This window comes from Desulfonatronum thiosulfatophilum, from assembly GCF_900104215.1.
In the GTDB taxonomy this organism is placed as follows: domain Bacteria; phylum Desulfobacterota; class Desulfovibrionia; order Desulfovibrionales; family Desulfonatronaceae; genus Desulfonatronum; species Desulfonatronum thiosulfatophilum.
The window spans coordinates 1-115,343 of the sequence record NZ_FMXO01000010.1; the positions used below are offsets into that span (position 1 = coordinate 1).

Genomic DNA, 115,343 nt, shown 5'->3' on the forward strand with positions numbered 1-115,343 from the left:
CTAAAGGTCCCTGGTAGACCACCAGGTTGATAGGCTGGAGGTGTAAGCGTCGCAATACGCTCAGCTGACCAGTACTAATAGACCGTGAGTCTTAACCTCTCTATTCTTCATTCCCTATGATCGGTGATGCGTGATCATACAACTTGCAACCCAGATACCTCTGGTTACCTCGCAAGACAATCACAAAACACCTATAAAAATTAGTTCTGGTGACCTGGGCGGAGGGGACACACCCGATCCCATTCCGAACTCGGTAGTTAAGCCCTCCAGCGCCGATGATACTGCGGTTCTAACCGTGGGAAAGTAGGACGTCGCCAGAACTTTCTCTCCAAAAACAAAAAGCCCGCTTCTTTAGAAGCGGGCTTTTTGTTTTAGCTATACCTACTCAGCACATCCTCTACATGCCAATGCACTCTTACAGCATCTCCGAAAAGGCCCCTTCGAACACCGCAGCCACAGGGCGGAACTTCTCCAATGCGACGGCCTGAAGCAAGTATCCCCTCTCTCACTCCGGTATCAAAGGTACTCAATGCAAAGCCGATGCAAGAGTCACGTTGCCAATAAAGTCAGTTAGCTCCACCCCTGGTTATTGAGGTGTTTTCATAGTGTTCGGCAGTGCCTACTTCATTGCATGCATTTCCGGGATCACCACATTCAGCAAGGCTGTGAGCCTTGGTTCAATATCTTGCCCAACATCGATAATTTCCTCTAATGAAGTCGGCACCATACAGTCCGGCAGGTTCTTGTTCGTAAGGCAGGACAGACCGAGGATTTCCATCCCCATCTGGCATGCGGCTATTGTCTCCATGACTGTGGACATGCCGATAGCGTCAGCTCCAAGCGCTCGGTAAGCTCGTGTTTCCGCCGGTGTTTCTAGACTTGGACCAAGAATGCCGATATAAACCCCTTCCTGAAGCCGGTAATTCAGTTCAAGTGCCTTAGAGTGGACAAGTTTCATGAGTTTTTGTGAGTACAATTGGCTCATATCCGGAAATTGAGGTTCACCGTAGGAAAGCCCGATAAGTGGATTGTGGCCTGTCATGTTGATTTGATCACTGATGACCATCATTTCCCCGGGATGAAACAGAGGATTAAGAGCACCGGCAGCATTGGTGATGATCATTTTTTTAACGCCGAACCGTGCCAACGTGCGAACACCAAAACATACCTGATCCGGGGAATATCCTTCATAGAGATGAAATCGACCTTGCAGGGCCAGAACCGGGACTTTGTCTATCCATCCGGCGCAAAGATTGCCTGCGTGACTTCGCACGGTAGAACGCGGAAAACCGACAATATCACTGTAGTCAATGCACAACTGTCCCTCAAGGCTCTCCACCCATTGACCCAAACCTGTCCCAAGAATAACACCGACGGGTGAATGCAGATATGACTCGAACCGGGAGTGAAGAGATTCCACTGCGGCCGATACCTGAGCAAGAGGTTGTTTTCGCGACATGTCGATCTGATTCATTATCATTATTTCCCCTTTTCATTCCGTATAAATATATCCCTGAAAAACAGAGTGTTATTTTGAAGTCAATGGGCGTAAAAAGCAATGGATAAGACGACTCTTTTCGGAATAGTTGCCGGCACATCGCTTATCATGGCAGCGATCATTCTCGGCGGATCAATTGATACGTTCATAAATATTCCCGGTTTTATGATTGTGGTTGGCGGAACGTTAGCGGCAATATCCGTCAATTATCCACTCAATGAGATTATTCAGGCGCATACGGCTGCATATAAGATTTTCGTTTCTCGCAAAGTTCGTGAAAAAGATGTCGTCAGCACCATGGTAAAAATTGCGGACATAAGTCGGAGAGAAGGTTTACTGGCTTTGGAAAATGTCAAGACCGAAAACATGATCTTGAAAAAAGCATGTCAATTGATAGCCGACAATGCAGACCCGATGATGATCCGTGAGATGTTGACCATTGAAATCGCATCCCTGAGACGCAGGCACCACATGGTTCAGGATGTTTTCAAGCGAATGGGAGCCTATGCTCCATCGTTCGGAATGATTGGGACTCTCATCGGTCTGGTGCAGATGCTCGCTTCTTTGCATGATCCAAGTACAATAGGTCCGGCCATGGCCGTTGCACTGCTTACCACGTTTTACGGGGCCATGATGGCCAGCCTTTTCTTTCTTCCCATGGCCGGCAAGTTGAAAAGCCGCAGCCAGGAGGAAATCTTACACCTGCAGATCATCTTTGAGGGGGCAAAGTGCATTTTGGAGAACAACAACCCACGCCTCGTGTACGAAAAGTTGTCTTCGTTCGTGCCTCCGAAGGATCGCCGTAGTGAACGATAGCTCCGCTGGTTCGCCAAACAACCCTCTGGACTTTGAGGATAACGGTGAAGAAAATAATGACTGGGTGGTCATCTTTGCGGACCTGTGTTTGTTGCTTCTGGTTTTTTTTGTCTTGTTGTTCAGCATGTCCACGTTGGATGATGTCCGTTTTAAGGAGTCTTTTTTTTCCGTGCGCATGGCTCTCGGCGATGTCATGGGGGGTAGCCTTGGGGCCGACAGGATTCCTACGGAAGATCTTGGAGTTTTCATCGATCAAGCCAAGTTGCACCGGCAGGTTGTGGAGAACCAGCATAAAATTTTTTCAGATTTTCGATATTTTCAGAATACCAAGGGAATGGAAGGCGTTGTCGGGGCTGTTTTTGACGAAGGGACAATCACGTTGCGGGTGCCTGGGGATGTCTTGTTCGCTTCGGGACAGGTTTCACTTACGCCTGCAGGAAAAACCTTAATCGCAGAATTGAAAGATTTTTTTGTGCGTTACCATGATCAAGTCATCAATATACGCGGGTTCACGGACGACGTACTTCCGTCGAGAGGTGGGCGTTTCGAGGATAATTGGGAAATTTCCGCCTTGCGTGCAGTCAATGTACTACGCTATCTTATCGAACTCGGGGTTGAGCCGGCTAGACTGACCTCTACGGGATTGGCGGATATGTATCCGCTCTTTCCAAACACATCCCAAGACAATCGCGCCAAAAATCGGCGGGTTGAATTTGTTTTGGAGAAGCGCATTGGCAGTTGAATTGTTAGATTTTACAATCGAGTTTGACGAGACGGATAGTCAGCGCCGCCGCGGGTACCGCGTCCATTTCCCCGGTTTGACGGTATGGATCCCGGACCGAAAGACATGCTATTCCGTGATTGATCTAAGTACCTTTGGCGTGTGTTTTCGCGATGAGGAGAAAAAATTTTCCTTGGGTCAACAGATGTTATTGGACATCAATGTTCAAGGGAAAATTTGGGTGGCGGGCTTGAAAGCCAAAATCGTAGGGATTCGTGACGAGGCGCTGGTGGCCTGCAACTTTGAAGAGTTGTCGGAGCCTCAGGAAATCAAGATGGACAAATTGTCCCTTGAAATTCAAAAGCGGTGGATTGAACACCGAAAACGTCAGAAACAACAGCAGGGCGAGGATGAACAAAACTCGAACCATTCATAAAATACTTATAGCTAATCGTGGCGAAATTGCTATTCGGATCATTCGGGCGTGTCAGCATTTAGGCCTTGATTTTGTTTGCGTTACAACCAAAGAGGACACCGCCTCCGGACATTGCAGGCTGGCTGTCGAGGTCGGCGGCGAACAGGCATTGTACACAATCAGCTCGTACTATGATCCAAATGAAATGTTTTCCGTGGCAGACGCATCCGGCGCCACGGCAGTCCATCCAGGCTACGGATTTTTTGCAGAGGATCATCGCTTTGCCCGGCGTGCAAGTGAGCGCTCGCGGCCGCTGGTATTTATCGGGCCGTCATGGTCCGTCATCCGTAATTTGGGAGACAAGATCAATACCAAACGCCTGGCTCGCAGCCTGAATATCCCCACCATTCCGGGTTCGGACAGGCCTTTGTATGATGAAATTGAAGCCGAAGCCATAGCTCAGGCGCTTTTTTCATTTCAAATTGAACAGGGGATTCACAAGCCGGTGGTGCTGGTCAAGGCTTCGGCCGGCGGCGGCGGCATGGGTATCGAGGAAGTCAGTGATCCGGATAAGTTCCGGAGCATATTTCGTCGTGTACGCAACTATGCCAAACGTCAGTTCAGGGATGAAGGCGTTTTGGTGGAACAACGAATTTTTGATTTCAACCACCTTGAAGTGCAAATTGTTGCTGAGCGAAATGGAACGAACGTTGTCCATTTCGGCACCAGAAACTGTTCAGTGCAAAGCATTGGCCGTCAGAAGCGTATAGAAGTCGCCCCAGGTTTTGCTCCCCAGTTTGTGACGTATGCTTTTGATGCAGCAGACGTTCTGGATTCCATCATCAACCATTCCTTGTCCATGGCCCGGGAGGTTCGTTACGACAATGTCGGCACCTGGGAATGGATAGTGACCCCCAACGGCCAGCCGTTCCTGCTGGAAGTTAATACTCGCATTCAAGTGGAGAATGGAGTAAGTGCCATTATTTCCAGGGTGCCCGGCAAAGAGCATGTGGACTTGATTGCCGAACAGATCCGTCTTGGACTGGGAGATTCACTGGGCTACACACAGAAGGATGTTGTCTTTGAGGGCGTGGGAATTGAGTATCGCATCATTGCAGAGGAGCCGCACAACAAGTTTGCTCCATGGGTCGGTCGGATTGAACGATTCCAATGGAAAGAGGAACCCTGGGTCCGGGTTTATTCCCACGTTCCGACTGATAGACCCTATGAAATTCCTACGGAATTTGATCCAAATCTTGCATTGGGGATCGTCTGGGGAGAAACGCTTCATCAGGCTCGAGAGCGAGGCCAGTCCTTCCTGGATAATCTGGTGCTGGAAGGACGAAACACCAGAGGTGAGCCGTTGCAATCCAATATTGCCTATCTTCATGCAAAGACGGATATGTTGCTGATGTTCTAGGTCTGCATCTGTCGTTCATGAAGATCCTTTCAATCTAAGAGTCGCGGCATTTTCCGGCTTGTAGATTGGAAGATGCGGCTGAGGCTTGCATAACCACCTTGTACAGCAGCACTTTATGTCATTGGTGCATCTTCATGTCCAAACGTACTTTTCAAGAGTCGACACGGCAAGCAGTGCGATTGTTGAGGACATGTTCAGACGACAACCTTTAATAACATTGCTCTTCATGGAAGCGGGTTAATTTTGTTGTCGGACCTTTCCGTTTGATGCCGTCCCAGTCATTGTTGCGGCGTCACGAGTTTGACTTTCCGTAAATGTGGAGCATATTGAGAACTAAGTGATGGATATAGATAAGAGTGTTTTGGAATTGCGTGAACGCCTGAAGTATATTCAGGATATATTTGGCCCCAAGGAAAATGAAAATGTTCTGCTGTTGCGGGCAAAACTGCAAGAGTTTGAGGACCAACTGTCCAGGCTGGAGTCGGCCGAACAGATTCGTCAGCTTTCATCACTGGAAGATCTTTTTGATTTTTTGGAGAAGAAGCTGGAACGCCAGCTTTCTCCCATGGATAAAGTCCGTATCGTTCGCCATCCTCAGCGAATTTCACTGAAGGATATTCTGGAGCATGTTTACGACAATTATACAGAGATCGGCGGTCAGGATGAATACAGCGTCGATCCCAGTATGCTTATTGCCCGGGCTTATATTACCCGCAGGGTCGGCAACAAGGTTTACAATCAATCAGTGATGGTCATTGGCCAGGAAAAAGGCCATGGGCAGGAGTTTCGCAACGGTGGCTCGGTCAAACCATGGGGCAATGCCAAGGCGTTGCAGTACATGAAGGTAGCGGAAACGGAAAATATTCCCATCCATGCCTATGTGAACACCCCCGGCGCTTTCCCGATTGAGGATTATCCCGGCGCCGCACAGCAAATAGCTCGAAATCTATATGAAATGGCCGGGCTTCGCGTGCCGGTGATCGCCATATTTTCCGAAGGGGGATCCGGGGGAGCTGAAGCCATCGGATTGGCGGACGTTCGCTTGATGCTGTCCCATGGCTACTACTCGGTCATTTCTCCCGAAGGCGCCGCGGCTATTGAAGGGCGCATCCGACAGGGACAGCGTGTCCCTCCGGAACTGGTTGAGACATGCGCGAAGCAATTGAAAATCACCGCGGAAGACAATCTTTCCCTGGGCCTAGTGGACCGAATCGTCCAAGAGCCCGTACTCGGCGCCAGGACTGAACACTATGATTTTTTCAGGACCTTGCGCCAGGAGGTAATCAACGCAACGGACGAGATTATTCTCAATGTCCGCGGAATGAACTATTTCCGGACCAAGGCCATCATGCGCCAGAAGAAGTCGCCGGGCGCGAATGCCGAAAATATATTCGTTCGTTGGAAGCTGGGAAGCGGCGCCCGGGATCGCCTGCTCTGGAAACGCTACCAGCGTTTTATGCGCTTGAGCCGGCATGCCGTGCTGGATCGCAGGTCCATGGGCCAAAAGATTGTTGATTTTGGAGTGGATTTGGGATGGTCGGTTCACTCTTTTTTCAAGTATGATTTCTGGCGCAAACACCAGAAAAAGTTCTCTAATTTGGCCGAAGACGTGGGTGCGGAATTCCAGGTGATTCTCAACAAATGCTTCGCGCCCATCAAACGCATCAAGGGGTCTTTAGCCACGACGGAAGGAGATGCCAACGGCAATGAACAGTGCCAGTTGACGCAGCTGTCTCGCTGGGAAGAGCAAGAGGCTGAGTCAAAGAAGGAATACGTTAGTCTCAAGGCAAAGCGCGATACGACCATTACATGCCCCAACACCCCGATCCATGGTTGTCTGGATATGTGGGCGCCGGATCTCTACGGCGAATGGGCGGGAGTGTGCATTCACTGCGGTCATCATTTTCCCATGGAGTATGAATGGTATCTCAGCAACGTATATGACAAGGATTCCATCCGGGAATTTAATGCGCAGATTGAGGCCAAGAATCCGCTCAGTTATGAGGGGCTGGATCTGAAGCTCGAGGAGGCCAAGAGCAAAACCGGAATGAAAAGCTCGTGCATGACGTTTGAGGCCACGATCAATGGAGTTCATGTGGTTACGGCCATGCTGGCAGCCGGGTTCCGCGGGGGATCGGTTGGAGCGGCCGAGGGTGAGAAATTCATCCGTGCAGTGGACAGGGCACGCAAAAAGCATTTCCCTTTTATGGCCTATGTCCATGGAACAGCCGGGATTCGGATTCAGGAAGGAACCTTGGGGGTAATCCAGATGCCGCGTTGCACCATGGCGGTGAGACGTTATCTGGAGGACGGGGGGCTGTACCTAGTCGTCTACGATACAAATTCCTATGCCGGGCCCGTGGCCAGCTTTCTGGGTTGTTCTCCGTACCAGTTCGCCATTCGTTCCTCCCGTGTCGGTTTCGCCGGCCTGGGAGTAATTCAGGAAACAACTGGGATGCCGGTTGACCCTCATTACCATGGCGCCTATCAAGCTTTGTCCCGCGGCCATATCCAAGGCGTTTGGGATCGGCGAGAGATGCGCAAGAATGTGTATCAGGCTCTTCAGACCGTGGGCGGCAGAAATCTCTATTACCGCTGATGAGTGATTTGCATTCGCTTGATGCCGTGAAACGATGAATCTTCAAAATGTTCATATCCACTTGAGGAAGTTGAGGGTGCTTAATTGCTGAACATTACCGAAATGCTGGACGAGATTAAAGCTTCCCCATTCGAGGAAGTCGTCATTACAGCGTCGCACACCGGAATTGTGGAATTTGTTATGGATACGCCTGGCGCTAAAGTCATCGGGCCGTCGGGGGAGTGGAAAGAAAAGCCGGGGACGTTGCTCGCCCGGCTGGAGCGCGAAAAAAACAAAAAACCTATTCATGCCGCCCAAAAGGGAGTCGTGGAGCACGTTCATGTTGAATTGTCCGGGCAATTTGTTCAGGCAGGAACCAGGTTGATGACTCTGCGACATTTTTTGAGCAAGGATGAAGTGTTGGATCGGCTCTTGAGGAAAACCCTTTATCTTTTCAATGCTCCAGAACGTGCCAAATACTATTTTCGGCCGGATATTGACATCAAGGTGAAATCCAAAGGATGTCAGTCCGTAGAAGTCCGTCCGGACATGGACTTGTTTATCCTCTCGCGCATGAAGCGGGAATCCCAGCTGAATTATTCCGGACCGGAAGGGATCATTTACGCAGTGTATTTCGAATCCAACCAGAATATCGATGCAGGTTCCCCATTGATCGGGGTCTGCAAAAAAGATCAGCTGACCGCGATTCAAGATGTCGTCAGTCGTGTACAGAGCGAGTGGACGGAACAAGATTAATGGTCATGACCGCGCCAGCAGGTCAGGGAGGATGCCCATGGGAAAGGTACTTCAGATCCGTGTCAGTGCCAGCACGTACGATGCCGATGATGTCTACAAAACATGGCCCAGGCTGAGCAAACTGGCCTGGGGAGACAAACGTTTCGCCGAAAAAAAGCCCATTGGGGTGCGGGAGCTTGTGGCCGATTTGGAAGATCTGTGGAAGTTCGGAGAAGAGTGGCCCGATGATACCAAAAACATGATCGGCAACGCCGTTCCAAATCTGCAGGAACTGGACGGACTTTTGGAGTCGGCCCTGGCAAATCGCGATGCCGAGAAGGCCGATAAAATATCCTATAAAATAGAGGACGCCTTGGACGAACTGGAAGGTCTGGTGAAATAACCTTAAAGCCTGTGTGCCGTCCGGCTGGTGTTGAACACGGTCCGCACAAGCCGACCTCGTCGGCAGCAGCCATCAAATTCGGCTTTAGACTGTTATGATTGCGTGAGTCCGGTAATGGTTCGGTGACAACGTCCGGGTTCATCCAGCATCTGGGTCCTTCAAATCAAGGCAAACCGGATAGTTCCGGAATAAGAGAATTATTGACAGGTACTGCATTCTGGAGAACGCAGTCTTGTCCTGAAGCGTGGAGGAATAATGAGCGGATCGCTAAATAAGGTCATACTCGTCGGTAGACTCGGACAAGACCCAAAACTTGCCTATACCCAAAGCGGGCAGCCTGTAGCCAATTTCACGTTGGCCACGGATGAGTCCTATACGGACAAAGACGGTCAGAAAGTTGACAAAGCGGAATGGCACCGGGTCGTGGTTTGGGGCAAACAATCAGAGTTTGTGGGCAATTACCTGTCTAAAGGACGATTGGTGATGGTCGAAGGCAAATTGCAAACCCGTAAGTGGCAGGATCAACAGGGCCAGGATCGGTATACCACCGAAATCGTCGCCCAGCGTGTTCAGGCAATGGATTCCAAGGGCCAGCGCACTGAAGAAGCTCCCATGCCTGATGATCGCAACCTCCAGGATCGTGCCCCGCAACCTTCCGAAGTCAGTGGGATGGACGACGTGCCTTTCTAGAGTCTAACACTCCCAAACTGTAAACAGGAGAAGGCGAAGTAATTGATTTACTTCGCCTTTACTTTTTGCAGTTTTTAAAGGATGGAGTGAGATGTTCGTCGGTGCTATATTTTGAACAATGCTTGACAGGATCTTGAGAGTTTGAGCAAATCAACTGACATAAGCCTGCTGAACGGGGGAGTGGCTTTGGCTTCCAAGCGCGGAAACTATGCTGATCGGAGGATTTCATGGCCTTGAGCGATTTGCAGCGCATGATGATGTACGATACCGCCACACAGATGTGGCAGCAGGACCTGTTGATGAAAACGTATTTTCATGGTTCCAGCGTCGGCGCGAACCTGCGGGCCATGATGCTGGGACGCCAGCCGGTGCAGCCCCTGACTAATCCGTTTGATGAGGCCATCACCGGCAAGCTGCGCTCGGACAGTGGCGTGATTCGTCAGAATGCTCGAAATGTGCGGGAAGCAGCTTTAATGGTCGGCATTGCGGCAAGTGCCGTGGGGACCATTAAAACTACGTTGGAAGAGATGCAGGCCCTGGCTCAAAAGGTTGCCGACGGCGATCTTGAGTACAGCGATACTGTGCGGGATGAATATAACGCTCTGCGCAGTAAGGTCAAAAGCATTGTCGAGAATACACAATATAATGGTATTTCTTTGCTGGACAGTGCGAAATGGGGCATTTCGCAGATTGATGCCCAAGGTAACGTGCACATCCAGGCGTTTCTGGACGAAGGGTTTAACGTGACCTTTCGCAGTCTTAATTCCGTGGCCTGGGACAGTCTGCAAGGGGCCGACCTGAAGGATGATCCGCAGGAACAATTGGACTTTTTGTCTGATTCTATAGTCGAAATGGCGCTTGTGGAGGAGATCTACGATAAGCGCCGGGACGGACTTGAGTATCAGGGGGCAGCCCTGGAATCACAAGCTGATTTGCTGGACCAGGCCGTGGCGGCCAGGCGGCAAACGCCGATGCTTTCCCTGGAAGAAATTCTGCTTCATCTGTTGTTCCGCAACTCCGGAACCATTGTGGATCAGATGGGATAATTTTGAGAGATGGACGATTCAGCGATCCAGAGGCAGGTCGTTGCGCAGCCAACCTTTACCATGACTGCTCCCGGCAATGCCTTCCGGAATGTCCATAGCGCCTGAAAAGCCATGAGCGTGTAGAAACGGCAGCAGCGTTCCGGTCCGATTGCCGGTGCGGCAGATGATGGCAAATGGTTTTGTCTTATCTCCATCTAAAGCCAGTTCCAAATCACGCAAAAATCCTTGGGAACCATCGGGATGCTGCTCGAATGAAAGCCGCAGGGATTTCCGTGGCGTGCCGGTCTGCTGCCATTCTTCAGAACGTCGAATGTCGATGACCTTGATTTCCCCGTTTTGCAACAAAGCCCATGCTTGCCCCGCGCTAAGCGTTCCGGGGCGGCTTGGGATGGTATGGCTTTGGGTCGGCTGGTAGAATGAAATGCTGAAGAAGATCGCTCCAGCGACAAGCACGAGAAAGAGGCAAAGCAAACATGTTCGGGAGCGAGATGGCATATTCATCCTGTTTTACGCGGGATGCGGTTTAAAAACGGCGTGTTTTGGCAGTCATGAGGTCGCATTACGATCCACGTCTTGGCCGCTGCCATGGAAAGGTCACCGCTGACCTTGTGAGCCCACAAGTAAGCTGTTCCTGGTTCGGGTCAAGTGTTTTTGGCGGATGCATGAAGAAGGTTGGACAATCATGAGCCGACAAGCGTTGCGAGGTGTGCATGGTCGATGAACCAACCGGTATGTTTGTGGATTTGATGTGGTATGCCGCCCGGAGCATTGAAGCTTTGGGCGTGATAGTGATTTGTGTGGGTGTGATTACCACCACGGGTCTTTTTTTATATCGCTCCTGGATGCACCGGAATGCAGATCGCTTTTATAGAATCTACCGGCGGGGCATGGGCAAGGCAATTTTGCTGGGGCTGGAGTTGCTGGTTGCCGGCGATATCATCCTCACGGCAACGCATAATTTTAACTTGCAGCATATTGCCTTGCTGGGGTTGCTGATCCTGATCAGAACATTTCTTAGTTTTTCCATGGAAATTGAATTGAACGGATACCTGCCCTGGAAACGGCCACTGGATCGGGATGATGACGTTTAATGCCAAGGCAAAGGAGCGAGCATGAGTGAACTTGCGGATATCGGGGTTATCGGCCTGGCGGTGATGGGCGAGAACTTGATCCTGAACATGGAGAGCAAAGGATTTCGAGTCGCTTGCTACAACCGGACCGTGGACAAGGTTGATGCCTTTGTAAATGGCCGTGGTGCCGGCAAAAATCTGGTTGGCTGCCGCACTCTGGATCAATTGGCGGCGAATCTGGCCAAGCCTCGCAAGGTCATGCTCATGGTCCGTGCCGGAGATGCCGTGGACGTATTGATCGAGATGCTTGTTCCCCTGCTTGATCCGGGTGACATCATTATCGATGGGGGCAACAGCGCGTACATGGACACCACACGGCGTTGCAGGGAGCTGGCAACCAAGGGGCTGCTCCATGTCGGCGCCGGTGTTTCAGGAGGCGAAGAGGGGGCCTTGCATGGACCGTCCATCATGCCTGGTGGAAACGGTGCGGCTTGGCCCGCCTTGCAGCCGATTTTTCAAGCTATCGCGGCCAAGGTAGAGGACGGGACGCCGTGTTGTGATTGGATCGGTCCTGAGGGTTCCGGTCATTTTGTGAAGACCGTTCATAATGGGATCGAATACGGCGACATGCAGATCATATGTGAGGCCTACCATCTCATGTCCCAAGGGCTGGGCATGAGCGCGGCGCAAATGCAGCCCATTTTCGCCCGCTGGAATAAAGGATTTCTGGATTCTTACCTGATCCAGATCACGGCGGATATTCTGTCGCAGGTTGACCCTGACAGCGGAAAGCCCGTGGTGGACGTGATCCTGGACGCGGCGGGGCAAAAAGGGACCGGGAAATGGACGTCCCAGGTCGGCCTGGATCTGGGGGTGGCCATCCCGCAGATCGCCGAAGCCGTCTTTGCCCGGAGCCTTTCCGCCGCCAAGGACGAGCGGACGGATGCGCATCGAAAGCTCACCGGCCCTGATCCCAAATATACCGGAGATTCCGAAATGCTCGTGAAACAGTTGGAGCAGGCAGTCTATGCGGCAAAAATTTGCTCATACGCTCAAGGGTTCCAGTTATTGCGAGCGGCTTCCCAGGAGTTTGCTTGGAATTTGAATTACGGCGGGATTGCTCAGATATGGCGGGAGGGATGTATAATTCGAGCCCGGTTTCTGGGAGACATCAAAAAAGCGTACGATGCCGACGCTTCCCTGGCCAATCTCCTTCTGGCTCCGGTGTTTCAGGAAGTTTTGGCCAATGCGCAATCCGCATGGCGCAATGTCTTGAAAACCGCCATGGACTTGGGGATCCCCATGCCGGTCATGGCTTCGTCCCTGAGTTACTACGACGGGTACCGTTGCGCGCGCCTGCCGGCAAATCTGCTTCAGGCGCAACGAGACTACTTTGGTGCACATATGTACGAACGAACAGACCGGCCCCGGGGAGAGTTTTTCCATACCAATTGGACCGGAATGGGAGGAGCAACCTCTTCGACGACTTACAATGTGTGAAGATGAGTAGATTCAGAAAAAGCAGAGGCGGCTGTTGCCGCCTCTGCAGTGGAATTATGGATACAGGTCGAGCTAACTCTTGAATCTGCGATCCCAATCGAATTCCTTCGATGTGACCACGTCTTCAAGGCGTCGGATTCGTTTGTCCAAACGGTCAAACTTGCTTTTGATCCGGGAAAATCCTTCGTTTCTGGAGCGGGCGTAGACCTGGTAGAAATCATTTTCCTCGTCGGTGTTCAATGGCAGCACCGGTTCAGGTTTGAGGAGAAATCCAACCAGCAAGTAGATGCCCACTACCGGCCAGAAGCCCGTGAAGAAGAGCAGCATGACGGCGATGAATCGCGTCCAGAAAACCGAGATGTTTAAGTACTTCGCCAATCCCTTGCATACGCCAAGGATGATTCCGCTTCTGGAGCGGTAGAGTCGATCATGTGGTGTGTTTGCGAAATCCATCATGGTGTTTCACCTTTCTTGTCCCGACGCATCAGGATGGACTCCAGGTTTTCCACTCGGGAGTCCAGCTTCTCGAGGTTTTGGTAGATTTCCTGGATCATCCTGGCCTCGTTCTCCTCTTCGGGGGAAAGACGCGATTCAGAGCCAGGCCGGTAGAATCGGATCGCCATCAATACGATTATTCCCAGAAAAAAAACAATGATCAACGCGCCGCCGACAAGAACAAGGGTTGATAAAAAACCCATCATGAGTTGTTCCTCGATGTTTTGTGTTTATGCGGTAAAAGCGTGGACGGCTCATTCTTCGCCCTGGTTTCTAACTGGAAATTCTTGCTTCAATTAGGCGAATCCTCCTGCTTTCTCGCAGGGTTTCGCATTCGCAGGGCTTCAATTTCTCGTTCAATATCCTCATCAACTTCCAGCTTGGCGAATTTTTCTTCCAGCGTAAAGGACTCTTCCTTGCGATCTTTTCGAAACCGGTCATCCATGACCCACGGCCCAGCCATTTCGGCTTCGGCTTCCATGCGGTCGATACGCTGTTCAAATTCCTCGAATCGCATCATGGCGACCTGGGAATCGGCCTTGCGCAGATCGCTTCCGACCCGCTTGCGATCCTTGGCTCGAATGTGACGCTGAACTAGAAGTCGTTGCTTCTCCTTGGCAGAGAGGAGTTTTTCCTCCAGCGCGGTGAGATCGGCCTTGTATCCATCTATGATTCTCTCGTTCTCGATCAGTTCCCGGGAGATTATTTCCTTTTTGGATTCGAGGCGTCGGCGTTCCATCAGCGCTTCCCGCGCCAGATCCTCATGCCCTTTTTCCACGGCCAATCCGGCCCTCTCCTGCCATCCGGCAGCCTTAGCCTCCAGCATTTCCCATTCGCGGCGGATTTTCACCGTGGCTGCCATAGCTCCGGCACAAGAGGCCTTGAGTTCTACAAGAGTTTCCTCCATTTCCTGGATCATCAAGCGGAGCAGTTTTTTTGGATCCTCGGCACGCTCCAGCATGGAATTGATGTTGGAACTGATAATGTCTCGAAATCGATTAAAAATACCCATTTATTTGCCTCCTTGTAATATCTTTTTGTAACTGCTTCTTCGTTTCGGCAGCATCTCCTGGCCATGGCTTTCGCCGTTACGACCTCAGCGTGTAAACATCTGCTGCCATTTGTCATTGAACGAAAGTCGGAAATCCATTTTTTTATGGTCCACCCGGACTTATAATTGCAGTTACATCATTCTGGTTGGGGACAGTTAAGCATTCTCTGTGCCATAGATGATTTGCATGGAATACGAGGAGGTTGTCAGTCCAGACAAAATGTCGACTTGACGTTTAGCGCCACATCTTGGCAAGCTATTCAAGCATATGGCGATAATTACCAAAACACATTCCCTGTTCAGCGAGGCTTTGGGACGATCCGATGCGTTCCTTTCGTTTCAGGAACAACTCGGCGCGGTGGCCAAGGTCGACCGGCCGGTGGTCATTATCGGTGAGCGCGGCTCGGGCAAGGAATTGGCTGCTGTTCGACTGCACTACCATTCCACCCGTTGGCAAGCGCCGCTGGTAACGGTAAACTGTGCCGCTTTGTCCGAGTCGCTCCTGGAATCCGAGCTTTTCGGTCATGAACCCGGCGCGTTCACCGGAGCCATACGCCTGCGTACGGGGAGATTCGAGTCCGCCCATCAAGGTACGCTTTTCCTGGATGAAATAGGGACCATGCCCTTGACCATGCAGGAAAAGATCTTGCGGGTCGTGGAATACCAGGTTGTCGAACGACTTGGCGGATCCCGCCCCATGGAGGTGGATGTCCGAATTGTAGCGGCCACCAATGCAAACCTGAAGAGCATGGCCGAAAGTGGCCGCTTCAAGGATGATCTGCTGGACCGTCTGGCGTTTGAAGTGCTGCATGTACCTCCTTTGCGAGAGCGGGAGGGGGATGTTCTCCTTCTGGCCGAACATTTTGCCGCACGCATGGCCGTGGAATTAGGATTATCCACAGCGCCGCGATTCAGCAAAAAGGTGTTGGAGATTCTGGAAGGTTATCCATGGCCGGGAAATGTCCGTGAATTGAAAAGCGTTGTCGAGCGTGCCGTGTTTCGGGCCAAGGGCTCAGAGGTGATCCGGGACGTGGTTGTTGATCCCTTCGCCCGGACAGGGCGGAAAGTAGTTGAAGCGTCCATGGAACCGTCTGCTGTCTCGCGACAGGAAAATGGTTCCACGGAACGGGGAGCCGGACTTTTGGAATCCATGAACCTTCCGGATGCCCTGGCCGACCTGGAACGGCGATACCTGGAACACGCTTTGCGTCAGGCGCGCTTCAATCAGCGCAAGGCCGCCAAAATCCTCGGCCTGCGCTACCACCAGTTCCGCGGGCTGTACCGCAAGCATTCGCAGGTCCAGGCAGAGTTGAACAATACCGATATGTAGAAGAAAATATGAAACGACTCAGCAGGTTGCGGTTATGGCCTCATCCGGCGCGAGGCTTCGCTTCGAGGGAAGACCTGCTTGGTTTCAGGATCCGGAATTCAATGTCTGGCTACCCGTGTTTTGCGGGAATGACTTGTTTTGCCGTTTCCGAATCAGCCATAACCGCAAAGGCGGGGATTCATTTTTTGCTGATGAACTGAATTGTCGGACAGGTGGGCTTTTTTCTTTTTTTTGGTGCAGCACTCGGTTGGCGGGGATGATCCCCACGAACAAGATATTGTGAAGAGATCAATGAGCAAAAAGATAAGATTTTCGGTGCTGGGAGCATGTCCATGAACTTCCAGGTTCTTCAAAATCGATTGTATTTCGATAAGAAGGACTATGAACTGTTGGGCATTGTCAACGATGTTCTGGATCGTGAAGACACTCCCAACTTGAAAAGCCTTCTGACCCCTTATTTGCATCCTCATGGCATCAAGGAGATGGCCGCATCCAAGGGATTGAGAATTGCATACGCCGTGGTGCGCTTGTTCCGTTCTCTGGAGCGAAGCAATGTCGACGAACGTCTACGAACCTTGAGTGCCCTGCGCGAAGAAGTATTTTCCTCATCCGGCGTAGGTTTGCGGAATAATACAGCCAGGGTTTTGCTGCAGATCATGAAGGAATTGGTTCGGGCCAAGGACGAGGAACAGAAATTGAAGCTGGCCCGTGATTTTCGGGAAGCAGCCACGGGACGTCCCCGGGCCATTGCCCGTCAGTTGCGGAAATACCATCTTGTGGAAATGCCCGAGGAATGGAACCAGATTGCCTTTGATGACCATGTTCATGACGCCAACACCAAAGGCCGCAAAACCGCGACTCATCTGATCATGGACGCCTGGATCAAGGGCATCCGCCGGCTACGGGTTATTTATTACAACTACTTGACGCCGGAAGTGGCCGATGAGTTGATGCGCGCGGCTGCGATCATGGATGTCGATGTCCGGGTGGGGCTGGAATTCACTCCACGTTTCCGGGGCCGTTATATCCGTCTGATCTGGTCGCCGCGCGGATTCAATGAATCCAGTGACTATTTGGACTTTTGCCGCCAGCCTGGCGTTCAGCAGTTCATGGATGAGGGGCGCGCCGCATCAGAGTATAAACAGGCTTATGTTTTTGCCGTGATGGAGGCGTTCAATCAGAAGCATCGGCTTGAGATCAACCGCCGCTTCGGCATTCTCATGCCCTTGCTGTCCCGGGATGAATTGCTGCATCTCGTCGGGACCGGACAGCCTTCTTTGCACCACCTGGCCAAATTGATTCATGACAAGATCCTGCCGCTTTTTCGCGAACGGCTTGACGATCTTCATGAATGCTGCGCTTATGGAGGAGAGGAGCAACGCCAGGCAGGCACGCAGTTGGCGGAAACGATGAATCGGTTCGATATCGAAAACATCATCGAGGAGTTTTTGCGGCCGAGCAGGAATCCGGATCTTCCCAACCTTGCTGTTCCCTCCGATGATGACGATGCGCCCGCTCTGCTGCGGGCTTCCCTGCAAGAACTTCTCGACAAGCTGGAACGATTGCATGCACGGTACCGCATCACCTTGGGGTTGAGCGGATTGTGGGCCGAGGATGTTCTCGAGATCCTTTACCAGAGTCAAGGTAGGGTCACCCGACTGGAAGCATTCAATTTTAAGGACACCGCATACAACCGTTGTCCGGACAATACTCGAATCTTTGAATTGCAGTCCGCCTTGAATTCGGGCAATGCCGTCTCATTGAAACGGGTTGTGATGGACATCGTCCAGAAGGTTGTGGCCGATCCTGATCGCAGTGAAGATCAGAAGATAAGACTGCGGTCGATTCTTAGCGATCTGGAAACCTTTCGAGATTATTACCGTGGTTCAGTTCTGGAATCCCGCATCGGGACGGATTCCACCGGCGGTTCGTCAAAAGTGCCGGGCATGGGTTTGGTTGTCGTGGATACCCTGCCATGGCGATGCCGGCGGCAGATGAACAAATTGGGTGACTTACAGGGCGGAATACCGATCCGGATTGATGTGGTTTTGCGCAAAACCTACGATTTTAGGCACTTCGAGCGCAAAATGAACCGGATGTCCGGTACCGGTCAGCCATGCATATGGAGTCGAATAATACCGTGGCTCTGTCCTTCCAACGATGAATGGCAGGTTCAACAATACCAGAGCGTCCCCTCGGAGCACAGCAACATCCGTATCCTGGGCGGGTTTGCCGATGCCAACGGCAATCGTCTGGAACTGGACTGCACCGTCCAGCCAAAGGTGAAGAAACGCCCCCACCCCAGGTATCTGAACACCAATATCAAAAACTGGCTGAAAATCCTTTGCGGGTTTGTACCTGCCTTTGCCACCTTCGCTTTGACGAAAGACTGGTGGTTGCTGGCCTATTTCGGGGCCTTGATCTGGTTTGGGATCACTGGTGTTCGCAACATTATACAATCCGTCCTGGGAGGCGGCGGATTGCGGCGCACGCCGTTTTTGCGTTGGAGCGAGTACGTCAAATGGAATCGAATTTCCGACTCCTTGATGTACACAGGGTTTTCAGTGCCCCTGCTGGACTTTCTGGTCAAGACGGTCGCCCTGGAGCAGGGCATGGGGGTCACCGTCGCCACTGCTCCCCTAACATTGTACGCCGTTATGGCCGTGGTCAATGGACTGTATCTTGCGAGCCACAATCTGTTTCGCGGCTTACCTAAGACCGCGGCTGTCGGCAACCTCTTCCGGACCATCCTTTCCATCCCCGTGGCTCTTGCTTTGAATTTTTTGCTCGGATTTGCGCTGGCATCAGCGGGGGTTCCGGCTGTGGGGGCGGTGCTGCAAAGCTGGGCCGCCATCATTTCCAAGCTGGCCTCGGATATTGTTGCCGGGTTTATTGAAGGCCTTGCGGATCGCGGCGTCAATTTCAGGGAACGAGCACGGGATTACACGCAGAAATTGCGGCAGATTTTCGATGTCTATGCGCGTCTTGAGCTGCAGCATCCCGATTCCGAAGTGTTGAGCGTTCTTGAGACGCCGGAGCGATTTGTGTGCTCGGTCAGTCTGGAGGAGGAGAGCCTGAACTTGGCTGCCATCGTCAATGCCCTGGATCTCATGTATTTCTGGATGTACCAGCCGCGGGCTAGGCATGTTCTGGAACAGATGATGCGACAGATGAGTACGGAAGAGCGCCGGGTTTTTCTCCTTTCGCAGTATGTCCTGCAACGGGAACGCGATATTTCCCAGCTGTTTCTGGACGGACTGGTGGGTAAGAATTTTGCTGGGGCACTGGCTTTCTATCTGCACAACTGGCGCAGATACCTGGAAGATATCCAGCGACTGGCCCTGCACCTGCCGTCATTCAGCATACCGGTACCCAAGCCCAGACGCACGCAGTGCCGAGTGTGATCGCAGTGAGTGTAATAATGCTCTGGTTTGGCCGGCATTTGATGAGTAGCATCCCTGTTTTTTGACACGTGAATAATTTTTCAGTAATGCGCCTTCACCTACATTTGAATTTTGAAGACGATTCGGTTCTTTCGCCAGCTTATTTTGAGATTTCAGGGCACCTCCTGGCCGTCTTTCAACTCATTTCACATCCCCTCAACCAAATGAAAAATCAATGGATATTGTAACCATTGTCCTCATCTTGGCGGTGTTCGGCGGATTGCTGATGGCCTTCAGCATCGGCGCCAACGATGCCGCCAACGCCATGGCCTCCTCCGTAGGTTCACGGGCTATCACCGTACGCCAGGCCGTGGTGATCGCCTCCGTCCTGGCCTTCGTGGGGGCTGTTTTTCTCGGTGCGAACGTGGCCGCGACCATCTCCCGAGGGATCATCAACCCGGAGATGATCGAGGACCAGAATCTGCTCATGCTGGGCATGCTGGGAGCGCTGCTTTCGGCCGGGCTGTGGGTGCTCCTGGCTACGGTGTTCGGCTTTCCAGTCTCCACCACCCATTCCATTGTCGGCAGCATTCTCGGATTTGGGTTCGTAGCCGGCGGACCGGAAGTGGTTCGCTGGGGTACGATGTTCGGCATTGTGCTGTCCTGGATCATTTCGCCATTTTTCGGGGCCTTGCTGGCCTACCTGGTTTTTGTACACATTCGCAAGAAGGTGTTGAGCGCTCGGGACTTTGTCCGCAGCGCCAAATTGTGGGCGCCTTTCTGGCTGGCCATGACCGTGATCCTGGTGATGATGTCCTTTTTGTTGAAGATGCCCATGGGCAAGGCCCTGGGAATCAGCATCTACGGTATTTTCGGCGTCGTTTGCGTCGTGGCCGCGGTGGTCTGGGGCATCGGATATTTGGTGGTTGGACGGTTGCTGCATGGCGTGGAACAGGGACCGGAAACCATGGAAGAGTTGTTTCGCCGGATGCAGATCGGCATGGCCTGCTACATGGCGCTGTCCCTGGGGGCCAACGACGTGGCCAATGCCATCGGTCCCGTGACGGCCATCTGGCTCATCGCCCGGACCGGGGGCTTGGCTGCCACGGCCGAAGTGCCGATTTGGCTCTTGCTGTTCGGCGGCATGGGGATCGCCGTGGGGGTCATGGTGCTTGGAAAGCGGGTTATGGCCACGGTGGGTGAGCGGATCACCCTGCTGACCAACACCCGGGGCTTTTCCGTCGGCTTCGGCGCGGCCACAACGGTCTTGATGGCCTCGAACTTGGGCATGCCCGTGTCCACCACCCACGCCACAGTAGGCGGTGTGGTCGGGGTTGGGCTGGCTAGAGGTTTCGCTGCGGTGGATTTTCGTGTTCTGGGAAAAATCGTGATGTACTGGCTGCTGACAGTGCCCGTGGCAGCCTTTACGTCCGTGGTAATTTTTCAATTATTGCGCTGGTTCGTGCTTTAGGCTCGACGGCGCGCAAACGAGGTGACACATGCGGGTTCGGATACCTTTTTTGAGCATGATCGGCGGACGTTCACCCATGGACGGTCTGTTGGAGCATTACAGTCAAGTGGAAGCCTCCATGACGATCATCAATGAGTCGTTGCTGTGCTATATCGGAGGCGGCAGCTCGTGCAAGGATTTTCAGATCCTGAAGCAGGAACTCGATCATCTGGAGGAGAGGGCGGACAAGATCAAGCGCAACACCCGCAACCACCTGCCCCGCGGCGTGTTCATGTCCGTGGATAAGACCTTGTTTCTGAACTACACCCGGGCTCAGGACAATATCCTGGATTCAGCCCAGGACGCCCTGGACTGGCTGAACATCCATACGGTGCAGATCCCTGGAACCTTGCGCACCGGAGGCCTGACCATCGTCGAGGGCGCCATCCGGACCGTGGAACTGCTCAAGCCGGCCCTGGAAGGAACCATTCGCCTGTTGCACACGGATTTCACGGATCGGCAAGCGGTCAAGGAAAGCTACCGCGCTGTCCGCAGCCAACATAATGACGTACGTAAGATGAAATCCCTGCTGTTCCGGGAACTGTTCAGCGCGGACATGGAATTCAAGGACGTCTTCCAGCTTCTGCACTTTTTCGAATACATGCACGAGATGAGTCACAACGCAGAAGGCTGCGCGGATATCCTGCGGGCGATGATTGCGAGGTGATGGGAGGAATCAGGAGGCGGATGAAGAAAGAAAAGACTGGAGACTCCCATCATTCCGTTCGAGCTTGCGAAAAAATGAACAAGGTTTATGGTGCTATGACTCAATGAACCTATCAAAAGGCAGCTCGTACGAGCTGCCTTTTGGTTTTGGTGCAGGTGTTTGCACTAGCCCTGACCATTCGGTGAAGGATCTTGGTTGTCGGAACCATCAGGGCTTATTCATCACAACCCCCCCCGGAACAGCATGGAACATCTTCTCTTAATGGATATCGGAAATACGAATACCAAAATCGGCATTGTGCAGGACGGATCGATGCTCGGCAGCTACAGCCTGCCGACCCGCTCCGAGTCCACAGCGGACGCATGGGGATTGCAAATCCTGCAGATCCTGGGTCTGCACAGACTGTATCCGGAAGATCTGTCGGGATGGGTGATCTGTTCGGTCGTGCCTCCGGTCGGCGCCCTGGTGCGCACGGCCGGGGAGCGGTTTTGCGGATGTCCCGTGCTGTTCGTACCGGAAGATATGCCCTTGGCCCTGGAAAATCACTATGCCAGACCCTATGAAGTCGGAGCAGACCGTCTGGTGGCCGCATTTGGCGCCAGACGTCTTTTTGCAAGTACTTCGCTGATCGTTGTTGATTTCGGGACGGCAACCACCTTTGACTGTGTCCAGGATAACGCCTATCTTGGCGGTTTGATTTGCCCCGGAATCTATTCTTCCGCCGCGGCCTTGGCTTCAAAAACCGCCAAACTGCCCACCATTTCCTTTGATGGTGTCGAAGCAGAACCAAAGATCGGTCAAAATACCACGGAAAGTCTGCGTCAAGGCATGGTTTTCGGGTTTGCTTCCCTGGTGGAAGGCCTTTGCGGTCGTTTGAAGCCGCTGCTGAAATCCCCCGTGGAAGTGGTGGTCACCGGCGGCCCGGCAAAGGCCCTGATCGGCATCACTTCGGGCATTGACCATTATTGCCCAGACTTGCTGATGCAGGGCCTATTGATGAATTACATCGATCATGCACACATGTTACGAAAAGGAGTACAAGTATGAGCAGCACTATTGTCGGCGTTTGGGCCAGAGAAATTCTTGATTCTCGCGGCAATCCCACTGTTGAGGTGGAAGTCTCCCTCGAGGCAGGAGCCACCGGACGTTCCGCGGTGCCTTCCGGTGCGTCCACCGGCTCCCGTGAAGCCCTGGAGATGCGGGACAATGACGCCCGCCGCTATGCGGGCAAGGGCGTAATGACCGCCGTGGAGCATGTGCGTGAGGAGATTGCGGATACCATCGTGGGCCTGGATGCCTTGAGTCAGCTCAAGGTGGATCAGGTCCTGCTCGATCTGGACGGCACCGAGAACAAATCCCGTCTGGGCGCCAATGCCATTCTGGGGGTTTCCATGGCCACGGCGCGGGCCGCTGCGAACTATCTTGGACTGCCGCTGTTCCAATACCTGGGCGGAGTGAATGCCAAAATTTTGCCGGTGCCGATGATGAACATTCTCAATGGCGGAGCGCACGCCCCGAACAACCTGGACATCCAGGAATTCATGATCCTGCCTCTGGGTGCTCAATCCTTTTCCGAAGCCCTGCGGATGGGCGCGGAAACGTTTCATGCCCTGAAAAGCATTCTGGCCAAGGACAAGCACATCACGTCAGTGGGCGACGAAGGCGGCTTTGCTCCGAACCTGAAGAGCCACAAGGAAGCTTTTCAATACATCATCCGGGCCATTGAAGCCGCCGGCTATCAGCCTGGAATCGAGATCGCCCTGGGCATCGACGCCGCGGCTTCGGAATTTTTCAAGGACGGCAAGTACCGGCTGACCGGCGAAAATCTTGAACTTTCCTCTGAAGAACTCATCGACTACTACAGCCAGTTCACTGCTGAGTTTCCGCTCATCTCCATCGAGGACGGCCATGCCGAAGGCGACTGGGACGGCTGGCGGAAAATGACCCTGGCCTTTGAGGACCGGATCCAGATTGTTGGCGACGACATTTTCGTGACCAACCCGGACATTCTGGCCGAAGGCATTCAGGAGGGCATAGCCAATGCCATTCTGATCAAGCTGAACCAGATCGGCACGGTCACCGAAACCCTGGACACCATAGAAATGGCCAAGGCCGCTTCCTACGGCACGGTCATCTCCCATCGCTCCGGCGAGACCGAGGATGCCTTCATCGCGGATTTGGCCGTGGGCTTGAACGCCGGACAGATCAAGACCGGCTCCTTGTGTCGCAGCGATCGTCTGGCGAAGTACAACCAGCTGCTGCGTATCGAAGAGGTGCTGGAAGAGCAGGGCGCATATTTCGGCCCGAGCATGATCGCCCAGTGGCTGGATGAGGAACCGGGAGAAGATTGATGGCCGCATTGGTATTGGACGGCAAGAAGACAGCCGCGAAAATCCGTTTGGAACTGCAGCGGGAAGTGGCCGATCTGGCCGCTTCCCGCGGTTTTTTTCCGGGACTGGCCGTGATTCTCGTCGGAGAGGACCCCGCATCTCAAGTCTATGTCCGCAACAAGGAGCGGGCATGTGCCGAAGTGGGCATCGTCTCCCGAAGTCTGCGTCTGCCCGGAGACGTCTCCCAGGATCACCTGGAAGGCCTGATTCGGGATTTGAACGCGGACGAAAAAATTCACGGCATCCTGCTGCAATTGCCTTTGCCTGGAGGGCTGCAGGCTCAACGCTGCCTGGAATTGATTGCCCCGGAAAAGGACGTGGACGGATTTCACCCCGAAAACATGGGGCGATTGACCCTCGGACTACCCGGCCTGCGGCCCTGCACTCCCGCGGGGGTTCTGGAACTGCTCGCCCGCCATGACTTAAGCGTTGCCGGAAAAAAGGCCGTGATTGTCGGACGCAGCAATATTGTGGGAAAGCCTTTGGCGATGATGTTGGCTCAGCCTGACTCCCGGGGCAATGCCACGGTGACGCTGTGCCATTCCCGCACACCGGATCTGGCCGCGGAAATGCGTCGGGCGGATTTTCTGTTTCTGGCTGTGGGCCGCCCGCTGTTCGCAACGGCGGACATGGTTGCTCCCGGAGCCGTGGTGGTGGATGTCGGCATCAACCGCACGGATCAGGGCTTGGTCGGAGACGCGGATTTTGCTTCGCTGCTGGAGACGGTCTCAGCCATCACCCCTGTGCCCGGTGGCGTCGGTCCGATGACTATTGCCCAGTTGCTGGGCAACACGGTCCAGGCATACCGAGCAGCCGTGCGTTGTTGAAGACCCGGGAGACGAAATAGGTTCGCATCCGTTTCGTTTCCCGTTTTCAGGTGTCTTCACTCTTGTGACGGCTCGGATTATCGTTCAGCCTGTTTTATTAATGAATCTCGCTTCCTGCGTGGCGGACATGCCGCTGCGATAGCCGGAGAAACCCTGGCCTTTTTTACGGGTGCGGATCAGATCTTCCTTGAGCAGTTTGTGCAGGCGGCGGGCTTCAGCACTGACCATGGAATGCACGGCCTGCAATTTTTCCATCTTATCCAGGAAGACCTCCTGAGATACTCGTCCCCTGCCCTGCCATGCCATATCCAGGAGGCGGCCCCGATCGTTGGCCAGGGCCTCAGCCTCTTCGATATTTCCTTCGACGAGCAAGTCCAGCTCCATCTTTCCCAGGTCCAAAGCCTCGTCCAGACAAAACTCGATTGTCTGCATCCTAGTTCTCCCGAATGGATTTGCGGACATCCTCACGAAGCTGAGCGACGATGCTTTTCCATCGTTCAACCAAGGGATGGAACTCATATTCCAGCAAGTCGGACAGCAGTATCCAGTCTTCGTTTTCCTGAACTTCCATCATTTCAGTGAACAGCTCGGACAATTCATTGACAGCCGTTTCAAACTGAGGATTTTTGGTCAGGGAAAACTCATCCCGCAGGGCGCCGATCATGGTCAAAAAATCCCGGGTCACATCCAACAGATCCTGGTACATTTCCAGGGCCTCGGCGTCGTCGGCGCGGCGGAACAGGTCGGCGATCTGCTTTGACCCCTCGCTCATCAGGCGGATGACCTTGTACAGTTCGCGGGCGATGTTCACGCCCATTTCCGGAACGCCCATGGTCTTGATTTCCACTTTCTGGATGTCGCGGCAATCCACGTCTTCTGCCTGATGGGGATAGATTTCCGAGAACGCCTCGTCATTGACCAGGACGTCGGTCACGATGCGGTTGTCCAGATGTTCCATGCTCATCAGCCCGACGAGCAACTCGTCCAGGTTCGTGAAGTTGGTGATGTTAAAATCAGATTTTTGCCCGTCGATAATAATCATTGCGGAACCTCCTTGAGAGTGGCGGAATTATTTCGCTGGATATTCAATTTTCGTGCCGGTTGTTTTGTTTTTCGAGCATGGATTTCCAGGCCTGCGTCAAGACGAGGTAGCGGCGGGTGAGGTGGAGGATATTGGTGAGGTTGTGTCCCTGGTCCTGAGATTCCGTGAACCACAGGCGGCCAAGTACGGTGAAAAATGGATCGCTTTGCCAATGGGACTGAAGACGTTCCCAGTATGCCAGGAATTTTTGTTTCACCTTTTCCATGGGGTTGGCGGCCAGGACCTGGACCTGACTTTCCAGGATGCGCAACAAGGCGATGCTTTGATCCAGGGAGGCCAGTATTGCGTCATGTTGTGCAACCGGCAGCACATAAGCGTGGTTGGGTGGGTGAATGACGGAACATTGGTCAAGAAATTGACGATAAAGGTGACGCTGGATGCGTATCCACTGGGTGCGCAAACTTTCTTCCTGCCCCGAGAGGGATTTGAGATCCAGGTACCCGTGCTCATCACGACGGGTCAGCCAAGCCCTGACACGGGTTGCATCCGTTCCGGGAGAGGAGGCAGCGGAAGGTCGTCGTCCCCCATTCTGGGGCGTGAGCAGATGGTCGCAAATCAGCTGGAACACATGGTGCGGCGTGATTTCCCAGCGGCATTTTTCCTGATGTGAACATGTGGTTCCAAACGCGCAGGGATGGCAAGCCAATTTCGGCTCCAGGCAAATGCTTCCTGCTCGGTAGGGGCCGGTGTCCCAGGGCTGGGCCGTGGCCAGAAAAATTGCGGCAATGGGGCGATGCAGGCCTGCTGCCAGATGCATTGTGCCGGTATCGTTGGTGACGAGAAGGTCGGCATGGCAGAGTGCCGCGGCCAGTTCGGGCAGTGATGTGCGACCGACAAGGTCGATGAAGGGGGCTACGGCATGACGGGCATACCCTTCAGCCAGGGGCCTCTCGCCGGAGGTACCCAGCAAAACGGGGCACATCCGGAAATTATCCCAGAGCAGCGCGCCGAGCTGGGCAAAATATTCCCACGGCCATTGCCTGCGGGGTTCGCTGGCGCCGGGTTGCAGGGCCACGAACCCGCGGCACTCCGATCTGGCTGCATCGGGGATCTTTGCCGTCAAGATGTCGTGGATGCGTTCCATGACCTCATCGGCCGGCCGGGCCAGGTCGAGATCCCGACAGCGGACCGGAAGATCCGCGCTGCGCAGCATCAGGTCCACGAGATTGAAGGGACTGCAACCTCGATTCATGGTGGAGGTTTGAAGAAACGCGGCCCAGCTGTTGCCGTAATACCCGAAGCCCTGCTCGTCCAACCCGAATCCGCCGATGGGATCCGTGTTCAGGAATCGGGCAAGGAGTCTGGCACTTTGCAGCGGCGTCAGGTTCAGGAGAGAGTGGGGGGGGAAATCCAGGTGCAACGCATGGCGCCAGCGGATAAACCGCTCCAGACCGTGAGGCCAGCCGCGATCCAGATCGGACAGAAGAGCCGCCCCGGGCAGGGCGAACACATGGTCCATGCCCTTCAGGAACTGGGCTGCCCCGGCGAAATTGTCCAAACAGACCAGCCCGACGCTCCGCCCTTGGTCCTGAAGACCCGCGATGACCGGCTGGGTTTGCAGCAGGTCGCCGAAGCGGGTCAGGTTCAGGACCAGAGTGTTCATCTACGCAAAGCTATGTCGGAAGATTGGGGGTGGCGTAGAGCTCGCCGCCAAAGGCGTCATTCACCACCAGGAGAGGGAAGTCACGGACGACCAGCTCCCGGACGGCTTCCGGGCCAAGGTCTTCAAAGGCGATGATCTTGGCTGCTTCGATGCGCTGAGAGAGGAGCGCGCCCGCACCGCCGGTTGCTCCGAAATATACGGCATTATGGCGAACCAGAGCGTCCTTGACGTCCTGGCTGCGTTTGCCCTTACCGATGGTCGCCTTGACGCCGAGACTGTGCAGCCGTGGGGTGTAGCTGTCCATGCGGTAGCTGGTTGTGGGACCGGCGGAGCCGATGGGCCGGCCTTCAGGGGCCGGCGAGGGGCCGACGTAATAGATGACCGCGCCTTTCAATGGAAACGGCAGCTCCGTGCCGGCCTCCAGGGCCTGGATGATTTTCTTGTGCGCGGCGTCCCGTGCCGTGTAGATGATTCCGGAGAGCAGCACCCGGTCTCCGGCCTTGAGCTGAACCACGTCCTCATCGCGCAGAGGAGCCCGTAATCGATATTCCTTGCTCACAGTTCCACCTCCTCGTGGCGTGCGGAATGGCATTGAACGTTGACGGCCAAGGGAAGGCTTGCGATGTGGCAGGGTGCCATGTTGATGCGCACGCCCAGACAGGTGGCGTCTCCGCCCAGCCCCATGGGGCCGATGCCGAGGTCATTTATCTCGGACAGCAGTTCCTGTTCCATTTTGGCGATTTCCGGATCAGGGTGGGCTTGATCCAGAGGCCGAAGCAGGGCCTGTTTGGCCAGTTTGGGGGCAAGTTCGAAGGAGCCGCCGATTCCAATACCGAGCATGATGGGCGGACAGGGATTGGGTCCGGCTTCGGCTACGCGGGTCAGAACGAACTCCTTGACGCCTTTCCAGCCCTGGGCCGGGGAGAGCATTGTCACCCGGGACATGTTTTCGCTGCCGCCGCCCTTGGCCATGAACGCGATTTTCAAACCGTCCCCCGGCACCAGGTCGATATGGATCACGGCCGGGGAATTGTCGCCGGTGTTCTTGCGGGTCAGGGGATGGCACATGGATTTGCGTAACAGTCCATCCTGATAGCCGCGGATCATGCCTTCGGTTACGGCGTCACGCACCCCGGCGCCTTCCACCCGGCAATCTTCGCCCAGTTCAACAAAGAAAACGGCCATGCCGGTATCCTGGCAAAGGGGCAGCCCGCTTTCCCTGGCCAGAGCGGCATTCTCCTCCAGCTGGGCCAGGATCTCTCGGCCGGAGGAAGAGCTTTCCGCCTCCTTGGCCCGACTGATGGCCCCGAGGACGTCCTCGGGCAGAATGCGATTCGCCTGCACGACCATTTTTGCCACCTGATCCGCAATTGTCGCGGCGTTCACCGTGCGCATGACTGTTCCCCTATTTCCGATTCCACGGCAAAAGATTCATCACTCCGGCCCAGCCCATCTTCCAGCGCAGCATGCCCAACTGGTCCTGCAGCGGCAGGTGCTTGGGGCAGACGTCCTCGCAGGCCAACAAACCCATGCAGCCGAAGATGCCCTGGTCGTTGCCGACGATTTCGAAGTAGTCCTGCTCCGTTCGCCGGTCACGAGGATCGATGACGAAGCGGGCGAGGCGATTGAGACCGGCAGCGCCGAGGAAATCCGGACGCATGACAGCCGTGCCGCAGGCAGCGACGCAGCAGCCGCACTCGATGCAGCGTTCCAGTTCGTAAATTTCTTCGGCCAGAGCATTATCCATGGGTTCTTCCTGAGCCCTGGGATCGAACTTCTTGTCCGTATGTACCCAGGATCTGACCCGCTGTGCCATGTTCCGGAACCATGTTCCGGTATCCACGGACAGGTCGCCCACAAGCGTGAAAAAAGGGAGAGGCATCAAGGTGATGTTTTCCGGAAGGTCCTTGGTTTTTGTGTGGCAGGCCAATCCCGGACGGCCATTGATGACCATGGCGCATGCGCCGCAGATGCCGGCCCGACAGCAGAAATCGAACTGCAACCCCGGATCCTGTTCCTCGCGAATCCTGTTCAGGGCGATGAACAGGGTCATGTGGCTGGTTTCATCCAGTACGAACGTGTCCGTGTGGGGAGTGGAAATTGGATCCTGGGGATTGTACCGGAAAATGGAAAAGGTCAGATTCCTGGCCATGCGATTCCTCTTTTACGTGATGAACGGTCCAATGAATGACAATAAAATCCGCGCACAGGCGACGAGACGCCCTGGGCCGAATCTTGAACGGCCTGATGATCTTCCTCGGCCGCGTGCCGTATCTGTCGCTTGTCGCGGAAAAATATGATCCTAGTTCTTTTCCGCCTTGGGTTCAGCGGCGATGATCTTGCCGCCGCCGTAGCCTCGCTCCCCGGGAGGAATGCTCCAGACCTCGGAGACGGGTTCATAATTCAGGGTGGGCAGATCGGCGCCCGGCTGCCATGTGGCTAAAGTGCGCACCAGCCAGTCGCGGTCGTTGCGTTCTGGATAGTCTTCCCGGGCATGGCTGCCGCGGCTTTCCGTGCGCTGCAGCGCCCCCTGGGCCACGCAAAGCGCCAGCCGGACCATTCCCGGCAGGCGCAGGGCCAGGGCCAGTTCCGGGTTGGCGCCGAGTCCGTTGGAGCGCAGTCGCAACTTTCGGGCACGTTCATGGACGCTCTGAAGGGTCTCAACGCAGGTCTGAAGATCCTTGCCATTGCGGAAAATGCCCGCACCCTGCATCAGGGCGTCATACATGGCGTTGCGGACATCGAACGTGTTTTCCCGGCCGTCGCTGCCAATGATCAGCCGCTTGATCCGATCCTGCTGCCGTGCGGCAAAATCCCTTACCAAGCCGGTGGGGTAGGAAACCTGGTGGTGTTGCAGGTATTCCACCACTTTGGCTCCGATGATCATTCCGGCGACCACGGTTTCCGCCAGGGAGTTTCCGCCCAGGCGGTTGAAGCCGTGCATGTCCCAGCAGGCGGCTTCCCCGGCGGAGAAGAGTCCCTTCAAGCCGTAAGCTAGGCCGTCCTTGTTGGTTCGCACTCCACCCATGCTGTAGTGCTGTGTGGGACGGACCGGGATGAGGCTCTGGGCCGGATCGATGCCCAGGAAGTTTTTGCAGATTTCATCCACTTCCCGCAGCTTGGTGGCCAAGTGCTCGCAACCCAGGTGGCGGATGTCCAGCCAGAGGTGTTCACCGTAGGGGCTTTCGACTCCTTTGCCCTGGCGCATGTGGTGGGTCATCCAGCGCGATACGACATCCCGGGAAGCCAGTTCGGCCTTGTCCGGTTCGTAGTCGGGCATAAAGCGATGCCCGTCCTTGTCCAGCAGCGTGCCGCCGTCGCCGCGGCAGCCTTCGGTGACCAGGATGTCCGTGGGTACAATTCCCGTGGGATGGAACTGAACGGCCTCCATGTTGCCCAGGGGAACGACACCGGTATCCAGGGCGGCGATCAGCCCGCCGCCGTCGTTGATCACGGCATTGGTGGACTCCCTGTAGATCCTTCCGAATCCCCCGGTGGCGATCAGCGTGACTCGGGCCAGATAGATGCGCAATTCTCCGGTTTTCAAACAGCGAGCCACGGCGCCGAGACAGTTCTCGTTGTCGTGAATCAGGCTGAGAACCTCGATCTTGTCATGTACGGCCACGCCCAGTTGCACAGCCCGGTTGTCCATGGTGTAGAGGACGGTATGCCCGGTGCCGTCGGAGGTGTAACAGGTTCGCCATTTGGCTGTTCCGCCGAAGGCGCGGGCCGTGATCAGTCCCTCTTTCTCCTTTTTCTCTTCCTTTTCGAAGAGTTTGCCGCCCTTGAAATAGGTGGACTTGCCGGGAACCACCCGGTTCCAGGGCACGCCCCAGGCCGCGAGCTGGCGCATGGCAATGGGCGCATTGTCCACGAAGAGACGGGCGACTTCCTGATCGCACCCCCAATCTGAACCCTTGACCGTGTCTTCAAAATGCACGTCCGGGGAATCTCCTTCTCCCATGGCGCAGTTGCCCAATGCCGCCTGCATGCCGCCCTGGGCCGCGGAGGAGTGTGAACGGCGCGCCGGTACGAGACTCAGGCAGGTTACGTCGAAACCGGCCGCCGCGGCCTCGATGGCCACGCGTTCTCCGGCAAGACCGGCGCCGATGCACAGGAGATCTGTTTGAAACGTCTGCATGGTTGTATTCCTTTGGAGGATATCAGATGACGAAGTCGCAAATGCAAATCAAATGGCAGAAACTGGGAATTAAAAGCATGAGAGGGCGATCAGGTCTGGTCGCCTGGCGGTTGGCCTCGAGTTTTTATCGCCAGACAATGCCGAATTCGTAAAACCGCAAACGGCGCAGCCAGATCTGGATCCTGTCGGCGGCGCCATCTCCTAGATGGCCAGGAAATAGAAGCGCAACAGCGCCATCAGGCCGATGAAGATGAACGCACTTGTCACGACAAGTTCAAAACGCTGCATCCCGGACCGCTTGTCGCGCCTGATAAAGCCCCATTTTACGGCAATTCGATACAGTCCGATGCCCACATGCAATTCCACAAGAGGCAGCAGGATCAGGTAGAAACCCATCCAAAAGCCACCCTGGATGCGGGCGGCGCTTTTGGCGGCGGTAATGGGCAGATCCGTGAGCACCACCCACATGTGGATGGCTCCCATGATCAGGATGATCATGGCCGTGACTACCTGTACAAGCCAGAGCCAGGTGTCCCGGTGGGCGAGCATTCGGGAATGCTTCCATATTATGGACTGTTGATCGGCCTGGAAAGGGATCTTGCGTGCGGCGAGCATGAAATGGAGGAGGAAGATCAAGCCGATGATTGGACCGCCGACCTGAGCCATGTAGGTGGCTTCAAAGAAATGGGCAATGGCATCCATGACCCCCGGTCCGATGATCACGCTGGCCACCAGGATCATATGCGCCCACATGAACAGGATCAGCCCCGCACCGGTGAGCATTTGCAGCCAATCGAGATATGCGGAGGAGCGCGAAGGGCCATGAACATGGATGGCGGTATCAATGGACATTGGTTTTTTCGTCCTTTGGCGGGAAAGGGTGAACAGAGGCTAATTCAGCATAAAAAGTCGAACTACTAATGAGATTTCTAGTCCATTGTCAACGCATGTCCAAAGATTCAGTTCATAACTATCCGCTGCCCGACGTGATCTCGCGAACTGACAAAGTTATTCGCCTGGGTTTTATTGCATAGCCCTTCGATTTCAGTGTGCGGAGTGCGCAACAGGAATGCAGGGGCCAAATGGGGATGAACGAATCCAGCCCGTTCAGATATGCGATGCCGCAAAACCAAGGATCAGCAAAGTTCTTGCTATGGGATCAGAATGTACAAAAAAGGTGAAGGGGGGCTGGGTAAAATCACGCGCGGGCATTACAGATTCATCGGTGACTTAAGACATGCCCACGGCAATTCGATACTGGAGTGCGGGCAGACACGAGATGTACCTGGAGTTCAGGATTCTTTTTTGCGCAACGCGAAATCCCGCATTTTCTGGGCATGTTCCAATCCAGGATTGATGCTCAAGGCTTTGGAAGCCGCTTCAGCCGCCTTGTCCCATTGGCAGGAGTCGATATGGACGCGACCGAGATTGAAAAAAAGCCGTTCGTCGTCATCAGACATCTTCAAGGCTTGTTGAAAGCATTCCTCTGCTTCCGTGTATTTGCGAAGTTTGCGCAGGCCCATGCCGATACGGTTCAAGATGTGCACCGATTCGGGTTTATGCCCCAATGTGGTGATCAGGTAGTCAAAAGCCTTTTCGACATGTCCGGTTTCGAGGAAGAGCTCACCAATGTCGACCTTCAGTTCCATGTCGTCGTGATAATATTTTATCATCTTTTCAAACAGGTGCGTTGCCTGTTCGATTTGGCCCTCGATGACCATCTGCCGGCCTTTGGCCAGCCCTTCCTGTTTCTGGCGTTCACGCTCGGCCAAAAGTTTCCGGGCGTCGGCCACGGCACTTTCCTGAAGCTCGCCCAACAGTTCCCGAAGCATTCCCTGCAGTTCGGATTCAGCCCCGGGAGTGTAACTTAACAGGATCGGATACACCTTGCGCAGGTTTGGGTCGTTGTTGAGCTTGTAAACGGAGGTTTCCACGGAACGTTCAAATTCGGCGCGCTCACTCTTGATCAGAGGCGTACGGGTGATGAGACCCAGGGCGTCGTGCAAGGCCAGAACAGCGGGCAACACTTTCTCCTGTTTGAGGAGGGTGCCGATCCCCGAGAGCGCGGAGCGGGCCTTGATCAGTTCCGTGGACATGATATGACCTCCTAATGTTTTTTGCCGAGGGTTTCGTCCAGCATGGTCACAAAACGATCAAAGAACGAGCGGCAGTCATGGGGACCTGGTCCGGCCTCAGGGTGATGCTGAACGGCCATCAAGGGTTTGGTCTTATGACGGAATCCTTCGAGGGTGTTGTCATTGAGGTTGACGTGGGTCGGGTGGTAGAAATCGGATGAGCCGAAGTCCACGCAAAAACCATGGTTTTGCGAGGAAATCTCCACCCGGCCGGTGGACAGTTCCTTGACTGGATGGTTCAGTCCGTGGTGACCGAATTTCAACTTGTAGGTGGTCCCGCCCAAAGCCAGCCCCATGATCTGCTGGCCCAGGCAGATGCCGGCCATGGGCAGTTTGTCCGTCAACTCGGCCACGGTCTGGACGATATCGGTCAGAGACGCCGGGTCTCCGGGGCCGTTGCCCAGAAATACGGCATCCGGCCGCAGGGCCATGACCTGGTCCGTCGTGAAGGAGGCCGGGACCACCAGCAGATCCAGTCCCTTTTTTTGCAGGATGCGCAGGATGCTCCACTTGATGCCGAAATCGAAGACCACCACCCGGTGGCCGGGTCCGGGCCAAGCGTAATTCCCCTGGTCCAGGGTCACAAAGCGAGGCCGGCGGCCGTCCCAGACGTATGGACCAGGCACCTCCACGTTCTGTACCAGATTGGCCCCTTCCATGGAAGGCAGGGACCGGGCCTGCTCGATCAGTTCCTGCACAGGAACGTTTCTGGTGGAAATGATCCCCCGTTTGGCGCCGTGAATGCGGATATGTCTGGTCAGGGCCCGGGTGTCGATACCTTCCAATCCAATGACTCCGGCATCCCGCAGGTAGTCCGGCAGGGATTGGGTGGCGCGCCAGTTGGACGGTTGTTTGCAACATTCCTTGACAATCATGGCTTCCGCCTGCACGCGGTCGGATTCAACATCCTCGGGGTTAACCCCATAGTTTCCGATCAGCGGATAGGTCATGCACACCATCTGCCCGATATAGGAAGGATCCGTGAGCACTTCCTGGTATCCGGTCATGCCGGTGTTGAAAATGACTTCCCCGCCGGCCTCGCCTTCACCTGTAAAGGACCGGCCGGCAAACCAGGTGCCGTCTTCCAGAGCTAATATCGCACGCATATTTTTTCCTCGTGGTCTATTGTTGATCAGAGCGTTGAGAGTCGCTGAAAAAAGCGGCGGTCGCGGACAACCGCGTTATTGACGTCATCGGGAATACGTACGTCCGGCAATGAAGCCGTGATGTCAAGCCGTCTTGGGTAGGCAAGGCAAAGCTTCCCGAGGCGGAGCAGACTGGGCGCTGGGGTTTCAGTCAAATCCCAGGTCATGGAGCATGGAACAGGCGCGGGGGATGTCTTCCGGGCGGTCCACCCCGAGGGCGCCATGATCCGTAAGCAGGACGTGAATGGGAATGGCTGCTTCCAGCAGGCGCAACTGCTCCAGTTTTTCGATCTGTTCTAATTTTCCCGGGCCGAGTGCGACGAACTTTCGCAACGCACGCATCCGAAAGGCGTACAGTCCGATGTGGCCCAGGCACGTGGCGACTCCTTCCCTGGCATGAGGGATGGGAGACCGGGAAAAATAAAGTGCTCGTCCCCGCCCGTCCAGAACCACTTTGACCACGTCCGGGTTGCGGGCCTCTTCGGCATCTACGCGTCTGGCCAGGGTGGCGACCTGGGTCTCGGGGTCCGTGAACGGCGTGAGCAGGCAGGAGAGCAGGTCCGGATGCAGGGCCGGTTCATCCCCCTGGATGTTTACCACGACGCTGTTCTCGGATAACCCGAGAGCCTCGGCGGCTTCAAGTACCCGATCCGTGCCGCTGGGATGGTCCGCGCGGGTCATCAGCGCCGGTATGTCGCAGGCGCGGGCAGCCTCCAAAATACGGGAGTCATCCGTAGCCAGAGTGACGGTGCGCAGAGCCGGACAGGCTCGTGCCCGCTGATAGACATGCCAGAACATGGGCCGGCCCAGAATGTCGGCCAGAGGTTTGCCCGGAAAGCGGGATGAAGCGAATCGGGCCGGTATGATTCCGTGGCAGTTCGGCAGATCGGGCTGGATGCTCATGCCGGAGATGAGAGTATTCTGTGATGCACCGTGGGCGCGGCGATAAAGCTCTGGTTGTCGATTTCGCGGATGGCCGCCTGGACATCCTGGGCCTGAGCCTTGTGGGTGACGAAGACCACGGGCACGCTGCGGCCGGCGGGGGAGCCTTTCTGGACGACCTGGGCAATGCTGATGTTGCGCTGCCCAAGGACTCCGGCAATGCTCGCCAGGACCCCGGGGCGGTCAAGTACCGAAAAGCGGAAGTAATGGCGGGAGCTGACCAGTTCCGGGGCGAGGATGCTGGCCATGGGCAGCATTGCGTTCTGGAAGCCGGTATTGTTCGGGGTGCGGCCGTTGCGCGCCAGGTTCATGATGTCCGCCAGTACGGCGCTGCCGGTGGGCAGGTCGCCGGCGCCCTGGCCGTAGAGCATGATCGGTCCCACTGCGTCGCCGTCCAGTAAGATGGCGTTGAAGGCTCCATCCACTTTGCCCAGAATGGATTCCCGGCGGACAAGGGCGGTGAAAACCCCGGCGTCCAGGAGACCATTGGTTTCCCGGACCTGGGCAATGAGCTTGATGCGGTAGCCGAATTCGTCGGCAAATGCGATATCTTGGGGATCAACATGAGTGATGCCCGTCACCGGCAGCCTGGACAGCGGGTAGTCCTGGCCGTGAGCCAGACGGATCAGCAGGATCAGCTTGTGGGCTGCGTCCATGCCCTCAATGTCCAGAGTCGGATCGGCTTCGGCATACCCCTTGACCTGGGCCTGATGCAACGCGGACTGGAAATCCAGCCCCCGGGAGGTCATTTCGGAAAGGATGAAGTTGGCCGTGCCGTTGAGTATGCCCGTCAGGACTTTGATTTGGTTGCCGGCAAGCCCTTCCTTGAGCGTCTGGACAATGGGGATGCCCCCGGCGATGCTGGCTTCATAGCCGAGCCCGACCTGGTTTTCGGCAGCCAAGGCAAAGAGTTCGTTGCCCTGATGGGCCAGCAGGGCTTTGTTGGCCGTGACCACATGCCGCCCGGAACGCAATGCGCCGGTAATCAACTCGTAAGCCGTATCCTGGCCGCCCATCAATTCCACGATGATGTCCAATTCCGGATCCCCGAGCAGATCCTGGACGTCGGAGGTCAGCCTGATGTCTGCATTTTCGGGGAGATCGCGTTTCTTGGACGGGTCGCGAACCAGGGCCGTCTTGATCTCCACGCGCCGTCCGAGGCGCCGTTCGATCCAGTCTGCGTTGGAGGCGAGAATCTTGGCCAGCCCCGTTCCCACGGTGCCCAGGCCTGCAAGCCCCAGACGGATCAACTCTCCGGACATGATTCCCCCGTAATGACCTTGCGCAACCCGCGGATTGCCTGATTGATGCGGTGCCGGTTTTCCACCAGGGCGAACCGGACATGATCGTCGCCGTAGTTTCCGAAGCCCAAGCCAGGGGAAACGGCCACCTTGCCTTCTCGCAACAGAAGCTTGGAAAACTCGACCGATCCCATTTTGCGGAACTCTTCGGGAATCTGAGCCCAAACGAACATTGTTCCCTTGGGGGAGGGGACATCCCAGCCGATGCGGTGCAGACCTTCGATCAAGGCGTCGCGTCGATCCTTGTAGGTGGTGACGATTTCCTCGACGCAATCCTGGGGGCCGTTGAGGGCAATGATCGCGGCGATCTGGACGGGCTGGAACATGCCGTAGTCCAGGTAGCTCTTGATGCGGGTCAACGCCTGGACCATGTCCCGGTTGCCCACGCAGAAGCCCACCCGCCAGCCGGCCATGGAATAGCTCTTGGACAAGGAAAAGAATTCCACGCCCACGTCCTTGGCGCCCTTGGCCTGCAGAAAGCTGGGCGCCTGGTAGCCGTCAAAGGTCAGGTCGGCATAAGCCAGATCGTGGATGACGTACATCTTATGTTCCTTGGCAAAGTCCACGATCTTTTCAAAGAAAGCCAGATCCACGCATTCGGTGGTGGGGTTGTGGGGATAGGAGATGATCAGCACCTTGGGTTGCGGCCAGGTTTGCCGTGTGGCCACCATCAAGTCCTCGAAAAAGTCGCGATCCCGTCCGATGGGAATTCTACGGACATCCGCACCGGCAATGATCGCTGAAAAGGGATGGATGGGATATGTCGGATCCTGGGCGAAAACCACGTCGCCGGGACTGAGCATGACCATGGCCAGGTGGGCAAGACCTTCCTTGGCGCCGAGAGTGGCCACGGCTTCCTGATCCGGGTTGAGTTCGACGCCGAACCTGCGCCAATACCAGTCGCAAATAGCCAGGCGGAGCTTGGGAATGCCCTTGGATGCGGAATAGCGGTGGTTTGTGGCCTTCTGCGCGGCTTCGCAGAGTTTGTCCACGATGTGCTTGGGCGTAGCCAGATCCGGATTGCCCATCCCAAGGTCAATGATGTCCTCCCCTTGGTGACGCATTCGGGCCTTGAGTTCGTTGACCACTGCGAAAACATAAGGGGGCAGTCTCTGTACGCGAGGAAATTGTTCCATGAATCGCCTGCTGTGGGTAAGATGTCCAGGAATAAACCGGTCGTGGAATGTATCCGCGAGGAGTGGTTCTGTCAAAGGCAATGTACTGCGTCGATTGCGTTAGCCATTAAAATGATGGAAGTGCGGTGCATGGAAAGTGGTGGAGAGTGAAGACGCAAAGAAACTTGACCTGAATTTCGAATTTGAGTAGGTGTGATCGTCTTTGGGGAGAGGTGGCCGAGCAGGACGAAGGCGCTCGCCTGCTAAGCGAGTATAGGGGCTAAAACTTCTATCGAGGGTTCAAATCCCTCCCTCTCCGCCAAATTTCTTCATTTTTTTACAAATTTTTTGATAATTCGTCAGAACCGTTTCAGCCAAGGCTGGAACGGTTTTTGTTTTTGAATCCGAAGCAGCGACTCGCCCTGAGTCAGTGTTTTCCTGTCTTCGCGCCTTACTATCTCCTGGGATGACAGCTCATTCAAAAGGCCATCAAGCATCAACTGAATCCTCGAAGGCGGGAATCCAGTCTTCTGATGTGAAGTACATGCCCTGTTTAGAGGCTGAGGCAACCGTTTTGGGCAGCAGGGTATCCTTTATCGTTTTTCATACGATTTCGATTTCGATTTCGATCGGAACTCGATTGGGTATGCGGGGATGGAGTTGGGTTAGAGGGTCTTGAGAAAGGAAATGAGATGATCCATTTCCTCCTCGGTCAGGCGGTCGGCATAGGAGGGCATGGCGTCGATGGGGTCCACGAGCTGGGTGCGGATGTTCTCTTCGGTTACAGGGCGTCCGCTGCTCGGGAGTTCATCCCTGTCGAACAGGCCTTTCATGCCGGGGGCGAATCCATTGTCGGCGGCGCGAATGGAGTGGCAGTCGGAACAGTCCATCTCCCTGAACAGGGAAGCGCCTCGCTCGGTCTGAGTGGGTTGATCGTTATGCATCGTCAGCTCCGGGTTCCGGAGAAGGCCGAAGCCGATGGCCGCGACAAGCAGCAGGCCTGTCATGAGGATGGCCGTCCTGTTCAACAAAGTCTTGCGCATGTCTTCTCCTCAGTCGAGAAAGGTGAAGATTTCGTGACGGATCATCTTGCCCTGTACACCCATCTTGCGAAGGGTCGCAATGATCGTCTCGGACATCTGAAACGGGCCGCAGACATAGAACGCTTTACCCTGCAGGTTCTGCCCGCAATATTTTTCGATTTTCCCCCGGTCCACATGACCGGTCTCGCCCGTCCAATCGCTTCCCGGCTTGCTGAGGACATGCACCACGCTCAGGCGGGGGCGTTCTCCGGAGGCTATTGAAGCCAGTTCTTCGCGGAAGATAATCCGCTCCGCGTTTTTGTTCGCGTAGAGCAGCACCACCGAGCGGGAATCGTTGGTGTCCCGCATATGCCGGAGCATGGCCATGAGCGGCGTGATGCCGATTCCACCGGCCAGGAAGACCAGGTCACGATCCCCGGGGTGGAGGACGTAGGAGAAACGCCCGAAAGAACCATGGACAGCCGCGGTATCACCGGGTTTGGTCTGACCGATGGTCGCGGTGAAATCGCCCACGGCCTTGATGGTGGAACTGAGGTATTCTTTTTGGGCCGGGCTGGACGAAATGGTCCAGTGGTGTTCCTCCACGGGCAGGGCCGGATCCCGGAAGAATGTCAGAAAGTGAAACTGGCCCGGCAGGTAGTCGGCGATGACTTCTCCCTTGGGTGGAACCAGCTTCACGGTCCAGACGTCTTCCGCCTCCCGCACCACCTCCCGAACCAGGTAAGGGCGTTTCTGGAGATTCCGCGGCCTGATGAACCGGTGGTAGACAAATGTCGCGGCGGCCAGGAGGAGTACGCCGACCCACAGTGCGCGTAAGGCCGGGATATGCATGTCGCTGCCGGTATACCAGGGATGGATGAAGATAAGCGCCAGAATGGCCAAAGCCGAAATGTCGTGCATCAGGCGCCATTTTTCGAATTTCACACCGAGCCTGGGTTGGAAGAAGCTGAACAGAACACTGGCTGTCACCAGGAACAGCGCTGCTTTGCCCGCCATGACATACCAGGGCAGATCGAGTCCAATGAGCAGTCGCCATCCCATTCCATCCACGGCGAGCAGCACGGGGTGGAGGATCAACAGGCAGAGGGCGCCCAGGGCGATGTATTTGTGGAAACGGATCAGGATATCGAATCCGAAGGCCATTTCAATCCATTTGATCCGGGCCGCGAGAATGAACTGCATGGCCAGAATCATGAATCCGATCAGGCCGAGATTCCGGCCAATGTCCCGCAGCAGCCCGTCGCCTTGCATCCCCAGGAAGGTCACGATCCAGACCGGGAGAGTGACCACCAAGAAGTAAAGAAAAATCCTGCCAAGTCCCGCGTTCATGTCGCCTCCTCCAGTGAGTGCTCGCCGTATCGTCTGGTCATACCCGCGGACTATCTTTTTGGGGTTGAACCTTTCCTGAATATTTCATTATGAAGGGTATTGTCGTGACATTAAAAATGCAAGACGAATGCGTTACCGAGATTGATCGCTAGAGGATTTCGGCCGGGAGCGCAGCTTCCTGCGCAGGCGTAGCCAGACGTCGTAGGCCAGCCAGACGGCCAGAAGGAGCAGAATTATTTTGCCCGGCAACTGAAACCGGCTGACCTCGTACACCGCATACGCCTCCATGAGCAAAGCCGGAATCTTTCCGAGGGTGGAGGCTGCTGCGAAAAGCCCGAGGGAAACCTTGCCCAGAGCCGCGCCCAAAGTTGAAAGCCATGCCGGGGCAAAGGGCAGCAGTCGCAGGAGAAAGATAAGCTGAAAGGCTTCACGGCCCTGGGCGTTGATCAGGGCCTTGGCTCTTGGATAACCCTCCAGGGCCTTCTGGGCTGAGGATCGGAAGCCGGCCCGGTAAATCAGGAAGGCCGTCACGGCTCCCAGGGATTCGCCCAGAAAGGATACGAAGGCTCCCATCCAGAAGCCGAACAGGATAATGTTCGCGGCGGTGATGAAGAATGTCGGAAAAACTCCGATAATCGTGGCGATGATATTCAGGCAAATGCTGACCAGCGCCGCATATATGCCGTATTGTTGCAGGAAGGCGACTATGGTTTCAGTCATTATTAAGCATGATCAGCATGACCGTTCAAAGAGCAAGGGCGCGGGAACCGGGTATTTTTTGCGAACCCAGTCGCATACAATAAGAAGTGATGAGGCTGGACGCCGTATTCACGGAAAGGAAATGAAAAGGCCGCTTAAAGCGGCCTTTGTTCGGTATATTGATGCTGCTGATTTAATCCAGTTCCTGAACTTTCGAGGCCTGCAGTCCCTTGTCCCCATCGACGATCTCAAACGAAACCTTGGCACCCTCCCTGAGCGTTTTGAAGCCGTTACCTTCAATGGCCGAAAAGTGGACAAAAACATCTTTGCCGTCTTCCTGGCCATCAGGGGTGATGAATCCATAACCTTTCTGCTTGCTGAACCACTTGACGATGCCTTGCAAACTCATAAAAAAATGCCCTCCTTGAGAAATACAAACAGCAGAGCGGCGCGATGCACGCTCTTTTGACGGCCGATACTCCCGTTTTTCTGATGGGTCAAGAAAAAAATTGCCGGATGGGAAAAATGATGGACAGGGCAAGAAAGCTGAATCCCAGCCCGGAAATGATGGTCAGCCGAAGCAGTCCGGTTAGCTTCTCGTCAGTCCATGGATTCTGGGATGGGCCAAGCCATGGTTTTGCCTTGAGGCTTCCAAAGTACCGGGTCGGTCCACCCATGCCGGACTGGAAAATCAGGGCAGCGGCGGACATGGGCCATCCCGCGTTGGGGCTTTCGGTACGTGCGGCGACGATTTTGACTTCGGACCAGGAAAACCCGGCGTAGCCAAGTAGACGGGCAAAGACCAGAAGCGACAGGGCGGTCATTCTGGCCGGAAGGAAGGCCAGGACATCATCGGTTCGGGCCGCGGCCCAGCCAAGCTCCCGCCATTGCGGGGTCTTGTAGCCCCACATGGAGTCCATGGTGCTCACGGTCTTGTAGGCCCAAAGTCCGGCTGGACCAAGGCAGATCAAATAGAAAAACGGGGCGACGAACGCATCATTGAGGTTCTCGCTGACGGTTTCGGCCAGGGCGCGGCGCAATCCGTCCTCATCCAGTTCCGACACGTCGCGGCTGACCAGGCCGGCCATGGCCGCACGGGCCCGCGGAATGTCCTTGTCGCGCAATAATACCGTGACCCGGCGGCACTCCTGAAGCAGGCCTCCCAGGGCCAGTCCCGCGTAACTGAGATACAGGGCCAAGAGCCAGCCCAGGACGGGCAGGGAAACAAGCAGGTGGACAAGGAGACCGGCGGCAAGCGCCATGACCAAAGTGCAGAGTGCACCGGCAATGCGCAGGGAAATCCTCGAGCCGCGGGCAAGGGATTCCATGCGTTGCAGCACCAGTCCCACAAGCCGTACGGGATGTGGCCAATGGGGCGGATCTTTGAGCCAAAGATCCAGGACCAGGGCAATGAGGGGGATGGTGAACCAGAACATGGGCAAGGTCACCAGGTCATGGTGGAAGGATGTCAGGACGAGGGACGGGGATCTTCAAAAAGGCTGAGCTGGACTTGCCGTGACACGACCTGGGATGTCTCGGAAGACCCAATTGCCGATGCTTCCGGAGTCTGTTTGGCCAAGGCCCGCTTGCGTCGCGGGAAGGGGTTCTTACCGGTCCGGAAGGGGTGCAGCACGCACGACGCGTCGGTGCAGAGGCGGACTTCCTTCGGGCTTCCGCCGCAGCATTCCAGGCACTTGGCGCGAATGGCCTTCAGGGGATTGCGGAGCGTTCGTTTCTTGGCCATGTCAAGGACGGAGAAAACATGTTTCGGCAACAGGCGTTCCAGGCATCAGCCTGTTGCCGATAACCCAAAGTCCGTCATCCGCGGGTGAATTTCCGGTAGATGATGCGTTTCGGAACGTCTGAATCCTTGCCCAGTCGTTTTCGGCGATCTTCCTCGTATTCGGTGAAGTTGCCGTCAAAGAAGGTGACCTGGCTGTCTCCTTCAAAGGCCATGATATGGGTGGCGATCCGGTCCAGAAACCAGCGATCGTGGCTGATGACCAGAACGCTCCCGGCAAAGTTCAGCAGAGCGTCCTCAAGGGCGCGCATGGTGTTCACGTCCAAATCGTTGGTGGGTTCGTCCAGGAGCAGGACATTGGCCCCGTCCTTGAGCAATCGGGCGAGGTGAACCCGGTTCCGCTCGCCGCCGGAAAGCAGGCCAACCTTTTTTTGTTGATCCGAACCGGTAATGTTGAACCGGCCCAGGTAGGCCCTGGCGTTGACCTCGCGATTGCCGAGGCGGATCATGTCATGGCCGTCGCTGATCATCTCGAAGACGGTCTTTTCCGCATCCAGATCGTCCCGTTTCTGATCCACATAGGCCAGCTTTACCGTTTCGCCCAGAGCAATCTCCCCCGAATCGGGCTGTTCCTGTCCGGTGATCATCCGGAACAGGGTGGTCTTGCCGGCCCCGTTGGGGCCGATGATGCCCACGATGGCTCCAGGGGGAATCACAAAGTTGGCATCCGCCAGAAGCATGCGGTCTGCGTAGGCCTTGCTCAGATCGACCGCTTCAATCACCTTGCGGCCGAGTCGGGGACCGGGCGGGATGAAGATTTCCAGTTCCCTGGACTGCCTTTCCGATTCCTGGGACAAAAGCTGCTCGTACGCGCCAATACGAGCCTTGCTCTTGGCGTGCCTGGCTCTGGGGGACATCCGGATCCATTCCAACTCGCGCTGCAATGTTTTTTGCCGTTCGCTCTCGGATTTTTCTTCCCGGCGCAGCCGTTCCTTTTTCTGTTCCAGCCAGGATGAGTAGTTGCCTTTCCAGGGAATGCCCTTGCCCCGATCCAGTTCGAGGATCCATCCGGCCACATTGTCCAGGAAATAACGGTCGTGGGTTACGGCGATGATGGTTCCGGGATACTGGTGCAGGTGGTGCTCCAGCCAGGCCACGGATTCCGCGTCCAGGTGGTTGGTGGGCTCGTCCAGCAGCAGGATGTCGGGCTGCTGCAGAAGCAGGCGGCACAGGGCCACCCGGCGTCGTTCACCGCCGGAAATAAGATTCACGGGCATGTCCGAAGGAGGGCATCGCAGGGCGTCCATGGCCATTTCCAGCCGACTCTCCAGTTCCCATGCATTCAGGGCGTCCAGCTTGTCCTGGACTGATGCCTGCCGCGCAAGCAGGGCGTCCATGGCATCGTCGCTCATGGGTTCGGCGAACTGGGCATTGATCTCCTCGAATTCTCGAAGCAGAGCAACGGATTCGGCCGCTCCTTCCTCCACGACCTCGCGTACCGTACGGTTTTCATTGGCCAGGGGCTCCTGTTCAAGGTAGCCAATGGTATGGCCGGGAGCGAGAACGGTCTGACCCTGAAAGTCCTGGTCCACTCCGGCGAGGATTTTGAGCAGTGTGCTTTTACCGGAACCGTTCATTCCCAGGACGCCGATCTTGGCGCCGTAGAAATAGGATAAGGAGATATCCTTGAGGATCGGTTTCTTGTCGTAAAACTTGCTGACCCTGTTCATGGAGTAGATGATTTTCTTGTCGTCGGTGCTCATGGCATATCCGTATGATGTTGGAAGGGTGGAGGATGAGAAAAAAATACCGGACATCCTCCATGAGGGTGTCCGGTTGAAGGAAAAAGTGGTGTTTGATCTAATGATGGCCGTGATCGCCGTGACCGTCGGATTCGCTGAACGAGTCCTTGATGGATTTCAAAACAACAAATCCGACGCCGGAAGCGATGATGATCAATGCCAGATAGAATGCACCCATGAATATGGCATGGTCGGGCATCCACCAGGGAATGTCCTGGGGAAGAAAGCTTTGAATGGTTTCTCCGGGAAGCATAATTACTCCAAGTGCAAGAGGTTAGTTAATGGAGTCCTTGAGCAGTTTTCCGGGGCGGAATTTGACAACCTTGCTGGCCGGGATCTTGATTTCATCGCCGGTCCGAGGGTTGCGACCGGTACGTTCCTTGCGTTCCTGAACCTCGAAGGTGCCGAAACCCGTCAAGGTCAACTTTCCATCAGCAGCCAAAATCTCTTCAACGGAATCAATGAAGGCATTGATGGCGTTCTCCGCGCTCGCTTTCGTCATCCCGGCCTTGTTCGCAACCTTTCCTACCAAATCCGCCTTTGTCATAACGCTCTCTCCTTTTGCATATTGAAACAGTGATTAAAAAACCCACTTGAAGCCCAAGGCTTAACGCTTCTCAAAGCGGGCTCTAGCCCAAAGCATTTTTCATTGCAAGAAAATAGGGGAGGAAATGGCTAAATTCCCCGTTGGTGGCTGCATCTTTCGCTTTGCCTTATAAAATACTATTCCGAATGTCCATGCTTTTCCCGAATCTTCAAGCTTCGTCGGAAGGACTGCAAACTTGTCAGGGATAAAAACTTACGCGACCACCGAAGCATTTCAAACGGAGGGTGACGATATGCCCCGCAGATCACCAGTGGATGCACAGAAATTCCAACAACTCAGCCCCTCATGTTTTTCCGCCCGGGGATTTTTTGGGAACGACACCCGGGAACTGGAGGACATCATTGCCGATGACCAAGCGACCCTGCAGCGCCTCGGCATAACCATGGACCTCCTGGTCCAGGCGCTTCGGTCCGTTTACCACGCCGCTTTACAGACTGAAGGGGAATGGGCGGACATCGCGCCGGGTGTCCGGGCCGAATGTTTGGCATGCCGGGGCAGAACGCCGTCCCCGTTTCCAGGCGAAGGCACGTTCCCCAAGCACCAGGTGCGGGTGATCCGGGAAAAGGACGCCCAATCTTTCACCATAACCCCCTTGGCCATCCATCTTATCGAACACCATGGATTTTTTCAGGGAGTCGGCTCTCCTTTTCGGATCGATCCCGGCATGGCCGCTGACATGCTGGGCTTGATCACGAAAAATAAAAGGTGATGAGTGTCATCAAGAAGCCCATGGAATGAGTGAATTTTCGAGGGTCATGCATCGCTTTTTGGTCCCAGATTATCAAACCGGGCTATGCACTCCCAGGCCTGTTCGGCTGTTTCCACATATTCAAAAAGATGGAGATCATGCGCCGAAATGGTTCCTTCCTCAACAAGCGCGTCGAAATTGATTACTCTCTTCCAGAAGCGCGAACCGAAAAGCAGAACGGGCATGGGGGCGATCTTTTTTGTCTGGATCAGGGTCAAGGCATCGAATAGTTCGTCCAGCGTGCCGAATCCCCCGGGGAAGACCACCAGAGCCCTGGCTCGGATCAAGAAATGCATTTTGCGGATCGCGAAATAATGGAACTGGAAGCAGAGTTCCGGTGGGATATACAGGTTGGGTGCCTGTTCGTGGGGCAGAACTATGTTCAGGCCGATGCTCTTGGCGGCGGCCTCGGTTGCACCACGATTCGCGGCTTCCATGATTCCGGGGCCGCCGCCGGTGATGACCACATGCGTGATTTTGTCCTCGTGCTGGCAGTTTTCAGAGATGATTCTGGAAAGTTTTCGCGCCTCTTCATAGTACCGGCTGTTATCCAAGGCGCGCTCAGCCACTTTCAGCGCGGCCTGTGCGGACGGATCCTCCGGCAGGAGTTCGGCCTGCTCCCGGGCCAGCTCATGCAGAGCGGTTGCGCTTTCCGTGTCCAGCAACCGCGCACTGCCGAAGATGACCACCGTTGATTCGATGCGGTGTTGCTGCATCAACATTTCCGGCTTGAGCAATTCCAACTGCAGGCGAACCGGGCGCAACTCATCCTGCAAAATGAAGTCCTGATCCAGAAACGCCAGACGGTATGCAGCTGATTCGGTTTGAGGAGTTGAAGGGTGCTGGTCAGCTGATTCAGCATCTTCGTGAGCCGAGGGAAAAAGAGTCGCCTTATCCTTGCCGGTCATGGACGTCATCCTCCTGAAAAAAGATTGAAATGTATTTCGTAACTACTCAGGACCTCTACATGATAAGACATGCATGTTCCGGCTTGTTCCGATTTTTTTGCCTTCCTGTCTGACTGAGCCAGGATTCGTTCATCGAACCATTGCCGGACGCCTGAAGGGACCAATTGATGTTTATTCAGGCAATGCTTTGATGTTGCGAATCCGGCGAGCGAGTTGCGAGGTCGAAAAATCGTGACAAGCCAAAACGCAGCTGAGCAGTTACTGTATTCCCAGCCAGTCATGTCACATGGTTCAGCTGATTGAGATCGGCTGAATTCCCGTCTATGACGGCAGTAGCGGCAAAATCACCACATGGCAAACCAGCTGACTGCCTTCATGCCTTCGGCCCCCCCGCAGTGGTTGCCAAATCCGACACGACTGCCTATCTGTTCGGGCTCTGGGCTGCCGGACTAACTCATTTCGACACCTTACTTTTGAACCCTGACTTATGATTGCCGACTTCTGAAGGAGAACCGCATGTTCACTGAAAAACATTTGGACGCCTATGCCCAGGTCATGTTGTGGGCTTTGGAAACGGCCAGAGGACGCAAACTCAAAGCAGGGAACATCGTCCTGCTCCAATCCGATCCCGCTGCCGTCGCCCTTTCCGAAAAGATCTACGCTTTGTTGCTGGATCGGTCTCTTCAGCCGGTGGTCCGCTGGAATCCCAGCGTGCGCATGGAGCACGATTTCTATGCCCGGGGCGAGGACAGGCACCTGACCTTTCACCCGCCGGGCACAAAAGAACTCCTCGGCGCCCTGCATGGGGCCATCCATCTGCGGGCCCCGGAGTCCTTGACTCATCTGCGGGATGTGCGTCCGGAGCGGATCAGCATGGCCACTTTGGCCCGAAAACCGTTGCGGGACATCCTGGATGCGCGCGAGCAAAAGAAACTGTTCGGTTGGACCCTGGCCATGCTGCCCACAGAGCAACTGGCCCTGGCCGCGGGCATGGATGTGGACGCCTATGCGCAACAGATCGTGAACGCCTGCTACCTGGACAGCGACGATGCCGTGGGCAGTTGGAAGGATGTTTTTGCCTCGGTCAATCGGATCAAGCGCTGGCTCAACTCCCTGAATCCGAAAACACTCCGCGTGGAATCGGAAGCGATGGATCTGGAGGTTTCCGTTGGCGAGCAGCGCAGATGGGTCGGGCTGTCCGGCCACAATATACCCAGCTTTGAGATTTTCTTGTCCCCGGACTGGCGGGGAGTGCGTGGAGTCTACTTTGCCGACCAGCTTTCCTATCGCAACGGCAATATCGTGGAAGGCGTCCGCCTGGAGTTCAAGGACGGCAGGGCGGTTGACGCGCAGGCCACGCAGGGCGAGGAATTTCTCCGGTCCCAGGTCGCCATGGACGAAGGCGCCGCCAGGGTCGGTGAATTCTCATTGACGGACAAGCGCTTTTCCAGGATCAACGCCTTCATGGCCAACACCTTGTTTGATGAAAACTTTGGGGGGCCCTTCGGCAACTGCCATCTGGCTCTGGGATCGTCGTATGTTGAATCTTTTTCCGGCAAGGTGGCCGACTTGGACAAACGGCGCAAACGCAGTCTGGGCTTCAACGAGTCCGCGTTGCACTGGGACCTGGTCAACACCCGGGAGAAAACAGTTACGGCACGGCTCGGCTCAGGCAAAACCCAGGTGATCTATGAAAACGGCGAGTTTCGGTATTAGTTTCAAAAGCTTTTTCTTTACACTTCGTATATAGTGCGGCTATGTTCACGACTTTTTCCTTCCATATGCATCACCCTGGTCTTGGTCCCGACATTGGCTTGATACAGGGGGCTGGTATTTCTAGATTTCCCATCCGCATGGATGGATCGAGAGGTCGTCATGGCACGAAATTTCCTGCAAATAACTGATTTGAAGCGTTCCGAGGCCTGGAACATGTTGACCCGGGCCAAGGAGATCAAGGCCAGCAACTGGCGATCCACCCTTCTGAACGGGAAAACAATAATTCTTTTGTTCGAAAAGGCGTCGACCCGGACCAGGATCTCGTTTGAAGTGGCCATTCGTGCCCTGGGCGGAAACGTCCTGTTCATGACCAACAAGGAATCACAGCTCGGCCGCAATGAGCCCTTGCGGGATACGGCCCGGGTTCTTTCCCGGTATGTTCAAGGCGTCGTGGTGCGCACCTTTGCCCAGGAATCACTGGAAGAATTGGCCTCCGTCGGAACCATCCCGGTCATCAATGCCCTGACCGATCTGCATCATCCCTGCCAGGTGATGAGCGACATGCTGACCATTTTCGAGAATACTCCCGACTTGCCCAGCCTGAAGGTTGCCTGGGTCGGCGACGGCAACAACATGGCCAACTCCTGGCTGCATGCGGCCATGTATTTTCCGTTTACCCTGCATTTGGCCGTGCCCAAGGGGTATGAGCCGGATTCCGGGATATTGCAGCATGCCCGGGAAAGTGGCGCCAACGTTGTCTTGACCCATGATCCGAAGGAGGCCGTCAGCGAGGCCCATTACGTGAACACTGATGTCTGGGCCTCCATGGGCCAGGAAGATGCGGCGAATGAACGTCGGGAAATATTCGCGCCGTTTCAGGTCAATTCCAGGTTGCTGGCTCTGGCCCATCCCGAGTGCAAGGTCCTGCATTGCCTGCCGGCCAAACGCGGAGAGGAAATTACGGACAACGTCCTGGAGGGCGAATCTTCCCTGGTCTGGGACCAGGCCGAAAACCGGCTGCATATGCAAAAGGCCCTCTTGGAATGGGTCTATGACGAGCATCACGTTTAATTGTGATGCGGCTCTTGATCCTGTTGCACTCGGATCACGCATGCCTTTGAACACTGGTCGACAGCTGCATGACATATTTGAATTCAGCATGATCCCGAGCTGTTTCTTCCTGCCCCTTCTCCAACCCCATTGAAAAAAATATGGAACAATCAATCAAGAAAGTCGTTCTGGCCTATTCCGGTGGTCTGGATACTTCCGTCATATTGAAGTGGATCAAGCAGACCTATTCCTGCGACGTGATCGCATTCACCGCTGACCTGGGGCAGGGCGAGGATCTCTCCGGCGTTGAACGCCGAGCCCTGGACACCGGAGCCGTGAAGGCATTTGTCGAGGATCTGCGAGAGGAATTTGCCCAGGACTTCATTTTCCCGATGATGCGGGCCAATGCCGTCTATGAGGGCCGATACCTGCTGGGAACCTCCATTGCCCGGCCGCTGATCGCCAAACGCCTGGTGGAGATCGCCAGGGCCGAAGGCGCCCAGGCTATTGCCCACGGAGCCACGGGAAAGGGCAACGATCAGGTTCGATTCGAGCTGACCGCCGCGGCCCTGGACAAAACCATCCGGACCATCGCCCCATGGAGGGAATGGGATCTGTGCTCGCGCACGGACTGCGTCGAATACGCCAGGCAGCACAACATCCCCGTCACCGTGACCAAGGACAAGCCCTATTCCTGCGACGGCAACCTGCTGCACCTCTCATTTGAAGGCGGCGAACTGGAAGATCCCTGGGCCGAGCCCGGACCGCACACCTATGTCATGTGCGTTCCTCCGGAACAGGCTCCGGATCGGCCGGAAGTCGTGACGCTTGATTTTGAGGCCGGCAATCCGGTTGCACTGGACGGCGAGGCGCTTTCGCCGGCAAATATCATGGCCAGGCTGAACTCCCTCGGCGGGCGGCACGGCATCGGGCGGGTGGACATGGTGGAAAGCCGTTTCGTGGGCATGAAGGCCCGCGGCGTCTACGAGACGCCCGGCGGGACGATTCTGCAGGCGGCCCATCGCGATCTGGAAGGCTTGACCATGGACCGCGAAACCATGCGTCTGCGCGATCAGCTGATGCCCCAGTACGCGGCCATGGTCTACAACGGATTCTGGTTTGCTCCTGAACGTGAAGCTTTGCAGGTCTTCATCGACAAGACCCAGGAGCGGGTTCGGGGTACCGTGCGATTGAAGCTGTACAAGGGGTCCGTGACGGTTCTTGGCCGCAAATCCCCGGTTTCTCTTTACAACCCTGAGTTGGCCACCTTCGAGAAGGACATGGTCTACGATCAGGCCGACGCCGCGGGATTCATCCGCCTCAACGCCTTGCGGCTCAAGGCCTGGAACCAGTGATGGCTACGGAATCCGGCAGCTCACAAAAACTTTGGTCCGGGCGGTTTGATAAAACCACGGATCGGCTGGTTGAGGCATACACGGCATCGGTGCATGTGGATCGCCGTCTGGCCGTCCAGGATATCCGCGGCTCCATGGCGCATGCCAGAATGCTCGGGGAACAGGGCGTCCTGCCTCCTGACGACGTGGAAGCCATTGTTTCCGGATTGGATCAGATTCTGGCGGAGGTGAATTCAGGCGCATTTGTCTGGCGTGACGAGCTGGAAGACGTGCACATGAACATCGAATCCCGGCTGACGGAACTGATCGGCGATGCCGGAAAGAAACTGCATACGGGGCGAAGCCGCAATGATCAGGTTGCTCTGGATTTCCGTCTCTACGTGGACGAAGCCCTGAAACGCTGGCAGGATGGGCTCGAAGAACTGGTCGCCGTGCTGGTGCGGCGGGCCGAGGAGCATCGCCGGACTCTGCTGCCCGGGTGTACCCACCTGCAACCGGCCCAGCCCGTAAGTCTGGCTCAGCACCTGCTGGCCTATGCCTGGATGTTTCGCCGCGATCACGCCAGGGCGGAAGATGCCTTGAAAAGGGTGCGGGTCAGTCCTCTGGGAGCCGCAGCCCTGTCCGGGACCACCTATCCACTCGACCCGGCCATGGCGGCCCGGGAAGTCGGCTTTCCCGAAGTATTCGCCAACAGCATGGACGCCGTCTCAGACCGTGATTTCGTCATGGAATCCGTCTTTATCGCGGCCGTGACCATGGCTCACCTTTCCCGGCTGTGCGAGGAGCTGATCCTCTGGGCCAATCCGGCATTCGGCTTCGTGCGGCTGCCGGACGCCTTTGCCACCGGGTCAAGCATCATGCCGCAAAAAAAGAATCCGGATGTGGCTGAACTGATGCGCGGAAAGACCGGGCGGGTTTACGGGGCTTTGATGTCCTTGATGACCCTGGTCAAAGGACTTCCGCTGACCTATAATCGGGATTTGCAGGAAGACAAGGAACCGTTTTTCGACGCGGACAAGACCGTGGAAACATCATTGCGGCTCATGGCGTCCATGATGGCCGAAATGGAATTCGTGCCGGAACGGATGCTGGCGCTTTTGCGCAAGGGATACCTCAACGCCACGGAACTTGCGGACTATTTGGTGGGAAAAAAACTGCCTTTCAGGGACGCCCATCATGTTGTGGGGCGGGCCGTGGCGTTTGCCGAAGACCAGGGCCGACCTCTGGAGGAGCTGTCACTTCAGGAGTTGCAGTCCTTTTCGCCGTTGATCCAGGAGGATGTTTTTTCCGTGCTGGATTATCATCAAGCCGTAGCACGGCGCAGCGGGCGGGGCGGTACCGGTGAGGCTCCGGTCCAAAATCAAATCAGCGAGTTGAAAGCCTGGTTGACTGCGTCTGAAGGGAAGAACGGCGGGGTTTGATTTGGCGGAAGCGTATAGGAGTCGAACCTACCGACGACCTCTCGACCGTCCACTGGATTTGAAGTCCAGGCGCCACACCGGTGACGAAACGCTTCCTTGTGTGAAAAATGCCTTTTATAGATTTCAACGTTGAACCGCAAGGGGGCAGTTCGAATCTCCGGAGGAATTTCCGGCTTTAGAACGACATTGACGCTGTTTCACCACGGGATTGGGAATCGGCGTCGAATGCTTCACTTTAACACCCCTCCTCTTGCAAACCACAATCGTATTTTTTCTGATAATCCAATCCTTTTTCGGAGGAATTTTCATTGAATAATTTTTCAAAGAACCTGCTGCTCTGGGCTACCATTTCCGTTGTGATGGTGGTTCTGTTCAACATGTTTAGCCAACCGCCGGCGCCCGAACAGCAATTGAGTTACAGTGAGTTGCTGGCCCGCGTTCGAGCCGGCGAAGTTACCGAAGTCAACGTGCAGGGGCAGAGAATCCAGGGAGTACTGCTCAACGAGCAACGCTTTGTTTCCTACAATCCCAACGACCCCAACCTGGTACCCATACTTCTGGAGAACAATGTCCGGGTGGTCGCGGAGCCCGAGGATCAGTCGCCATGGTATTTCACCATTCTGATCTCCTGGTTTCCGATGCTTCTGTTGATCGGAGTCTGGATCTTTTTCATGCGCCAGATGCAGTCCGGGGGCGGGCGGGCCATGTCGTTCGGCCGTTCGCGGGCCAAGATGCTGAGCGAGGAATCCACCAAGGTCACCTTTGAAGACGTTGCCGGGGTGGACGAGGCCAAGGAAGAATTGATGGAAGTGGTGGATTTTCTGCGGGAACCAAAAAAGTTTACCCGCCTTGGCGGGCGAATCCCCAAGGGCGTTTTGCTGGTCGGCTCTCCGGGTACGGGCAAAACGCTGCTTGCTCGGGCCGTGGCCGGAGAGGCCGGGGTGCCGTTTTTCTCCATTTCCGGTTCTGATTTCGTGGAAATGTTTGTCGGCGTCGGCGCTGCCAGGGTGCGCGATCTGTTTACCCAGGGCAAAAAGAACGCGCCCTGCCTGATTTTCATAGACGAAATTGACGCCGTCGGCCGACAGCGCGGCGCCGGGCTGGGCGGAGGGCATGATGAACGCGAGCAGACCCTGAACCAGATGCTGGTGGAAATGGACGGTTTTGAATCCAACGAAGGCGTCATTCTGATTGCCGCCACCAACCGTCCGGACGTACTGGATCCGGCCCTGCTGCGTCCCGGTCGGTTCGACCGGCAGGTCGTTGTCCCGGCACCGGATCTGCGGGGCAGGGTGCGCATCCTGCAGGTCCATGCCAAACGTACGCCCCTTGCCAAAGGGGTCGACCTTGAATCCCTGGCCAAGGGCACGCCGGGCATGTCCGGAGCCGATCTGGAGAATCTGGTCAACGAGGCGGCCTTGTTTGCCGCCCGGCAAAACAAGGATCAGGTTGAAATGCAGGATTTCGAGGAGGCCAAGGACAAGATCCTGATGGGCAAGGAACGGCGCAGCATGATTCTCAGCGATGACGAGAAGAAGACCACGGCCTACCATGAAGCCGGTCATGCTCTCGTGGCCCGGCTGCTGCCCGGAACGGACCCGATTCACAAGGTGTCCATCATTCCCCGAGGCATGGCCTTGGGCGTGACCATGCAGTTGCCGGACGACGAACGACACAACTACAGCCGGACCTACCTGGAAAAAACATTGGCCGTGCTCCTTGCCGGCCGGGTGGCCGAGCAGATTATCTTCGATCAGCTGACCACGGGGGCCGGCAACGACATCGAACGGGCGACGAAAATGTCCCGGAAAATGGTCTGCCAGTGGGGGATGAGCGACGTGTTGGGGCCGCTGTCCCTGGGGGAAAACAACGACCATGTCTTTCTTGGTCGCGAGATTTCATCCCACAAGGACTACAGTGAAGAAACGGCGCAGCAGATCGATGCTGAGATCAAGGGCTTCATCAGCAGAGCTCTCGCCACGGGTCGGGAATTGCTGGAGCAGAATATCGACACTCTGCACGCCATGGCGGAAGCCCTTCTGGAGCGCGAAACCATTACCGGAGACGACATCACCCGTCTGATGCAGAACGAACCCCTGCCGCCCGTCAACTTGGTGATCAAGAAGGCAGCCCGGGACGAGTCTGCCACGAAGTCAGAGAACATCGATCAAGACGCCGACAAGGGAGAAGATGGGAAGAAGACGACCGATGATCCAGCTTCTGCAAAGGGCGAGGGTGAATCGGAAGACGAATTTTCCCTGGAAGAGCCTGAGAAACCTCAGCGTTCCTAGCCTGATTGCATCTTGCTGAATGGATTTGCCTGTGAATTCAGTTCCCGCATGGCGCATCAAAGGTGAACGATTTTTGAATATGAATCACCCCCTGATCATGGGGGTGATCAATTGCACTCCGGACTCGTTCTACGACGGTGGCCGGCATCGTCATCCGGACGAAGCCGTACGCCGCGGCCTTGAGCTGGTCTCCGAGGGAGCGCTAATTCTGGACGTCGGCGGCGAATCCACCCGCCCCGGCGCCCTGCCCGTGACCCGGGAAGAGGAACTGGAACGCGTTCTGCCCGTGATGCAGCGATTGAGCGCCGCCCTGGAGCAAAGCCATCCCGAGGTTGTTCTTTCAGTGGACACCACCAAGGCCGAAGTGGCCGCCATGGCGCTGGCCGCCGGCGCGGCCGTGGTCAACGACATCTCCGCCTGCCGGTTTGATCCGGGGCTGCTGGACGTTCTTCGCCAGTATCAGCCGGGTTACGTGCTGATGCACGCTTTGGGAACACCGGCAACCATGCAGTCCAATCCATATTATGAAAATGTTCTGGATGAAGTCCGTCGCTTTTTCGAGCAGCGGATGAACGTCCTGGTGCAATCCGGATTGTCTGAGGACGCCATTATCCTGGATCCTGGGATCGGGTTCGGCAAGCTGCTGGAACACAACCTGCGGCTGCTGCGCAATATCGACGACTTGCTGCAATTGGGCAGGCCGCTTCTGGTGGGCATTTCCAACAAGTCTTTTTGGAAAGGGCTGCTGGGGCTGGAACTGGAGGAGCGCGGATCCGTCACCCAGGTGGCCACGGCGTTGCTGACGGTCAAAGGGGTGCGGGTGCATCGTGTTCACGACGTACTGGAAACACAACGGACTTTGCGGGTATTCCAGGAGCTGAGCGGAGGCGGGTCGTGCTAGAGATGCAGTTCGGCTTGCGGGAACTGGTGGACATCGGCCTGGTGACCTTTGCCTTCTACCGGCTGATCCTTCTCGTGAAGGGGACACGTGCCGTATCGATCATCTACGGATTGATACTAATCCTGGTGATCTATTACCTGTCCGAGGAATTCGGCCTGCTGACCTTGAACTGGTTGCTGGCCAACTTTCTGGGCTCCATGTTCCTGGTGATTATCATTTTTTTTCAACAGGACATCCGGAGAGCCCTTTCCGAACTGGGCGCCGGCAGTCTTTGGAGACGTCGCAACGTATCTGATCGCCTGGTGAACGAAGTGGTCTACGCAGCGCTGAACATGGCCAAATCACGAACCGGCGCCTTGATCGTCTTTGAGCGGGCTATTCCTCTGGGGGACATCATAGCTCGTGGCGTGGAAATCAAGGCCGGCATGTCTCGCGAACTGCTGGTGACGATATTTACTCCGGGCACGCCGCTCCATGATGGGGCCGTGGTGATTCGAGACGGCCAGGTTGAAGCCGCGGGTTGCATTCTGCCTTTGTCATCCGGAGTCGAGCACTCCACCAAACTGGGAACGCGGCACCGGGCCGCCATCGGCGCGAGCGAAGAGTCCGATGCCGTGGCCCTGGTGGTATCCGAGGAGCGGGGGGTCATATCTCTTGCCCAGGGAGGAGTACTGTCGGAAAATCTGAATGAAGCGCAGCTCAAGGACGCCTTGCGCAACGCATTGGAGAAGTAGGGAGCATGCGCACGAATTGGCAGTATCTGGTCCTGGCCTTTGCCTTGGCGCTTTTTTCCTGGCACCTGGTTTCCGGACGAGAAAAGGTGGACACCTGGATTCAGGTTCCCGTGGAAATGGTGAACATGCCTCAGGGATTTGTCGTTCGCCAAGGCATGGTTCACCGCATCGAGGTTCGGGTCCGGGGACCGAGGCCAATGTTGCGCACTATTGATATGCGCAATGTCTTTTACCCCCTTGATCTCGCGGAATTGCAGCCCGGACTGAATCAGCTGGAATTCGAGACGCGCAACATCAGCCTGTCACGGGCCATTGAGGTGGTCGAAATTTCACCTTCCCGGGCTGAATTGCTCGTGGACCGGTTGATGACCAAGAACGTGCCCGTGGTCAAACAAATGGAAACGGATTTGCATGAGGATTACGAGCTCAAACGTGCCGCTGTTCGCCCGCCGGCGGTGGTCCTGCGAGGTCCCCAGGCCAAGGTCGAGGAAGTCGATGAGATTATGACGCAACCGGTGACGGTGGAGGATGATCGTCCAGGAAAACTGGAAATTACGGTGGGCCTCATCCTGCCGCCGGAAGTCGAGGCGAATCCATCCAGGGTCTCTTTGCAGCTTGATTTTGGCGAGAAAACCACGGATATTTCCATTGAACGCGAGGTCCTTGTCGCGCAACCAGCCGGAATGACGGTCACGGTGGATCCGGCAAGAATTCGCCTTCAGCTTCGAGCACCTCTTTCGATGGTTCGAGAAGAAAAACTTGTCGACGCTGTCTGGGTCACCACCAGTCCTTTAGGGGAGCTTGCCTCAGGCGAGCATGAAGTCAGCTACCGGGTCGAATTGCCTCCCGGGGTTGTCCTGTTGCAAGGGGAGCCGGAAAACGTGCGCGTTCAGATCGAACAGATCTCCGCCGTGCCGGTCGCTCCTGATCCGAATGCGCCTTAGTCGTCGTAACATTGGTTCATTTTGAAACTTGAATTTGCTGTGATGTAGACTGTCCTCGCAGGGACCAGTCGACTCATGAGGGATGATATGCGTAAAGGTCTCTTTGGAACGGATGGAATGCGCGGGCAGGTAAACATTTTCCCGATGCTTCCCGAGATTGCGTTGCGACTTGGACTGGCCGTGGGGCAGACCATGCGCAACGGTTCAAGACGGCACCGGGTGGTGGTCGGCAAGGATACACGACTTTCCGGGTATGTTTTTGAAACGGCCCTTACCTCGGGTTTTTGCGCTTCTGGAATGGACGTTTATCTTGTCGGCCCCATGCCCACCCCTGCGATTTCCTTTTTGACCCGGAACATGCGGGCCGATGTGGGAGTGGTCATCTCAGCTTCCCACAATCCTTTCATGGACAACGGAATCAAACTGTTCGACCGCTTCGGCTTCAAACTGGCCGACGACATGGAAGACCGGATTTCGGAAATGATCCTCTCGCCGGATACGGATTGGGACTATCCGCAACCGGAAGCCGTGGGCAAGGCGTTCCGCATTCAGGACAGTCTTGGCCGATATCTGGTCTTCCTGAAGAACACCATTCCGTCGGCCATGACCTTTGATGGAATGAAGGTTGTCCTGGATTGCGCCAACGGCGCAACATACAAGGTCGCACCACTGCTTTTCGAGGAACTTGGCGCGAGGGTCGAGGAGATCGGAACGGATCCGGACGGCTTGAACATCAATCGCAAGTGCGGTTCGCTCTACCCGGAACTGATGGCCCATCATGTCCTGGATTCCGGAGCGGATATCGGGTTGGCCCTGGACGGTGACGGAGACCGGTTGATCGTCACGGATGAGCGGGGCAAGATCCTGGACGGCGATCAGATCATGGCCATCTGCGCCCGGGACATGCTCAACAGCGCCACATTGCCCGGCAATACGCTCGTGGCCACGGTGATGAGCAACATGTCTCTGGAAATATTCATGAAGGAAAATTCCGGCAGGTTGTTGCGTACTCCCGTGGGGGATCGCTATGTCGTAGAGGCCATGCGCAGGGAGGGAGCCCTGTTCGGCGGCGAGCAATCAGGCCATTTGATCTTTTTGAATCACTGCACCACCGGCGACGGCATCCTGGCCGCACTGCAGCTGATGCGGATCATGCAGGAAACCGGAAAACCGCTCTCCGAACTGGCAACCCTGTTGACCCCGTTTCCGCAGGTGCTTGTGAATGTCCATGTCGAACGAAAAATTCCCTTCGATCAGTCTCCGGAAGTGGTTCGCGTGGTGTCCATGGCAGAGCAGAAACTCGGAACGCGAGGCAGGGTGCTGCTCCGTTATTCTGGAACGGAACCGGTAGCCCGGGTCATGGTGGAAGGCGAGGAGCCGGAAATGGTCCAGCAGCTGGCGGACGAAATTGTCGACGTGCTACGAACCCATCTGCGATAGACTGTCGCCGCGATTGGGTATATGCTCAGCTTCCAGTGCCATGATTGCTTCGCGTTTCCAGTTTTATCCGATCATAGCCAGGAGATGATACCGACCAAACTCTCGATCTTTGAGGATATGCAGACCGGAATAGTAATTTTTCGGTGCGAAAAGCCAGGCGGCCATCGCTCAAAACAAAGGAGATTGCTCCGATGCAAATAAGAAAAGTCGTTATTCCCGTGGCTGGTTGGGGAACCAGGTCATTGCCGGCAACCAAGAACATTCCCAAGGAAATGCTGCCGGTATTTAAAAAACCCACGGTGCAATACATTGTCGAAGAAGCGATGTACTCCGGCCTGACAGACGTGGTTTTCGTGAACAACTCGAACAAGAAAATCATCGAGGACCACTTCGACTATAACTGGGCACTAGAGGATTTGCTGCAACGCACTGGGAAAACAGCTCTTCTGGAAGAAGTTCGCAAGGTAGCCGAGATGGTCAACATTATTTCGGTGCGCCAGAAAAGGCAGCTCGGACTGGGTCACGCCGTACTCTGCGCCAAAGAGGTCATCAAGCAGGAACCCTTTGCCGTGATGCTGGGCGACGACTTGATGTTCAGCATGGAACCGGGGATCAAGCAGCTGATGGATGTCGCCCTCTCGGAAAATATGTCGGTAATCGGTGTTGTTGAAGTTGGGGCGGACAAAGTGAGCAGTTACGGCATCATCCAGGGTGAAGAGTTCGCGCCGGGTATTTTCCGGGTACGTTCACTGGTGGAAAAACCTGAACTGGGGCAGGCGCCGTCACGCATGGCCGTGGTCGGACGCTATGTTTTGATGCCTGAAATTTTTCAATATCTCGAAGGCACCGCTCCTGGCCACGGCGGCGAAATCCAGATCACTGACGCACTTTTGACGCTTGCGCGCAAGAATCGCCTCCTGGCGGTGAAAATGCGCGGGATGCGATTCGATGTCGGCGACTGGAGCGACTATCTTACGGCGAACATCTATTTTGCCCTCCAGGATGAGACGCTTCGCGACGAGCTGGTCTCCAAACTGAAAGGTCTGCTGTCCTGCCCCAGTTGAACAGACTCCCGCACGGCTGGCAATACATTCATCATTCAGAGCCGGCTGCACCGCATGCGGTGCAGCCGGCTCGCGTATTTGAACACATGATTTCGCGCTTCGCCGTGAATCAACCAGCATGACGTCACGACGATCCCATTTGTCACACTTGCAAATCCATGCACGCATCAGGCGTGGTATGGGGAGGATCGCCACGGACATGGACACGGAAATCCGGCGGTGCGCAGCATGACCGTCGCCTGGGATGTGGCCCTGTGCAGCCCCCCGCATCGCACCTTCAGCTACGGGACCCCGGATTATCTGCCGGAGAGGTCGTGGGCCGTGGGACAGCGGGTCATGGTTCCGGTGGGCGGTTCCGTACGGATGGGCGTGATCGTCGGTAGTTTGGATGGAGAGCGCCAAGGCGAACGAAAACTGAAGCCGCTGGCGTGGCCTCTGGATCAGGAACTGCTGCTGAGCAAGGATGTTCTGGAACTGGTTCGCCACCTGGCCAAACGGCAGATGGCGCCGGAGGGGCTGGTGCTGTCGTCGGTCCTGCCCAAGGCTCTTCGCGCCGGTGCGGTACACTTTGCCCTCCGAGACGGGGATACAGTCAGCAAAATTCGTCTGGATCACATCTTGCGGGCTTCACCTTCGGAGCTTGCAGTGTACGGTCAGGCTTGGCTGGACGGCCTGCTGACGCCGGTGATCGCCGAGCGTGCCGACAGACGGAACGCAACATATGTCCTATTACGGGATCCGCCATGGGATCTGCGGCCGGGAGCCAAACGTCAACTGGCGGTGCTGGAGTACCTCTTCACCCACGGCTGCGCCTCACGGGAGCGGATATCCCAGGAATGGCAGGCGGATGCGGCAGCTTCCGAAAGCCGTAATCCGGATCGCGTATTGGCGGATCTTGTCCGCAAGGGATTGATCCAGGAGTCACCCGGACTTGACGCTTCGGTGGACATTCTGCCCGCACAGCCGCAACCCCAAGAGTGCGCAGGGACCACCACGATGGAACATGCGCTTACCGCCGAGCAGACGGAAGCTTTTGCCGTTCTCCAGGCGGACCTGGAGCAGGCGGTTCGGGAAAAGAAGGGGCTGGTGCGGCTGGTGCACGGGATTACGGGCAGCGGCAAGACCTTGCTCTACCTGCGTTTGGCTCGAGCAGCCCTGGCCATGGGCAAAAGCGTGTTGCTCCTGGCGCCGGAGGTGGCTCTTTCCGCACAGCTCTGGACCGAGGTTTCGCGAAATTTTCCGGATGTCCCGAAGCACTGGTACCATGGCTATCTCAATCCCGGAGCCAAGCTTGCGGTATTCCGGGCCGCGCGGCATCAGGCGACCCCCCGAATCGTGGTCGGCACGCGTTCCGCGCTGTTTCTGCCCTTTGCCGATTTGGGACTGATCATCCTGGATGAGGAGCATGACGCCTCATACAAGCAGGATGAAGGGTTCATGTATCAGGCCAAGGAAGTGGCCTACTTCCGGATCAATCAGCAAGGCGGGCTGATGCTGCTGGGATCGGCGACGCCTGATGTGAAGACGTTTCATGCGGCTGATCAGGGCGAGATCGCCCGGGTTACGTTGCGCAAAAGGATCAGCCGATGTCAATTGCCGGAAATCGGTCTCGTGGACATGCGCCGCGAATCCCGCTCCGATCCCCTTTCCACGGTCTGCCGCGCGGAACTGGAGAGCGCCCTGGAGCGGAAGGAACAGGCCATGTTTCTGCTCAACCGCAGGGGATTCGCGCCGCTGGTCTCCTGTCTGGATTGCGGCACCGCCCCGAAATGTCCACGTTGCGAAGTGGGTTTGACCTATCACAAGGCATGGGAGCGGCTGCTGTGTCACTACTGTGGCTACACTCATTTGTTCCCCTGCAATTGCGCTCAATGCGGCGGGACCCGCTTTCTGCCCATGGGCGAGGGCACGGAAGGGCTGGAAGAGTATCTGGGAAACATGGTTGCCTCAAGCCAGGCCATTGTGCGTCTGGACAGGGACAGCACCCGACGCAAGGGCAGGATGGAATCCATTCTGGAGACTTTTGCCCAGGGGCGGGCCCAGATCATGGTCGGCACGCAGATGCTCAGCAAGGGCCATCATTTCCCCAACGTGACGCTGGTGGTGGCCGTGGACGGAGATGTCGGGCTGAATCTTCCGGATTACCGGGCCGCGGAAAAGACGTTTCAGCTTCTGGTGCAACTGGCGGGTCGGGCCGGGAGGGGTGAGAGGCCGGGCAGGGTGCTGATCCAGACCCGCAATCCGGAGCATCCCTGCTGGGAACATATCCGCACCGGAAATTATGAAGCCTTTTTTTCGCAAGAGCTGGAACGGCGCCGGAAGTTCGCCTATCCGCCGTTTGTGAAACTGGCCATGATCAGGTTGAGCTATCCCCGGGAATGGGAACGCGGCGCGGATGTGGTAACTCAGGCCGGAGAGCACCTGCTTCGGGAGGGCGCCAGGCTGGGACTGCGGGTGCTGGGGCCGGCCCCAGCTCCGTTGAGTCTGCTCAATGGCCGCAAGCGCATTCAATGCTTAGTCAAGGCAATGTCCTGGCTGGAACTTCGGGACGTCTACTCCTCCCTGCAAACCATCTTGCCGCGATCATCCCCGTTCCGTTCCAGCCTGGATCTGGATCCGGTGAACATGCTGTGATGAACGTCGATCGCGGCAAGCAGGACCAGTTCGATCGTAGATCTGAATTCGCGGAACAATTGCCGCCTGCTCACTCCATGGAAGCCGGCAGATCCCAGCGCACCTTGCCTTGAGTCTTTTTTTGCTTGCGCAGCAGGATGTACAGGGCTCCGGCTCCGCCATGCCGCGGCTGAGCGGTGCAGAAGGCGAGGACGACCCGGCGCAGGGGCTCACGGGTCAACCAGAGGGGCAGTTCTTCGCGGATCAGGGCCTGGCCGCCCGGCGAGTTCTTGCCGCGCCCGGGAATCAGCAGCACGCAGCGCCGCCCGAGGTGATACTGGGTGCGCAGGAAGTCGTAAGCCGCGTCCCGGGCCTGGGCAGCGTTCAGGCCATGCATGTCCAGATGGGCTTCAACGCTGAACTGCCCCGCCTTGAGCTTTCCAAGAATCTTTTTGTCCAGGTCCTGGATGTAGCCGTGCATGTATTCTTCGGAGTACGAAAGCTCGAAGTCCACATTTCCTTGAACCAGATTGCGCAGGTAGTCGGCCACCCAGATATCTTCATCGCCGAAGCTCTGCTCTTTTGCCGCCGGGGTGGTCGGGGAGTTTATTCCGGTAACCTGCCTGCCTTTTGCGGCGCCGCTGATGGGCGAAACTCCGGACATGGCCTGAGTGAACAGATCCTCATCATTCCTGGGCAGCGGCGACTCCGATTTCTCGGTGGATGCTTGTTTCGGGACAGAACGTTTGACCTTCTCCTTTTTGGGGAATTTCTTTTTGAGGGCCTGGAGGTCTTCAAGGGAATTGAATTTCATGGCGTAAACCGGCTCGGATCTGGCGTGGTTGATTCGATTTCTTGGAGGGGGTAGAGAGCGAAAGGCTTGCGAGTGGCAGTATCGGAACATATATCGCCACGACCCGATTGGCAAGAACACTTGAATCTCGAGAGCTCTCTTTGTGTTCGCACTCGCAATCGTAATCGCAATCGTAATCGCAATCGTAATCGAAATCGTAATCGTAATCGCAATCGCAATCGTAATCGAAATCTTAATCGCAATCGTAATCGAAATCGAAATCGAAATTTTGCTCCTATTCGGCATCCTTGCAATACGGATTTGGTTCCCGCCTGCATGGGTGCCAAACTCGGTGACGACATGGTAAGTCAAGTCATTCCCGCGAAGGCGGAAATCCAGTTGCTCTGGATCGTGGCTGTGTTTCGACCTTGTTGAGCAGTTACATTCGGGTTTTTGAAATCGATTTCGATTTCGATAGCGATTTCGATTTCGATTAGGTGAACGTTGAAACAGTCTTCAGGAGTGGCGTTGGCGGGGGAAGAATTGTGAGGATCATTGCGGGGCATTGGAAAGGTCGACGGATCAAGACCACCGAAGGGGAAGGCTACCGCCCGGCCATGGGCAAGGTGCGTGAAGCCGTGTTCTCCATGTTGTCCTCGCGGGGGGTGCAGTGGGAGGAAGCGCGGGTGCTGGATGTTTTTGCCGGCAGCGGCAGCCTGGGATGGGAAGCCTTGAGCCGTGGAGCACGGGAGGTCTGCTTTATCGAGAGCGATCCCAAGGCTCTGCGTCTGCTACGGGAACAGGTATCCTCCTTTTCTCGTCCTGGGCAGCTTGTGCGTGTCTTGCCTGGCGATGCTCTGCGCATTCTGGCCGCTTCTCCGAAATCCAGCGGCAAAAGAGTGTTCCGACTTTCCGTAGACGATCCGACTTGCGAGGCACCTCCGAATCAAGGATATAACGTGCTTTTTCTTGATCCGCCCTATGGCCGCGGCTTGCTGGGGCGCGCTCTAGCTCTTGCCCATGCCCATGGCTGGATTGCCCCGAAAGCTCTGGTCTGCGTGGAAGTCGAGGCTGACGCAGACGTTACGGAAATGGAACTGCCCGGATATGAACTGGAAACCGATCGCCTCTATGGCCAAACCCGGATCATTCTATGGAAAAAAATTACTGCAAGAAACGAATCGCCGTCTATCCCGGAACCTTCGATCCCTTGACCAACGGCCATGTCAGCCTGATACGACGGGGGTTGGAAGTCTTTGATCAGGTCATTGTCGCGGTGGCGCACGACACGCCGAAGATACCCCTGTTCAACCTGGAAGAACGGCTGGATATGGTGAATGCCGTCTTTGCGCCGGAACCGAGGGTTCTGGGTGAGGGGTTTCAGGGGTTGCTGGTGGAGTATGCCCGCAATCGCGGCGCCAGCGTCATCTTGCGGGGTCTTCGGGCGACGTCGGATTTTGAGTACGAATTTCAGCTGGCCTTGATGAATCGTCGCCTGGAACGCGGTCTCCAGACCATGTTTCTGATGACCGACTACAAATGGCTGTACATCAGTTCCACGATCATCAAGGAGGCGGCCCGGCTGCATGGCGACGTGCAGGGACTTGTGCCCGATGTGGTTTTGCAGCGTTTGCAGCAAAAGTATGGAACCAGGAAAAACTGACGAATCCGTGCCGTCATTACAACCCGGAAGCGCCGAACGGGAAGCCTCCCGGATCATCTGCCTTGTGGGCGCGACCGGTACCGGCAAGACCGCCGCGGCCCTGACCCTGGCCCGACACTATCCGGTGACCGTGATCAACGCGGATTCCCGGCAGGTTTACAAGGATGTCCCGATCATAACGGCTCAGCCGGACAGCGGCGAGCAGAGCCAATGCCCCCACCGGTTGTACGGCTTTCTGGAAATGCGGGAAACCATCTCCGCGGGGCGGTTCATGGACGAGGCTCGGCGCGAGTTGGCGGCATGCCGGGAGCAGGGGCGTTTGGGCGTGTTGGTGGGAGGAACCGGGCTGTACCTGCGCGCGCTCGGGGGCGGATTGGCGGACATTCCCGAAGTGCCCGGGGAAATCAGAGAAGAAGTATTGCGCCGCTGCGCCGCCCAGGGTTCGGAAATCCTGCATGCGCGACTGATGGAAGTGGATCCCGAATATGCCGTCAAGATTCATCCCCGGGACCGTCAGAGAGTATGCCGGGCGTTGGAGGTTCATCAGGCTTCGGGGCGGCCTCTGTCCTGGTGGCATGCCCACCGCCGATCCACCCAGGGGCTGGATCTGTTCATTGTCGGGCTGCGCCTGGACCGCCGGGAATTGCACGACCGCCTGGCACAAAGGATCGGTCAAATGCTTGAACTCGGCGCGGTCCGGGAGATCGAGCAGGCATGGCGGATATGTCCGGACCGGGAAGCACCGGGTTTTTCCGGCATCGGTTGCCGGGAACTTCTGGATTACTGTTCCGGCGCAACCACTCTGGACCAGGCCAGGGATCTGTGGCTGTTCCGGACCAGGGCCTATGCCAAAAGGCAGGAGACATGGTTCAACAATATTTCGGAAGTGCAATGGGTGCGGGCCGGGGATGAGCAAGAGCTGCTGCGCTGCATTGCCAGGCAGAAGCTGAACCTGAGCTGAACCGGGTTCAACGAATTATCTGGATTGGGAGGAACTTCATTTGCGAAACGATCATGCAATAAATCGGATATTCATGACGGCCTTGGCGATAGCGGCCATTTTGTTGATAAACTTCCCTGTTCATGCCGGGCAGGATGTCCGGATTTTCGTGGAGGCCGAGGAGGCCGACCTTGCGGAGCCGCGCCCTTCAGCCCTGCGCGAGGCCTTGGCCCAAGGGGTGTTCCAGGAAGCGGAAGCGTTGCTCGGCGGCGAACTGGGCGAGCCGCGACGATCGGCTCTGCGGCGGATTCTGGAGCCTCGGGCCCAGGAGTATGTCCTGGACTGGGAGGAACGCGAGTTCCTGCCCACGGAGTGGGGAGCGGTTCTGCACGTGAACGTGCGCGTCCATCGGCAGGCTTTGCGCGGTTTTCTGCAATCCTTGGGCACATACTATACCCGGAACAATGTGATCGGGTATCGTTTGGAGGCGCGAGGGCTCAATGCCGAACAGACGGAAGTGATCCGGAACCTGGAAGTCCTCTCCGGAGTCCGCCAAGACGGGGCCGACAGCTTGATTTTGCGCCTGAACTCTCAGGCGGACGGCTCCTTGCAGGGAACGCTGGACTATGAGGGGCTGGTCTGGTCCGCGATGGGACCGGAGCTGCCGGAGGTCTGGATCGGGCTCTGGTCCAACTATTTCGGCATGGACCGGGTGCGGCGAACTTTCGAAGACGATATGATTCTCGACACCCATGGCTGGACCGCGGCCGGAGATGTCCAATCCTTCGATCAGGCCCTGCGCGAGTGGGAAGTTTCCGTGGACCGGATCGATCTGCTTGGCATCTCCATGCAACCGGATGGGCTGCTTCAGGCAAGATGGAGGATCGTGACCACGGATCGATCGGGCATGCAGTCCCGCGTCCGGCAGTATTTTCAAAATCGCGACGTCGCATATTCCGTTCAATAGTTGTAACTGCTCAGCTGCGGCCCGGCTTGTCTCGATTTTTCGGCCTCGCAACTTCTTCATCGGCTTCGTAACATCGAACCATTGCCGGAATAAACAGCATTTGGCGCTTCAAGCGTCCGGCATTGGTTCGATGAACGAATCCTGACTCAGTCAGACAGGCGATGCCGAAAAATTGAGACAAGCCGGACCACTTCATGCCATAAAATCAAAAGTACTGAATAGTTGCCAATAGTTTATCGCGATGCTCCGGTTTAACGTCAGGTACGTCCGACTGAACGAGCCATCATATTCCACCATGGAAGGAGACGACAATCATGGCTGAATTCACATGTTCCAGCTGCGGAGAAAAGAAGGAAGGGCGCTGCAAGCCGCAAAAATGCCCCAAGTGTGGTGAGAAGGGGACCATGGTCAAACAGGCAAAGAAATGATTCCTCGAAAGACCAAAGGCATGGGATAGGGATTGATGGTTGACCCCGTTCATTTTGTCGACGCCCGGGGCCAGACCCGTCTGGTACGGGCGGATCCCCGACAAACCCTGGCGCATGTCCTCTTTCTGGAGGGGCTTTGGCCGACGCGCCCTTTTTGCGCCGGCCTGGGGCGCTGTGGACATTGCGTCGTCTATTTTGATCATGCCCCTCCGGAGCCTTTGCCCGCGGAAACGGCAGCGCTTTCATCCGCTGTTCTTTCCAGCGGCGGGCGCCTGGCCTGCCGCCGTGTTGCCGAACCCGGACTGCGGATTGCTTTGCCTTTTTCCTTTCCCGCATCCATAATCGAAACAGAAAAACTTTCCCTGCCCAGGTCCACGCAGGGGCCGTTGTCTCTGGCCATGGATCTGGGCACGACCAGCATTCACTGGCTGGCGGGCGATCAAACCGGCAAACTTGCCGGAGGACGGGAATTCAATCCGCAGTTGGTCGCAGGCAGCGAAGTGATGTCGCGTCTGGCCTTTGCTCTGGCTGATCCCGGCAATGGCGGCGTCCTGCGCGATATTGTCCTGCGCCGGCTGCAGGCACTGGTCAGGGCTTTTCCCGAACCCGTGGAACGGGCATGCATCGCGGGCAATACCGTGATGACCGCGCTTCTGCTGGACTGGCCTCTGGCGGGCTTGGCTTCAGCACCCTACAGGCTGCCGCACCCGGGGGGGATCTGGACCACGATCCACCTGCCCGATGGTTCAGGCCTGCAGACCTACATCCCTCCGCTTCCGGCGCCGTTCATCGGCGCGGATGTGAGTGCGGGGCTGGCGGCCCTGCATTTCAGTCAGGCGTCCCCGCCCGCCTATCCATGGCTGTTTGCGGATCTGGGAACGAACGGAGAATTCGTCCTGGCCCTGGGCCCGGAGCAGTATCTGGCCGCCAGCGTGCCCATGGGGCCGGCTCTGGAGGGAATCGGCATGGCGCGGGGCTCGGCGGCTCTGCCCGGAGTCTGGGTCGATGTGACGCTGACGGCCCGCGGGCTCCAGCCCCGGATCTTGACGGAATCGGCTACCGTCGTTGGGTCGGCAGCCATTATTCCGCCGAAGCCGGATCAATCCGAGCCCATGACTGGCCAACGCATCTCCGGAACGGGCTATCTGTCGCTGCTGGCGGTTTTGCGCCGCCTGGGGCTGCTGGACGAAGCTGGTGGCTTTGTTGCCGGCCAGAACCCCCTGGCGCGGCGTGTCGGCCTTGAATTGCGGCAGGACGAGGGTGAAACCCGATTCATGCTCGGACCGGACGTCTTCCTGACGGGACGGGACGTGGAAGAGGTGCTCAAGGTCAAGGCCGCTTTCAACTTGGCTTTCTCCCGGTTGCTGGAGGCGGGGGGGATAGCCCCTGATGCGTTGCGTGCCGTGTATCTGGCCGGCGCTCTCGGGGAACATGTCGATCTGTCCGCCCTGGAGGAGCTGGGATTTGTCCCCCTGGGATCGAAGCAGCGCATCAAGCCCCTGGGGAACACCTCCCTGGCCGGCGCCCGCCTGCTGGCGACTGAGCAGCGGGCCAGGGACTGGATCGAGCAGGCCGTGCCCCGAGTCACGACCTTGGACATCGGGCAGGAAAAAAACTTTTTTACGAATTACATTCAAAGGTTGGTCTTTCGATATGTCTGAGGAGAAATCCAAAATCGCTTTCGGGCCGAAGTCCTCTTCGATGTCCTTTCCTGCATCCTTTCCGGCATCCTTTCCGGATCTTTCCGAAGAGGCGAGCCAAGCCCTGCTGGGGTACGCCGATCTGCTGCGGGACGTCTTTCCGATGAAGGCCGCCCACCGCCGACATCTGGCCGACAACATCCAGGAGCTGTCTTCGTTTCTGATTGAAGACCGCAAGGAAGTCCTGGGCCGGGACTATCTTCACACGCCTGCGGCCCTGGGAGCCTATCTGTGGTACTTCCTGCCCTGGAACCTGCTGCGTCTGACCCGGCTTCTGGGCGGGCTGAAGCCGGATCTTCCCGAAGGCGCGAACATCGTCGATCTCGGGGCTGGACCATTGACTTTTGTCCAGGCTCTTGCCCTGGCCAGGCCGGACTTGCTGTCCAGGGAACTGCATTTTTATTGCCTGGATACGACCCCCAAGCCGATGCGCGAAGGGCGCAAGCTGTATCACGGCCTGCTGAATGCCCTGGGAATGGCGGAATCAGCCCGGTGGAAGATTCATCTGGTGCATGCCCCATGGCATGTCGCGCTCAAGGACACGCCGCGGGCCGACATGCTGGTTGCAACCAATTTTATGAATGAGCTGCCCTGGCATCGCCGGGAACCGCTCAGCGAACAGGTGCGTGTTTTTTTTCGGGAGGTCTCCTCCAGCCTGCGTCCTGACGGTCAGGCGCTGTTCGTGGAACCGGGCAACCGGCTCGGAGGCAAGCTGATCACCTTGCTCCGGGAAAGCGGTGTCGGGGCGGGCTGGAACGTCCTGGGACCCTGTACCCATCCCCAACCATGCCCAATGCTTGCCCACCGGGAAACCTCCTGGTGTCATTTCACGGTGTCCACCCGGGGTTGCCCGCCCTGGCTGGAGGAGTTGTCCCGGGAGGCGGAGCTGCGGAAGCGGGACGTGAGCCTGAGCTATGTGCATCTTGCCGGTCCCCAGGGCCGCCGGCCGGACACCAAGGAGGATCTGGCCCGCATCATCAGCGCTGAATTTCCAGTGCCGGACCGGGAGAAAGGGATGATGACCGGACGCTATGGCTGCGCCGTCCACGGCAAGGTGCTGATTCTTTCCGGTCAAGGGGAAGCGGGAACCCGTTCCGGGGACATCGTGCCCGTGCATCTGCCAGAAAAACCACGGCACGACCCCAAAAGCCAAGCCCTGATCGGCACGCTGCACCCGGACAAAAAGCCCCGAAGAGCGACCCGGCGTCCCGAAGAAGTGAAGAGCCCGGGTCGGGAGGCGCGCCGTGAGGACGGCGGTCCAAATAGGACCAGGAAAAAGTAGAACGGAAGTAACTGTTCAGCAGTAGCGGACAAAAAAAAGATGCTGGATTCCCGTGAAGGCGGGAATCCAGGTTCAGCAGAGTTTCAGGCTGTGTCCGGTTCTTGAGCAGATACAGGAACTGATTTTTTTACCTGATCCCCCAGCACATAAGGATGAACTATGCGGACGCTGATTGTTGAGGACAGCCGGAGCATGCGGGAACATCTCAAGGAAATCGTGGCTCCCTATGGCCGGGTTAATCAGGTGCCGGACGGCAGGCAGGCAGTGAACGCTTTCGTGCGGTCCTTGGAAGACAAAAAATTGTACGACCTGATCCTGATGGACATTGAGATGCCGGTCCTGGACGGCCACAAGGCTCTGGGCATGATCCGCCGGCTGGAAGAGCAGCGGCTGGGCGGCATCCGGACCAAAGTGGTCATGGTCTCCAGCCTTTCGGACTACGAGAACATTCTCCAGGCTCAATTCGAAGAACGGGCCGACGCCTATATCACCAAACCCTTTGAACCGAAAATGCTCCTGGAAACCCTGGGCAACCTCGGCCTGATCGACAAGGGGCCTTTCCCGGAAATCGATGCGGCCGCAGGTCAGTTGGGGCAGTGAGCAATCACAACATCTCTTAGAGGAACAATGCATTCGACTCATGCCGACCAGGTGGCCGCGCAGTTCGGGTTGACGTCGCGGCAGGTTCAGGCCGTGGCGGACCTGCTCCGTGAAGGCTCCACCGAGGTGTTTATCGCCCGTTATCGCAAGGAAGCCACGGGCTCCCTGGACGAGGTGGTCGTGCGCAAGGTGCGCGATGGGCTGGAGGCTCTGGCCGATCTGGACAAACGTCGCGACGCCATGCTGGCCTCCCTGGAGGAGCGGGAGCTGTTGTCCGAGGCCTTGCGCACCGCTCTGGAGGGCGCCAAGTCCCTGAGCGAACTGGAGGACATCTATCTCCCTCACCGGCCCAAGCGTCGCACCCGGGCCATGATGGCCGCGGAAAAGGGGCTGGAACCTCTGGCCGATATGCTCATGGAACAGCGAGTCGCGGATCCGGTCGCGGCCGCGGCTTCCTTTGTCGATCAGGACAAGGGGATTGAGAACACGGATCAGGCCTTGGCCGGAGCCAGGGATATCCTGGCCGAGCGCGTGTCCGAAGATGCCGGTGCCAGGGCAGCGATGCGCGAACTGTTCATGACCAGGGCCCGGCTTTGCTCCAGGCCGGCCCGGGGAGCGTCCAAGGTCGATCCGGCCATGGCGGCCAAGTTCAGGGATTGGAACGACTGGGAAGAGGCCGCGGAGCGCGCCCCTGGTCACCGCATCCTGGCCTTGTTCCGCGGTGAGCGGGAAGGCGTGCTTTCGGTGGAGGTCCGGCCGGACGAGACTGTGGCCCTGGCCGGGTTGGAACGCCGTTTTGTGCGCGGCCGGGGAGCGTGCGCGCAACAGGTGGGCTTGGCTGTCCAGGACGGCTATCGACGCCTGCTTGCTCCCTCCATGGAAAATGAACTGCGGACAAAACTCAAGGAGCGGGCCGATACCGAGGCCATAGCCGTGTTTTCGGCCAATCTGCGCGAGCTGCTCCTGGCCCCGCCCTTGGGAAGCAAGCGGATCATGGCCCTGGACCCTGGATTCAGAACCGGAGCCAAGCTGGTCTGCCTGGACGAGCAGGGTGGGCTGCTGCATCACGACACTGTCTTCGTGGTGGGCTCCGAACGGCAGATCGCGGAATCCGCGCGGCGCATTCGAGAACTTGTGGAACGCTTCGCCGTCCAGGCCGTGGCCGTGGGCAACGGCACGGCAGGGCGGGAAACCGAGGCCTTCGTCCGCTCCCTGGGGTTGTCCGGGGTGTTCGTGGTTATGGTCAATGAATCCGGAGCTTCGGTCTATTCCGGCTCGGACCTCGCCCGGGAGGAGTTTCCGGATCTGGACCTGACCGTGCGCGGGGCCGTGTCCATCGGGCGGCGGCTGATGGATCCCCTGGCGGAGCTGGTCAAGATCGATCCCAAGGCCATCGGCGTGGGTCAGTACCAGCATGACGTGGACCAGGCGGCGTTGAAGCGGGCCCTGGACGATACCGTGATCAGCTGCGTGAACGCGGTGGGCGTGGAGCTGAACACGGCCAGCGCCGCCCTGTTGTCCTTTGTCTCCGGGTTGGGGCCGTCCCTGGCCCGGAACATCGTCGCCTGGAGGGATGAAAACGGGCCGTTTGGCTCCCGGCAGGAATTGCTCCGGGTGAAGCGGCTCGGACCCAAGGCTTTTGAGCAGGCCGCCGGTTTTTTGCGCATCCGGGACTCGAAGAATCCCTTGGACGCCTCGGGCATCCATCCGGAACGGTATGGTTTGGTGGAGCGCATGGCCCGGGACATGGGAACCGAAGTGGTCGAGCTGATGCGTGATTCCGGGATCAGGGCGGCGATTGATCCGCATCGCTACCTGTCCGCGGAGGCGGGCCTGCCTACGTTGACCGACATCCTGGCCGAGCTGGACCGGCCCGGGCGCGACCCCCGGCCGGCCTTCGAGCATTTTGCCTTTGCCGAGGGGCTGCATCGTCCGGAAGATCTCTCTCCGGGCATGATCCTGCCGGGCATCGTGACCAACGTGACCCGGTTCGGGGCCTTTGTGGACGTGGGCGTGCATCAGGACGGACTGGTCCATGTCAGCCAGATGGCGGACCGCTTTGTCCGTGATCCCGCGGAGGTGGTCCGACCCGGGCAGCATGTCCGCGCTCGGGTTCTTGAAGTGGACCTGGAACGCCGGCGCATCTCCCTCTCCCTGAAAATGGTCGACCAGTTGTAACTCCTCAGCTTTCAATACAGAGACCTTGACAATCAGATGAACGAGAATCCCATCTTTACCATCGGCTATGGCTCACGGTCTTTGACGGATTTGCTGGAACTGCTGCGCGGTCAGCGGATCGAGTATCTTCTGGATGTCCGCTCCAGGCCGTATTCCAAAGGGCGACCCGAATACGCCAAGGCCGCCCTGGAAGAGTGTCTGAAGAACAAGGGAATTCGGTACCTGTTCATGGGCGACGCCCTGGGGGGAATGGCGGAGGATCAGGAGAGCGGAGTTCCCGCTCAGGAGCGGCCGGCCTTCCGGCAGGGCATCGCGCGACTGTGCAAAGCCCACCAGCAGCAACTGCGGGTGGCCCTGCTCTGCGGCGAGGCCAGGCCGGAGCTGTGCCACCGCGCCGTGCTGATCGGAGCGGCCCTGGCGGAGTTGGGCATTCCGGTGCTGCACATCGACGAGAACACGGTCCTGGTTCCGCAGGAGCAGGTCATGGATCGGCTGTCGGCATTGTCCGGGCAGGAAGCGGGCCGGGGCGAGGAGCGTGCGGCGGATCTGGCACCCGATGATGATTTCATTTTTCCCGACATGCCGGATAATGATGTCCCGCCGCCCTCGGATGCGGACATGCCTCAGGATGTGATGGGGGATGAACCCGAAGCGGATTCAGGCCTGCCGGGATGGGCCGGTTCGGAAGGGCAGGCCGGTGTTTCGGATCCGCGGCGTCCTGTCCTGGATTTAAGCCGGTTTCGGAATTCGGACCCGCAAACGGTCCTGAAGCAGGTCTTCGGCTACGACGGCTTCCGTCCGTTGCAGGCCGAGGTCATTGCCGCCGTCCTGGCCAAGGAGGATGCCCTGGCCATTATGCCCACGGGCAGCGGGAAATCCCTGTGCTTTCAACTGCCCGCGCTGCTTTTTCCAGGGCTGACCGTGGTGGTGTCGCCCCTGATCGCCTTAATGGAGGACCAGGTGATGCAGGCCCGGGAGCTCGGCCTGCCCGCGGCCTTTCTGAACAGTACGGTGCCGATCCAGGAGTATCAGGCAATCATGGCCGATGTTCGGGCCGGCGGAGTCAAGCTGCTGTACGCGGCCCCCGAGACCCTGCTCCAGCCGGTCATCCTGCAACTGCTGGAGAGCGTGGCCGTGGACTGCCTGACCATCGACGAGGCCCACTGCATCTCCGAATGGGGCCACGATTTTCGCCCGGAATACCGTCGGCTGGTGGACGTGCGCCGCCGTCTGCCCGGGGCGGTCTGTCTTGCGGTCACGGCCACGGCCACGGAACTGGTGCGCCGGGACATCAAGGCCAGTCTGGGCATTGACGATGCCCATCAGTATCTGGCCAGCTTCAACCGGGAGAATCTCTACCTGGAGGTGGCGGCCAAGAACGATGCCATGGACCAGTCGCTGGCCTTTCTTGAGGATCGGCGGGACCAGTCCGGAATCATTTACTGCGCCACCCGCAAGCAGGTGGACGTGCTTTGCGAGGTGCTTTGCGCGCGGGGCGTTTCCGCGCTGCCCTATCATGCCGGGCTGGACGCTCCGACCCGGATGGGCAATCAGCGCCGGTTCATCCGCGACGACGTCCGGGTCATGGTGGCGACCATCGCATTCGGCATGGGCATCAACAAGTCGAACATCCGTTTCGTCCTGCACTACGATCTGCCCAAGAACCTGGAAAGCTACTACCAGCAGGTGGGCCGCGCCGGCCGGGACGGCCTGCGGGCGGAGTGCCTTCTGCTCTTCACCCACGGCGACGTGCAGACCTATGTCTCCTTCATCAAAAAAATGGATGCGGCGCAGCAGAAACCGGCGCGGCTGCAACTGGAGGCCATGGTTGGGTATAGCGAATCCGCGGTCTGTCGCCGGATCCCCCTGCTGGGCTATTTCAATGAATCCCATCCCGCGGCCAACTGCGGGATGTGCGACAACTGCTGCACCGAGCCCAAGGAACTGAGCGACGTGACCGTTGCCGCGCAAAAGTTTCTGTCCTGCGTCAAGCGCACCGGCGAAATGTTCGGCATGAGCCACATCATCGACGTGCTGCGCGGCTCCAGGTCGGAAAAGGTGCTCAGCCGGCGACACGACGGCCTGTCCACCTACGGGATCGGTATGGAGCATTCGAAGAAACAATGGCAGCATCTGGCCCGACAGTTCATCCAGCAGGGTCTGCTGATCCAGGATATGGAGCACGGAGGGCTGCGTCTGGGACAGGAGGCGTACCAGGTTTTCAAGGGGCGTCAGGTCATGGGCGTGCTGCCAGAGCCGGCGACGCCCGCTTTCTCCTCTTCAGGTCCGTCCGCAATGCACGACCAGGCGTATGACGCGCAGTTGTTCGACCTGTTGCGGGTACGGCGCAAGGAACTTGCGGAGGCCGCCAATGTGCCGCCCTACGTGGTTTTTTCGGATCGATCCCTGGTGGAGATGGCCGCTGTTTTTCCGCAATCCCCCGGAACCTTCGCGGCGATACACGGAGTGGGCGAGGCCAAGCTGACCAAATACGCGGACGAATTCCTGCCGATCATCCGCGATTACTGCACGCAACGCGGCATCGTTGAGCAGCCCGCAGTCGCCGCGCCGCCTCCACGGCCCAAGCCCGAGGGTCTGGGACCACGCACCCTGGAGGTGCTCGCATTGTGTGAAAGCGGGCAAAGCATTGCCCAGGTGTGCGAGATGTTCAAGGTCAAGCCGGCGACCATCGTCAACCATCTATGGCAAGCGGTCATGGCCGGCCGGAGCGTCCGGAGAGATGTTCTGGAGGCCGAGATCACGCTGCCCCCGGATATCAGGCAGCGCGTCCTGGACGCCTTTGCCGAACACGGCCCGGAACGGCTCAGGCCGGTCTACGATGCGCTCCAGGGGGCGGTGAACTACGACGATCTGCACCTGATGCGGCTGTACGTCGTGCTGAACAGGCAGGGGGTTGTTTCTTGAGCAACCAAGAAAGCCGGTCCTGCCGCAGATCGTTTACCTTTGCCATGTAATACGGTAGATCTTTGGCATTATATTTTCTAAAGCCAATTTTCTTGGGCATAACATGGCGAAACTCAAACCTCCTCTCAGCGTCCGCCAAGGGCTCGTCCATCTCGGAGAAGATCTCCGCAGGGCCAGGCTGCGGCGCGGGTTGAAAATGACCCTTGTGGCGGAGCGGGCCGGGATCAGCCGGGAGACTTTGGCGAAAATTCAGAAAGGCGATCCCGGGGTAAGCATGGGGGCTTATGCCGCGGTGATTTTCGCTTTGGGCATGGGGACGAAATGGATGAGGCTGGCCGACATCAGCAATGATCCGGTGGGCCAGGCCCTGGAAACCGAGCGGCTGCCCAAGCGCGCCCGAGGCTTGCAAAAGCTGGGGGAGTGACCGTCGTGCCCAAAGAGATCTTCGTTCATGTCGACCTGCGTGATGGTCCTTTTTTCGTGGGTACGCTCTGGGTTCATACGGCAAAAGGCCGGCAAAGCGCCACATTCGAATACGCATCCGCCTGGAGAAGCTGCGCCGCGGGCTTTTCTCTCGAGCCCGCCCTGGAATTGCGAAAAGGAACGTTTCACACGGACAAGGCCATGTTCGGAGCTATAGGCGATTCGGCCCCGGACCGTTGGGGGCGGACCTTGATGAATCGTCGGGAAGCCAGGTTAGCCAGATTGGAAAAGCGTACTCCCCGCATGCTCCGGGAAGCGGAAGGCTGGCGACTTTCTCCCCTCTACGATCTGGAACCCACTCCGGAACACGTCAAACCGCGCATCCTGCATACCCGGATTGATTATCACGACGGGACGGCCAGTCTGGAACTGGCTTTTGACGTGGCCGGCGAATTCGGAGTGGAGCCCAGGGAGGCCGAATTTCTTGCCGAAACCATTGCCGCGGCCGTTCAATGTTGGGAAGACGAAGGACTGCGTTGGAGAGCGAGCAGGCAGGAGATTGAGTTCAAGCGTTCGGCGTTTGAACTTGGCAGGTAGTCGCCGGACAGCCGGAAGGCATCAGTGCCGGTCGGCAAGCACCGCTTCATGGAACCTTGCAAACGAGAGCGCCCCATGAACAAAAAAGATTTCACTGAAGCGGATATCCGCACCAAGTTCGTCACTCCGGCGTTGACCGGCGCGCGGGGTGAGAAATGGGATCTGATGACCCAGATCCGGGAGGAATTTTATTTCACCAGGGGCAGGGTGATCGTGCGCGGCAGGACCGTGCGCCGCGGCGAGGCGAAGAAGGCTGACTACATTCTTTTTTACAAGCCGAACCTGCCCATTGCGGTCATTGAAGCCAAGGACAACAACCACTGCGTGGGCGCCGGGATGCAGCAGGCCCTGGATTATGCCGAGATTCTGGATATTCCCTTTGCCTACAGCACCAACGGGGACGCCTTCCTGGAGCACGACCGCACAAGAACCAGCGGTCACGTCACCCGAGAAATCCCCCTTGATCAATTCCCAACCCCCGAGCAACTCTGGGTCCGGTACCGCGAGGCCAAGGGCTACTCCGCGGAGCAGGAGGCCGTGGCCGCCCAGGATTACTACGACGACGGCTCCGGGAAGACGCCGCGCTATTACCAGCTCATCGCCGTGAACCGCACCGTGGACGCCATCGCTCGCGGCGAAAACCGCATCCTGCTGGTCATGGCCACGGGCACCGGCAAGACCTATACCGCCTTTCAGATCACCTGGCGGCTGTGGAAGTCCGGGGCCAAAAAACGCATTCTGTTCCTGGTGGACCGCAACATCTTGGCCGATCAGACCAAGACCAACGACTTCAAGCCCTTCGGCCCGGCCATGACCAAGATCACCAACCGCACCGTGGACAAGGCTTTTGAAATCTACCTCTGCCTCTACCAGGCCGTGACCGGCACCGAGGAGGAGCAGAACATCTACAAGCAGTTCTCGCCGGATTTTTTCGATCTGATCATCGTGGACGAATGCCACCGGGGCAGCGCCGCGGACGACGCCGCCTGGCGCAAGGTGCTGGAATACTTTTCCTCCGCCGCCCAGATCGGTTTGACCGCCACGCCCAAAGAGACCAAAGACGTTTCCAACATCGAGTACTTCGGCGAGCCGCTCTACACCTACTCCCTGCGCCAGGGGATCGCCGACGGATTTCTCGCGCCCTACAAGGTCATCCGCATCGGTTTGGACAAGGACCTGGACGGCTGGCGGCCCGAGGACGGACAGACCGACAAGTACGGCCGGCTGATCGAGGACCGGGAATACAACGACCGCGATTTCGACCGCGGTCTGATCCTGGAGCAACGCACCGCCCTGGTGGCCGCCAAGGTCACCCAGTTTCTGCGGGCCACGGACCGCTTCGGAAAGACCATCATCTTCTGCGAGAACATCGACCACGCCGAGCGCATGCGCCAAGCCATGGTCAACGCCAACCCGGATCTTGCCGCGGCCAACAGCCGGTACGTGATGCGCGTCACCGGGGACAACGACGAGGGCAAGGCTCAACTGGATAATTTCATTGATCCGGAATCCACGTACCCGGTGATCTGCACCACCTCCCGGCTGATGAGCACCGGGGTGGACGCCCAAACCTGCCGGCTCATCGTCCTGGACCGACGCATCAATTCCATGACCGAGTTCAAGCAGATCATCGGGCGCGGCACCCGGATCAACGAGGACTTCGGCAAGTTCTATTTCACGATCATGGATTTCAAGCGGGCCACGAGCCACTTCGCGGACCCGGACTTCGACGGCGAGCCGGTGCAGATCTACGAGCCGGGTCCGGAAGAGCCGCCCGTTCCCCCGGACGAAGTTCCGGAAGAGGAGGGCGGCTATCCTCCGGGCTCCGATCTGAACGGCCCGCACGGCCCGGACGAATTCGGCGGCGGACTGCGGGAACAACAATCCAAGTACTACGTGGACAACGTCGAGGTCCGCGTGGCCACGGAGCGCGTTCAGTACCTGGATCAACACGGCAAGCTGATCACCGAGTCCCTGAAGGACTATTCCCGCAAGGCCGTCCGCCAGACCTATGCCACCTTGGCCTCGTTCCTGACCGTCTGGAACGACGCCGAAAGAAAACAGGCCGTCCTGGAGGAACTCGCGGCCAGGGGCGTGTTTCTGGACGAACTTGCTGAACAGGTCGGCCGGGACTATGACGCCTTTGATCTCGTCTGCCATGTCGCCTTTGACCAACCGCCGCTGACCCGCAGAGAGCGGGCTGAACAGGTCACAAAGCGCAACGTGTTCGGGAAATACGGCGACAAGGCCCGCGCCGTCCTGGAGTCCCTGCTCGCCAAGTACGCCGAAACCGGCATCACCAGCGTTGAATCCCTGGACATCCTCAAAGTGGACCCCCTGCGCACCTTCGGCACCCCCATCGAAATCATCAATCTCTTTGGCGGCAAGTCCGCGTATCTGGCCGCGGTCAGGGAGCTTGAAGACCATATTTATAATTTGGACGCCGCATAACCATGCCCAATATCTCAGGCATCGTAAAATCCATCCAGGACATCATGCGCAAGGACGCCGGAACCTACGGCGACGCCCAGCGTTTGGAACAGCTCGGCTGGATGTTTTTTCTGAAGATCTTCAACGACCGCGAAAAGGAGATGCAGCTTCTCCGCGACACCTATCGTTCGCCCCTGCCGGAGAACCTGCGCTGGTCCACCTGGGCCGCGGACGAGGAGGGCGTCACCGGCGAGGCGTTGCTGGATTTCGTCAACAACGCGCTCTTGCCCAAGCTCAAGTCCCTGACCGTGGGCGGGGACAAGATCAGCGGTCTGATCCGGATGTCCTTCGAGGACGCCAACAACTACATGAAAAACGGCACGTTGATGCGCCAAGTCATCAACAAGATCAACGCCATCGACTTCAACGCCTCGGATGACCGCCACATGTTCGGCGACATCTACGAAAAGCTGCTCAAGGACTTGCAGTCCGCCGGAAACGCGGGGGAATTCTACACTCCCCGGGCCGTGACCCAATTCATCGTCGAACAGGTCGATCCGCGCCTGGGCGAACGCATCCTCGACCCGGCCTGCGGCACCGGCGGCTTTCTCGTCTGCGCCATCGAGCACCTGCGCAAACAGGCCAGGAGCGAAGCCGACGAACAGCTCATCCAGGATTGTTTCGCCGGAATCGAGAAAAAGCATCTGCCCCATGTCCTGTGCATCACCAACCTGCTCCTGCACGGCATCGACGTGCCTTCCAACGTCCGCCACGACAATACCCTGGCCCGCCCCCTGCGTGACTGGGGCCCCAGGGAGCGCGTCGACGTCATCGTCACCAACCCGCCCTTCGGCGGCATGGAAGAGGACGGCATCGAAGCCAACTTCCCCGCCGAGTTCCGCACCCGCGAAACAGCGGACCTGTTCCTGGTCCTTCTTATGAAGATCCTCAAGCCCGGCGGCCGGGCCGGCATCGTCCTGCCCGACGGCACCCTGTTCGGCGAAGGCGTGAAAACACGGATCAAGGAAGCCCTGCTCACCGAATGCAACCTGCACACCATCGTCCGCCTGCCCAACGGTGTTTTCAACCCATACACCAGCATCCGCACCAACCTCCTGTTCTTCACCAAGGGCTCGCCCACCCGGGAAGTATGGTACTACGAGCACCCGTATCCGCCCGGAGCCAAAAGCTACAACAAGGGCAAACCCATCCGCATCGAGGAGTTCGAGGCCGAGCGTGCGTGGTGGGGCACGGAACAGGACGGCTTCGCCGGCCGCGTGGAGAACGAACGAGCCTGGCGCATACCCATCGATCAGATCAAGGCCGGAAACTACAACCTGGATTTGAAAAATCCGCACAATGCCGACACCGGCCCGGGGGACGTGGAGCAACTGCTGCCGGAATACGAAAAGCTGCTGGAACAGATCGCCGCAACGCGGGGGAAGTTGAAGGCCCAGCTGATGGAGGCGTTGAGTCGATGAGAACGGAAAAACCTGGGAATGCAAACCCTGGGAACGCGGGGCTCCGCACCCGCTCTTCTTCAAAAACCGCGAGTGCAGAGCCTCGCGATCCCAGCAAAGGCCACCGATGACCCTCGAAACCTTCTTCGATAAATTCAACCTCTTCGCCGACGCGCCGGGAGCAGTAGGGAAGATACGGGAGTTGGTGCTGGAATGGGCTGTACGTGGGCGTCTTGTATCTCAGGACGCAAAGGATGAGACAGCCAAAACATTGTTGAAGAGAGTTGCCACCACAGCAAAAACGAGAAGGCGAGGGACGAATTTACAAGAAGAGATTGAAGGGCCATTCCAGATCCCCAAAACATGGGAGTGGGTGCGGTTGCCACACGTCCTCACAAAGCTCACTGACGGCACCCATCATTCACCACCGAATGGGACAAGCGGTGACTTTATGTATGTTACCGCAAAAAACATCAAGACTGATGGAGTTCTTCTCGATAGCATTACCTATGTCACTAAGAAAGTTCACGATGAGATTTATTCCAGATGTGATCCGAGTTTTGGAGATATACTCTATATAAAAGACGGCGCGACAACGGGAATTGCGACAATTAATCAGATCAAAGAGCCATTTAGTATGCTCTCCAGCGTAGCACTGCTAAAGCCGTCGGAAGCCATCTTTAACCGCTATCTGCTTTGGGCCATGCGCTCTCCATTCTTCTACAGTGAAACGCGAGGCGCAATGAAAGGGGCGGCCATTACACGTGTAACGCTGTCTGTTATGGCGGCAAGCCTTTTGCCCCTCCCACCCCTCGCCGAACAAAAGCGTATCGTGGCCAAAGTAGATGAACTGATGGCGCTATGCGATCAACTGGAGGCGCAGCAGCAGGAACGGGAGACCCGACACGCCGACCTCGCCCGCGCGGCCATGGCCCGCTTTGCCGACGCCCCCACCCCGGCCAACCTCAATTTTCTTTTCCATCCGTCGTACATTATCTCACCTGCCGACCTGCGCAAAACAATCCTCACTCTGGCTGTGCAGGGGAAACTTGTGCTGCAAGACCCGGATGATGAACCGGCGGAGAAGTTTCTCACGTTGATTCAAAACCGCCTCGCAATGTTCAAGGCTGGTCGTTCATTTAGAAATGGAATTGACGAAAAAGACTCTGTAAAGCCATTCGAACTCCCACCTGGATGGGCGTGGTCGCGTTTTCGCGAACTCGGCGAGTTTGGTCGAGGAAAGTCTAAGCATCGGCCTCGCAATGACTCTTCCCTTTTTGTTGGTGGCACTCACCGATTAGTCCAGACTGGCGATGTCGCACGAGCCAATGGAGCAATCCAAACGTATACAGCGCTCTACAACGATGTCGGCCTCGCACAAAGCAAGATATGGCCTGCAGGTACACTCTGCATCACAATCGCAGCGAACATAGCCGACTCAGGGATTCTCGGATTCGATGCTTGCTTTCCCGATAGCGTCGTCGGTTTCATACCAGCAGAGCCGATACCCTCTGTGCGCTACTTTGAGTATTTCATGCGAACGGCAAAAGAGCACCTTGAGAAGTTCGCTCCGGCCACGGCACAAAAGAACATTAATCTTGGAATCCTTGAACAAGTATGGATTCCCATCCCCCCCCTCGCCGAACAACGCCGAATCGTAGCCAAAGTGGATCAACTAATGGCCTTGGTGGACGAGTTGGAAGTCCGGCTTGCCGCCTCCCGCACCTCTGCAGAAAACCTTCTTACCGCCCTGGTGGCCGAACTCACCGGCACAACCAACGGCCGCAAGGTTTCCGCCTCGCCCGCCAAGCCCGATACCTCAGTATTACGACCCGCGGTCCAGCCGACTCCAGCCGCCCCCATTGCCTCGACATCGCTGCCTTCAGCTCCGGTAACTCCGGCTCCACCCGCCGCACCAAAAAACGCCCGCACACTGGCCGAACTGCGTAAGGCCGCCGGCCTTTCCCAATCCGCCGTAGCCCAGGCCATGGGCCTGAACCAAGCTTACATCTCACAGATGGAAACCGGCAAACGGGCTATCAACGAGGCGCAGCAACGGCAGTTGGCGGAATTATTGGGCGTGAGTTCGGATATAATTCGGTGTTGATCATTTCGTAATTGCACGCTTTGCTCGAACCATTGACTTGCAGCCATTCGGAAAATCAGAGAGATTTCGTTGACCTGAGTGGTCAAGTTCAAAAGGGAGCCCCCATGCAGATTGAATCCATCCGTCTCAAAAATTTCAAGGTGTTTCGCGATATTGAGTTAAAGAACATCCCCTCTTTCCTCGTGGTCGTCGGAGCAAATGGATCCGGTAAATCGACTTTGTTCGATGTGTTTGGTTTCCTGCATGATTGCTTGCGCGGCACGGTGCGCCAAGCCTTGGACAAGCGCGGCCGTTTCCGGGAGGTCGTCAGCCGGGATGCTGATGGCGACTCCATCCTGATCGAAATCCAGTATCGGATGAATATCACCGATGCGGATCGGCTTGTTACATACTCTCTTGAAATAGCAGAAAATAAAGGAGTTCCCTTCGTCAGGAGGGAGATTCTGCGCTACAAGCGAGGGCGCTATGGCAGCCCGTACCAATTTCTGAAGTTTGAAGCAGGTGAAGGATACGCTATCACCAATGAGGAAGATTTCGACAAGACCGACGAAGAACTGGCACGTGAATATCAGAAGGTCGCTCCAGACACCCTGGCCCTTAAGGCACTTGGCCAACTGGAACGCTTCAAGGCCGCCAACGCCTTTCGTCAGCTCATTGAATCCTGGCATGTGTCAGACTTCCACATCAATGTCGCACGTGGCCGCAAGGAAGCCTCTGGAGAATCCGAACATCTGTCCGAATCCGGAGACAACTTGCCCCTGGTTGCCCAGTACCTGCACGAATACCATCCGGAAAGATTCCAGCGCATTCTCGATATCATGGCCCATCGGGTGCCTGGCGTGGAGACCATCGAGCCCAAGTTAATGGACGATGGATACCTGACTCTGCGGTTCCGTGACGGCTCCTTTAAAACCCCATTTTTGGACCGGTATGTATCCGACGGCACCATCAAGATGTTCGCCTATCTCGTCCTGCTTTACGACCCTCAGCCGCATCCTTTGCTGTGCGTCGAGGAACCCGAAAACCAGCTTTACCCGACTCTCATGGAGGAGTTGGCCGAGGAATTCCGTCTTTACTCCAATCGTGGGCAGGTACTCGTCTCCACGCACTCACCGGATTTCCTGAATGCGACGCAACTGGATGAAGTTTGTTGGTTGGTGAAAAAGGATGGATTTACGGAAATTCGCCGCGCCCGGGATGACGAGCAAATCGCCCGGTATATGGCCGATGGGGACAAGCTGGGGTGGCTCTGGAAACAAGGCTTTTTTCAAGGGGCCGACCCGCGATGAAGGAGCTCGTCTTTCTGGTGGAGGAAGCATCGGCCAAAGCCATGCTGGAAAGCCTTTTGCCCCGCTTGTTGCCACAGGGCATCCTGCATCGCTGCATCGCCTTTGACGGTAAGCAGGATCTGGAGCAGCAACTCGTCCGGCGCATCCGGGGCTATCTAAACCCGCAGGCCCGCTTCATTGTCCTACGTGACCAGGACAGTTCCCCGGATTGCACTGTTGTCAAAGCCCAACTTCAGCAACTTGTTTTCGAGAGCGGCAAGTCAGCTCTTGTGCGCATTGCCTGTCGAGAGCTGGAAAGCTTTTACTTGGCCGACCTAGTGGCCGTTGGTCAGGCTCTGGGACTTTTCAGTTTGCACAAGGAACAAAACAGATCAAAATTTCGTGCACCAGATTATCTGGGAAGCCCCAGCAAGGAGTTGGCGCGGCTGACAAAGTACACTTACCAGAAGGTCGGTGGATCGCGCGACATTGGTCGCTACCTGGACATTGACAACACTCGTTCGCCAAGCTTCAAGAATCTGATTCGCGGTATTCGACGGCTGGCAATGGAGTTGGAATCTATGTCGCGATGAACGCGACATAGAATTCATGCGTTCCGCGTTTGCACCCGGGAAGTAAATCGCTCGATCCAGCCTGAAGACATCGGTGTTTTGTGTTTCTTATGCAAAGTGGGGCGACATCTACATTTCCGTGGGATTTGTTCATGGTTTAATTCCAAAATAGGCGTCTGCTGCCGGAAAATGATAATGAGGAACGTTCATGAAATTTGACTGTGACGACAAGTTGCTGTGCCGGCTGCAGTACGTCATACACTTTGCTGTCCGGGTGTTGGCGATTTTGATGGTGTTCGTGATTGTCATGGGGGTGATAGACGTTGCCTGGATGATTTATCACAAGCTCAATGCCGCGCCAAAATTCATTTTGACCATTTCGGACATGTTGGCCACCTTCGGAGCGTTCATGGCCGTTTTGATCGCCATTGAAATCTTCGTTAACATCACGATCTATCTGCGCGAGGACATCATTCACGTCAAGATCGTCATGGCCACGGCGCTCATGGCCATTGCGCGAAAGGTCATCATCATGGACATAGAGAAGGTGGAGCCGCAGTACATCTATGCCATCGGCGCGGTGGTCCTGGCCATGAGCATCGGATACTGGCTTGTCCACAAGCTTTCCGCCAGGGAACACCATGAGGAGAATGACTGCATTGAAACAATCGCGCCGCGGGATAATAAAAAACGTTCCAAGGAAAAGGATGCTTCCTTCGAAGAGCAGCAAAGTCCAAGGTAGATGCCTGTGCCTGCTCCAGGATCTATTAATGGGACCTCGGGACAATGACTTGCGCGTCGCTTTCCACCACATCCTCGACATAGAGCATTTTCACTGCAAACAAGTTGTCGTCTAATTGTCGAAAGATAGTCCTTTGATTGTCGACACCGTCAATGGTGTCTTTGATGTAGGGGAGCAAAAGGGATTAATCGGTCTGATCGAGCAGGTTTCCCTTGCCCCACGCCGGACGCATGTCAAAGGTTCAGAGCGGATCGGACTGGCAGGCGTCGATCTCTCGCATCCACTCGAGCAGCCGCTCATCAGCCACCAGGCGTCCCTCTCGGATGCCTTCCGCGACAGCCTGGTCGTCCAGGACATGTTCTTGATAATAGTCGAATAAGCGTCCTCGCAAATAGTATTCCCGGTAAAGAAAACGCCAGTTCCCGCAAATGTCGGGAGTCAGCCGAGCGTTTCGTTCGGCCGCTTCGACGCCCTGTCGGATTTTGTTCAGAAACTGAGGATACGAACGCATGGGAAAGTGCAGGATCTCAAGGGGATGTTGGTCGGTTGTCGGCATAAGACCGCCACTGCGCGTTGCTTTATGGTTTCCGTCTCCCACACTGACGTCCGGATAGGCCCGGTGGCAGATCTTGGGCGGCAAGGGCCGGCCGCGGCGATTGCGTGAGACACGCTCTCGCACGGTCATTCGTTCATAAAAAGGGAGGTGATGGGAGTTCGGACGGGGTAGGAAGTTGACCCTCGGAACCCGCAATACGTCGATGCCCTTCGGTACAGATGTCAGGGAATGACGCAAACTTCCTTCAGCCGGGACCCAGAATTCATCGGCGTCGTTTTCGATCACCCAGTCGGCGCCGTATTCGACGGCGGCCAAGCGGGCCATGCGGGTCACCCAGACCGCCTGGTCATGGTTGTGTTCCGATTCGTGGATCAGATGCAGTCGTCCCTGGCGCTGGAATTTTTCGAGAATGGCCGTGGTGCCGTCCACCGAGGCGTTGTCCGTGGCAATGACGAAATCAACTCCCTGGTGCAGGTGAAACGCGATATTCGCCTCCACCACGTCTTCCTCGTTGCGGCACAGCAGGGTCATTACCAGCTTCATGACATCATCCCGATCGTATGGGCGGCATCGACATGAAGAATCTTCAGGCTACAGGGCCTCCTGCTCCGGAGGTAAAATGCCAGGAATCGAGAGTGCAACAAGTGATCTCGCCTGCGGAAGTCAGGGGGCGGACGACAAAAGTCCATCCGCGGGATGCATGCATAACGCAAAGAGAGAGCCTCCGGCTCCTGGATCTTATTGATGGGACGTCGGGACAATGACTTGCGCGTCACCTTCCACCACATCCTCGACATAGAGCATTTTCACCATGATCATGGCGACAACCGTGAGCGGCGCCGCGAGGATCAATCCCAACACTCCAAACAGAACGCCCATGGCCACCTGCACCGAAATCAACAAGGCCGGCGCCAGGTTGACGACGCGATGCTGGATCATGGGTACGATGAAATTGCCCTCGATGTTTTGGATGATCAGATAGAACACCAGGACAATCAGACCGGTCTGCGCGCCCTCGGCGAATCCGATGATGACAATTGGGATAGTCGCAATGATCGGACCCAGGAACGGGATAAAGGTCAAAAACGCTGTGAGTACGCCAAGGCTGAGCCAAAGATCGATACCAATCAGCATCAGGCCGAGGGAAACACTGACGCCCAGCAGCAGCATGGAGATGATTTGCCCCAGGAACCACCAGCGCAGGGCATGTGCAATGGCCGAGAAAGTCTCTCCCAGGCGTTGACGACGATGGACGGGGAACAGTCTCAGAACGCCGCGCCGATAGAGCTCGGGATCGGCAGCAGCAAAAATTGTGATCGCCAGCAAAATGATCAAGCTGGCAATGGCGCTCAACCCCATTGTTGTGGCAGTTGCGAGATGACCGGCCACCTTTTGGGAGATTTCCGCCAACTGCTCCCGCCCGTTCTCTTCGTTCAAATCCAAAAATGTTTCCGTCCAGCCGGCTGCGGACAACTTTTCCTGCATTCGTTCGATAAAGGACATGAAGGTTCGCCAGAGATCATCGACCTGCGCAAAAAACTGCGGCAAGATCAAGTAGCCGAGGAGTCCCAGAGAACCGGCCAATAGAACGAGAACGAGAGCCAGCGCCCAGCCACGCTTCAGGGGCGTTCGCTTGGCGATGCCCGCAGCCAAACCGTCAAGGCCAACCGCGAGCAGCACACTGGCGAACATCAACAGCAGGACGTCGCCGATCAACCAGATCAGAAGGCTTAAGGCTCCGAGCAGAAGTACTCGATCGGTTCGAAACCAACGCTGATCGGCAACGCCAGTCCGATGTTCGATCACTGGATAAGTGGGTTTGGGCTGGTCAGACATCTGTCCTTTTTCACCAAGTTAGGTGCTTTACACGGTTTCCCAGGATGGCTGGTTCCTGGTTCAGCCGATTTCTTTTTTTACCTTCTCCTTTTCTTGGTTGAAGCTATTGAGAAGTTCATCAAGTTCATCTTCTGAAAACTGCTTTTTCATAGTGGGGAAGGTTTCTTCTTCTTCCTCATCAATGTGGTGCTCATTGATCTCCAGCATAACTTTCACTTTTGCCCAGAATTCTTCGCTGTCTTGATCAGAATTTTGGGCTTCTTCGAGTAGACGCTCCATTACATCATGTTCCTGCAGCTTTTCCAACGTTTCAAGACGAATTTCTCTGTCGTCGCTGTGCTTCAAACGTTGGAAAACGGAAGCTTCTTCTCCTTTGACATGGGGTTTGAGATCTTTCTTGATTTCTTGGAACAACTTTTTCCATTCGGAAGAATTCTCGGCTTGCTTGAACTTTTTGGTCAACTCTCTTTGCTCGTCATGATCTTTTTTCAGTACTGCGTAAAAATTGCTGGCCATGGTTTTGTCCTCCTCTCATTAAAAACGTTAGGGTCAACGAGTTCAAGGAATTAAAGGCGGCGGCGTGATTGACGCCGCTGCCTGACTGCTTTTTATCTCACAACCTGATGGTGCTGTCCGAAGCATTCCAGCGTATAGGACCATGGACCTCCTATCGTAACCCAGTATGGTTTTTTCTGGATGCTCAGTGAACTGGCAACTATTCTGCAAATTCTGATCCTAAGGATAGGATCTGGGCGGGATGAGTCGTTCCATGAATTTCATGAACCGCCCCAGCCCTCACTTTGCCTGAACATTCGCCACAAGGGGTTTTTGCTTTAACGGCCCAGGTGACCGCATCCGCCTTGACCATTGCCGCGGTCACTGACCAAATGCCAGCGTTGAAAGAAGGGCAATGTCAGTTCTTCTGGAGTCCAATCGCGTATGCTGGACCACGATGGGAATGTTTGAGCGAAAGATGCTGGAAAAATCCGTATCTCTCGGAAGCCTTGCCGGCTCACTGAGATCATTGAAACGCAGATGATTCGTTCTCTCTCCCGCGAGTCTGATCTTGTACGGTCCGATGGGATCCTTGTCGGCAAAATAGACGGTTATTTCAATTTCCGCCTCTTCTTTGTTGGGATTCAAGATGCACGCTGTTTCATGGCTGATGAACTTATAGTCTTTCGTTTCATCGTCCGCGGGGATAAATCCTTCCGCAATGACCCATATCTTTTTTCCGATTTCTTCCATTTTCCTACCTCCTTTGAAGTTTACCCAGGATAACGCTTCCTGAGTTTTTAGGTTTGTGGAATCCAAAGACTCTCCTCCAGTTTGTAAGAAATCTTGATGCCATCAGTGAATAATTTATCAACCCACCGCCTTTCCTGTACCTCAATCCATTCTTTTTTCAGCCTGATAATGTTGTATCCATTCGGTTCGCCGCGGATGCGATGGGATATGGCGGTCCCTGCCTGCGCCACGATGATGGAACGCTTTGTGGACGGATAATACGTTCGGATGTCTCCTGTGTACCCGTGGTGCAAATGACCGGAAATCAAAAGGTCTACGCCGCACCGGTCAATCACCTCCAGCGCCCGTTGAGCTCTCCCGACCAAGGAAATACCGGCATCTTCCTCTCCCGGAGGGGGAATAAAGGGGTGATGGGTGACGACGACTTTGAATACGTTCCGCGGTGCTTTCGATAGAATGCGTTCCATCTCTTCAATTTGAGCAAGGGAAATCCGGCCGTTTTTCCAGGTGAACGATCGAGCGGTATTGAGACCGAGCACCAGGAGGTCATCATCCAAGTAGCAAGGCATCATTTCTTCGGTAATGTGATTCTTGTAGCGATTGAGGGGGCTCCAAAAGCGCCGCACCACATCGAAGAGAGGAATGTCGTGATTACCAGGTACGAAAAGCTGCGGGTGAGGAAGTCGCTTCATGAATTCAGCCGCTTTCCGGTACTGAGCCTTCCGTGCCCTTTGGGTGAAATCACCACTGTTGATCACCAGATGAGGCTGCTGTTGATGCAGTTCATTGAACAGGCCTTCCGCCACTTCAGGATCTTCCCTTCCAAAATGAAGATCGGAAATATGAGCTAATATTTTCATGGCACGGCGACTCGCAATGCTTTTTCAAGACTGCGGAACCGAAGCGGCATCGACAATTTATGGATTTCTCCGTCTATGGCCACTTTCAGCTTTCGGTGATGGGAACGAACGATCAATTTCGTTACCGAACGCATCTCCAGATTTTCCATCTCCTGAATCCCCCTGACGCTGAGTACATAGATCATGCGCAGTAACGTCAAAATTCCCAGGGAGCGAGCCATGCAAAGCCAAAGTTTTCCCTCGTTGATGGCGGGCCGGTGGAAATCCGATTCAAACCCCCCTTGATATTCGTTGTTTCCCACGAAAACCAACGGAGTAAAGCGCTTTGCGGTATAGACTTCATCTTCAAGAACCAATTTCATTTTTGGCATTTTGCGTAATGCAATGAGCGCAGCCACAATCTGGGCCTGCCATTTCCGCCATCCACGTTTTTTGGTAATTTCCTCGCGCTCCGCCACCATTTTTGGATAAACACCAAGGGATACGTTATTGATGAACTTGATCCCGTTCACTTCTCCTAGATCAACTTCCTTCATCTGCATGGAATCCATGAGGCGAATCGCTTCCACGGGCTCCAGCGGAATGCCGAGATCGCGGCAAAAATTGTTTTTTGTGCCAAGCGGGAGCACAACGAGCAAAATTCCCGTATTTGACAGGATGTTTGCAGCAGTGCTCACGGTCCCATCGCCCCCGCCGACCACAAGCATCTCGATTCCCCGTTTTTGAAGTCGCTCCACCTCCTGTCGGATCTGATCCCCTGAAACGATAGCCAAATGATCAGCGGAGATGCGGGCAAGAAGATGCTCCTTTATCTCTTCAATGCGATCTGTTTTCTGCTGGGGCGGCAGTGTGCCGGTGTTTTTGTTGATGACTGCGCCAATTTTCGTCATGAGCAAAGTCCAGGTTTGAATATCTACTTGAAAAGGAAATGTTCGTGATGCCCAAGTGAAAAGCTTGGTCACTACTCATCCAAGGTCCGGCTTGCCTTGCTTTGGCGGCCTCGAAATGGAGGGCTGATTTACAAAAAATATTCATTTCCATGGACATGACCAGCCCGAGGACTGTTCAGCGTTCACTCGCAATAAAAGTTTGTTTGGAATTACAACGAGGTACTGTGAAGTACTTTCTTCGAAAATTGATTCTGGGGTGGAATTGATTACGGCAGGTAACTACTCGGTTGCGTTTCGCCTTGTCTCAATTTTTAGGCGCAACTCCTCCGCGGATTCCGTAACATCGAACCTGTTCAAGGAGGAGTTTGAGGGTAATTAGAGAGGGGGCGGGTTGGGTGACGGGTTTGGCTGGAAAATCACGGGAACTCTCGCCAGACCGTCTTGATTATGGCAATTCGGTGCGGCTGTTTTCAATTCGCATCCTTCCGGCAGAAGAGAGGCGAGTGGTTGTTGGGGGTGATGCGTGTGGCGATCCCACAAGGTGCTTCACAGTAGCCCTCTGGGGCCAGTGGCCGTTGACGTCTTGTCAGTTCATCCCCTCGTTCAATAATCCCGTTTCCAGAACAATCCCAACCCGCCGCCTCTGGGGCCGAGGGTGCTTTCAAGGCTGATCCTCGGTGTCAAATCGATATCCGCGGAAACGGTTTCCTCTCCGGTTTTCATGTCCCTGTCCAGACGCAGGTAGACCCGCTCGTTGATGTATTTGCCGGCACGCAGGCTGATGTCGCCGCCTTGGCCGGTGACTACGTCCAGGTCGTCCAGGAGCAGGATGTCGCGGGCCGTGCCCATGATGTCCAGGCCGCCGCCGTGTCCGGCCAGTTCCCGGGCGGCCAGGGCCAGTTGCGCAGCCTGGGTGGGCGAGATTCTGGCGAGGGAGCGGCCGAAGAGCATCTGGGCCAGGATTTCATCCTGGGGCAGGGGGGGATCGGATTCAAGGGTCGGCGGGCTGATGTCCGGAGGCACGCCGGAGATGCGCACGATGAAGGTTTTCTCCCCGTCCGGGTCGCGTCTGGTCTGGGTGGCGATCAAGTTCACATAGGGCCTCGGCGGTTGACTGCCGGTAAACTGGATGACGCTTTCCTCGTCAATCGTGAAGCGCTTGCCCAAGAGGTCCAGGCGACCTCTTTGGGGGCGTATTTCCCCGCGAATGATCGGTTCCGAGGCATTCCCCGAAATGTGCAGATTTCCTCCCCATTCCGAATCCAGACCCCGGCCGCGCACAAAAAAACGGCTGGGAAAATGGACCCCGATATCCAGCGCAAGGGGAGGTATGGGCGGGGTAAACACGGCATCTTCCGCGGAATCTCTGGGCTTATGGACATCCACGACATCGAGATCCACGACCCGCGGACCTCCCAGATCCCTGAGAAACACTTCGACCCGGTCCAGGTTCACTTGGCCGCTCACCTCCTGAGCCTCGGTGGTGCCGGAAACATCCATGGAGATTCGAGACAGCCGGGCCCGCGCCTGCGGACTGTCCAGGACGTTCATGTTGGCGCCGCTCAAGGTGAAGCGGAACGGAAAGTTGTGCTCTGGATCGAGATCGGCCCGGCCTTCCAGTCGCAGCGTGCCCTGGTCGCCGTCCGTGGCGGTTAGGGATTCCAGGATGAAATGTTCCTCCGTAATTCGGGCATCGCCCTCGATGTCCTGGATCAGCACGCCCTGCAGAAGGTGCTGGTATCCGCCCCGGCGCACCTGGATGCGTCCACCGGGTTCCGGAGCATCAATGGTTCCGGCAAGCTGTAAGTCCAGGCCGAGTAGGCCGGCGAGCAACTGACTGTCCGGAAGGACAATGTCCCCCAGCCATCCCAAATCCAGATTGCCGACCACGGATGCCGTCACGGGCTCGTCCCGGGGCAGATCCAATCCGACCGGGTCGAGGCTCAGACGCATCCGAGCCTGTCCTTGGGCCTGGAGCAGGGAGTCGGTGTGACCCTTTTCCCGCAGTTCGGCGAACAGCGTCACCGACTCGCCATCCAGGACGGCATCAGCCTGCAGGTTCAGGGATGGAATCTCCCCCAGCCCGGTGACCGCCGGAGAAAGGTCGTTTCCGACCAAGGTTACGTCGCCCCGCAGCGCGGATTTGGGGCCGTGCAGCACCGCGCCCAGGGTGAGGGCGCCCTGGACATCCGTGGTAAAGAGGTGGAGGGGCAGGTTTTCCACGCCCAGGCGCAGATCCGCCGTTTCCCCGGAAAGCTGCGCCTCCGCGCGGACAATGGCCGATCCAAATTCCAGAAGCAAGGGGGAGGCTGACAGGTCGTCTCCAGCCATGGTGATGGTCACCGGATCGGCCAGGACAAGATTTTGCCCGGCCCAGGCTCCGGTCAGGTTTTGCAGGCGGATCGTGCGTCTAGCGTCCACTTCGGCGGAGGTTGCCTGTATTCGGAGATCGAACGGATGAAGGGCATGGCCTTGTGCCGCGGCGTTCAAGGCGATGTCGGCAAGAGTGCCCTTGGCTTCGGCTTCCAGGACGTCCACCCGGTTCTCGCCGGCCTGAAAACCTTGGGTCGCCACGGAGGCGTCCAGGTGCGGCGGGCCGGCAACTCCGAGAACATCCCGGGCCTGGGCCTGGAGAGACATGTGGGAGAGGGTTCCGAAGTCGGCTAGAAGATTGTCCAGAACAAGACTGAGCTGGACGTTCTGGCTTGGGCCGTCCGGTTGGAGGTCGAGCTGAAGATCCAGCGCTCCGGCCATATTTTGCCCGGCAAGCGCGCTCAGGGGCCCGATATCCCTGATCCGGCCTTCAAGTTGGGCCGTCACGAGCTGTGTGTTGAGATCAATGTCGCCGCTGCCGGACAGCGTGCCCTCGGGGAGGGTGAGGGTCAATCCGGAAAGGCGGAGTAGATTGTCGTCCAGGGCAAAGTCTGTTTCCGCGAAAAGATCGGTCTGCATCGGCGATGCGGAAAGGGAGAGCGAGCCTTGGGGACTGCCGGGCAACGCGTCCGCGTGCAAAACGAGCCGGAGGGGAAAGGCGTCCAGGTCGGCTACCTGAAGGTTCTCGCTGAACAGATCGCCATCCAGGGAAAGATTTCCGCCGACAGCACCGTGAACCCGGACTTCCAGTACGGCTGCACCGCCCAAATCCAGTTCCGGATCCGGCGAGGCCAGGGATAGGTCCGGCAGTTCCAGGACAGCCTGTGCCGTAAGTTCCCGGGTGTCGAGAACATAAGCGACATCGGCCATGAGATCCAAACCCTCGGCGTGCAACGAGATGTTGTCAGCCTGAATGCGGTGGAGACCGGATCGAGATGGATCATCCACGTCCGAGAGCAGGCTGATCCGGGTGGCCAGATCGATCCGCTCGCCCAGCAACCGGGGCAGAGGATCCGGCAGTCCGCTGGTTTGTTCCAGGGCAGCTTGCACGTCCAGCTGGAGGTCCATGGGCTGCACCACGCCCTGTGCCGTGATCTGAAGATCGAGCAGTCCGGCGTAGTCCTGGCCGTGCAGAGCCAGCCAGGGCTGGATGCGGGTCGGCAGAAGGTCGAGGCGGGCTTCCAGGTGGTTCCGGTCCAGGGCGTACCCGCCCTCTGCCTGAAGCGCCAGGCCGTCTCCGCGCAGTGTCAGGGACTTCAGATCCAGGAAAGTATCACCCAGCCGATACTGCAGATCAAACTCCGATGTCAGCTCGGCCGGCAAAGCCGTGTTCGGCACGTCCACGCCGTGAGCCTGCAACGTGCCGCTGGCCGCTATGTCCTGGCGGTCATTCCACTGTTGCTGGCCGAATTGAATCGAGGAAGTCAGTTCCAGCTCGGCGATCCGGGCCGGATCGGCCGCGAATTCGGTCAGGTTCAGGACGAGTTCGATGTCCGGAGCGGTGAATGGGCCGTCAAAACGGCTGTGCAAGAGAATCTCCGGCCCCAGTTCCACACCTGTGAGATCACCCAAAGGCGCCGTGTCCCGCACTGTTGCCTGGAGTCCGCCACGCAAGGCGGACTGGCGCAAATCCAAATGGGCGTCCAGGATCAGCTCCAATAACGGGTTGCGCAAGGAGACTTCGTTCAGTTCAACCTGTTGCGTGCCCGGCATGGCGGCAAGGATGCGGAAGGATGTGCGGGGGAGATAGGCATCTGCCGGATGGGGCAGCAGGGAGGAGTCCAGGAAAAAATCACCGTTCCAGCTCAGGCTCGGGTAATCCTGCCAATCCAGGGCAAGATAGCTTTCCACGGAAATCAGCTGCCCGGCCTGGACATGAAATGTTCCGCTCCATGCGGCCGGGGGACCGTCCCCGTCCAGGAGCAGTGCCAGCGGCGTGGTCTCGGGCAGTCCGAGTAATGGTGCCAGGGAGCCTTGAGGGTCGGTGAAATCGGCACGTAATGTAAGCAGGTTCGTGTCCTGGGCGAATTCGGCATGCAGGGTGAGCTGGCCGGCTTTTCCGGCCGGTCCGGCCATGGAATCAAGCCGCAGGTCGACCCGCGCTTCGTGGCTGTCCGCAACCAGTTCCGCCTGGAGCTGCAGAACAATGCGCTCTCCGGCCACGGCTTCGGCCAGGATGATTTCCCGGACAGCCAGGTGTTCAAGGGCTATCCGCGGGAAGGCATCCGGCAGATCAACGCCCTGAGACGGTTCCCGCGGTTCGCGCTCGGTTTGTTCCCCAATGGGCGTGCGCAGCATTTCAAGACGCGTCGCGCTGAGTTCATGGATGCGCAGCCTGGCCGCCAGCAGGTCCCTGCCGGACCAACGCAGCGCGAGATCTTCGAGCTCCAGCCATGGCCCTTCGGCATCGGCCAAACGCAGTTCGTCCAGGCGCAGGTCAAACGGGAACCGGCCGTGCAGCCCGTTCAGGGTAATGTTCTGCCCGCCCACATCGGCCAGGGTGCGATTCAGAAGCCCCTCAGCGCGTTCCAATCCGTAATCCGTGCGCAGGAAAAGAATTGTCGCGACCAGCATGAAGATCACCAGCAGCGGCGGAACAAGTAAAAGATATACCCACCAGCGACGCCGCTTCGGAGTCGATTCGTTCATTTCCATATCAACACCAATTTTGCCATCTCCACCACAATCCCCGACCGAATCGAAATCGAAATCGAAATCGAAATCGAAATCGAAATCGAAATCGAACTGACTCTATGGAATTACATGTTTATCGTTCATGGAAGCCGAAAAATCCGGCTGAAGCAATGTAAGCGTACGGTAACCAATAGAAACATGCTTTGATAGCTATCCTTGCGCCGGATGCGGCTGTTTAAGCCGCTTTTGGTCAGCAAAGTCAAAACGCCTGACCAATACTGACATACACCTGAAAGGCATCATCTCTGTCCCGCCTGTTCAGCGGGAAGCCAACGTCCAGGCGAATGGGCGCGAAATCCGTGTAGTAGCGTGCGCCCAGCCCGGCGCCCCACATGAAATCTTCGTTGAACCGCAGCTCGGACTCTGAGAATACCTGGCCTCCGTCCAGAAATGCGACCAATCCGAAATTGTTCTTCAGGCGTAGGCGCAGTTCCATGCTGGTTTCCACCATGCTGCGGCCGCCAATGATCGTACCGTCGAGTTCGGGGCCGATGGATTGGTACGCATAGCCGCGGATCGAACCTCCGCCGCCGGCGTAGAAGCGCTGGTTCGGGGGCAGACTGAGATTGCCCTCGCCCATGATCGATCCCAGGGCTCCCCGTGCTGCGAGAACCAATCGCTCTTCGGCCATCAAGGGGAGGTAGGCGCTCAGCCCGCTGAAGAGCTTGAAGAACATGGTACTCATGTCCAAGGTGTCGATAAAGGGTTCCGCCCGCAGTTGCACCCGCCATCCCGATGAAGGGTTGAGAATATCGTTACGCCTGTCCCAGGTCAGTTCGCCGGGAGTGGAAAACAGGCCGTAGGTCTGGGTCGTACCCAGCTGCGTCGTTTCCGTGAGCAGGTAATTGGCGCCGAGACTGGTGTACCAGAATTCATCCAGCTGGCGACTCATCTTCACGCCCAGGGCAATGAGCTTGCTTTCCAGGGCTTCCGTCTTTTCCCGTCCGATGTTGGCCATGAATTCCAGCTGTGATTTTTCCATAAAATCGGGAAAGGTGAAGTCCGCGGTAAGCATTTCCCTTTTTTCGGCCAGATCCAGCCTAGTGCGCAGGCGCTCTCCCTGGCCGAAAATGTTGCGATGCTCCCATTCCAGCGTAGCGCCGAGACCGGTATCCGTTTCGTAGGATACTCCTGCCTTGACCGTTCGGGGGACCCGTTCGACCACGGTAATGGTGATGGGCAGGGTCTTCTCGCCGTCAGGACCGCGTTGGGGGGTATCCGCATGCGAAACATCCACCATGGTGAACAGGCCGGTCGGCATCAAGTCTGACCGAATTCGGTTCAGCAGGGAGGCTTGATAGAGCTGGTCCTCCGACCAAGGCGCCTTGTTCATGATATAGTCGAGATGTACCCGCTCCAAGCCCTGGACGATGATCGGGCCGAAGCGGACCATTGGTCCCGGGTTGAAGGAGTAAGTAACGGTTATGGTCCGGAGTTCGTGGTCCACCAGGGCTTCTTTGAGCGCCACCTGGGGAAAGGGATGGCCGTGTTCCCGAAAATAACCCCGTAACTCGCTCACGCCCTGTTCAATTTCCGGAGCGCGGGCCCTGCTGTTCAGGTTCAGGTTCACGGTTTCAGCGTCGAGCGGAGGCAGATCCGCTTCCAGCTCGGGAAGCGGGCCGTCAAAATGCACGGCTTGCAGGGTATAGGCAGGTCCGGGACGCACCAGGAAGACGACCCGAGGCGGGGATTCATCGTAATTGACCTGTACCTCCACCTGGGCGTCGTAATATCCTTCGGATCGCAGTCCGCGCTGCAGGTTTTGAATGTCGCTTCTGGCTCGACGCTCGAGCATTTCAGGAGTGGCTGGCAGTCGCTCGCGCAGGGCGTAGGTTTCGGAGACGAATTGCAGCACCTCCGTCAGCCCGTTGTCCAGTTCCCCCCGAAATTCCACCCGATAGGCATCCGAGCCGAACAGGGACTGCTGCAGGGGATCGGGGAGAATGTCCCGAAAAGCATCAAACTGAGCCAATGCCAGGCCGGACATCAGGACCAGACCGGCAAAGGCAAGAAGGCCGACGCGAACAAGTGCTTGTATCAAAGGTGGTTTCTCGCTGATCAGGTAAGATAATTTATTGTGAAGCTCTGTCTTGAGTCGGCTTCGTAGCATCGAACCATTGCGTGAATAACAACCATTTTTACTTCATGAGTCCTGCAATGGTTCTATGAACGAATTCTGACTCAGTCAAACACGCGAGACCGCAAATCAAGGCAGCCGGAACGTTTCTTGTCTGCCGCAAGATTTTCTGAAGTGATATCTTTAATCTATATCCGAATGGCATAAATTCAAGAATTTCTGTCAAAAGGTTCAGCCTGATTTGTTTGAGCCGTGCGCAGAGTTTCGAAGCCTTCCCCTTGATGGACCGTGAGCTGGTTGAAGGGGATCACCCAGCCACGTTCGTTGCAGACCTGCACGCAGGCCTGCTGGATGATGCGCCCGACGGCCCAGTACGAACCTGCCGCACTGCCGCGCATCATCACGTAGATCAGGTAGTCCAGGGACGATGATCCGGCTTCCTTGAAATCTACAAGCACGGATTCCAGACTCTCGTCGAATGAACGTCGCAGGGCCTGGGTCACGGCGGCTTCAAAAACGCCTGGAACTTCATCCAGGCAGATGGCCTGATGCTGGTAATCGATACCGAAGGTCACGGCAAAGCCGAATCCGTTGCGGGACAGGTTACGGGGAGAAGAACCCAGGAAAGAACCGGTGGAGAAAGTGCGAACCGAGCCGACATGCTTGACCTGGACCACTTCCGGTGTCTGCAGCAGGACTTGGCCGTAGGTGCCGTCGGCGAGCATGACGAACTCGCCTTGTCGCGTGGGAAACCACGGCTCATCCGGTTCGTCCGGACGGGAGACCATCCCGGACAGTTCCGCGAGGGGGCGGCGCAGGATGCCGCCTTGCAGTTCCGGATTGACCAGGGTGGAGTACATGTTCAGATTCTTGATCTCCCAGGGCACGCCGTTCAGGAGGATTCGTTCTCCTTCCCGGACCGGCCCCATGTCCAATAACATCCGGACTTCGGTCATGAAGCGAGGCAGGTAGGTTCGGGAGCCCACTGCTATCAGCACGAGAATGATCATGGCAAAGCCAAGCAGCAGCCAGTCCCCGGAAACATAGAGGACAAGGAGCAGAACGCACAAGGCCGCGAGTACCGAAAAAACCTGGTAGCCGACGGTCATCAGTCGGGCGTAGGGTTTGCGTTTTACAGGCGGCTGATTCTCTTTTCCGCGCTGAATGACCTTGGGCAAGGTCTGCAGGAGGAACCAGATGCCGCCGGTGGCGACAATCGCCAGCAGCAGGATCAATCCTCTGCCATGGACAAAGGACAGCAGGCCCTGATGGAGCATGCTCCAGAATGTATCCTGTTCTTCCCGCAATTCCCGCAACTGAAAATTCAGTAATTCGATTTCCAGCAGCAGGTCGGACCTGCGCTGAAGCCATGATTTCTCCAGGGCTTGCAGGCGCTGCAGAAGTTGTTTGTCCTCGACCGCGGCACTGACATTGGCGATGTTGGCCAGGGCTCGTTCGACAACGTTCAGCCTGGCCCTGTCCTGCGCGATCTGCCGATTCAGACGTTCGATGGTCCGCGGCGCCTCGGTGAACCCTTTGATCTGCTCCAGGAAGGGTTCAATAATATCGAAGAGTTCTTGTTGCCAGTTGAAGGGGGCGTCGGGTTCGTCCTTGAAGATATTGCTGTCGATGCCTCCGGTGGCAATGGATTCAAAGGTGATCCTGGAGGCCAGGATCAAGCGTTCCAGTTCAACGATGTCCGCTTCCAGTTCGGCCCGCTCGGACGCTGTTTGGGCGTCGGCTGCCTGCAGTCGCAATTCGTTGAGATGATTGCGACGCTCATCGATGGACCGGGCAATACCGGCCAGCTGGGCACGTACCGTCTCCAGTCTGACTTCCAGGTTCTGGTTGACGGCCGGTTCTTCCGCGGGCACCGCTGGTGCGGGTTGTACCAACGTTTCATTCAGAACTGCGCCAGAGTTTTCGCGGACTTCGGCAACTGCCTGGAAGCCGACAATAAAAAATAGAGTCAGGGTTAAAAGCAGGAGCAGGCGGAATGGATGCAATGCCTTCAGTATGGTCATGAAGCTTCTCCTGAGATTAATTCGTCTTATAGACTTGGCTGATCTTGTACGGCGCATGCAGCGGTGAAAACTGCTGCACCTTGGAAGATATGGGCGCATTCACGGGATGCGTGCAATGGATGCCGAAAGTTGTGCACTCGGTCGGTGGTTCCGGGAATCATTTGAAAGCAGGAAGGGTGCAGCAAAACAAGGGGGTGTTGCGGACGGAGCGCTTGAACATGATTGTTGAAGAGAGTACAAACTGAAAAGTAGTTGACAAGGCAATCAATCCTCCTCATTTACCTCACCGTTTCGGTTTTCGCAACCAGGACTTCCCAAAATCAACCAATCCCCAAGGTGGGCTCGCATGTATCTGTTCATGATAATAAAAGGATCGTCCCTTTGCCGGTCGATGCTGCTGGCCGTAATGAGCATGGCCCTGCTTGGCGCATGCTCAAATTCTTTGGGGGATGTCCCCGACGAACCAACCAATCTTCCTCGCAAAGTGAATGTGGTCGTACAGGAAGTATCTCCAACTGAACTCAGGGATGTGGTCGTCCTGCCCGGCACGGCGGAGCCCTGGCTGAGCGTTGATCTGGCCGCGGAAACCGCGGGCCGGGTTGAAAAATTGTCCGTGCGCGAGGGAGATCGCGTCACGCCCGGGCAGATTCTGGCGCAGATCGAGGTCACGGCCCTGGCGGCCGGCAGGGCTCGAGCCCAGGCGGCGTTTGATCTGTTCGAGGAACAATTACGTCGCCGAGAACGTCTATACAAGGACAATATCATCTCCGAGGAAGAACTGGATCAGGTTCGCAGCGGAAAGGTCCAGGCCCGGGAGGAATTGCGGCAGGCCGAAATTGAGTACGGTCGCGGCCTTGTGCGGGCGCCGGGCGCAGGTCGGGTGAACAACATGCGGACCGAAGTCGGCGAATTCGTGGATCGGGGACAGGGGATCATCGAGTTGGTGGATATCGATAAAATCAAGGTTCAGGTTCAGGTTCCGGAGATGGACGTGCGGTTTCTGAACGTCGAACAGCCTGCCGCGGTGATCGTGGACGCCTTCTCGGAGCAGACATTCTCCGGGATTGTCGACTTCATCGCCTATCGGGCCGATCCCGCCACCAGAACCTTCCGGACCCAGGTGGTGGTGGAAAATCCTGACGGAACGATCCGCCCGGGGATGATCGCCCGGGTGATGTTCGTCCGCCAGGTGATTCCGGACGCCGTGACCATACCGTTGTCCGCCATGATCGACAGGGGCGGGGAACGGCTCGTCTACGTGGAGGAGGACGGCGTTGCCAGAGCCCGCAATGTCTCCATCGGCGTGATCGAACGCGACCGCATCCAGATCACCCGAGGATTGGAACCTGGCGACCGCCTGATCGTTGCCGGTCATCGCGAGGTGGAAGAAGGGACGGCGGTGGTGGTGCAATGATCGTCAACTCCTGGGCCCTGCGGCGACAAGCTACGGTCCTGACCCTGCTGGTGATCCTGGTGATCATCGGCGTGCATTCCTATCGGACCCTGCCCCGGGAAGCCTTTCCGGACATCACCATTCCCTACGTGTTTGTGACCACCACCTATGAAGGCGTGGCGCCGGAGGATATGGAGACGCTGATCACCATGCCCATCGAGCGCAAGCTCAAAGGGTTGGCCGGGGTGGAGGAAATCCGGGCCAGTTCGGCCGAGGGTCTGTCCACGGTGGCGGTGAAGTTCATCCCTTCGGTGGATATCGACGACGCCCTGCAGAAGGTCCGGGTCAAGGTGGATCAGGCCAAGGCGGATCTGCCGTCGGACCTGGAGGACGACCCGGTGGTGGAGGAGGTCAACTTCTCGGACATCCCGGTGATCCGGGTGGTGCTCTCCGGCCCCTATTCCCTGGCCCGGCTGAAGACCTGGGGCGAGGATCTCAAGGACCGAATCGAGACCATTCCCGGCGTGCTGAACGTCCTGGAAAGCGGTGGACTGGACCGGGAAATCCGGGTGGAATTCGACCTGGACCGAATCCGGGCCTACAACGTTCCTTTTTCCAGCATGATCCAGGCCGTGACCCAGAGCAACGTGAACATGCCCGGCGGAAGCATGGACATCGGCGAGACCCGCTATCTGGTCCGGGTGCCCGAGGATTTCAAGCATCCCGCGGAGATCTTCTCCATCGTGGCCTTTGTCCGGGATGGAAAGCCGGTCTACCTGCGGGACGTGGCCCGGATCGAGGACACGCACAAGGACCCCCTGACCCGCAGCCGGATCAACGGACGAGCCAGCGTGACCCTCTCCGTGCAGAAACGCAGCGGTGAGAACATCGTGCGCATCTGCGACGAAGTGCGGGCCCTGGTGGCGCAGGCCGTGCCGGATCTGCCTCCGGACCTGCAAGTGGACATCACCTCGGACATGTCCGAGGACGTCCGCGAAATCGTTGCTGACCTGGAAAACAACATCCTCACCGGCCTGATCCTGGTGCTGGCCGTCATCCTGGCCTTCATCGGCGGCAGATCGGCCATCTTCGTGGCCCTGGCCATTCCCTATTCCATGTTCATCGGCTTCGCCCTGTTGGCCGGGTTCGGAATCACCCTGAACATGGTCGTGCTCTTTTCCCTGATCCTGGCCCTGGGCATGCTCGTGGACAACGGCATCGTCATCGTGGAGAACATCTACCGGCACATGCAGGAGGGCCGTCCCCGGGAGGTCGCGGCGCGCATCGGCACGGATCAGGTGGCCTGGCCGGTGATCACGGCCACCTTGACCACGCTATCCGCGTTCATCCCGCTGCTTTTCTGGCCGGGAATCGTCGGGGAATTCATGAAGTTCCTGCCCAAGACCCTGATCATGGTTCTTTCGGCCTCGCTGTTCGTGGCCCTGGTGGTCAATCCGGTGCTTTCGGCCCGCTACCAGACCGTGCGGCGGCCTAAAATCAGCGATGTGGACGATCCTGACCAACCCGTGCGCGAAGTCTGGGTCAAGCGGGCCTATCTGAGGCTGCTGGAATGGTCGCTCGGTCATCGTTTGATCGTGCTGTCCATCGCCGTACTGCTCCTGGCTGCGTCTATGGTCGGGTTCGGGATCTGGGGCAAGGGCGTGGAGTTCTTTCCGGAAACCGATCCGAACCGGGCCTTCGTGCACATCCGGGCGCCGGAAGGCACCAGTCTGGACGCCTCGGACCGGCTGGTGGCCCAGGTGGAAGAGATCGTCATGGAATACGACGACATCAAGTTCGTGATCGCCAATATCGGCTCCGCCGGCGGCGATCCCTTCTCCGCCGGTGGGCCGGGCACTCATTTGAGTCGGGTGGCTCTGGACTTTGTGGATTTCCATGACCGTTCCCGGTCCTCGGCCAAGACCCTGGACGAGATTAGGGAGCGGGTGCTTGCGGCCATTGCCGGGGCCGAAGTCCAGGTGGAGGCCGAGGAGGGCGGACCGCCTACTGGACCCGCCGTGAACATGGAAATCAGCGGCAGGGACATTCATGTGCTGGGAGAACTGGCCGCCCAGGTGCGCAGAACCATCCGGGACGTTCCCGGACTGGTGGATCTGAAGGACAATTTCGTCCACGGCCGTCCGGAAATCCGGATCAACGTGAACAAGGAAAAAGCGGCGCTCCTCGGCCTGGACACCTACACCATCGCCTACACCGTGAAGGCCGCCGTGGGCGGCGTGCGTGTGGGCGTGCTGCGCGACGACCGGGACGAATACGACATCACGGCCCGGCTGCCGGAAGAGGCCAGGGATTCCCTGGAATCCCTGAAACGTTTGACGGTGTCCGGCCCCCTGGGCGAACCTATCCCCCTGACCAGCGTGGCGGAAGTGGAACTGGGCAGCGGCGTGGGCGACATCATGCGCCTGAACCAGCGCCGGGTGGTCACGGTTTCGGCGTCGGTCTCCGGAAGGCTGGCCAACGACGTGCTCCGGGAGATCGAACTGCGCCTGGCCGACTTCGAGTGGCCCCGGGGTTATACCTACCAGTTCACCGGAGAGCAGGAGGAGCAGGCCAAGGCTCAGGAGTTTCTGAGCAAGGCCTTCATGGCCGTGCTGTTCCTGATCTTCCTGATCCTGATCACCCAGTTCAATTCCATCATTCCGGGCCTGATCATCCTGGCATCGGTGCTCTTTTCGCTGATCGGAGTCTTTCTCGGTCTGTTGGTCACGGGCACGGCCTTCGGAATCATCATGACCGGCATCGGCGTGATCAGCCTGGCCGGCGTGGTGGTGAACAACGCCATCGTGCTCATCGACTACTACATGCAGCTCCTGGCCAGGGGCATGGAACGCAAGGACGCCCTGCTGCGCGCGGGCATGGTCCGCTTTCGGCCGGTAATGCTTACGGCCATTACCACCATCCTCGGCCTGATGCCCATGGCCACCGGCGTCAGCTTCGACTTCAGGAGCCTGTCCTGGAGCATCGGCGGGGAATCCGCCCAATGGTGGGGTCCCATGGCCGTAGCCGTGGTCTTCGGCCTGGCCGTGGCCACGCTCCTGACCCTGGTGGTCGTTCCCGTGCTCTGCTCTCTGTCCAAGGGCCTGCCGAAGGTGGCGCAGGGTCTGTACGGGGGGAGGGATCAGGATCCGGTGTAGGAGTGTATCACCTTAATCCTCTGTAGCCGGCAATTCGCTTCCAACTACTCAGCTGCGTTCCGGCTTGTCTCGATTTTTCGGCCTCGCAACTCCTTCGCCGGCTTCGTAACATCGAACCATTGCCCGAATAAACAACAATCGGCGCTTCAGACGTCCGGCAATGGTTCGATGAACGAATCCTGGCTCAGTCAGACAAGCGATGCCAAAAAATCGAGACAAGCCGGAACACGACATGTCTTGCCATGAAAATGTGCTGAGCAATTACATTCGCTTTCTCAACCCAAGGCAAACCTCCGGCTGGTCAAGGCGCCCAGGAGTTGCTGGTCGTGGCTGGCGATGATCATGGCGCAGGGGGTGGTTTGCAGTGCTTGCAGAAACAGTTCGCGTGAAATTGTATCCAGGTCGTTGGTGGGTTCGTCCAGGAGCAGGGCCTGGGGTTGCATGACCAGGACCGTGGCCAGGCAGACCAGGCGTTTCTGGCCGCCGGAGAGGGTGTGGGGCTGGCGATGGGCGAGGTGGGAGAGGTTCAACGAATCCAGCATGGCCAGGGCGGCATTCCGGGCTTCGGTTTGCGAGAGTCCCTGGTTCAGCGGGCCGAAGGCCACGTCCTCCAGGACCGTGGGCGAGAAGAGCTGGTCGTCGGGGTTCTGGAAGACAAAGCCCGCAAGTCGGCGCAGGCGGGCAAGGTCGCTGGACGTGCGCACGGGCTGACCTTGCAACAGCAGAGCGCCTTTGCGTAGCGGAACAAGGCCGACCAGGCTGAGGAGCAGGGTTGTCTTGCCGCTGCCGTTGGGCCCCATGAGACCGACGCGTTCGCCTGGCAGCAGGGCAAAGTCGATGTCTTTCAGAACGGGTTGCGATCCTTGGGGATACTGAACACTCGCGCCTTGCAAGGCCAGCAGAGGTGTAGCGCTCACCAGGGCCACCGGTCGTGCAGGCTGATGAGCAGCGGTGGAACGCACAGCCCCAGGGCCGGATAGACGTCGGCCCGGTTCCAGGGGGGAGCGAACAGAGGGCGAAAATGGCCGCTGAAACCCCGCAGGAGCATGGCTGAGTGGATGCGCTCGGCCCGGGCCAGGCTGCGAATCAGGGTCTGGCCGAAGAGTACGGCATAGGTCTGGTAGGTGTGCAGGGTGCATCGGGGATGGAAGCCTCGGGCCAGGACGGTGCGGTGCAGGCGCTGGAATTCTTCGATCACCAGAAAAATCTGCCGGAAGGTGAATGCCAGGAGCAGGGTCAGCTTGCGGGGCAAGCCCAGGCCCTGCAGGGCCTGGGCCAGGACGGGCACGCTGGAGGTGCAGGCCAGGGCCATGAAAATCAGCAGCAAGGCATTGCCCTTCAGAAAGATGCGTAGAGCCAGGGACAGGCCGTCGTGGCTGAGTCGGGAGAAGTAATCCAAGGACTCGCCGGGGTAGGTCAAACCGAGAACCAGCCCCAGGACAAGAAAAAAAATGTTGGCCGGAGCCAGGCGCAGGAGCACGGAGCTGATTTGCAGGCGTGCGATGAATACAAGTCCTGCTCCGAAAAGCAACGCGGACAAGGCTGCTGCATGGCCCTGGACGGCGGAAACAGACGTCAGGCAGAGGCCCATGCTGAGGATCTTGATCCGGGCGTCCATACGATGGAGCAGGCTTTGCCCCTGGCTGAAGGGTTCGCTGATCAAGTTGCTTGCCGCAAGTTTTTGCGCATTTTGGGGTTACGTGTTCTGGCTACGGGGGGCGAGTTCCTGCCGGGGTTTTCTTCTGAGTGCGTTACGCCGCTGCCGCACTGGGGTGCGGCGCTCCCAGGGTTTATGTCATTGCTTGCCGCAGTTTGCGCAGTTCGGAGAAGGCTATTTGCGGCGCAGGAGCCAGGCGCCCAGGCTGGCCAGGCCGATGATCCAGCCGATGCCGCCGATGATTTCCGGGATGCCCGGACCGGTCTGGCTCAAGGCTAAAATGTCACGGCGCAGAGGAGCTATTTCCTGACGTACGGCATCCTGCACGAGTCTCTGGAGCAGAGCCTCATCCAGACCGGATATTCCCGGCTGGTGCTGTTTGGCGTCCCCGGCCGGCACGGTTTTTTCCGTCAGCTCCTCGCTGATGAAAGGCCGCAAATCTTCGGCGGGGATGGTCTGTCGGGCCACATGACCGGCACCGTCGGAGGCGGTGACCAGAAGTGGCGCTCCCCGACGCAGGATCTCCTGTGGGAGAATGGTCTCAAAATAGCCCTGCTCATCCGTAGTGCCGGTGAGGAGTGTTTCCCCGCTAACCGCATCGTCGACGATGATCTGCATTTCCGCGGCGAACTGTCCCGTGCCGAAGGCGGCCTCGGCCATGAGTTGGTCGCCCTGGACCCAGGCAATGAGCAGCAGCTTGTGGCCCATTGCGGGATTTGCCGTGCCGATGAGCAGGAAAATGAGCACCAGGCACCGGCTCAGCATGGCGTGCCTCCGGTATATTGCGTTGGATGGGTCAGCAGGTCCGGACGGGTCCGGCCCAAGAGCCCCACAACGAACATGGCCATGACCCCTTCGATGATCGCCACGGGGAGGTGGGCAAGAACGACGAGCTTTGCCGCTGTCAGATAGCCCTGATCCGTCAGGGTCAGGGCCGTGCCCGCCAGAAGGGCGGTGCCGAGGACGGCGCAGGAACCGGCTGCGAATCCGGCCGTCAGGGCCGCTGTCCCACCTCGGGCAAGGAATCCTCGCAACACGACGCCGCACAGGATGGCAGGCAGGGCCACGGTGCAGGTGTTCACGCCCAGGACCAGCAGGCCGCCGAACTGGAAGAGCAGAGCCTGGAGCAGGAGCCCCGTGAAAATAACCGGAAAGGCGGCCCAGCCCAGGAGCAGCCCGGCCAGCCCGTTGAGCAGCAGATGCACGCTTCCCGGCCCCAGGGGAACATGGATCAGGGAGCCGATGAAGAAAACCGCGGCCAGGGCCGCGGCCATGATCAGGCGCTGCTCGTCCAGCCGGCGCAGACCGATCCAGAGGCCGGTGACGGTTGTCGCCGCGCCCAGAGCGAGGACCGGAGCGGAAAGTATTCCTTCAGCAATGTGCATGCTTTGTTTTGCCCTGATCGATGGGGCAGTCGGCATGATCATCGAGATCCAGATCGGACACGGCGACATCCAGATGGTCCAGCCAGATGGCCTGGAAATTCGGACACTCGATGGTTCCGGGGAGATGTTCGCGGACATCGAAGCCCGCGGCGCGGAGCTGGTTGCTCCAGGAGCCGGAATGGTCGCCGAACATGTCCTTGCGGACATGGTAGCCGGAAACGGTCATGAAGGGCAGCAGCCAGACCGTGGATACGCGAGCCTCCCGGAGCCGGGCGATGGTTGCGGCGATTCCGGGTTCCCCCATCAGCAGTCCCATGAACAACAAAGGGTGTTGCTCCTGGATTTGCGCTAAAAAGTCCAGGTAGCGCCGTTGGCCCGAGTGATAGGTGCCGTGGCCGACCAGGATCACGGCCTCATCCGGCTTGCGCTCCGCGGGAATGAACTCCGGCAGCGCGGCCGCGGCTCGGTGCAGATCTGCGTCCTCGTTGAGCATCGGAACGCCGACCCGGACTTGATGAAACCCTTTCCGGGGGTGTTCGTAAGCCTTGGCCAGATTATGGGTCCAGAAATATTCCACGCCGGGTATCGTATGTAGCGACTGCACCGCCAGATGGGTCACGCCGCTGTCGTGCAACCGGCTCAGGGCCACGGCCACGCAATCGTGGGGCAGGCCTCGGGCCGCCAGCTTTCGGCGGACCTTGTGGGCCGTGAATGCCCAGGCAACGGGAACATCCGGATAACGAGCCCGGACCCTGGCCTCGAAGCTGTCATAGGCCTTGCGCGCCGGAATGATGGTGGTGCCGAAGGTGGCCAGCAGAATGCCTGGACGCTTGGGGCCGGATGGCGCTTCGGGACCATGATGGTGGTCATGGCCGTGGCCGTCATCATGGTCATGGTGGTCGTGGTGAATATTGTGGGTATGGCCGTGGCCATGGCAGTCGTGGTTGCAGCCGTGTTCACAGCCGTGACCACCATGGGCGGGGGCTTGAGGGTCGAAATGCATTAATTCACTCCGGTGATGTAGAGTGGAAACGGGCGGAAACAAATTCTGATGAGCAGGAGTCTCGGCGCGGAACCATGGAGCAGGAGCGTGGCGGGACATCCCCTCAACGGCAAACACCCGTTGCCTCGGGGCTCATGCAGGCAGGTATTCTGGCTTTCCCAGTTGAACACGCTCCGCCTCCCATCTTGCCCGGCCTGAGCCGGAAGCAGAATGATCGGAATGATGGAACGATACGCTTCTCTATGAACTGGGATTACAGCGGCGGGTCCGCTCCGGCATCGCACCGGATTCCCTCTTCGTCTCCAACACGGAGACCAGCATGTTTTTGATAGCTTCGTATCCGCGTAATGTTTTGGAGTCAAATGCCAGGCAGTCGCAATGCCATGGGAGCTTGACCATGGGCGGAAAATAACGCTAATTTGTCGGCTTTGCCAGCAAGGATCTTCCGTGCGCCCCTGATATCCTCCCATTGCCATCTTCTGCCTTGCCGCCATCGGAGTCGTGCCGAGGGACGGCGAGGTTTTCTTTTTTTTACAGATCAAGAATCATTCAACATCCCTCAATGCCATGAACAAATTGCAAAAAGAAGTCGAACGTCGGCGAACGTTCGCGATCATCAGCCACCCGGATGCCGGAAAAACCACGCTTACGGAAAAGCTGCTCCTGTTCGGAGGAGCCATTCATCTTGCCGGGGCGGTCAAGGCCAAGAAATCCACCCGCGGCGCCACGTCGGACTGGATGGCCGTGGAGCGGGAGCGGGGCATTTCCGTGACCTCCTCGGTGATGAAGTTCGACTACAACGGCCATGAGATCAATCTCCTGGATACCCCCGGTCACCAGGATTTCTCCGAGGACACCTACCGCGTGCTGACAGCCGTGGATTCCGTGCTCATGGTCATCGACAGCGCCAAAGGCGTCGAGATGCAGACCCGGAAGTTGATGGAGGTCTGCCGGATGCGCAACACGCCGATCATGACCTTCATCAACAAGCTGGACCGGGACGGGCAGGAACCCATTGAACTGCTGGACGACATCGAGACCAATCTGGGAATCGAATGCGCGCCCCTGACCTGGCCCGTGGGCATGGGCAAGGGGTTCAAGGGCGTCTATGACCTGCGCGGGGATGAACTGCGGTTCTTCGTGCCCGACGGCCAGAAATCCACCCGGCCCACGGACGTGGTGCATGTCAAGGGGTTGGACGATCCGCAACTGGACGAACTGCTGGGCCGCGATGCTGCCGACCTGCGCCAGGACGCTGAACTGCTGGCCGGAGCCGGTCATCCCTTTGACCTGGAACGCTATTTGGCGGCGAAACAGACTCCGGTGTTTTTCGGCAGCGCCATCAACAATTTCGGGGTCCAGGAGCTGTTGGACACCTTTGTGGAACTGGCCCCGCCGCCCCAGCCCCGGGAGGCCGAAACCGCAAAGGGAACCCGGCTGGTTTCGCCGCTGGAGCCGGATTTTTCCGGAGTGGTCTTCAAGATTCAGGCGAACATGGACCCGGCGCACCGGGACAGGATCGCCTTTCTGCGGATCGTTTCCGGACAGTTCCAGAAGGGCATGCGGGTACGGCATCACCGTATCGGCAAGGACATGCAGATCGCCAACGCCACCATTTTCATGGCCCATGACCGCAGCGGCGTGGAGGAGGCCTGGCCCGGCGACATCATCGGCGTCCACAACCATGGAACCATCAAGATCGGCGACACCTTCTCCATCAAGGAACCGCTGAAGTTCACCGGCATCCCGAGCTTCGCGCCGGAGCATTTCCGCCGGGTCCGCCTGCGGGATCCCATGCGGGCCAAGCAGCTGGAAAAGGGACTCTTGCAGTTGTGCGAAGAGGGGGCGGTTCAGGTGTTCCGACCGCTGCGCACCAACGACTACCTCCTGGGCGCGGTGGGGCCGCTGCAGTTCGAGATCACCATGGCCCGGCTCAAGGACGAATACAACGTGGAGGCCGGGTACGAACCCGTGGACATCTCCGGCACCCGCTGGATCGTGGGCGGTCGGGACGCCAAAAAGTTCATCGCCGAGAACGGCCGGGACATTGCCACGGACATTGACGGCGACATGGTCTACCTGGTTTCCAACCCCTGGCGGCTGGAACGGTTGCTGGAGACGTACGACGATATCGTTCTGCAGACGATCAAGGAACACAAGTAGACCGAATGGGTCCAGTCAAACGGACGGATCACCAAGCCCTTAATGTCGGCATTCCCTTTCCACGTCCCGTGACGTGGTTATAATTGGTGGACGGCCGGGAACACATCCCGGCCGCGACCATTTTCAACCTAAAAACTCGTGGAGGACTTATGACACAGGCACAAACCGGAAATAACGTCAAGGTGCACTATACAGGGCGGCTGGACAACGGACAGGTTTTCGACAGTTCCGCGGAACGTGATCCGCTGGAGTTCACCCTTGGTCAGGGACAGTTGATTCCCGGTTTCGAGAAAGCCGTGTCCGGAATGCAGGTCGGCGACAAGAAGACTGTGACCATTCCCGCGGAAGACGCCTACGGAACCCGCCAGGAGGAGTTGCTGTTCTCCGTGGAACGGACTCAGCTGCCGGATCACATTCAGCCCGAAGTCGGGCAGCAGTTGCAGGTCAGCCAGGACGGACAGGCCACGGTGGTCACGGTGGCCGATCTTACGGATACGACCATCGTTCTGGACGCCAACCATCCATTGGCCGGTGAAAATCTCACGTTTGACTTGGAAGTGGTCGAAGTGGCCTAACTTGCACCATCCAAAGTTTACACCACCATGCTTGCTTTGGCATGGCATGATCGCCGCGTCGTTGACATTCGATGCGGCGTTTTTTGTGACCAAGCCTTGGTCGACACATCATCACAGCTGCAAGGAGAATCATGATACTTCCGAGATTGACCCCAAAGGAATCCTGGATGGAGTTCATTGCCGAAGGCCGCCAGTTTCATAAAACCGCCTTGGGTGGAATCAATCGGCCCGAGGTCTTTACTCCGGAGATCTTGTACAATCTTTTTGCCATGGCCATGGAAAAATACATCATGGGGCTGCTGATGTTTCGCAAGAACCTTCCGGACAACCATACGTTTCAGGACCTTGTGGACGGCTTGCGGCGGATGGAGGCCCAGGCTGGGGAGGCATTGGTTGCAAGCCTGGATGAGGAACTGGCCGGAGAACTCCAGGCCCTGGACGCGTTCCAGGAAATCTGCTCGGTGGAAGGCTATGCGCGGCGGGCGCCGAATGAGGAGGAAATCCTCAAGATGAGCCGGACGTGCACCAAGCTCAGGGAGTATGTGGAGGCGGGGTTGCCGCGAGAGTCGGCGACATGCGCAACCTGAACATGAAACACCAGTACGGGCAGGCATGAACCAATTGCAACGCCCCACCGACCGTTAATGGTCGGTGGGGCGTTTTGTTTTGCGTGCTGAGCGGCTTGCGCCGGTGCGCCCTGCGCATGACGAATTTCGATAAACGCAGGGCGCGATGGTAATCGGTACCGCTTATTTCTCGGGCATGGCCGAGGAATGGTGCTCCACGATCAGCCATTTGTCGCCGAAGCGCTGGTAGACGAAGGTGTAGCGGGCAGCGACGGCGCGGGAGCACTCGCCTTCGGGGCAAAGGCTGAAGGTGTACACGCCAGAGTTGACCGCCAAATCCCCGCAGGAGCGGGTGTTGCATTCGGTGATCACGCCTTGGGGTTTCATGGCCAGAAAGTGGACGAAGTAGTCACGGATTTCGGCATGGTTGTGGCGGACCTTGTTGGACACAGTGGGTAACAAGATGGCGTCCTCGGCGTAGAGGGCGACGACCTTGTCGGGGTCTCCGGTCTGAAGAGCCTGGTTCCAGGCCTCGAAGAGGGTGCAGATCTCTTCCTGGTTCTGCATTTCTAGGCAATTCATGGTTGTCTCTCCTTGTGTATGTGAAAATCTCCCGGCCCGATGTGGGCCGGGAGGCTAAGGGTGGAAGGCTAGTTCGTAAGGATCGGCATGCCAAGCAGCGGCCAGATCAGGAGCACGGCCAGGGCCACCAGGGCCATGAGCAGGATGGAGGCCGGGATGCCGTAGGCGAAGAATTCGCCGCTGGTGAACTGCTTGGAGTTGTAGGCGATGGCGTTGGGCGCCGCGCCCACCAGGAGCAGGAAGGGCATGCCCGCTGTGACCAGGGCGGCGAAGACAATGACCTCAGGCGCCACGCCCAGGTAGGGAGCGACGACCAGAGCCACCGGGACGGAGATGGCGATGGCGGCCACGTTCATGATGAAGTTGGTCATGATCATGACGAAGAAGGCGATGGCGATGACGAAGACGAACCAGTGCGCCTCAGAGAAGAAGCCCAGCCAGTTGATGGCCAGCCATTCCGCGGCCCCGGTCTGCCAGAGGCAGAAGCCCATGCTCATGGCGCCGGCGAAGAGCAGGATGATATTCCATGGGATGTCTTCCAGGTCTTTGATGTCCAGAATTCGCAGGATAAAGAAGAGGATCGTGGAGACCAGAAGCACCGCGGCCTTGTTGAAGTCGGCCAGGGCTGGGATGAAGGACTGCAGGGAGAGGAACAAAATGACGCCGAAGATGATGCTTGCGGAGATGATCTCGTTGCGGCTGATCGGTCCCATTTCCGCGCTGAGCTGGCGGGCCTTGTCCCGCAGACCTGGAATGACGGCTTTTTCCGGCTTGAGGAAGACCATGAAGAAGCCCCAGAGCACGAAGACCATCAGCCAACCGATGGGGAACATGTAGTAGGTCAATTCGAAAAAGGAGATTTCCTGCCCGGTGATCTCCTGATAGAAGCCCAGGGCCACGATTCCGCGGGCCGCGCCGAGCAGGGTGATGATGCTTCCCGCACCGGCTACGAAGGCCATGCCGATGAACAGGCCCTTGCCGAACTTGGTGGGCTTGTCGCCTTCGCCGTACAGGGCGTAGATGGACAGCAACAGGGGATACATTGTGGCGGCCACCGCGGTGTGGGCCATGAGGTGGGTGAGCAGGGCCGTGACCACGAAGCAACCCAGATAGATCATGGAGGTCCGTTCGCCCACGATGATCAGCATCTTGTAGGCCAGACGCTTGGTGATGCCCACCTTGGTGAAGACCATGCCGATGACCAGGGAGCCGAAGATGAAGAGCACCGACGGATCCATGAAGTCCTTGAAGGCGGCGCTGGCCGGACGAATGAAGAACAGGGCCTGAACCACGCCGATGGTCAAACCGGTAATGCCGATGGGCACCACCTCGAAGACCCACCATGTTCCCGCAAGCAGGAACAGGGCGAGAGCTGCCTTGCCCTCAGGGGACAACATGAATTCCTTGCCCATGGGGTCGATGGCATTGGGCCAGGGCGGCGACGCATAGACGATGGTAAACAAAAACAGACCGAGAAAGAGAAAAAACAATCGTCTGAAATCAATTTTGGATGGGGTTGCTTGAGCAGCGGTCACGCCTCGTCCTCCTTAAATTGTTTGGGTCGGTATTTTGATGTAGTGCTGGGATATGCGAAGCCGACTCTTCCGGATACTTCGCTACGTGATCTTACATTCACTGACGATCTTGCAGATGGCCGCATAGACGTCCGAGAAACGCAACAGGCCGACGATGGCGTCCCCATCCATGACGTAGAGGGTGTCGTGCCCCGAGGTCACGAAAAGGTGAAAGGCGTTGTCCATGTTGTCGGTTATCTTCACTGCCTGGAGTTCGCCCGGCTTGCTGTAGAGCTTGGCAGCCTTGATCTCCCCGGCCTTGCGGCACAAGTCGCCTAGAGGTTCATGCCAGAGCATGTAGTCTTTCTTCATCGACTTCACGATGTGCGGCACACCGTAGCGAATGGCGTCACTGAAACTGTCGATCTTGTCGTATTGCGGCTCCAGTCCTCGAACCACGTCCTTGGGGGATATCTTGCCCACGATAACGCCATTGTCCTCTACGAGAAGGGTGCGTTGCGGCGACTTGCCTGAAAGGTAGGCCTCGTTGGCTTCACCCAAAGTCTGCATGACCTCGTAGAAATAAGCCTGGGCAGAGATCCGAGGAAATTCACCTACCGGACGCATCAAATCTTTAATCGTCAAGATTGTATCCACAGAGGTCCTCCTGTTGTTATCCCCTCGCTGGATTGTGGGTTTGGAGGGGGAAGTTGCGTGTTAAAAGCACTATTTTGATCGTCGTTGGTCCAATATCACAAAAAAATCAGAATTCGTAAATATTCCTGCCGTCACTGGGACACAGTAAACTGTCGGGAGGGTTTCCCCGTCAAGTACGACAACCTTATCCATGTCGGTCGCTTGGCGTTCGGGTGTCGAGAAAATGGAACATCGGCAAACAAAATCAAACACGCCTTGGTTGTCCGAATTGTCTGACCCGGCAGAAGTGATTCACTTTGTCTGGATATGATTCATTTGATGTGGGATTCGATAGTGCTTTTTTTCACGTAATGCAAGATTTTTCTCTGCGTGATCATTCGGATCAGGCCTTCTGATCATTCCTGATCAAAAAATTGATCCTTTAGGGATGCGAATGCCCGATCCGCCAGTATGGCGAATCGGGCATCGTTCGGGAGGAAGCCTCGACGGCTTGATTGGAATGTCGTTTCGTTCTGCCTAACTAAGTATTACGCGAGGCGAACGAGTCTCAGGCAGTATTCGTAAATCAATTTATGGCAGCAAGACCGGCATCCCCAACAAAGGCCAGATCAGGAGGACGGCCAGG

Annotated in this window: 100 protein-coding genes, 2 tRNA genes, 2 rRNA genes and 1 riboswitch (1 of these 105 running past the window's edge); of the genes, 56 read left to right on the plus strand and 48 right to left on the minus strand. The window is 57.1% G+C overall.

All coding sequences use genetic code 11. The features are described 5' to 3' along the window. Window positions 1–99, plus strand: a 23S ribosomal RNA gene (locus BLP93_RS09310); the annotation flags it as partial. A 106-nt stretch (window positions 100–205) separates the two neighbouring features. Beyond that, window positions 206–320, plus strand: a 5S ribosomal RNA gene (rrf, locus tag BLP93_RS09315). 299 nt (window positions 321–619) lie between these two features. Here the strand turns inward: rrf and BLP93_RS09320 are convergent. After that, complete coding sequence (locus BLP93_RS09320; protein WP_244148704.1) at window positions 620–1,474, minus strand: purine-nucleoside phosphorylase; 855 nt, start codon at window positions 1,472–1,474, stop codon at window positions 620–622. An 84-nt stretch (window positions 1,475–1,558) separates the two neighbouring features. On the opposite strand from BLP93_RS09320, the gene BLP93_RS09325 reads away from it, so the two are divergent. The 9 genes from BLP93_RS09325 to BLP93_RS09365 all read left to right on the plus strand — a co-directional run bounded on the left by BLP93_RS09325 (window position 1,559) and on the right by BLP93_RS09365 (window position 10,322). Next, entirely contained in the window at window positions 1,559–2,314 is a 756-nt protein-coding gene (locus BLP93_RS09325) for a motility protein A (protein ID WP_092120459.1), read from the plus strand. Further along, the gene (locus tag BLP93_RS09330; protein ID WP_092120462.1) at window positions 2,304–3,056 is read left to right on the plus strand and encodes an OmpA/MotB family protein; all 753 of its coding nucleotides are present in this window, start codon (window positions 2,304–2,306) and stop codon (window positions 3,054–3,056) included. The genes BLP93_RS09325 and BLP93_RS09330 overlap by 11 nt, the downstream gene beginning before the upstream one ends. After that, window positions 3,046–3,471, plus strand: coding sequence for a PilZ domain-containing protein (locus tag BLP93_RS09335; protein WP_161946271.1), 426 nt, complete (start codon window positions 3,046–3,048; stop codon window positions 3,469–3,471). Before BLP93_RS09330 ends, BLP93_RS09335 begins: the two co-directional genes overlap by 11 nt. Then, the gene (locus BLP93_RS09340) at window positions 3,446–4,870 is read left to right on the plus strand and encodes an ATP-binding protein (protein WP_092120467.1); all 1,425 of its coding nucleotides are present in this window, start codon (window positions 3,446–3,448) and stop codon (window positions 4,868–4,870) included. Before BLP93_RS09335 ends, BLP93_RS09340 begins: the two co-directional genes overlap by 26 nt. Before the next feature lie 340 nt (window positions 4,871–5,210). Further along, on the plus strand, window positions 5,211–7,469 hold the full coding sequence (locus BLP93_RS09345; RefSeq protein WP_092120470.1) for a carboxyl transferase domain-containing protein: 2,259 nt from the start codon (window positions 5,211–5,213) through the stop codon (window positions 7,467–7,469). Between the two features lie 84 nt (window positions 7,470–7,553). Beyond that, complete coding sequence (locus tag BLP93_RS09350; RefSeq protein ID WP_092120473.1) at window positions 7,554–8,204, plus strand: biotin/lipoyl attachment domain-containing protein; 651 nt, start codon at window positions 7,554–7,556, stop codon at window positions 8,202–8,204. A gap of 37 nt (window positions 8,205–8,241) precedes the next feature. Further along, window positions 8,242–8,586 (plus strand): hypothetical protein, encoded by a 345-nt coding sequence (locus tag BLP93_RS09355; RefSeq protein WP_092120476.1) that lies wholly within the window; start codon window positions 8,242–8,244, stop codon window positions 8,584–8,586. A gap of 255 nt (window positions 8,587–8,841) precedes the next feature. Beyond that, window positions 8,842–9,276 carry a single-stranded DNA-binding protein gene (locus tag BLP93_RS09360; RefSeq protein ID WP_092120479.1) on the plus strand — a complete coding sequence of 145 codons (435 nt, stop codon included), beginning with the start codon at window positions 8,842–8,844 and terminating at the stop codon, window positions 9,274–9,276. Between the two features lie 227 nt (window positions 9,277–9,503). Continuing rightward, on the plus strand, window positions 9,504–10,322 hold the full coding sequence (locus BLP93_RS09365; RefSeq protein WP_092120482.1) for a flagellin N-terminal helical domain-containing protein: 819 nt from the start codon (window positions 9,504–9,506) through the stop codon (window positions 10,320–10,322). Between the two features lie 18 nt (window positions 10,323–10,340). Here the strand turns inward: BLP93_RS09365 and BLP93_RS09370 are convergent, their stop codons facing one another. Further along, the gene (locus BLP93_RS09370; protein WP_161946272.1) at window positions 10,341–10,817 is read right to left on the minus strand and encodes a rhodanese-like domain-containing protein; all 477 of its coding nucleotides are present in this window, start codon (window positions 10,815–10,817) and stop codon (window positions 10,341–10,343) included. A 215-nt stretch (window positions 10,818–11,032) separates the two neighbouring features. Between BLP93_RS09370 and BLP93_RS09375 the strand changes: the two genes are divergently transcribed. Beyond that, complete coding sequence (locus BLP93_RS09375) at window positions 11,033–11,413, plus strand: DUF1622 domain-containing protein (protein WP_208596609.1); 381 nt, start codon at window positions 11,033–11,035, stop codon at window positions 11,411–11,413. Between the two features lie 21 nt (window positions 11,414–11,434). Further along, window positions 11,435–12,892, plus strand: a complete 1,458-nt coding sequence (gene gnd / locus BLP93_RS09380; protein ID WP_092120491.1) for a decarboxylating NADP(+)-dependent phosphogluconate dehydrogenase — start codon at window positions 11,435–11,437, stop codon at window positions 12,890–12,892. 72 nt (window positions 12,893–12,964) lie between these two features. On the opposite strand, the gene pspC is transcribed toward gnd, so the two are convergent. From pspC to BLP93_RS09395, 3 genes are all read right to left on the minus strand, one after another. Continuing rightward, window positions 12,965–13,348, minus strand: a complete 384-nt coding sequence (gene pspC / locus BLP93_RS09385) for an envelope stress response membrane protein PspC (protein WP_092120494.1) — start codon at window positions 13,346–13,348, stop codon at window positions 12,965–12,967. After that, window positions 13,345–13,593 carry a hypothetical protein gene (locus BLP93_RS09390; protein WP_092120497.1) on the minus strand — a complete coding sequence of 83 codons (249 nt, stop codon included), beginning with the start codon at window positions 13,591–13,593 and terminating at the stop codon, window positions 13,345–13,347. Before BLP93_RS09390 ends, pspC begins: the two co-directional genes overlap by 4 nt. An 86-nt stretch (window positions 13,594–13,679) precedes the next feature. Continuing rightward, window positions 13,680–14,399 (minus strand): PspA/IM30 family protein, encoded by a 720-nt coding sequence (locus BLP93_RS09395; RefSeq protein ID WP_092120500.1) that lies wholly within the window; start codon window positions 14,397–14,399, stop codon window positions 13,680–13,682. Window positions 14,400–14,706: 307 nt separating this feature from the next. On the opposite strand from BLP93_RS09395, the gene pspF reads away from it, so the two are divergent. From pspF to folD, 7 genes are all read left to right on the plus strand, one after another. Continuing rightward, entirely contained in the window at window positions 14,707–15,768 is a 1,062-nt protein-coding gene (pspF, locus tag BLP93_RS09400; protein WP_092120503.1) for a phage shock protein operon transcriptional activator, read from the plus strand. Between the two features lie 326 nt (window positions 15,769–16,094). Beyond that, window positions 16,095–19,172, plus strand: a complete 3,078-nt coding sequence (locus tag BLP93_RS09405) for a hypothetical protein (RefSeq protein WP_092120506.1) — start codon at window positions 16,095–16,097, stop codon at window positions 19,170–19,172. Between the two features lie 214 nt (window positions 19,173–19,386). Beyond that, entirely contained in the window at window positions 19,387–20,622 is a 1,236-nt protein-coding gene (locus BLP93_RS09410; protein ID WP_092120509.1) for an inorganic phosphate transporter, read from the plus strand. 28 nt (window positions 20,623–20,650) lie between these two features. Next, the gene (locus BLP93_RS09415; protein WP_092120512.1) at window positions 20,651–21,328 is read left to right on the plus strand and encodes a DUF47 domain-containing protein; all 678 of its coding nucleotides are present in this window, start codon (window positions 20,651–20,653) and stop codon (window positions 21,326–21,328) included. 243 nt (window positions 21,329–21,571) lie between these two features. Continuing rightward, the gene (locus BLP93_RS09420) at window positions 21,572–22,375 is read left to right on the plus strand and encodes a type III pantothenate kinase (protein ID WP_092120515.1); all 804 of its coding nucleotides are present in this window, start codon (window positions 21,572–21,574) and stop codon (window positions 22,373–22,375) included. Further along, window positions 22,372–23,679, plus strand: a complete 1,308-nt coding sequence (eno, locus tag BLP93_RS09425) for a phosphopyruvate hydratase (RefSeq protein WP_092120518.1) — start codon at window positions 22,372–22,374, stop codon at window positions 23,677–23,679. Before BLP93_RS09420 ends, eno begins: the two co-directional genes overlap by 4 nt. After that, on the plus strand, window positions 23,679–24,545 hold the full coding sequence (gene folD / locus BLP93_RS09430) for a bifunctional methylenetetrahydrofolate dehydrogenase/methenyltetrahydrofolate cyclohydrolase FolD (RefSeq protein ID WP_092120521.1): 867 nt from the start codon (window positions 23,679–23,681) through the stop codon (window positions 24,543–24,545). Before eno ends, folD begins: the two co-directional genes overlap by 1 nt. Window positions 24,546–24,629: 84 nt before the next feature. Here folD and BLP93_RS09435 read toward each other — a convergent pair whose 3' ends face one another. The 13 genes from BLP93_RS09435 to BLP93_RS09495 form a co-directional block, all read right to left on the minus strand. Then, entirely contained in the window at window positions 24,630–24,977 is a 348-nt protein-coding gene (locus tag BLP93_RS09435) for a hypothetical protein (protein WP_092120524.1), read from the minus strand. A gap of 1 nt (window position 24,978) precedes the next feature. Then, the gene (locus tag BLP93_RS09440; protein ID WP_092120527.1) at window positions 24,979–25,587 is read right to left on the minus strand and encodes a DUF8043 domain-containing protein; all 609 of its coding nucleotides are present in this window, start codon (window positions 25,585–25,587) and stop codon (window positions 24,979–24,981) included. A 43-nt stretch (window positions 25,588–25,630) separates the two neighbouring features. Then, window positions 25,631–27,250, minus strand: a complete 1,620-nt coding sequence (locus BLP93_RS09445) for a glycosyltransferase family 9 protein (protein ID WP_092120530.1) — start codon at window positions 27,248–27,250, stop codon at window positions 25,631–25,633. Window positions 27,251–27,260: 10 nt separating this feature from the next. Next, window positions 27,261–27,842, minus strand: a complete 582-nt coding sequence (locus BLP93_RS09450; RefSeq protein WP_092120533.1) for a Fe-S-containing hydro-lyase — start codon at window positions 27,840–27,842, stop codon at window positions 27,261–27,263. Continuing rightward, the gene (locus BLP93_RS09455; protein ID WP_092120536.1) at window positions 27,806–28,645 is read right to left on the minus strand and encodes a fumarate hydratase; all 840 of its coding nucleotides are present in this window, start codon (window positions 28,643–28,645) and stop codon (window positions 27,806–27,808) included. Before BLP93_RS09455 ends, BLP93_RS09450 begins: the two co-directional genes overlap by 37 nt. A gap of 10 nt (window positions 28,646–28,655) precedes the next feature. Continuing rightward, window positions 28,656–29,402, minus strand: coding sequence for a fumarate reductase iron-sulfur subunit (locus tag BLP93_RS09460; RefSeq protein WP_092120539.1), 747 nt, complete (start codon window positions 29,400–29,402; stop codon window positions 28,656–28,658). Window positions 29,403–29,552: 150 nt separating this feature from the next. Continuing rightward, window positions 29,553–31,391 (minus strand): fumarate reductase flavoprotein subunit, encoded by a 1,839-nt coding sequence (locus BLP93_RS09465; RefSeq protein ID WP_092120542.1) that lies wholly within the window; start codon window positions 31,389–31,391, stop codon window positions 29,553–29,555. 201 nt (window positions 31,392–31,592) lie between these two features. Then, the gene (locus BLP93_RS09470) at window positions 31,593–32,243 is read right to left on the minus strand and encodes a succinate dehydrogenase/fumarate reductase transmembrane subunit (protein WP_092120545.1); all 651 of its coding nucleotides are present in this window, start codon (window positions 32,241–32,243) and stop codon (window positions 31,593–31,595) included. A 440-nt stretch (window positions 32,244–32,683) separates the two neighbouring features. After that, on the minus strand, window positions 32,684–33,487 hold the full coding sequence (locus BLP93_RS09475) for a tetratricopeptide repeat protein (RefSeq protein WP_092120548.1): 804 nt from the start codon (window positions 33,485–33,487) through the stop codon (window positions 32,684–32,686). 11 nt (window positions 33,488–33,498) lie between these two features. After that, on the minus strand, window positions 33,499–34,632 hold the full coding sequence (gene carA / locus BLP93_RS09480; protein ID WP_092120551.1) for a glutamine-hydrolyzing carbamoyl-phosphate synthase small subunit: 1,134 nt from the start codon (window positions 34,630–34,632) through the stop codon (window positions 33,499–33,501). Window positions 34,633–34,818: 186 nt separating this feature from the next. Further along, window positions 34,819–35,574 carry a 3-deoxy-manno-octulosonate cytidylyltransferase gene (gene kdsB, locus BLP93_RS09485; protein WP_092120554.1) on the minus strand — a complete coding sequence of 252 codons (756 nt, stop codon included), beginning with the start codon at window positions 35,572–35,574 and terminating at the stop codon, window positions 34,819–34,821. Next, window positions 35,571–36,875, minus strand: a complete 1,305-nt coding sequence (locus tag BLP93_RS09490) for a homoserine dehydrogenase (RefSeq protein ID WP_092120557.1) — start codon at window positions 36,873–36,875, stop codon at window positions 35,571–35,573. The genes kdsB and BLP93_RS09490 overlap by 4 nt, the downstream gene beginning before the upstream one ends. Continuing rightward, window positions 36,860–38,050, minus strand: a complete 1,191-nt coding sequence (locus BLP93_RS09495; protein WP_092120560.1) for an aminotransferase class I/II-fold pyridoxal phosphate-dependent enzyme — start codon at window positions 38,048–38,050, stop codon at window positions 36,860–36,862. Before BLP93_RS09495 ends, BLP93_RS09490 begins: the two co-directional genes overlap by 16 nt. Before the next feature lie 206 nt (window positions 38,051–38,256). Between BLP93_RS09495 and BLP93_RS09500 the strand changes: the two genes are divergently transcribed. Further along, window positions 38,257–38,351 (plus strand) — tRNA-Ser (locus BLP93_RS09500). Window positions 38,352–38,694: 343 nt separating this feature from the next. On the opposite strand, the gene BLP93_RS09505 is transcribed toward BLP93_RS09500, so the two are convergent. From BLP93_RS09505 to BLP93_RS09545, 9 genes are all read right to left on the minus strand, one after another. After that, the gene (locus tag BLP93_RS09505; RefSeq protein ID WP_092120562.1) at window positions 38,695–39,072 is read right to left on the minus strand and encodes a c-type cytochrome; all 378 of its coding nucleotides are present in this window, start codon (window positions 39,070–39,072) and stop codon (window positions 38,695–38,697) included. 9 nt (window positions 39,073–39,081) lie between these two features. Continuing rightward, the gene (locus BLP93_RS09510) at window positions 39,082–40,401 is read right to left on the minus strand and encodes a ferredoxin reductase family protein (RefSeq protein WP_092120564.1); all 1,320 of its coding nucleotides are present in this window, start codon (window positions 40,399–40,401) and stop codon (window positions 39,082–39,084) included. Window positions 40,402–40,533: 132 nt separating this feature from the next. Beyond that, entirely contained in the window at window positions 40,534–41,121 is a 588-nt protein-coding gene (locus BLP93_RS09515; RefSeq protein ID WP_092120566.1) for a TVP38/TMEM64 family protein, read from the minus strand. A 172-nt stretch (window positions 41,122–41,293) separates the two neighbouring features. Next, complete coding sequence (locus BLP93_RS09520; protein WP_092120568.1) at window positions 41,294–41,509, minus strand: cold-shock protein; 216 nt, start codon at window positions 41,507–41,509, stop codon at window positions 41,294–41,296. Window positions 41,510–41,597: 88 nt separating this feature from the next. After that, on the minus strand, window positions 41,598–42,536 hold the full coding sequence (gene cbiB / locus BLP93_RS09525) for an adenosylcobinamide-phosphate synthase CbiB (RefSeq protein WP_092120571.1): 939 nt from the start codon (window positions 42,534–42,536) through the stop codon (window positions 41,598–41,600). 32 nt (window positions 42,537–42,568) lie between these two features. Beyond that, window positions 42,569–42,874 carry a hypothetical protein gene (locus tag BLP93_RS09530; protein ID WP_092120575.1) on the minus strand — a complete coding sequence of 102 codons (306 nt, stop codon included), beginning with the start codon at window positions 42,872–42,874 and terminating at the stop codon, window positions 42,569–42,571. A 44-nt stretch (window positions 42,875–42,918) separates the two neighbouring features. Beyond that, entirely contained in the window at window positions 42,919–44,604 is a 1,686-nt protein-coding gene (gene ettA / locus BLP93_RS09535; RefSeq protein ID WP_092120887.1) for an energy-dependent translational throttle protein EttA, read from the minus strand. Between the two features lie 97 nt (window positions 44,605–44,701). Continuing rightward, the gene (locus BLP93_RS09540) at window positions 44,702–44,896 is read right to left on the minus strand and encodes a hypothetical protein (protein ID WP_092120578.1); all 195 of its coding nucleotides are present in this window, start codon (window positions 44,894–44,896) and stop codon (window positions 44,702–44,704) included. A 21-nt stretch (window positions 44,897–44,917) separates the two neighbouring features. Then, window positions 44,918–45,190 (minus strand): HU family DNA-binding protein, encoded by a 273-nt coding sequence (locus BLP93_RS09545; RefSeq protein ID WP_092120581.1) that lies wholly within the window; start codon window positions 45,188–45,190, stop codon window positions 44,918–44,920. A 292-nt stretch (window positions 45,191–45,482) separates the two neighbouring features. Here BLP93_RS09545 and BLP93_RS09550 point away from each other — a divergent pair, with 292 nt between their 5' ends. After that, window positions 45,483–45,959, plus strand: a complete 477-nt coding sequence (locus BLP93_RS09550; RefSeq protein ID WP_092120584.1) for a hypothetical protein — start codon at window positions 45,483–45,485, stop codon at window positions 45,957–45,959. 44 nt (window positions 45,960–46,003) lie between these two features. Here the strand turns inward: BLP93_RS09550 and BLP93_RS09555 are convergent, their stop codons facing one another. Continuing rightward, complete coding sequence (locus BLP93_RS09555) at window positions 46,004–46,906, minus strand: LOG family protein (RefSeq protein ID WP_208596610.1); 903 nt, start codon at window positions 46,904–46,906, stop codon at window positions 46,004–46,006. A 516-nt stretch (window positions 46,907–47,422) separates the two neighbouring features. Between BLP93_RS09555 and BLP93_RS09560 the strand changes: the two genes are divergently transcribed. The 4 genes from BLP93_RS09560 (at window position 47,423) to argH (ending at window position 52,448) form a co-directional block, all read left to right on the plus strand. Then, complete coding sequence (locus tag BLP93_RS09560; protein ID WP_092120590.1) at window positions 47,423–48,622, plus strand: aminopeptidase; 1,200 nt, start codon at window positions 47,423–47,425, stop codon at window positions 48,620–48,622. Between the two features lie 159 nt (window positions 48,623–48,781). Then, window positions 48,782–49,693, plus strand: a complete 912-nt coding sequence (gene argF, locus BLP93_RS09565; protein WP_092120593.1) for an ornithine carbamoyltransferase — start codon at window positions 48,782–48,784, stop codon at window positions 49,691–49,693. 140 nt (window positions 49,694–49,833) lie between these two features. Beyond that, on the plus strand, window positions 49,834–51,027 hold the full coding sequence (locus tag BLP93_RS09570; RefSeq protein ID WP_092120597.1) for an argininosuccinate synthase: 1,194 nt from the start codon (window positions 49,834–49,836) through the stop codon (window positions 51,025–51,027). Beyond that, complete coding sequence (gene argH / locus BLP93_RS09575; protein WP_092120601.1) at window positions 51,027–52,448, plus strand: argininosuccinate lyase; 1,422 nt, start codon at window positions 51,027–51,029, stop codon at window positions 52,446–52,448. Before BLP93_RS09570 ends, argH begins: the two co-directional genes overlap by 1 nt. 2 nt (window positions 52,449–52,450) lie before the next feature. On the opposite strand, the gene BLP93_RS09580 is transcribed toward argH, so the two are convergent. Further along, a tRNA-Sec gene (locus tag BLP93_RS09580) sits at window positions 52,451–52,544 on the minus strand. A 212-nt stretch (window positions 52,545–52,756) separates the two neighbouring features. Between BLP93_RS09580 and ftsH the strand changes: the two genes are divergently transcribed. The 7 genes from ftsH (at window position 52,757) to priA (ending at window position 62,456) form a co-directional block, all read left to right on the plus strand. Next, entirely contained in the window at window positions 52,757–54,739 is a 1,983-nt protein-coding gene (ftsH, locus tag BLP93_RS09585) for an ATP-dependent zinc metalloprotease FtsH (protein WP_092120604.1), read from the plus strand. Between the two features lie 79 nt (window positions 54,740–54,818). Further along, window positions 54,819–55,640 carry a dihydropteroate synthase gene (folP, locus tag BLP93_RS09590; protein WP_244148705.1) on the plus strand — a complete coding sequence of 274 codons (822 nt, stop codon included), beginning with the start codon at window positions 54,819–54,821 and terminating at the stop codon, window positions 55,638–55,640. 2 nt (window positions 55,641–55,642) lie between these two features. Then, window positions 55,643–56,374 carry a diadenylate cyclase CdaA gene (cdaA, locus tag BLP93_RS09595; RefSeq protein WP_092120610.1) on the plus strand — a complete coding sequence of 244 codons (732 nt, stop codon included), beginning with the start codon at window positions 55,643–55,645 and terminating at the stop codon, window positions 56,372–56,374. 5 nt (window positions 56,375–56,379) lie between these two features. Then, window positions 56,380–57,318 (plus strand): CdaR family protein, encoded by a 939-nt coding sequence (locus BLP93_RS09600; RefSeq protein ID WP_092120613.1) that lies wholly within the window; start codon window positions 56,380–56,382, stop codon window positions 57,316–57,318. 87 nt (window positions 57,319–57,405) lie between these two features. Next, entirely contained in the window at window positions 57,406–58,758 is a 1,353-nt protein-coding gene (gene glmM / locus BLP93_RS09605; RefSeq protein ID WP_092120616.1) for a phosphoglucosamine mutase, read from the plus strand. Window positions 58,759–58,949: 191 nt separating this feature from the next. After that, window positions 58,950–59,822, plus strand: a complete 873-nt coding sequence (gene galU, locus BLP93_RS09610) for a UTP--glucose-1-phosphate uridylyltransferase GalU (RefSeq protein ID WP_092120619.1) — start codon at window positions 58,950–58,952, stop codon at window positions 59,820–59,822. Window positions 59,823–60,050: 228 nt separating this feature from the next. Further along, window positions 60,051–62,456, plus strand: coding sequence for a replication restart helicase PriA (priA, locus tag BLP93_RS09615; RefSeq protein WP_244148713.1), 2,406 nt, complete (start codon window positions 60,051–60,053; stop codon window positions 62,454–62,456). 70 nt (window positions 62,457–62,526) lie between these two features. Here priA and BLP93_RS09620 read toward each other — a convergent pair whose 3' ends face one another. Continuing rightward, on the minus strand, window positions 62,527–63,249 hold the full coding sequence (locus tag BLP93_RS09620; protein WP_092120625.1) for a Smr/MutS family protein: 723 nt from the start codon (window positions 63,247–63,249) through the stop codon (window positions 62,527–62,529). Between the two features lie 524 nt (window positions 63,250–63,773). Here BLP93_RS09620 and rsmD point away from each other — a divergent pair. The 18 genes from rsmD (at window position 63,774) to BLP93_RS09720 (ending at window position 85,510) form a co-directional block, all read left to right on the plus strand. Next, a complete protein-coding gene (gene rsmD, locus BLP93_RS09630) occupies window positions 63,774–64,442 on the plus strand; it encodes a 16S rRNA (guanine(966)-N(2))-methyltransferase RsmD (RefSeq protein ID WP_092120631.1) in 669 nt (222 codons plus the stop codon). Beyond that, window positions 64,382–64,891, plus strand: a complete 510-nt coding sequence (gene coaD, locus BLP93_RS09635; RefSeq protein WP_092120634.1) for a pantetheine-phosphate adenylyltransferase — start codon at window positions 64,382–64,384, stop codon at window positions 64,889–64,891. The genes rsmD and coaD overlap by 61 nt, the downstream gene beginning before the upstream one ends. A 7-nt stretch (window positions 64,892–64,898) precedes the next feature. Then, window positions 64,899–65,852: a tRNA (adenosine(37)-N6)-dimethylallyltransferase MiaA gene (gene miaA, locus BLP93_RS09640; protein ID WP_161946273.1), complete on the plus strand. Its 954-nt coding sequence runs from the start codon at window positions 64,899–64,901 to the stop codon at window positions 65,850–65,852. A gap of 73 nt (window positions 65,853–65,925) precedes the next feature. Further along, window positions 65,926–66,798 (plus strand): hypothetical protein, encoded by an 873-nt coding sequence (locus BLP93_RS09645; protein WP_139162967.1) that lies wholly within the window; start codon window positions 65,926–65,928, stop codon window positions 66,796–66,798. 314 nt (window positions 66,799–67,112) lie between these two features. After that, a complete protein-coding gene (locus BLP93_RS17595) occupies window positions 67,113–67,226 on the plus strand; it encodes an RCKP-type rubredoxin-like domain-containing protein (protein WP_092120646.1) in 114 nt (37 codons plus the stop codon). A gap of 35 nt (window positions 67,227–67,261) precedes the next feature. Continuing rightward, window positions 67,262–68,887: an ASKHA domain-containing protein gene (locus BLP93_RS09660; protein WP_092120649.1), complete on the plus strand. Its 1,626-nt coding sequence runs from the start codon at window positions 67,262–67,264 to the stop codon at window positions 68,885–68,887. Between the two features lie 40 nt (window positions 68,888–68,927). After that, complete coding sequence (locus BLP93_RS09665; protein WP_161946274.1) at window positions 68,928–70,208, plus strand: small ribosomal subunit Rsm22 family protein; 1,281 nt, start codon at window positions 68,928–68,930, stop codon at window positions 70,206–70,208. A gap of 159 nt (window positions 70,209–70,367) precedes the next feature. Next, a complete protein-coding gene (locus tag BLP93_RS09670; protein WP_092120655.1) occupies window positions 70,368–70,808 on the plus strand; it encodes a response regulator in 441 nt (146 codons plus the stop codon). A 27-nt stretch (window positions 70,809–70,835) separates the two neighbouring features. Continuing rightward, complete coding sequence (locus BLP93_RS09675; RefSeq protein WP_092120658.1) at window positions 70,836–72,986, plus strand: Tex family protein; 2,151 nt, start codon at window positions 70,836–70,838, stop codon at window positions 72,984–72,986. A gap of 36 nt (window positions 72,987–73,022) precedes the next feature. Continuing rightward, the gene (gene recQ, locus BLP93_RS09680) at window positions 73,023–75,911 is read left to right on the plus strand and encodes a DNA helicase RecQ (RefSeq protein WP_092120661.1); all 2,889 of its coding nucleotides are present in this window, start codon (window positions 73,023–73,025) and stop codon (window positions 75,909–75,911) included. Between the two features lie 103 nt (window positions 75,912–76,014). Further along, a complete protein-coding gene (locus tag BLP93_RS09685) occupies window positions 76,015–76,335 on the plus strand; it encodes a helix-turn-helix domain-containing protein (protein WP_092120664.1) in 321 nt (106 codons plus the stop codon). A gap of 5 nt (window positions 76,336–76,340) precedes the next feature. Next, window positions 76,341–76,931, plus strand: coding sequence for a HipA N-terminal domain-containing protein (locus BLP93_RS09690; protein ID WP_092120668.1), 591 nt, complete (start codon window positions 76,341–76,343; stop codon window positions 76,929–76,931). Window positions 76,932–77,006: 75 nt separating this feature from the next. Continuing rightward, window positions 77,007–79,382: an EcoAI/FtnUII family type I restriction enzme subunit R gene (hsdR, locus tag BLP93_RS09695; RefSeq protein ID WP_092120890.1), complete on the plus strand. Its 2,376-nt coding sequence runs from the start codon at window positions 77,007–77,009 to the stop codon at window positions 79,380–79,382. A 2-nt stretch (window positions 79,383–79,384) separates the two neighbouring features. Beyond that, entirely contained in the window at window positions 79,385–80,842 is a 1,458-nt protein-coding gene (locus BLP93_RS09700) for a type I restriction-modification system subunit M (protein WP_092120671.1), read from the plus strand. Between the two features lie 106 nt (window positions 80,843–80,948). Further along, window positions 80,949–82,928: a restriction endonuclease subunit S gene (locus BLP93_RS09705; protein ID WP_161946275.1), complete on the plus strand. Its 1,980-nt coding sequence runs from the start codon at window positions 80,949–80,951 to the stop codon at window positions 82,926–82,928. A gap of 104 nt (window positions 82,929–83,032) precedes the next feature. Next, a complete protein-coding gene (locus BLP93_RS09710; RefSeq protein WP_092120674.1) occupies window positions 83,033–84,217 on the plus strand; it encodes an AAA family ATPase in 1,185 nt (394 codons plus the stop codon). After that, window positions 84,214–84,789 (plus strand): DUF4276 family protein, encoded by a 576-nt coding sequence (locus BLP93_RS09715; protein ID WP_092120677.1) that lies wholly within the window; start codon window positions 84,214–84,216, stop codon window positions 84,787–84,789. The genes BLP93_RS09710 and BLP93_RS09715 overlap by 4 nt, the downstream gene beginning before the upstream one ends. A 187-nt stretch (window positions 84,790–84,976) precedes the next feature. Beyond that, window positions 84,977–85,510, plus strand: coding sequence for a phosphate-starvation-inducible PsiE family protein (locus tag BLP93_RS09720; protein WP_092120680.1), 534 nt, complete (start codon window positions 84,977–84,979; stop codon window positions 85,508–85,510). 241 nt (window positions 85,511–85,751) lie between these two features. On the opposite strand, the gene BLP93_RS09725 is transcribed toward BLP93_RS09720, so the two are convergent. From BLP93_RS09725 to BLP93_RS09765, 9 genes are all read right to left on the minus strand, one after another. Then, window positions 85,752–86,609, minus strand: a complete 858-nt coding sequence (locus tag BLP93_RS09725) for a glycosyltransferase family 2 protein (RefSeq protein ID WP_092120683.1) — start codon at window positions 86,607–86,609, stop codon at window positions 85,752–85,754. A gap of 195 nt (window positions 86,610–86,804) precedes the next feature. Then, complete coding sequence (locus BLP93_RS09730) at window positions 86,805–87,902, minus strand: AI-2E family transporter (RefSeq protein WP_092120686.1); 1,098 nt, start codon at window positions 87,900–87,902, stop codon at window positions 86,805–86,807. Between the two features lie 60 nt (window positions 87,903–87,962). Next, window positions 87,963–88,418, minus strand: a complete 456-nt coding sequence (locus tag BLP93_RS09735; protein WP_092120689.1) for a hemerythrin domain-containing protein — start codon at window positions 88,416–88,418, stop codon at window positions 87,963–87,965. A gap of 360 nt (window positions 88,419–88,778) precedes the next feature. Beyond that, on the minus strand, window positions 88,779–89,216 hold the full coding sequence (locus tag BLP93_RS09740; RefSeq protein WP_208596611.1) for a sensory rhodopsin transducer: 438 nt from the start codon (window positions 89,214–89,216) through the stop codon (window positions 88,779–88,781). Next, window positions 89,198–90,010, minus strand: a complete 813-nt coding sequence (locus BLP93_RS09745) for a metallophosphoesterase family protein (RefSeq protein WP_092120695.1) — start codon at window positions 90,008–90,010, stop codon at window positions 89,198–89,200. Before BLP93_RS09745 ends, BLP93_RS09740 begins: the two co-directional genes overlap by 19 nt. Continuing rightward, window positions 90,007–90,972 (minus strand): diacylglycerol/lipid kinase family protein, encoded by a 966-nt coding sequence (locus tag BLP93_RS09750; RefSeq protein ID WP_139162968.1) that lies wholly within the window; start codon window positions 90,970–90,972, stop codon window positions 90,007–90,009. The genes BLP93_RS09745 and BLP93_RS09750 overlap by 4 nt, the downstream gene beginning before the upstream one ends. A 531-nt stretch (window positions 90,973–91,503) precedes the next feature. Continuing rightward, window positions 91,504–95,922 (minus strand): translocation/assembly module TamB domain-containing protein, encoded by a 4,419-nt coding sequence (locus BLP93_RS09755; protein WP_139162969.1) that lies wholly within the window; start codon window positions 95,920–95,922, stop codon window positions 91,504–91,506. Window positions 95,923–96,166: 244 nt separating this feature from the next. Beyond that, a complete protein-coding gene (locus tag BLP93_RS09760; RefSeq protein ID WP_161946277.1) occupies window positions 96,167–98,008 on the minus strand; it encodes an autotransporter assembly complex protein TamA in 1,842 nt (613 codons plus the stop codon). 245 nt (window positions 98,009–98,253) lie between these two features. Then, the gene (locus BLP93_RS09765) at window positions 98,254–100,068 is read right to left on the minus strand and encodes a hypothetical protein (protein ID WP_092120707.1); all 1,815 of its coding nucleotides are present in this window, start codon (window positions 100,066–100,068) and stop codon (window positions 98,254–98,256) included. Window positions 100,069–100,414: 346 nt separating this feature from the next. Between BLP93_RS09765 and BLP93_RS09770 the strand changes: the two genes are divergently transcribed. Then, the gene (locus BLP93_RS09770) at window positions 100,415–101,482 is read left to right on the plus strand and encodes an efflux RND transporter periplasmic adaptor subunit (protein ID WP_092120710.1); all 1,068 of its coding nucleotides are present in this window, start codon (window positions 100,415–100,417) and stop codon (window positions 101,480–101,482) included. Beyond that, window positions 101,479–104,616 (plus strand): efflux RND transporter permease subunit, encoded by a 3,138-nt coding sequence (locus BLP93_RS09775; protein ID WP_092120713.1) that lies wholly within the window; start codon window positions 101,479–101,481, stop codon window positions 104,614–104,616. The genes BLP93_RS09770 and BLP93_RS09775 overlap by 4 nt, the downstream gene beginning before the upstream one ends. 275 nt (window positions 104,617–104,891) lie before the next feature. On the opposite strand, the gene BLP93_RS09780 is transcribed toward BLP93_RS09775, so the two are convergent. The 5 genes from BLP93_RS09780 to BLP93_RS09800 all read right to left on the minus strand — a co-directional run bounded on the left by BLP93_RS09780 (window position 104,892) and on the right by BLP93_RS09800 (window position 108,661). Continuing rightward, window positions 104,892–105,533 carry an energy-coupling factor ABC transporter ATP-binding protein gene (locus tag BLP93_RS09780; protein ID WP_208596612.1) on the minus strand — a complete coding sequence of 214 codons (642 nt, stop codon included), beginning with the start codon at window positions 105,531–105,533 and terminating at the stop codon, window positions 104,892–104,894. Next, the gene (locus tag BLP93_RS17195; protein WP_092120716.1) at window positions 105,530–106,279 is read right to left on the minus strand and encodes an energy-coupling factor transporter transmembrane component T family protein; all 750 of its coding nucleotides are present in this window, start codon (window positions 106,277–106,279) and stop codon (window positions 105,530–105,532) included. The genes BLP93_RS09780 and BLP93_RS17195 overlap by 4 nt, the downstream gene beginning before the upstream one ends. A gap of 168 nt (window positions 106,280–106,447) precedes the next feature. Continuing rightward, on the minus strand, window positions 106,448–107,038 hold the full coding sequence (locus tag BLP93_RS09790; protein ID WP_092120719.1) for a hypothetical protein: 591 nt from the start codon (window positions 107,036–107,038) through the stop codon (window positions 106,448–106,450). Continuing rightward, window positions 107,032–107,658: a cobalt transporter CbiM gene (gene cbiM / locus BLP93_RS09795; protein WP_092120722.1), complete on the minus strand. Its 627-nt coding sequence runs from the start codon at window positions 107,656–107,658 to the stop codon at window positions 107,032–107,034. The genes BLP93_RS09790 and cbiM overlap by 7 nt, the downstream gene beginning before the upstream one ends. Then, window positions 107,645–108,661: a sirohydrochlorin cobaltochelatase gene (locus BLP93_RS09800; RefSeq protein WP_139162971.1), complete on the minus strand. Its 1,017-nt coding sequence runs from the start codon at window positions 108,659–108,661 to the stop codon at window positions 107,645–107,647. The genes cbiM and BLP93_RS09800 overlap by 14 nt, the downstream gene beginning before the upstream one ends. Before the next feature lie 122 nt (window positions 108,662–108,783). Then, window positions 108,784–108,995, minus strand: a riboswitch (cobalamin riboswitch). 233 nt (window positions 108,996–109,228) lie between these two features. On the opposite strand from BLP93_RS09800, the gene BLP93_RS09805 reads away from it, so the two are divergent. The 3 genes from BLP93_RS09805 (at window position 109,229) to BLP93_RS09815 (ending at window position 111,986) form a co-directional block, all read left to right on the plus strand. After that, a complete protein-coding gene (locus BLP93_RS09805; protein ID WP_092120896.1) occupies window positions 109,229–110,824 on the plus strand; it encodes a peptide chain release factor 3 in 1,596 nt (531 codons plus the stop codon). 149 nt (window positions 110,825–110,973) lie between these two features. Continuing rightward, complete coding sequence (locus tag BLP93_RS09810; RefSeq protein WP_092120728.1) at window positions 110,974–111,399, plus strand: FKBP-type peptidyl-prolyl cis-trans isomerase; 426 nt, start codon at window positions 110,974–110,976, stop codon at window positions 111,397–111,399. 131 nt (window positions 111,400–111,530) lie between these two features. Continuing rightward, window positions 111,531–111,986, plus strand: coding sequence for a hypothetical protein (locus tag BLP93_RS09815; RefSeq protein ID WP_139162972.1), 456 nt, complete (start codon window positions 111,531–111,533; stop codon window positions 111,984–111,986). Between the two features lie 162 nt (window positions 111,987–112,148). On the opposite strand, the gene BLP93_RS09820 is transcribed toward BLP93_RS09815, so the two are convergent. From BLP93_RS09820 to BLP93_RS09835, 4 genes are all read right to left on the minus strand, one after another. Continuing rightward, window positions 112,149–112,547 (minus strand): SgcJ/EcaC family oxidoreductase, encoded by a 399-nt coding sequence (locus tag BLP93_RS09820; protein ID WP_244148706.1) that lies wholly within the window; start codon window positions 112,545–112,547, stop codon window positions 112,149–112,151. A gap of 68 nt (window positions 112,548–112,615) precedes the next feature. Beyond that, a complete protein-coding gene (locus tag BLP93_RS09825) occupies window positions 112,616–114,082 on the minus strand; it encodes an SLC13 family permease (RefSeq protein ID WP_092120737.1) in 1,467 nt (488 codons plus the stop codon). Between the two features lie 81 nt (window positions 114,083–114,163). Then, a complete protein-coding gene (locus tag BLP93_RS09830; protein WP_092120740.1) occupies window positions 114,164–114,718 on the minus strand; it encodes a hypothetical protein in 555 nt (184 codons plus the stop codon). 570 nt (window positions 114,719–115,288) lie between these two features. Beyond that, window positions 115,289–115,343, minus strand: the 3' portion of a protein-coding gene (locus tag BLP93_RS09835; protein ID WP_092120743.1) for an SLC13 family permease. It continues 1,412 nt past the right edge of the window; only the last 55 of its 1,467 coding nucleotides appear in the window; the start codon falls outside the window, past its right edge — the gene reads right to left on this strand; it ends in the stop codon at window positions 115,289–115,291.

What these genes read in the sequence shown, in the direction of transcription:
- BLP93_RS09515 (WP_092120566.1), bottom strand. Translation starts at nt 41,121, where the DNA reads ATGACTGAAACCATAGTCGCCTTCCTGCAACAATACGGCATATATGCG.
- BLP93_RS09675 (WP_092120658.1), top strand. Translation starts at nt 70,836, where the DNA reads ATGCATTCGACTCATGCCGACCAGGTGGCCGCGCAGTTCGGGTTGACG.
- BLP93_RS09555 (WP_208596610.1), bottom strand. Translation starts at nt 46,906, where the DNA reads ATGACCGGCAAGGATAAGGCGACTCTTTTTCCCTCGGCTCACGAAGAT.
- BLP93_RS09405 (WP_092120506.1), top strand. Translation starts at nt 16,095, where the DNA reads ATGTCCATGAACTTCCAGGTTCTTCAAAATCGATTGTATTTCGATAAG.
- BLP93_RS09360 (WP_092120479.1), top strand. Translation starts at nt 8,842, where the DNA reads ATGAGCGGATCGCTAAATAAGGTCATACTCGTCGGTAGACTCGGACAA.
- BLP93_RS09730 (WP_092120686.1), bottom strand. Translation starts at nt 87,902, where the DNA reads ATGTCTGACCAGCCCAAACCCACTTATCCAGTGATCGAACATCGGACT.
- BLP93_RS09700 (WP_092120671.1), top strand. Translation starts at nt 79,385, where the DNA reads ATGCCCAATATCTCAGGCATCGTAAAATCCATCCAGGACATCATGCGC.
- hsdR (WP_092120890.1), top strand. Translation starts at nt 77,007, where the DNA reads ATGAACAAAAAAGATTTCACTGAAGCGGATATCCGCACCAAGTTCGTC.
- BLP93_RS09450 (WP_092120533.1), bottom strand. Translation starts at nt 27,842, where the DNA reads ATGCCATTCCGCACGCCACGAGGAGGTGGAACTGTGAGCAAGGAATAT.
- BLP93_RS09440 (WP_092120527.1), bottom strand. Translation starts at nt 25,587, where the DNA reads ATGATTATTATCGACGGGCAAAAATCTGATTTTAACATCACCAACTTC.
- gnd (WP_092120491.1), top strand. Translation starts at nt 11,435, where the DNA reads ATGAGTGAACTTGCGGATATCGGGGTTATCGGCCTGGCGGTGATGGGC.
- cbiM (WP_092120722.1), bottom strand. Translation starts at nt 107,658, where the DNA reads ATGCACATTGCTGAAGGAATACTTTCCGCTCCGGTCCTCGCTCTGGGC.
- BLP93_RS09560 (WP_092120590.1), top strand. Translation starts at nt 47,423, where the DNA reads ATGTTCACTGAAAAACATTTGGACGCCTATGCCCAGGTCATGTTGTGG.
- BLP93_RS09665 (WP_161946274.1), top strand. Translation starts at nt 68,928, where the DNA reads ATGTCCTTTCCTGCATCCTTTCCGGCATCCTTTCCGGATCTTTCCGAA.
- BLP93_RS09745 (WP_092120695.1), bottom strand. Translation starts at nt 90,010, where the DNA reads ATGAAAATATTAGCTCATATTTCCGATCTTCATTTTGGAAGGGAAGAT.
- BLP93_RS09600 (WP_092120613.1), top strand. Translation starts at nt 56,380, where the DNA reads ATGCGCACGAATTGGCAGTATCTGGTCCTGGCCTTTGCCTTGGCGCTT.
- BLP93_RS09810 (WP_092120728.1), top strand. Translation starts at nt 110,974, where the DNA reads ATGACACAGGCACAAACCGGAAATAACGTCAAGGTGCACTATACAGGG.
- cdaA (WP_092120610.1), top strand. Translation starts at nt 55,643, where the DNA reads ATGCAGTTCGGCTTGCGGGAACTGGTGGACATCGGCCTGGTGACCTTT.
- BLP93_RS09340 (WP_092120467.1), top strand. Translation starts at nt 3,446, where the DNA reads ATGAACAAAACTCGAACCATTCATAAAATACTTATAGCTAATCGTGGC.
- BLP93_RS09345 (WP_092120470.1), top strand. Translation starts at nt 5,211, where the DNA reads ATGGATATAGATAAGAGTGTTTTGGAATTGCGTGAACGCCTGAAGTAT.
- BLP93_RS09545 (WP_092120581.1), bottom strand. Translation starts at nt 45,190, where the DNA reads ATGACAAAGGCGGATTTGGTAGGAAAGGTTGCGAACAAGGCCGGGATG.
- argH (WP_092120601.1), top strand. Translation starts at nt 51,027, where the DNA reads ATGGCTACGGAATCCGGCAGCTCACAAAAACTTTGGTCCGGGCGGTTT.
- BLP93_RS09470 (WP_092120545.1), bottom strand. Translation starts at nt 32,243, where the DNA reads ATGTCCATTGATACCGCCATCCATGTTCATGGCCCTTCGCGCTCCTCC.
- BLP93_RS09645 (WP_139162967.1), top strand. Translation starts at nt 65,926, where the DNA reads ATGACGGCCTTGGCGATAGCGGCCATTTTGTTGATAAACTTCCCTGTT.
- BLP93_RS09540 (WP_092120578.1), bottom strand. Translation starts at nt 44,896, where the DNA reads ATGCTTCCCGGAGAAACCATTCAAAGCTTTCTTCCCCAGGACATTCCC.
- BLP93_RS09715 (WP_092120677.1), top strand. Translation starts at nt 84,214, where the DNA reads ATGAAGGAGCTCGTCTTTCTGGTGGAGGAAGCATCGGCCAAAGCCATG.
- BLP93_RS09725 (WP_092120683.1), bottom strand. Translation starts at nt 86,609, where the DNA reads ATGAAGCTGGTAATGACCCTGCTGTGCCGCAACGAGGAAGACGTGGTG.
- cbiB (WP_092120571.1), bottom strand. Translation starts at nt 42,536, where the DNA reads ATGTTCTGGTTCACCATCCCCCTCATTGCCCTGGTCCTGGATCTTTGG.
- BLP93_RS09420 (WP_092120515.1), top strand. Translation starts at nt 21,572, where the DNA reads ATGGAACATCTTCTCTTAATGGATATCGGAAATACGAATACCAAAATC.
- BLP93_RS09805 (WP_092120896.1), top strand. Translation starts at nt 109,229, where the DNA reads ATGAACAAATTGCAAAAAGAAGTCGAACGTCGGCGAACGTTCGCGATC.
- pspC (WP_092120494.1), bottom strand. Translation starts at nt 13,348, where the DNA reads ATGATGGATTTCGCAAACACACCACATGATCGACTCTACCGCTCCAGA.
- ettA (WP_092120887.1), bottom strand. Translation starts at nt 44,604, where the DNA reads ATGAGCACCGACGACAAGAAAATCATCTACTCCATGAACAGGGTCAGC.
- BLP93_RS09755 (WP_139162969.1), bottom strand. Translation starts at nt 95,922, where the DNA reads ATGAACGAATCGACTCCGAAGCGGCGTCGCTGGTGGGTATATCTTTTA.
- BLP93_RS09465 (WP_092120542.1), bottom strand. Translation starts at nt 31,391, where the DNA reads ATGCAGACGTTTCAAACAGATCTCCTGTGCATCGGCGCCGGTCTTGCC.
- BLP93_RS09710 (WP_092120674.1), top strand. Translation starts at nt 83,033, where the DNA reads ATGCAGATTGAATCCATCCGTCTCAAAAATTTCAAGGTGTTTCGCGAT.
- recQ (WP_092120661.1), top strand. Translation starts at nt 73,023, where the DNA reads ATGAACGAGAATCCCATCTTTACCATCGGCTATGGCTCACGGTCTTTG.
- BLP93_RS09365 (WP_092120482.1), top strand. Translation starts at nt 9,504, where the DNA reads ATGGCCTTGAGCGATTTGCAGCGCATGATGATGTACGATACCGCCACA.
- BLP93_RS09320 (WP_244148704.1), bottom strand. Translation starts at nt 1,474, where the DNA reads ATGAATCAGATCGACATGTCGCGAAAACAACCTCTTGCTCAGGTATCG.
- BLP93_RS09445 (WP_092120530.1), bottom strand. Translation starts at nt 27,250, where the DNA reads ATGAACACTCTGGTCCTGAACCTGACCCGCTTCGGCGACCTGCTGCAA.
- BLP93_RS09770 (WP_092120710.1), top strand. Translation starts at nt 100,415, where the DNA reads ATGTATCTGTTCATGATAATAAAAGGATCGTCCCTTTGCCGGTCGATG.
- BLP93_RS09325 (WP_092120459.1), top strand. Translation starts at nt 1,559, where the DNA reads ATGGATAAGACGACTCTTTTCGGAATAGTTGCCGGCACATCGCTTATC.
- BLP93_RS09415 (WP_092120512.1), top strand. Translation starts at nt 20,651, where the DNA reads ATGCGGGTTCGGATACCTTTTTTGAGCATGATCGGCGGACGTTCACCC.
- BLP93_RS09790 (WP_092120719.1), bottom strand. Translation starts at nt 107,038, where the DNA reads ATGCTGAGCCGGTGCCTGGTGCTCATTTTCCTGCTCATCGGCACGGCA.
- BLP93_RS09620 (WP_092120625.1), bottom strand. Translation starts at nt 63,249, where the DNA reads ATGAAATTCAATTCCCTTGAAGACCTCCAGGCCCTCAAAAAGAAATTC.
- BLP93_RS09800 (WP_139162971.1), bottom strand. Translation starts at nt 108,661, where the DNA reads ATGCATTTCGACCCTCAAGCCCCCGCCCATGGTGGTCACGGCTGTGAA.
- BLP93_RS09820 (WP_244148706.1), bottom strand. Translation starts at nt 112,547, where the DNA reads ATGAATTGCCTAGAAATGCAGAACCAGGAAGAGATCTGCACCCTCTTC.
- BLP93_RS09670 (WP_092120655.1), top strand. Translation starts at nt 70,368, where the DNA reads ATGCGGACGCTGATTGTTGAGGACAGCCGGAGCATGCGGGAACATCTC.
- BLP93_RS09495 (WP_092120560.1), bottom strand. Translation starts at nt 38,050, where the DNA reads ATGGAACAATTTCCTCGCGTACAGAGACTGCCCCCTTATGTTTTCGCA.
- BLP93_RS09455 (WP_092120536.1), bottom strand. Translation starts at nt 28,645, where the DNA reads ATGCGCACGGTGAACGCCGCGACAATTGCGGATCAGGTGGCAAAAATG.
- BLP93_RS09765 (WP_092120707.1), bottom strand. Translation starts at nt 100,068, where the DNA reads ATGACCATACTGAAGGCATTGCATCCATTCCGCCTGCTCCTGCTTTTA.
- BLP93_RS09410 (WP_092120509.1), top strand. Translation starts at nt 19,387, where the DNA reads ATGGATATTGTAACCATTGTCCTCATCTTGGCGGTGTTCGGCGGATTG.
- BLP93_RS09550 (WP_092120584.1), top strand. Translation starts at nt 45,483, where the DNA reads ATGCCCCGCAGATCACCAGTGGATGCACAGAAATTCCAACAACTCAGC.
- BLP93_RS09475 (WP_092120548.1), bottom strand. Translation starts at nt 33,487, where the DNA reads ATGTCCACGGAACTGATCAAGGCCCGCTCCGCGCTCTCGGGGATCGGC.
- BLP93_RS09720 (WP_092120680.1), top strand. Translation starts at nt 84,977, where the DNA reads ATGAAATTTGACTGTGACGACAAGTTGCTGTGCCGGCTGCAGTACGTC.
- galU (WP_092120619.1), top strand. Translation starts at nt 58,950, where the DNA reads ATGCAAATAAGAAAAGTCGTTATTCCCGTGGCTGGTTGGGGAACCAGG.
- coaD (WP_092120634.1), top strand. Translation starts at nt 64,382, where the DNA reads ATGGAAAAAAATTACTGCAAGAAACGAATCGCCGTCTATCCCGGAACC.
- BLP93_RS09395 (WP_092120500.1), bottom strand. Translation starts at nt 14,399, where the DNA reads ATGGGTATTTTTAATCGATTTCGAGACATTATCAGTTCCAACATCAAT.
- pspF (WP_092120503.1), top strand. Translation starts at nt 14,707, where the DNA reads ATGGCGATAATTACCAAAACACATTCCCTGTTCAGCGAGGCTTTGGGA.
- BLP93_RS09490 (WP_092120557.1), bottom strand. Translation starts at nt 36,875, where the DNA reads ATGTCCGGAGAGTTGATCCGTCTGGGGCTTGCAGGCCTGGGCACCGTG.
- kdsB (WP_092120554.1), bottom strand. Translation starts at nt 35,574, where the DNA reads ATGAGCATCCAGCCCGATCTGCCGAACTGCCACGGAATCATACCGGCC.
- priA (WP_244148713.1), top strand. Translation starts at nt 60,051, where the DNA reads ATGACCGTCGCCTGGGATGTGGCCCTGTGCAGCCCCCCGCATCGCACC.
- BLP93_RS09520 (WP_092120568.1), bottom strand. Translation starts at nt 41,509, where the DNA reads ATGAGTTTGCAAGGCATCGTCAAGTGGTTCAGCAAGCAGAAAGGTTAT.
- carA (WP_092120551.1), bottom strand. Translation starts at nt 34,632, where the DNA reads ATGCGTGCGATATTAGCTCTGGAAGACGGCACCTGGTTTGCCGGCCGG.
- BLP93_RS09570 (WP_092120597.1), top strand. Translation starts at nt 49,834, where the DNA reads ATGGAACAATCAATCAAGAAAGTCGTTCTGGCCTATTCCGGTGGTCTG.
- BLP93_RS09660 (WP_092120649.1), top strand. Translation starts at nt 67,262, where the DNA reads ATGGTTGACCCCGTTCATTTTGTCGACGCCCGGGGCCAGACCCGTCTG.
- folP (WP_244148705.1), top strand. Translation starts at nt 54,819, where the DNA reads ATGAATCACCCCCTGATCATGGGGGTGATCAATTGCACTCCGGACTCG.
- BLP93_RS09705 (WP_161946275.1), top strand. Translation starts at nt 80,949, where the DNA reads ATGACCCTCGAAACCTTCTTCGATAAATTCAACCTCTTCGCCGACGCG.
- folD (WP_092120521.1), top strand. Translation starts at nt 23,679, where the DNA reads ATGGCCGCATTGGTATTGGACGGCAAGAAGACAGCCGCGAAAATCCGT.
- BLP93_RS09355 (WP_092120476.1), top strand. Translation starts at nt 8,242, where the DNA reads ATGGGAAAGGTACTTCAGATCCGTGTCAGTGCCAGCACGTACGATGCC.
- BLP93_RS09370 (WP_161946272.1), bottom strand. Translation starts at nt 10,817, where the DNA reads ATGCCATCTCGCTCCCGAACATGTTTGCTTTGCCTCTTTCTCGTGCTT.
- BLP93_RS09390 (WP_092120497.1), bottom strand. Translation starts at nt 13,593, where the DNA reads ATGATGGGTTTTTTATCAACCCTTGTTCTTGTCGGCGGCGCGTTGATC.
- BLP93_RS09775 (WP_092120713.1), top strand. Translation starts at nt 101,479, where the DNA reads ATGATCGTCAACTCCTGGGCCCTGCGGCGACAAGCTACGGTCCTGACC.
- glmM (WP_092120616.1), top strand. Translation starts at nt 57,406, where the DNA reads ATGCGTAAAGGTCTCTTTGGAACGGATGGAATGCGCGGGCAGGTAAAC.
- BLP93_RS09735 (WP_092120689.1), bottom strand. Translation starts at nt 88,418, where the DNA reads ATGGCCAGCAATTTTTACGCAGTACTGAAAAAAGATCATGACGAGCAA.
- BLP93_RS09375 (WP_208596609.1), top strand. Translation starts at nt 11,033, where the DNA reads ATGGTCGATGAACCAACCGGTATGTTTGTGGATTTGATGTGGTATGCC.
- BLP93_RS09460 (WP_092120539.1), bottom strand. Translation starts at nt 29,402, where the DNA reads ATGGCCAGGAATCTGACCTTTTCCATTTTCCGGTACAATCCCCAGGAT.
- BLP93_RS09505 (WP_092120562.1), bottom strand. Translation starts at nt 39,072, where the DNA reads ATGCGCAAGACTTTGTTGAACAGGACGGCCATCCTCATGACAGGCCTG.
- BLP93_RS09815 (WP_139162972.1), top strand. Translation starts at nt 111,531, where the DNA reads ATGATACTTCCGAGATTGACCCCAAAGGAATCCTGGATGGAGTTCATT.
- BLP93_RS09685 (WP_092120664.1), top strand. Translation starts at nt 76,015, where the DNA reads ATGGCGAAACTCAAACCTCCTCTCAGCGTCCGCCAAGGGCTCGTCCAT.
- BLP93_RS09435 (WP_092120524.1), bottom strand. Translation starts at nt 24,977, where the DNA reads ATGCAGACAATCGAGTTTTGTCTGGACGAGGCTTTGGACCTGGGAAAG.
- BLP93_RS17595 (WP_092120646.1), top strand. Translation starts at nt 67,113, where the DNA reads ATGGCTGAATTCACATGTTCCAGCTGCGGAGAAAAGAAGGAAGGGCGC.
- argF (WP_092120593.1), top strand. Translation starts at nt 48,782, where the DNA reads ATGGCACGAAATTTCCTGCAAATAACTGATTTGAAGCGTTCCGAGGCC.
- BLP93_RS09510 (WP_092120564.1), bottom strand. Translation starts at nt 40,401, where the DNA reads ATGAACGCGGGACTTGGCAGGATTTTTCTTTACTTCTTGGTGGTCACT.
- eno (WP_092120518.1), top strand. Translation starts at nt 22,372, where the DNA reads ATGAGCAGCACTATTGTCGGCGTTTGGGCCAGAGAAATTCTTGATTCT.